Below are 115,343 nucleotides of genomic sequence, written 5' to 3'. Positions count from 1 at the left end.
AATGGTCCCATAAACAACTGGATGGCATGGAATTGGATAAAAGTTTATGTGACTTAAATTCTATTTTCAGCTCCATAAAACACGAGTTTGCCCGAATGGCCCAAGATAAGGATATTGACATTGAGCTACAGATTTTGCACCCAACACTTTTAATGGATGCAAACATGCTCAAAGTGGTTCTCCGCAATTTGGTTTCCAACGCCATAAAATTTAGCCAGAACGGCCAAAAGGTTATTTTATGGTCACAAAGCAATGCCACATGCGTTGAAATAGGTGTGCGAGATTTTGGTATGGGAATGCAAAGTGACTGGTTCGAGAGACTTGGGCATGACGACCGGCCGGAAATAAGAACAGGAACTCAGGGAGAAAAGGGCACCGGTTTTGGTTTGGTCATTGCAAAGGATTTTGTTGAAATGAACGGTGGTAAACTGATTTGTGAAAGCGAAATAGGCAAAGGTACTAACTTTATATTGCGCTTTGAGGATACAAACATTGACCATATCTCGGACAAAGAGACACCCGGCTCCAATGCTGGAAAAGGAAAATAATATTCTCCGATAACAGCAGCTTTTTTTCCTGAAAAGCTTTCTTCCTATGGAGTACTTTTTAAATCACCAAAAAATCTATTATCTCGAAACGATGTCGGTCACCACATCAAAGCTCAGTGGCTTTTGTAGATAATCTTTGATCAACCCGTAGGTTTTTGCTGTTTCCATATCGCTCGGATCCGTGGAAGAGGAAACTATATATACTGATATTGATTTGCTGTTGACCCAATCACTTTGCTCTATGGCATTCATAAACTCCCATCCGTTCATCTCCGGCATGTTAATATCCAGCAAAATGGTGTAATGGTCCTTTTCATTAAAATTATCCTGTAAAAAGTCCAAGGCTTCCCTACCATTGGAAAACTCTATTACCTTGAGGTCTGGAGAAACCTTTTTAATCAATTTTGATGATACCCAGTTAAAAGTTGGGTCATCATCTACCAGTATTATTGTTTTTTCCATGTTCGAAATTACTCAAATTCATCATTGTGTTGGTTTCAGCAACAATATTTTGGATAATTTTATCCAGTTCATCGCCAGACATTTTTATTTTCTCTAGCAGATCGGGAAAATCATGGGGTTCCACACAGTCTTGTTCCAGTACGTGTATTACCGATAATATACGTGCCAAAGGTGCCCTGACTACGTGCGATTGTGTCCATGCGATTTCTTTAAGCTTTTTGTTCTGGGTTTCAACAGTGCTCACATATTCCTGCTTTTCGGTGATGTCGCTTGCCAGTATCAATCGTACCGTTCTGCCCTCATATTCAATATTATTGCTATAGATCTCCACACAAATGGTCTCACCTGATTTTAAAGTATGGTAAAACACACCAGCATAGCTGTCCCTGTTTTCTCTTTTACGTTCCTCCAAACTTTTTTCCAAAAACTCCATGTGGTTTTTTGGCCTAATGTCCTTAATGGTCATGCTCTTGAACTCCTCCAATGTATAGCCATATTTATCAATGGCCGCTTTGTTGACGTTCAAAAAACGGAGGGTTGATGGATCAAAGATCCACATGGGCTGGGGACTAAAATCAAACAGGTCCTGATATATCTTTTTGTTTTTGTTCAATTTGGCGATGTAACTTTTTCGCTCAAGGGCATAGATAATGGACTTGTATATGATCTCCGGGCTGATCTCATCCTTGATCAAAAAATCCGACACCCCTTTGGACAATATCTTTCTGGCCAGTTCAATATCCGAGTAGCCTGTTAAAATAATGATAGGAATATTGCCACTGACCTCTTGTACCTTTTCTACCAATTGTTCCCCTTTCAGGTCGGGCAAAATAAGATCCAGCAAAATGATGTCGATGTTCTCAAAAGATTTGAGCTCCGATATGGCCGATTCAAAGGTCTCCTGATGGATAACCTTGATGGCACTGAATTTTTCGAGCAAATAATCGTCGATCAACATAAAATCACCGGGATTGTCCTCGATTACCAGTACGGAAAGTTGTTGGTCATCCTTCATCATTGGTCATTTCTATTTAATATTAATCGGCCAATTTGGAGAGTTGTAACCAAAATTCCTCAATTTTTAAAACAGCCTTCATAAAATCATCCATATCTATAGGTTTGGTTACATAACTGTTCGTGTGATTTTCGTATGCCATATTGATGTCCCTTTGGTTCGAAGAGGTGGTGAGCATAATCACGGGAATCTTCTTTAAGGAAGGGTCTTGCTTTATTCTCTTGAGCACATCATGCCCGTTGAAAATGGGCAGATTGATGTCCAAAAGGATAAGATCGGGGCGAAGGGCATCTACAAACTTGTTCCTTTTAAAAAGAAAGTCCAGGGCATCGTTACCATTTTTTACGATACTGATATTGGTTCTGATCTTGCTCTCCTCAAAGGCATCAAGGGTCAGTACAATATCCCCTTCATTATCCTCGACCAATAATATGTGTACGGTTTTCATGACTTCTTCTTGTTTATAGTGAAATAAAAGGCACTTCCTTTTCCTGTTCTGGACTCCAACCAGATCTTGCCGCCCCAAGATTCCACATTTTTCTTGGATATGGCCAACCCCATTCCCGTACCACCATAGGTATCCCTGTCATGAAGTCGTTGAAAGATAATAAAAACTTTGTCATAAAAGCTAGAATCAATACCAATACCGTTATCCTTGATCTTCACTTGCCAGTGATCTTTCTTGTTGGACACGGTGATTTTGATCTGCGGGGGCACCCCTTCCCTTGAATATTTGATGGCATTGTCCATCAAACAATGCAAGGTCTGGGTCAATGGTGCCTTATAACAGGTGACCTTGGGAAGTTTTCCCTTGACAATCTTTACCGACTTTTCTTTTATCAATCTGCTCCGCAGTACTTCGTACTCTTCAATCAGCTCATTAAGATCAATGGTCTCGGGGTTCTCCTCCAATCTTCCTGCACGGGAGTATTCGAGAAGATCCAGAATGATTTGTTTCATTCTCTTGGCCCCATCGGTAGCAAAGTGGATGTACTGGTCTGCCTTTTCATCCAATTGGCCACTATACTTTCGTTGCAACTGGTTCAAAAAACTGGTGATCATCCGCAGCGGCTCCTGGAGGTCGTGTGAGGCTATAAAGGCGAACTGCTCCAACTGGTCGTTGGTAATTTCCAGGTCCTTGATGTTTTTTTTGAGCGCTTCGTTCAGTTCTTCCAATTCCCTTTCATGTTCGATGCGCTCGCTGATGTCCGTGATGGCTCCCACCATACGGATGGCCTCCCCCGACTCATTTCTGATAATTGCTCCCTTATCGATCACGGTTTTAAGCTGCCCGTTTTCGTGGACAATCCTATATTCCTTCTTCCAAAATTCCTTGGAAGGGTCTTGCAGGCTCTCCTTGAGGCTGGACTTAATTTCAGGTAGGTCGTCCGCATAAAAGCTGTCTTCCCATACCTCGCTTTCGTCCAAGCTCCTTTTGACCTTGTGCCCAAACAGTTTTTCAAAACCATAGCTTCGGTAGAAGACCTTGTTTTCAATGTCCCAGTCCCAAATTGCATCGGTGGTCGCCTCTGCCACCTTTTCAAAACGTTCGTTGGCCCGTAAGATCTCGATATCGGTCTCCTTGCGCAAGGTAATGTCCTTAAAATATACCGAAAGCCCTTCATTACTTGGATAGGCAGATACTTCGAACCATATATTCAGCGCGGGATAGAATTCTTCAAAAGTGACCATTTTTCCAGTAGCCATGGCCTTGTGGTACTGTGCATAGAACTCAAGCTCAACGGCATCGGCATATTCATCCCAAAGCCTTTTGCCCACAATGTCCTTTCTTTTCCTCCCCAGCACATGTTCGGCCTGTTTGTTCCAATAGGTGACCGTCCAATCTTTATCAACAGCAAAAAAAGCATCCCCAATACTTTCCAAAATCTGATGCTTTTCATTATAGGAGCGTTCCAATTCTTGGTTGGTCATGGAGGCTTCTATTGCCGTGGAAAGGTTGGTTGCTATTGTTCTTAAAAAGGAAGTATCATCTTGACTCCAATTTCTTTCGTTTTTACAGTCATCAAAACCAATAAAGCCCCAAAACTTCTTATTGACCCATAACGGGAATACTAAAATGGATTTGATGTCCTGTTCAAGAAGAAGCCTTTTGGTCTCTGTGTCCGGCATCTCACTGACTATGGCCTTGAAAGCCTTGTCTTGGGACAGAGGTTGCATAAAATCCTGTACCATACTAAAGGAAAGATTCTGGAGCATGGGGTTATTTATTTGGGAAGGCGCCCCTTCATTACTCCATTCCAAGCGCTGGCTGGTTTCCAGTTCTCCAGTTTTTTCATTGAGGGAGTTTTGGAAATAGTATATCCGATCCGCTTTAATACACTTGCCTACTTTCCCGAACGCTTTTTCAACTACTTTGAACCAGTCGTCATAATTAAGAAGCTCCGTGTTCATCTCGGCAATGATGTCCAGTTGTTCTGTCTTGTGCAAAATTTTCTCGTTTGCCTTCTTTTTTTGCGTGATGTCCCTAAAAAACACACTAATGCCCTCTTCCGATGGATAGGCATTGACCTCCAGCCAAAGGCCGTAATAGTCCTCAAAGGAGATGGGTTCACGGGTCTTGAGCACCTTGTTGTAGTTGGTGTAGGAAGGCAGGTCCACCGCATCGGGAAACATCTCCCAAAGGTTTTTACCGATCAGGTCTTCCCTTTTCACCCCTAGTAAGCGTTCCGCAGTTTTGTTCCAATAGGTTACGGTAAAGTCCTCCTTCATGGCGAAAAAGGCATCCCCGATGCTCTCCAGGATCATATTTTTCTCCCGAAAGGCCGTCTCTAGTGCCTCTGCGGCCCTTTTCCTTTCATTTATATTTTTAAAATAGACAGAAACACCGCCATTGGATGGGTAGGTATTGATCTCGTACCAAGCCCCATTGCCAGGATAGCGGTATTCAAAGCTTTCTGCCCTGCCCTTCTTGGCGACCCTTCTGTACACGGTTTCCAGTTCGGTGCCCAAGGCAGGGGAAAAAAGTTCCCAAATGTTTTTGCCCAATACCTCATCGCTTTTCTTACCTAGTAAATTTTCAGCCTCCTTGTTAAAGTAGGTGAAGTTCCAGTCCTTGTCCACAGCATGAAACGCATCCGATATACTACCCAGTATTTCCTGAAGCTGCAATTGGGTGGTTTTCATTGTATGGATGTCCTGTATACTTCCATATATTTTGGTACACACCCCATTTAAACGTTCACTTTTTCCAATGATCCGCACCCATTTTTCTCTTCCCGAACTGGTTTTTAACAGTACCTCTTGGTCGTATTCCGTGCCCTTTTCGATAAGTTCTTCGATTCCTTTTTCCACTCTGACCCTGCTTTCGGGGGTATAGAATTCCAGACCACCGCTCAAGGAGGCATCATAGTCCTCGTCCACCTCTATTATTTTTCGGACCATGGGCGACCAGTACATGGTATCGCCTCCAGGCTCTGAAAGCAGGTCCATTTCCCAGCTTCCGATTTTAGAAAGTTCCGAGGTTTCTTCCAAAAGATGGGTCAACTTGACCTCATCAGTGATGTCGAAGACCATGGAATTGAAAAGAACGGTGCCATCTGCCAATTTGTAGGGCGTCCCGTAGCCTTCGTGCCAACGAGCCTCGCCATTGGGCATAATGTATCGCCACCGACTATGCCATTGTTGAAGTGTTTCAATAGAATTTTGTATCTCTTGTACCAATGTTTCATAATCCCCCCCCTTTTTGATCTGATCCCATATAAGTTGAGAGTGTTTCTCGCATTCATCAGGGGCTAGGTTCCATATTTCTTGGGATTTTTGGCTAACGGACTGCATTTTGTCGGTTCCATCCGGATATAGATAGTATTGAAAAGTTACACCGGGCAAATCGTTGGTGATGGCCAAAAGTCGATGTTCGGCTTCCTTTAATTGGGTAATGTCCTGAAAGCTTCCATAAAGCCGGACACATTTTCCATTAACGGTTTCGGCCTGTCCCATGGCCCTTACCCACTTCTCATGGCCCTTGGCGGATATCAATGCTGCCTCGAACTCTATGGGCGACCCGTTTTCCATTGCTGCGCTTATGGCATTTTTGACCCTTTCCCTGTGGTTTTCCCTATAAAAATTAATGGCTTCTTCCAGCTCTGGCTCATAGCTCAGTGGGTCGGTATCATAAATTTGGTGCACCCCTTCCGACCATGTCAACTTTTCATGGATCATATCAATTTCCCAACCACCTATTTTGGCCAATCGGAATGAATTGGAGACCAACTCCTGTAATTTTTTGGACTCCGTGATATCTTTGGCCGTGGCGTAGACCACCCCTTCGTCCAACACTACCTTGCAGTGCCAACTGAGCCAGACGGGTTTGCCCGCTTTGGTGATGTAGCGGTTCTCGATCTCGAAGATTTCCTGTCCGTCCGTTATCTTTTGGAGCAGTCCATCGGAAATTCCCCTATCCTCGACATGTATAAACCTGTAGGCGGCAGAACCAACAATCTCAGATTCGGAGTAGCCCAGTATGTCGCACCCGGCCTTGTTTATTTTAAGGAAATTCCCATTGAAATCAAATAGGCAAATAAGGTCCGGCAGCGTCTCGAACAAGTACGTCAGGTCCTCCTCCAATCGTTTGCGGTTGATCTCCGACCCTAAGTAATCCTCCAATTTGGAAAGTACGGGAAAATGCACCTTGAACTGCTTTTCATTTTCAGGGGTGCCAACGGCCAATACGCCAACGATGGTGCCCCGGTGTTTTAAAGGAATGCCCAATACCGACTTTATGCCCGATTGTTGTGCAGCCCTTTTTCTTATAAAGAGTCCGTTCTGGTCAATGTTGCCCCAGAGCACCGATTGCTCGGTTTCCCATACCGTTCCGGGAAGCCCCTCGCCAAATTCCATCTCGCTGGTGTCCTTCGAGTGTTTGTAAAATGTTTCCCCAGCTTCATCTTTCCCGTACATGGCCGCGAACCGAAGGCTATTTTTGTGTGTGCTGGGCAACCAGACTTCGCAAAAAGTGAACCCACCGTGAAAGGTGACCAGTTTGCATACCTGTTCAAGGGAACTGCCCAGATTTTCATTGTCCTTGAAAGTGGTGCTGATCTTGGCAAGAAAATCCCTTTCGAGCTGGGCATTTATTTTTGATGAAACATCCCTTTGGATGGCAATATAATGTGAGATCCTACCTTGGGCATCCTTAACAGGTGAAGCTGCAATATTGATCCAGAACGGCGACCCATTTTTTCGATAATTGGTAATAATGACTTCGCAGGGTTTCCCTTCGGTCAAGGTTTTGTAGAACCGTTCCAATTCATTTCTGTCGGTCTTTGAACCTCTTAACATATCAGGGGTTCTGCCAATGATTTCTTCGGGGGTGTAGCCTGTCATTTGGGTAAAAGCCCTGTTCACATAAATTATTTTTGGACCTTCTTCTTCCAAAGGTCCCGAATCGGTGATCATAACGGCATCGTTGGTGTGGGTCACTACACTTTCCAACAGTTTAAGCCGTTGTTCCTCCGCTATTTGCGTTGTAATATCCTGGGCGGTTCCTTCAAAAGAGAGTGGTTTGCCCTTACTGTCCTTAATTAACCTGCCCTTTTCGTGAACCCACTTAATTTTTCCATCGCTGCAGATTATCCTATGAACAAAATCGAGTTCTTGTAACCCCTCCAAAGCACTCCCCTGCTCTTGGTCAAAAAGCAATCTATCATCCGGATGAATACTGTTATAAAAAGAATCGAAATTGACATTGAATTTATCTTTTTCCTCACCCCAAATATGATAAACTTCGTCCGACCATATTAATGTTCCTGTATCTATATCAAGTTTCCAGTAACCTAATTTGGCAATCTGCGAAGCCCTCATTCGCAAGTAATCGGTAAGAGATTGCTCCGAATTCAATTCTTCCGCATATTCCACGTTTGTGACAGTTACCATTATGCAATCCCTGTCCTGAAAAAATACCTTTTGGAAGGAGAATTTACATTTTATGGGGTTTCCCATCTTCCCAAAAACAATTGTCCTTTGAGACGAAGCTGTTTTCTTAGTGTCCAAATCATTGAACAATGTCGACAAATCCGGGTCACCAACATCAGATAAAAGATCTTGAAATGAGAGCGATAGAAATTCTTTTTTGGAGTATCCATAGAGGTCTAAAGCCGCCTTGTTCACTTCCAAAATTTTCTTGCTATCAATTTCATAGACCCAAATGGGCTGCGGGTTGTCATGGAACAATGGACTATAGTCTTTCATTTAGTTTAGGTAGGTTAAGGTTTGTTATTACAAGGAAATATAAACAATAATTTTTTGTAAATGTTTATACCTTAAGGAAATCAAATCCATGAAAATATGGTAACATATTTATTTTTTTCGGACAATTTATTCTATATCATCACCTTACGATTGACCGCCATGCATAAAATACTCTACATAAATACCATGGAAATAGAGATGGTTCCAAACGTACCTTTACCGAAAAGGCTTGGTGCTCTCTGTACCGCGTTTCGAAAGAGTAAAACTATGTTCAGTATAATGTTATGTCCCTTTTCTTAAGCATAATTGCCCCCAACCAAAGGTTGTGGTACCGACTTCCATCATTTTCGATGGTATTCCTTCTTGCAGTTCGTTGGAATCTTGAAATACTGGATCAATATGAGGTTTTGTGTTTTGGTCTGTTTTACCGTATAATTAATGCCAAATTGGCGTTTATGGAAATATGGCGATAGTTTTAAATTCATCAAAAAATAAAAAAGCCCTCCAAAAAAATCGGAGGGCTTTTTTAAATTATATGGTTTGAAGTTTATTTTGCTTCCGCAATTACTTCAAATGGGAATTCCACAATAACTTCCCTGTGTAGTCTGATAATAGCCTCGTAAGGACCAACTCTTTTGATAGCTCCACCTTTAATATTGATGAATTTTCTATCAATTTGGTGTCCTTCTTTGTCCAAGGCAGCAGCTAGGTCGATGTTTGTTACAGATCCGAATAATTTATCTCCGGCCCCGGCTTTTGCAGCAATCTTAATTTCCAATTGCTTCAAAGCATCAGCAACCTTAGTAGCCTCGTCGATTACTTTTTTCTCCTTGTGAGCTCTTTGCTTAAGGTTCTCGGCCAAAACTTTTTTGGCGGATGGTGTAGCCAAATCGGCCAAACCTTGTGGGATCAGGAAATTTCTGCCGTAACCGTTCTTTACGGTAACGATATCATCCTTAAATCCCAAATCCTGTACATCTTCTTTTAGAATAAGTTCCATTCTCTGGTGTTTTTTATTTCAACATATCGCCAACGTACGGCATTAACGCTAGGTGACGGGCACGTTTTACGGCCTGCGCCACTTTTCTTTGGTATTTCAAGGAAGTACCGGTTAGTCTTCTTGGAAGCAATTTACCTTGCTCGTTCACTAACTTCATCAAAAAATCAGGATCTTTGTAATCGATATACTTGATACCTGACTTCTTGAACCTACAATACTTCTTTTGCTTGCTGGTCTCAATGTTAAGCGGGGTCAAATATCTGATTTCCCCGTCTTTTTTTGATTTTGCTTGTTGCTCAATAGATGCCATACCCTATGCCTTTGCTTTTAGTTTGTTTCTTCTTTTTTCCGCCCAAGCAATTGCGTGCTTGTCCAATTTAACGGTCAAAAAACGCATAATGCGCTCGTCTCTTCTAAACTCTAGCTCATATGGGCCAATGGCCTCTCCTGGAGCTTGGAATTCGAACAAGTGGTAAAATCCACTTTTCTTGTGCTGAATGGGATAGGCCAATTTTTTTAGTCCCCAATCTTCTTTGGAGACCATTTTGGCACCATTCTTAATCAAGAAATCCTCAAATTTCTTGACTGTTTCCTCTATCTGTGTTTCAGACAGAACGGGATTCAAAATGAAAACAGTTTCGTAATGGTTCATTATAATATATTTTTAAAGGAGCGCAAAATTAACAATATTTCTTTCCCCCTGCAAGAAAAGTAGAAAAACTTCGTTTAAGTACAAGAGTTATCAACATTAAAAAACCAATAAACCTAAATAACATATATGGCAATTTACACAACAAAATAGACCATGTTTACATCTTTTGTTGTAGGTGAGCAGCTTTTTTATGTAATTTGCCGATGATTTAAAACCCTACAAATCACCCCATTCTATGAAATTAAAAAGTATAATTGTAGACGATTCCTCGATGCAGCGCATGGCCGTTGCAAAGTTGGTCAACAATCATCCACACCTTGCTTTGGTTGCTGAGTACAGCAATGCCATTGAAGCCAAAAATGGCCTTAAAAACCACGAAATCGACCTTATCTTTTTAGATGTTGAAATGCCGATCATTAATGGTTTTGACCTTTTGGAGGCCCTAGAGAACCCACCACAGGTTATTCTGATTACGGGAAAACCTGATTATGCACTTAAAGCTTTTGACTACGACGTAACCGATTACCTTCACAAACCCATCACCCTGGCCCGTTTTGAAGCCTCCGTAAAAAGAGCTGTTGCCAAATACGAGCAAATGAACCGGGTTGATGAGGATGAAGAGCATATCTTTGTAAAGAGCAACCTTAAAAAGCGTAAGGTAATCCTAAATGACATTAAATGGATAGAAGCATTGGGCGATTACATTAAATTGGTGACAGATGAAGCCAATATCGTAATCCTTTCCACTATGAAATCTTTTGAAAAGCAATTGCCCGCCGAAAAATTTCTACGCATCCATAAATCTTATATTGTGAATTTGGAGAAGATTGAGAAATTCAACAGTAAAAATGTTGAAGTAGGGGGCAGACAGATTCCATTGAGCAGAAACAAGAAAACAGAACTAGCCGAAGCGCTGGCCAATGTATAATTATATGTGGTCCACGTTGTAGACCAACCGTACACTTTTATACTTGGAAATAGCATTAAAGGATTTTTCAATTCTTTTAATGCTATTTTTTGTTTGTGCCAAGGACTGTTTTCGCGGAATCTTTATCATGATGTTTTTTAGATAATCCCTTCGGATTCTTGCCACGGGGGGATATTCTGGTCCAAGAATTTGTGTACCGAGTACATTGCGCAACGAACCCGCCATCCAATCCGAAGCTTCATTCAATTTATTGAAATCCTTATCCTTAAGAGTTATTTTGATAAGCCGCACCAAAGGTGGATACTTAAATTGTTCCCTTTCGTAAAACTGCTCCTTGAACATTCCATCATAATTGTTCGTGGTTACCTGCTGTAAAATTTGATGGTATGGATTATAGGTCTGAATAAGTACCTTCCCTCTTTTTTGGGTACGTCCTGCCCTACCCGCTACCTGTGTCAGCATTTGAAAACTCCGTTCATGGGCACGGAAATCGGGAAAATTGAGCATGGAATCTGCATTCATAATGCCAACTAGGCTCACATTTCTAAAATCGAGCCCCTTGGTCACCATTTGGGTACCGACCAAAATATCCATCTCTTGGTTTTCAAAAGATGAAATAATTTTTTCATAAGCATATTTTCCGCGTGTGGTGTCCAAATCCATTCGACCTACGGAAACATCAGGGAACAGTTGTCCCAATTCTTGCTGAATCTGTTCCGTGCCAAAACCCTTATTATCCAAAGTTGGACTGCCGCAGGCCAAACATGCCTGTTGCAACGCCATGTGATAACCACAATAGTGGCATCGAAGCTGATTTCTGTGCTGATGGTATGTTAAACTCACATCACAATTGGGACATTGGGCCACATGACCACAGGTAGTACATTCCACCACAGGGGCAAACCCCCTTCTATTCTGGAAAAGAATGATTTGTCCCCCTTCCTCAAGTGCCTCCGTAATGGCCTTGATAAGAATTTCGGAAAAATGCCCTTTCATTCTACGCTTTCGGGTAGCTTCTTTTATGTCCACCAGATTAATATCGGGCATCAACACATCACCAAATCTGTGCAAAATGGAAGCATAGCCGTATTTTTTGGTTCTGGCGTTGTACATACTTTCAATACTTGGAGTGGCTGACCCCAGAACAATCTTTGCTTTGTGAAGTGCTGCCAAAACCACGGCCGCGTCGCGTGCATGGTAACGTGGATCAGGGTCAAACTGCTTAAAGGAGCTTTCGTGCTCCTCATCCACCACTACCAATCCTAAATTGGTAAAAGGCAGAAATAGCGACGACCGTGCACCAAGTACGATTTGAGCTTTTTCTGTATTTTTTAAAACGTTGTTCCAAACCTCTACCCTTTCGTGAATGCTATATTTAGAATGATAAACAGATACTTGATGTCCGAAATAATGCCGTAACCGATTAATCAATTGGGATGTCAAAGCAATTTCAGGTAATAGATAAAGTGCTTGTCTTCCTTCATCCAAACATTTTTGAATCAGTTTTACATAAACTTCGGTCTTTCCAGATGATGTAACTCCATGCAACAATACCGGTTTTCCTTCATCAAACCCCATATTGATATCCTCCAAAGCATGATGCTGATATTCGTTTAAATCTACATGTTTGGATGCCTCGGAACGCTCGTCAAACTCCACCCTATCTTTTCGGATGTGGTACTCCTCCAAGATATTTTTATCGATCAATGCTTTGATCACCGCTCGGGAAGCCCCGCTCTCCTTTTCCAGTTCGGCAATGGGGATGGGTTTGGTGCTTTTGGCTTTCAACTGAAACAAGGACAGCACTACTTGACTCTGTTTGGGTGCTCTTGTAAGCTCGTTCAAAAGTTCGGCCAGTTGCTGTTCCTCCTCGTACTGTTCCGAAAGTTTAACGTAGCGCACCAATTTGGGCTTGTATTGCTCGTACAATTCTTCTTTCTGAAGTATAACGCCTTTGTGAACCAAGGTGTTTATCAACTTCATCACATTTTTTTTGTCCACAATATCGCTGACCTCGGAAATTTTTAAAGCGGTTTGATGCTGAAGTGCTTCGAATACCAAAAATTCATCATCCGTTAATTCCCTTTCGTCTACATCAGATTTTTTGTTGGGCAAAATAAGTGTTTCACTTTCTAACATAAATGCACTGGGCAGCGCACTTCTAATGACTTCGCCCAGGGTGCACATGTAATATTTCGCAACCCATTCCCAATGCTTTAATTGTATTTGGGTGACTACGGGGTATTCGTCAAGAATTTGATAAATTTCCTTGGGCTCGTATGCTTCAGGCGCATTTTGGTGCACGCGATAGGCTAGGGCGGTATATATTTTTGATTTGCCAAAAGGAACGGCTACTCGCATTCCTTCCTGTATAAATTCCGCTTCAGCCTGCGAGATTTTATAGGTAAATAGTTTTTCCAGAGGAATGGGAAGAACAACATCCAAAAAATAATCCATACGTTAATTCTCTAGTACCCTGTGCCATGTTTGGGTCCTGTACAAAAATGCCAGATAGCCTCGTACTTTTAGTCGATTTTTGTTATCATCATCCAACCAGACCCTTCCTTTAAAGGTCATTGCCTGTTCGGGGTCAAACAGCTTATCTCCCTTATAAACACCTTTGTTGTTTTTCTCAAAATCTTCCATGATTTTCATTCCAAGGATAGGCTTGTTTTTTCGGTCTCCTTCGCATTTGGTACACAAAGCACCTTTTTTCCCTTCTTCCAAAATTTCAACAACCTTGGCATGCATTAACCCGTCTTCTTTATATATCTCAATAATGGCCTTGGTGATTCCATTGCGGTCATCAATGGTTTTCCATTTTCCAAAAACGGTTTGGGACCAAGTTATCTGACAAAACAGAAAACATATCAGATACATCCATTTATTGCTCGTTTTGCTGCTTTTCATGTCTCTTTTTTAAGGAATTAAGTGTGGCGTTCAATTCAAAACCTAATAATAATATATTGGAATTTAACCATATAAACACCATTAAAATCAATAATCCTCCCAGCGCTCCATAAAGTTCGTTGTAACGAGCGAACTTCTCAACATAAATTCCGAAAAGATATGAGGTCAATAAAAACAAAAGGGTCGTAAGCAATGCCCCCGCTGAAAAAAAACGGGCTTGCCTTCCTTCTGCGGTACCAAAATAGTAAAGTATTGCCGTTGCCAGATACGAGATGCACAAAAAGAACAGCAGTTTTGCTATTTGGATGCCCACTGCATCTCCTTTTTCAATATCGGTTCCCAATGTCCTACCAAAAAATTCACTTGCGTTCTCCACAATGTAAAACTCAAAGTACACAAAGGCCACTGCTCCCAATATCAATAAGATGGAGAGAATGACTCCCACCATGAGCGCATAGGCATATTGGCGAAAGAAATTACGGGTGAGCTCTACGTGGTACGAGTATTCAAACCCTCCAAAAATGGCATTTACGCCATTGGCGACCAAAAATATGGACAGCAAAAAGGCCGAAGAGAGCAATCCTCCTTGTTTTTGGTCTTTTATCTGCTGGTAAATCTCACTAAAATATTCACTGGTGGCAGAAGGCAAAAAGGATTCCAAAAAGTTTAAAAACTGGGTGTCAAAATTGGCATTGCCCACACTTACGTAGGGAATGATAAAGGGTATAAGGGTCACCAAAAAGATTAGCAGGGGAAACAGTGCCAAAAAAATACTGAAAGCAATGGAACTTGCCCTTGTGGAAAGTGCGCCTTTCACGATTCCCACCAAATACATTTCAATCAAATCATAAAGAGAGAGCCCTTCAAAAGCTTTTAGCTTTATTTTTTTCAATAAGCGCACCAGCCAATTGATCACGGGTATTTTCTCCAATTTCTCCTCTATGGCTTTGGACATTTAAACGGCTTTTAAACTTAAATCCATATTGTAAACAGAATGGGTAAGCGCTCCTGACGATATGTAATCCACACCACATTCGGCATATTTACGGATGGTGTCCTCGGTGATGCCGCCTGAAGATTCGGTGAGGCACTTCTCCCCTATTCGTTGCACAGCTTCTCTGGTTTGTTCGTAATCAAAATTATCCAAAAGGATACGGTACACACCATCGGATTTCAATATCTCGTCCACCTCATCCAAATTTCTGGCTTCAACAATAATCTTCAAATCCTTCCCTTTTTCTTTTAAATAATCCTGTGTTTTTTGGATGGCTTTGGTAATTCCGCCTGCAAAATCGATATGGTTGTCCTTGAGCATGATCATATCGTAGAGGGCAAACCTATGGTTTTCACCTCCACCTATCTTTACGGCCCATTTTTCCAATGCTCGAATGCCAGGGGTGGTTTTTCGAGTATCCAGTATTTTGGTGCCAGTCCCATCCAAAAGAGAAACAAAATCCGCTGTTTTGGTCGCAATCGCACTCATGCGCTGCATGGCATTAAGTACAAGCCGTTCTGCTTTTAAAATACTTTGGGAACTGCCTTCCACATAAAAAACAATGTCGCCGTATTTGACCAATGCACCATCTTTAACTAAAACCTCCACCTTAAGTTCGGGATCAACATAGTTGAAAACTTGCTTGGCAAATGCTACGCCAGCAATAATCCCTTCGTCTTTCACCAAAAGTTTTGCCTTGCCTTGGGTAGATGCGGGAATACATGCCAAGGAACTGTGGTCGCCATCACCTACATCTTCCCTAACGGCGTTGGCAATGATCAAATCCAGTTCGTTTTGAAATTGTTCTTCGGAAATCATCCAATTGTGGTTTTAACGAAAATAGTAAAAACATTGCTGTTGTTAAGTAATTTAATTACTGAGTTATTGAGGTATTTGAACATGACACTCGTGGTTAGAAGCTAACTGGCTCAAGCCCAAGTTCAAACTCAAACTTGCGTATAGGAATTTGGTGTAATTCGTGTCAATTAATATTGGTAATGAGAGAAAAGATTAGATAGTTTCAGCCATTCAATTACTTCGTCATTTGTTCTTGAACTTGATTTTTGTACTTGAGTTTTATCGACTTACTTCTGACTTCCCTTTTTCACTATAATAATCTATTTTTGGGCATGCAGATTACTTTGATCGCCATTGGCAAAACCGATAAGTCTGAACTTGAAGAACTTATATCCGTTTACGAAAAACGGTTGAAACATTATATCAAGTTTCAGTTGGAGATAATTCCAGATATAAAAAACAGAAAAAATCTTTCCAAAGCCCAACAAAAGGAAAAAGAGGGCGGACTGATTTTGGCTCAACTACAACCTACGGACACCTTGATTTTACTCGACGAAAAAGGAAAACAATACAGTTCGATGGATTTTGCCCAGTTTTTGCAAAAGAAGATGAACAGTGGGATCAAAAACCTAGTTTTGGCAATAGGTGGGCCTTATGGCTTTAGTGATGCTATTTACGCCAAAAGTTCAGGCAAGATAAGTTTGTCCAAAATGACATTTTCTCACCAAATGGTACGGTTATTTATTGTGGAGCAAATTTATAGGGGATTCACCATTCTTCGGAACGAACCTTATCATCATCAATGATTGCATATTTAAACCGCTTCACTCAAAGAGTCAAGAGATACGGATAAGCTATGGAACTGGTCAATACCATTAAAAAACAGATGACTAAATTGATAATTTTGTACCTTTGGTAAAAAGCTGAATGCAATGAATTTAGAAGCTCGAAAAATAGAATTTGTACAAGAATTTTTAACGCTTCAAAGTGAAGAAGCTGTTTCTCGTTTGGAACAACTATTGAAAAAGGAGAGAAATGCTACTGACGAGCGAATATTTGAGCCTATGACCCAAGAAGAACTAGACAAACGAATTGACCAATCGGAATCTGATTTCCAAAACAATCGATTTAAAAACAGTTCTGAACTTTTAGCCAAATACAAATAATGCCGTTGAAAATAATTTGGTCTGAATTTGCCGAAACTAAACTTGACGAAATTTATGAGTATTACGAAAGGAAAACCAGCCCCAGTATCGCTAAAAAACTTCTGAAAGGAATTATCAATGAACCAAATAAATTGATAAGTGCACCACAAATCGGACAAGAAGAAGAATTGTTAAAGCACAGAGAAACTGAATATCGATATTTGGTTTTCAAAAACTACAAACTGATTTATTCTTTGGATCATCAAAACGGATTTATAAAAATTGCTGACGTTTTTGACACTAGACAAAATCCAACAAAGCTAAAACAAACAAAATAAAGTCAGTTGCCAACACATGTATGTGCAATAACAGCTGAATCTCTATCAATAAAGCACCCTAAATTTAATGGTGTTCTCGATTTTCTTGAGAGCCTTGATCACATCCTTATCATACTCCTTGTCCAAATCGGTAATCACATACCCTACATCGCTGTCCGTGGATAGGTATTGACCAGAAATATTGAGACCGTATTGCGCCAATATTTCGTTAATTTTGGCCATAATACCTGGAACATTGCGGTGGATGTGTAAAAATCGGTGTGCCTTGTTTTGTTTGGGCAACCTAATATTCGGGAAATTAACAGCGTCCACTGTATTTCCTGAGTTGATGTAATCCATGATCTTGTTTGGTACAAAATCAGCAATATCTCTTTGTGCTTCCTCAGTGCTTCCCCCAATATGTGGGGTAAGAATAACGTTGGACAAGCCTTGCAAAGGTGTTTCAAACGCTCCATTGCTGCGTGGTTCGGATGGGTACACATCAATAGCTGCACCACCTAGTTTCCCACTCTTCAGGGCACTTGCCAGTGCATCAATATCCACTACAAAACCTCTGGAAAGATTGATGAGCTTGGCACCATCTTTCATTTGGTTGATTTCTCGTTCCCCGATAAAGTTTTTATTGGCCTTATTATCATCTACATGAAGTGTAACTACATCAGAAACGGACAACAAATCCTCCAAAGTGTCACATTTTACGGCGTTACCAAGCGCTAATTGGTCGTTGACATCATAATAATATACCTTCATGCCCATGGCCTCGGCCAAAACGGACATTTGTTTACCTATGTTACCATACCCTACAATACCTAGGTTCTTACCTCTCACTTCTTGTGATCCAATGGCTGTTTTGTTCCATTCCCCGTTGTGAATTTCAGTACTACGTGGAAAAATGCTGCGCATTAGCATAATGGTCTGCCCAATGGCAAGTTCCACTACAGAACGGGTATTACTGTAGGGAGCGTTGAATACTACTACGCCCTTCTTTTTACTGTAATCCAAGTCTATTTGTGTAGTTCCAATGCAGAATGCACCGACCACCAACAATTTATCGGCGGCATCCAGTACTTTTTGGGTTACTTGGGTCTTGGACCTGATTCCCAATACGTGCACACCTTTGATGCGTTCGATAAGGTCTTCCTCAGAAAGGCTGGTTTTGATCAGCTCTACCGAAAAACCTTCTTCGGAAAGGTTTTCAAAAGCTGCGGGGTGTACATTTTCCAGTAATAGGATCTTAATTCTGTTCTTGGGGTATGATAAGTTTCTTGGCAAATCGTTCACAAATAAAAATTCATCTAGGTTAGGTGCTACGTGATCAGCATTATTCGTTGCTTTTTCACGATGTACATTTTCGGTATAGGCGAAAAATTTATGGGCAATACCGGCCTCGCGCATTACATAATCGCTGTAGCCATCGCCAATAACCTGGACTTCGCCTTCCAAGTCCAAGTTTTTTAAACACTCTATTTTGCCGTTATGGGCGGCCAAAACATTGGTTTCATCAAAGCCGATGATATTCCCTTCATCATCAAATGTAAAGGTGTTGGCATACACCCGGTCGGATGGAATATTGTACTCTTCAACAATAGGATCAATAAATTCCTTAAAACCACAGGAAATTACATAGATGTGGTCGGAAAACTCGTGAAAGAATTCCTTGTTCGATGCAATTGATTTCGAAATTTTTTGACGCAGCTCCACCACCAAGTCATCCAAATCACTTTTGTTGGCATTCAACAAACGGATTCTTTGTTCCAAGGATTCTGTAAAGGAAATATCCCCATCGATCCCCAAATTGGTTATTCTCTGTATCTCCGCTACAATCTCATCCCTTTTGGGGTTGTTTTGCAACGTCATTTCCGCCAAAACATCCAAAGCCTCAACCCGTGTGAGCGTACTATCAAAATCGAACACATATTTACGTGCTGTTTCCACCATGAGTCCTTCCAAAAAAATTAAGCCACAAAATTAAACATAAATTTCATCCTTATAATCGGAACCCATCAAAAACCTTACAGATTTGCGGATAAATCAAAAATCCATTACGATTTGTTTCAAATAGCACCTATTTTTTTGCAATCACGTATGGATTGACTTTAAATTCAAGTATCAAACTCAAGTTCAAGTTCAAACATCAAGTTTAAGTTTCAATAGCCCAACAAGTAGTTGGCAGTTGCAGTGGGCAGTCGGCAGTCTGAAGTCAGTCGGCAGTTTGTAGTCAATGAACGTATGGATTGCCCAGTCTTTAGTCTTTTTTCTTTTTTCTTGTTTCTTGTCTCCTGTGTCTTGTCTCTTATATCTATCCCCAACCAAGCTACATCCCAACCATCAAAACCAACGCCTTGTCAACTTGCAGTAGATATTATATTCCTTTCCGAACATTTTAGCGAGAACTTCCTCTTCGGGTTTAATCTGAAACCGATTCATATAGGACACAAAACCCGCCGCAATAATTGTGTTGAAGGCATTGCCCAACTTTAGCCCAAAGGCCAACAAAAAGAGGAGCATTCCCAAATACATGGGATTACGGGTAAATTTATAGATGCCATTGGTTATCAATTTGGATGCTTTATTTGGGTTCAATGGGTCCGTCGTAGTCTTTTTTACCATAAATTGGATTACGGAAATCAAGATTACCAAGCTCCCAAGACCGAACAAGGACCATATTAACAGCTTTTTCCCGAAAAAATCGAACTCACCTACTGGCAAAAATCTATCCAGAACATACATTATTCCTCCAAAAACCAACATTACCAAAGCTGGCGGCACTTTTATTTTCATAAAAATCGCTTAAAACTCGAAATTACTACTTTTGAAACTCAAAATAGAATCCTTTTTGATTTGAAACTAGTTTTTGCCACCCATAACGACCATAAGCTGAAAGAAGTCCAGCAATTACTTCCTGAAAACATAGAGCTGTTATCCCTAAAGGATATTGAGTGCTTTGATGAAATTCCCGAAACAGGCGATACCTTGGAGGAAAACGCAAAAATAAAAGCAGACTTTGTGACCCAAACCCATGGTTTAAACTGTTTTTCGGACGATACCGGTTTGCTGGTCGATGCTTTGGACGGTGCACCAGGAGTTTATTCCGCCAGATATGCGGGGGAACAAAAAAGCGCCAAGGACAATATGGCAAAATTGTTATCTAAACTAAAAGGGGAAAACGACCGTGCGGCACATTTTAAAACCGTGATCCATTTGAATCTACAAGGTAATAGTTACTCGTTTGAAGGTATCGTTGAAGGCGTCATCACAGAAGCGGAATGTGGTTCCGGCGGATTTGGTTACGACCCTATTTTTAAACCCAATGGGTTCGACAAAACCTTTGGCGAACTGCCATCCGAGACCAAAAACGCTATAAGCCACAGAGGTAGGGCCATTCAAAAATTGGTTGATTTCTTAAAAAAAAGTGTCTATTAGCTTGCACGGAATAAAATTAATGTACCTTTGCCGCTTTATTAACGCCGCCGGTATGGGCAAGGTGTTGTGATGGGCTTAAATGGGTTATACAAAAATCGCTCTATACAACACAAACATATTTGCGATTTAAGGTATACACCGCTATGACAAAATTTGAAGCCTTGGGGTTGGACAAACCCCTATTGGATGCTATTTCCGACCTCGGATTTGAATCCCCCTCAGAAGTACAAGAAAAATCAATCCCAATTTTATTGGATCAAGAAACCGATTTGGTGGCCTTGGCACAAACCGGAACAGGTAAAACTGCTGCATTTGGATTTCCAATGATTCAAAAAATCCAATCGGAAAGCAGAACCACACAAGGATTGATTCTATCCCCTACGCGAGAGCTTTGCTTACAGATTACAAATGAATTAAAACTCTATTCCAAATACATAAAGGGACTTAATGTGGTTGCCATTTATGGTGGCGCCAGCATTACCGAACAAGCACGACAAATTAAAAGAGGGGCGCAGATTGTTGTTGCCACTCCAGGTAGAATGAAGGATATGATCGGGCGAAACATGGTCGATATTTCCAAAATTGATTATTGTGTATTGGACGAAGCCGATGAAATGTTGAACATGGGCTTTTACGAAGATATCAAGGACATATTGTCCAATACGCCCCAAGAAAAATTAACTTGGCTTTTTTCGGCCACCATGCCCAAAGAAGTGGCTACGATTGCCAAAAAGTTTATGCACAAGCCAGTAGAGATCACTGTTGGATCTAAAAATGCAGGTGCATCCACCGTACAGCACGAATATTATGTTGTTGGCGGGCGTGACCGTTATGCGGCGCTAAAACGTTTGGCAGATGCCAATCCTGGCATTTTTTCTGTGGTGTTCTGTAGAACCAAAAGAGATACCCAACGTGTGGCCGAAAAGCTTATCGAAGATGGGTACAATGCCGGAGCCTTACATGGCGATTTGAGCCAAAATCAGCGTGATTTGGTAATGAACTCGTTCCGAAAGAAGCAGGTACAAATGTTGGTGGCAACCGATGTTGCTGCCCGAGGTATTGATGTTGACGATGTTACACACGTAATCAACTACCAATTGCCCGATGAAATTGAAACCTACACCCACCGTAGTGGACGTACAGGACGTGCCGGTAAATCCGGTATTTCCATGGTTATCATCACCCGTTCCGAGCTACGCAAGATCAAAGCCATAGAGAAAAAGATTCAGCAGGAATTCATAGCCAAACAAATTCCGGATGGCATTGAAATCTGCGAAATACAATTGTATCATTTGGCCAACAAGATCAAGGAAACCAAAATCAATAAAGAGATTGATAGCTACCTACCTGCCATTAACGATGTTTTGGAAGGTATTGACCGTGACGAGCTGATCAAAAAGATTGTTTCCGTAGAATTTACTCAGTTTTATAACTACTACAGCAAATCCAAAGACCTTAACAGTCAAGATTCCGGTAAGGAAAGGGGGACTTCCAAAGGAGATATTCCATCAGAAGGCTCAGTGCGTTATTTTATTAACGTTGGGGAACGCGATGGTTACGATTGGATGTCTTTGAAAGATTTCCTTCGCGATACTTTGAACTTGGAAAAAGAAGATATTTACAATGTTGATACCAAGGACACCTTCTCGTTCTTTAATTCCGATGCACAACTGACCGAATTCATTCTTCAAACCTTTACCGAGTTTAAAGTAGATGGCCGTTTTATTAATGTGGAAGTATCCAAAAACCCCGGCGGCAGCGGTGGTGGCGGAAAAGGAGGCAAAAAACGTCGCGGAAAAAAAGGCGGAGGATACCGCGGAGGGAATAAATCCTACAAAGGCGGAAAAAAAGGAAGTTACGGGAAAAAGGGAGGCAAGAAAAAGCAGGGCTTTTATTAGTTAATTCTATATTAAATGGTAAGTCTCTCCTATTTATTTTTCTTTGTTTAGTACTTTTATAGCTACAAAGGTTGCATGAGAAGATTACTACTTATACTACTGTCCCTAATCCCACTGCTCGGTTTTTCCCAAGTTGAAGACGAACAAAACCAAGAGGTAAAGGAGTTTACCGCCACAGTGATCAATGCCCAAACGGAATTTCCTTTGGAAAGTGTGCACGTGGTGAACCTGAACCAAGTAAAAGGCACTATTACAAACCAGAATGGGAAATTTACCATTCCTGCGGCGGTCAACGATACGCTTTACTTTTCGTATTTAGGATTTAAAACCCAAAAGGTAAGGGTCACCAACGATATGTTCCGGTTTGGAAATACCGAAATTGCATTGACGGAATTGGCCTATGCACTCGAAGAAGTGGTTGTAAGGCCATATCAACTTACGGGCTATCTGGAAATTGATGTCAAGAACCTTCCTGTGAACAATAATGCATACCAGTACAGTATTTCCGGTCTCAATACCAGTTATGAGGCCGGGAGCAAAAGTCCGAGTGCGGTAACCAAGGTTTTGGGAGCCATTCTTAATCCAGCAGACCTCTTGCGAAATCTTTTTGGAAAAAAACCAAGGCAAATGCGCAAGTTGCGACAAATCAAAGAGGATGATAATATTAGAGACCTCTTGGCTTCAAAGTTTGATAGGGAAACCCTTACCGAACTGCTTCAATTGGAAAAAGTGGATATTGAGGACATCCTCAACAACTGTAACTATTCCAAATCATTCATCAAAACAGCGAACGACCTTCAAATTTTGGATGCAATTTCCAGCTGCTACGAAGAGTACAAAGTACTGAACAGGAACCAATAAGCATCAACTAAGCACAGCTCTTGGGATAGTCTTGCCCCGCTATAAATAAATTTCATATTTACGTGGGCATTTTATAGCTTTAAACAAAATCCCGATCCATGAAAAAACTACTTGTAGTATTGTCAGTTCTACCTTTGTTTTTTGGCTGCAAGCAAGTTGAAAAAAAGCAGAAAGAAACCCAACTGGTTGAAAAAGTGGCACCCAAAAAGGAGGTGCCTTTTGTTTGGGAAGGTGCCAACATTTACTTTCTGTTGACAGATCGTTTTAATAACGGAAACCCTGAAAACGATGTGAATTTTGACAGAACCGAGGAAACTGGGGTTTTAAGAGGTTTTGAAGGTGGCGACATTGAGGGAATCACACAAAAAATTGAAGATGGCTATTTTACCGAATTGGGGATCAATGCCATTTGGTTTACGCCCGTAGTGGAACAAGTACACGGGGCAACCGACGAAGGAACTGGTAAAACGTATGGCTATCACGGTTACTGGGCAAAGGATTGGACTTCCATTGACCCTAACTTTGGAACGCGGAAAGACTTGGAAAAACTGGTAAAAACAGCGCACAGCAAAGGAATTCGTGTTCTTTTGGATGTAGTTTTAAACCATACCGGACCTGTTACGGAACAAGACCCTGTTTGGCCCGATGATTGGGTAAGAACCGGACCAAAATGTGAGTTTACCACCTACGAAAATACTACTGCTTGCACCTTGGTAGAGAATCTACCCGACATTCTTACCGAATTGGATGAAGCAGTTGTATTGCCCGATGCACTTTTGGCCAAATGGAAAGATGAGGGACGTTTGAGCAAAGAGCTGGATGAACTCCAACTCTTTTTTGAACGCACAGGATACCCAAGAGCACCTCGTTACTACATCATCAAATGGCTTACGGATTATATTAATGATCTAGGGGTTGATGGTTTCCGTGTGGACACTGTGAAGCACGTGAATGAAAATGCTTGGGCAGACCTTTACAAGGAGGCGAACTACGCATTTGAAACATGGAAGAAAAAGCATCAGCATAAAATATTGGACGACAATCCATTTTATATGGTAGGCGAAGTGTACAACTACGGTATTTCGGGCGGTCGTGAATTTGACTTTGGAGATAAAAAAGTGGATTTCTTTGATTATGGATTTAAGAGCCTTATCAATTTTGAACTCAAAAACGATGCGGACAAGAGCTACGAGACCATCTTTAAAAAATATAGCAAACTGCTCCACACCAAGCTAAAGGACAAGAGCATTCTTAATTATTTAACCTCGCACGATGATGGCGCACCCTACGACAAGGAAAGAACAAAACCCTATCGTACTGCCAATGTGCTGTTGCTTACCCCAGGTGCATCGCAAGTATATTATGGAGACGAAACATCCAGAGATTTAACCATTGAAGGAACACAAGGCGATGCCACCTTGCGCTCGTTCATGAACTGGGAAGATTTGGACAGCCTGCCCGAAACACAAAAAATTCACAAACACTGGCAAAAATTGGGTCAGTTCCGAGCAAATCACCCAGCAATCGGTGCCGGAAAGCACAAACGCTTGTCCAAATCGCCCTATGTATTTTCAAGAACCTATGTCAATGGTGAATATCGAGACAAAGTAGTTGTGGGGTTGGATTTACCTAAAGGTAAAAAGTCGCTTTGGGTAAAAGGGTTCTTTGGAGATGGCACTAAATTATACGACACCTATTCCGAGACCGAGGTTATTGTAACCAACGGAAAAGTGCTGTTGGATAATGATTATGATATTGCCTTGCTGGAACTTGTGGAATAATTCCTATTGCCTAGAGTGCAGTGCGATTCGATTCCCTTCTGAATCCAAAAACACTGCCATATAACCTACATCTGGGCTTATTTGGGGCTTTGATTGAACAATTTTACCTCCGTTCGGTTCAATACGGTCGAGTTCGTTTTGAACATCTAGACTATTGAAGTAAATCAACGCCCCTTTGCTTTTACTAGGTTTGTACCAATCCTTGTTCTGAATCAATGAACCTGAAGCACCTGGTTTTCCATGGTCTGCAGGAAACCACCCCATTTTTGTGCCCCCAAAATCCTGTAACTTTATATCAACCTGAAAAACAGCTTCATAAAACGATTTTGCTCGTTCCATATCCTTAACGGGAATCTCGAACCAGCCTACCATATTAAAATCCATAGCTTATTTATTTTCCAATATTTCCTTTAAACTCGCCAGACCTTCTTCAAAATCTTTTCCCACTGCTTTGTCCATGTTCATGAACAGCATCATAATGCTCATGGGGAACTTGTTTCTTCCGGAGAAACCCCAAACTACCTTGGTTGTGTTCTCATCAATATCTTTTGTAGTAATGTAGGCATCGGATGTAGACTTAAAAGGTTTCAAAAACCGAAGTTCGGATTCAATTCGCTCGCCTTCCACAATTTTTGTGATTTCCTGCTCCCCTTCCCCTACTTCTTTGTTGCCTTTCCAATAGTTAATGGCTCCTACCTCACCATCCGTTCCCGTAAACTTTTTTTTCATATTGGGGTCACGTTTTCCCCACGGAGACCATTCATCCTGTCCTTTCAAGGATTTGAGATACTCAAAAACAACGCTTTTGGGTTTGGAAATTTCTATAGAGCGGGAGACATTGTAGTTTTTTGGGGCGATAGCTGCCAAAATAATGATCAACAACACTATACCTAAAACAATATATAGCACAATCATAGCTGTAATTTATTGGTTATCAACTAAAAATACGAAATTTATTTACTTGGAAAGGTATCTTTTTATGATGCCCTCGACATCTTTTATGGATTTTTTGGTCCAATCCAATCGTTTTTCAAACACCTCTATATCGGTTAATTGCCAATTTAGGTCGGAATCGCGCACTTTTTGTGCCAATTGTTGGATGATGATGGCCGCTGAAACGGAAACATTCAAACTTTCGGAAAAGCCCACCATGGGAATTTTAAGGAATTCGTCGGCCTGCTGCATTATCTCTACTGACAACCCTTCTTTTTCGGTTCCAAAGAAAATTGCCGATTTCATGGCTGGGAAAAAATCAGGCAGGATAGTTGAATCGTTGTGCGGTGTAGTCGCTATAATTTGGTAACCACCTTTCTTTAATTTGGAGATACAATCGGTCGTGGTTTGGTAGCGATGCACATCTACCCACTGTTCGGCTCCCATGGCTATATTTTTGTCCAAACGTTTGCCAAAACGATCCTCTATCACATGTACGTCCTGTACCCCAAAAACATCACAACTGCGAATTATGGCACTGGTATTGTGCAATTGATATACATCTTCAATGGCCACCGTAATATGTTTGGTACGCTGTTGGAGAACATCCAAAAAACGTTGTTTTCGTTCATCGGTGAGATAAGTCTCCAGATATGTCAACAAATCATGGTCAAACATAAAACCAAGATAGGAAAAAATGATATTTTGATTTCTTGGCAAAGGGATTTGCTATCTTAGAAGCAAATTGATTTTCCATACTTAAAATACCAACACACATAGATGAACACTAAAACCCTAACCCTGTTAATTTGCTCTTTATATGGAGTTCTGCTAATTGCCCAAAAACCAACAGAAAAACAGAACAATCCCATTTTTGAAGGATGGTATGCCGACCCCGAAGGCATTGTATTTGGAGATACATACTGGGTCTACCCTACCTTTTCAGATGATTATGACAAACAGCTTCATTTTGATGCATTTTCATCCAAGGATTTAATAAACTGGGAAAAGCACAAGCGCATTTTGGACACCACTAAAATTAAATGGCTCAAACAGGCATTGTGGGCACCGTCCATCATAGAAAAGGACAGTAAGTATTACCTGTTTTTTGGCGCCAATGACATTCAACGGCCAGGAAGAAGCTCCTATGACCCCAATAACGACATTAATCATTATGGAGGAATCGGTGTGGCCGTGGCCGATAGTCCCGAAGGCCCTTTCGAAGATTATTTGGGTGAACCTTTGATTTCAGACTTTTACAACGACGCCCAACCCATTGACCAATTTGTTTTTAAGGATGTGGACGGTACCCATTATTTTTTCTATGGAGGTTGGAGCCATTGCAACCTTGGCATACTCAATGAAGATTTTACGGGCTTTGAGCCTTGGGAAGATGGTAGTCTGTTCAAAGAAATTACACCCGAAGGTTATGTGGAAGGCCCGTTCATGTTTTTGCGAAACGGCATTTACTATTTTATGTGGTCCGAAGGCAATTGGACCGATGGCAGTTACAAAGTGGCCTACGCCATGGCAGACAAACCAACAGGCCCCTATAAGCGCATCGGAACCATTTTGGAATCCAAAGAAGGGGATATTGCCACCGGGGCTGGGCATCACTCCGTAATCAACAAACCGGGAACGGATGAATGGATCATTGTATACCACCGAAGACCTATTCCCAACAAAGACCGCGACCACAGGGTTACATGCATGGACAAGATGGAATTCAACCCCGATGGCACCATAAAACCAGTGATTATGACTTTTGAGGGTGTTGGCGGCAACTAAGTTTCTTAAACCTGTTTAAGTTTTATCAGAATTATGCTGGATACATTTGTCTTGATTAATAATTTTAATTGATTATCAAAATGTTATGAGAAATTTACTTCCCATTTTACTAAGCGTTATACTTTTTAACTGTAACACAAATACTCCTAAAAGTTCTGATAAAAATGAAGATAACGGGCTTCAAACAGGAATTTCACATTCTGATACATTGACAAAACATTTAAAACCGTTCAAAGAAAATCTGCCAACAATTGGACTTTTAATGTACAATGGTGTCCTTCAAAGTGAGGTTGTAGCAACTTCTGACGTATTCGCAAAACCATCAGCTGATGGAAAACAACTCTTCAATGTCATCACCATAGCCGAAACGGACAATCCGATAACCACCGAAGAAGGAATGCACTTTGTTCCCGATTATACTTTTGATAACTGTCCAAAATTAACTGCATTGTTCGTGCCAAGTGCCTACGATATGTATGCGCAGGTACACAATGAAAAAATCGTGGAATTCATCAGAAGAAAGAATGAAGAAACCAAATACACCGTCAGTAATTGTGCTGGAGCACAGTTAATTGGTGCATCTGGAATTGCAGATGGAAAGAAAATTGTAACTTGGATTGGTGGCGGCACACAATTACAAAAAGATTATCCTAACTTAAAAGTTCAAAACGACAGTTTGGTGACTTTTGTCCGAGACGGAAAATTTTTATCTTCAAACGGAAATCTGGCAAGTTACATATCGGCATTGAACCTTTTGGAAACCATGACAAACGAGGAACACCGAAAATTTGTGGAGAGCTACCTTTATTTGGACCGTCTTCAAAATTGGAAAAAATGATTGCTTGCCTAAAATAAAACCAAAAAAATGCCCAAGCCTAAAATTGTAGTACTGACCGGGGCTGGTATGAGCGCTGAAAGTGGACTAAAAACCTTTCGGGACGAAAATGGTCTTTGGGAAGGCCATGATGTGATGGAAGTGGCATCACCACAAGGATTTGCTCGTAATCCTGAGTTGGTGCTCGAATTCTACAACCAGCGAAGACGGCAATTGTTGGAGGTTGTTCCCAATGCAGGCCATAAGGCTCTGGCAGAATTAGAACGGGATTTTGATGTGAGCATTGTAACCCAAAACGTGGACAATCTGCACGAAAAAGCCGGGAGTTCCCATGTAGTGCATTTACACGGTGAGCTGTTTAAAGTACGAAGTACAGTAAACGAAAACCATGTGTTGGATTGGGAAAAAGACTTGGTTTTAGGCGATACGGACGACAAAGGTCACCAGCTACGCCCCCATATTGTTTGGTTTGGCGAAATGGTTCCTATGTTGGAAACGGCCGCACAAATTACACAACAGGCCGAAATACTGATTATTGTGGGAACCTCCATGCAAGTGTACCCAGCGGCAAGTTTAATCCATTACGCGCCAAATAAAATCCCAATTTACTTTATAGACCCAAAGCCCAATATCCGTTCATCGGATTTTGAAAACCTTACCATAATCTCCAAAACAGCAGCAGAGGGAATTCCAGAATTGGTGGAACAGTTTTTTAATAGTTGGCTCTAGTTTCTTTTGCCCAGGCTACCAATACATTTATTTGCTCCTCGGACAATTTCGCATCGGCATGGGTCCATGTGTATTCCTTTAAGGGCATTTTTCCCTCTTCCACCTCTTCGATGAGCTCTTCCAGTTTGTGGTCCTTTTTTTCAGCATCGTAGTTGGCCCAATCGGAAAAATTCAGATGCTCCTTGCCCTCTTCTATATGATCTGCCAACCAATAGGAAACTGGAGCTAGATTATTGTACCACGGATACACTGTGTTCGCACTATGGCAATCGTAACAGGCTGTTTTTAGAATCTTCTTGACTTCGGCAGGAGGTTGGGTCTCCGTTTCAAAAGCAGTGACATAGTCACCTTCGGAAATATTCTTTTCAGGACGGTAAAATTGCATTCCCACCAATACAACCAAAAGAACGATTGCTATTTTTTTTACTATTTTCATCACCTACAGGATTTTAGTAAATATATTGATTTTTTGTGACCGAAGAGGAACTCCATATCAGACTTAGTTCAGGTAGAATATCAAAACATGAAATAGATGTTTTGGTTCAGCAATTGAGGAAAGAACCCCGACTGGCCAAGGCACTTTTTAAACAGGTATTGTTGGAAGACAAAGCAGGAAGTTTCAATGCGAGTTGGACCTTTGATCATTTAATGCGAAAAGACCCCTCCTTGATCCTTCCTTTTTTTGAAGATTTTGTGAACGGTTTGTCAAAATTAAAAACCGAATCTTGTATTAGACCCATTGCACACGTTTGTGAAATGGTCTGTGAAGCCTATTTTAAGAAAAAAGACCCCATTTTTGTGCAAAATATTACTGATGATCAATTGGAAAAAATAATGGCATCCTGTTTTGACTGGCTCATTGGCCCCATGAACATGGCGCCCAAAGTTTTCTCAATGACGAGTCTTTATTACTTAGGTTTAAAATTTGATTGGGTACACCCCGAACTCAAACTGGTTCTGGAGGACAGTTACGCCAAAGGAACCACGGGCTACAAAAACCGAGCAAAAAAAACTCTGGATAAGTTGACCGAATTGGGTGTCTAAACCACAGCGTTTAAGTATCTTTGATGCTTTCAAAATTTTCTGGACCATGTCGCTGACACAACTAAATGCCATTTCGCCGATTGACGGTAGATATAGAAACAAGACCGAGGCCCTTAAAGACTATTTTTCGGAAGAGGCCCTGATCAAATACCGTGTTCAAGTTGAGATTGAATACTTTATAGCCCTTTGCGAGGTTCCATTGCCACAATTGGCCGATTTCAATAAAACGCTACTCCCCGAATTACAAAAAATTTATCAAGAGTTTTCTGCGGAAGATGCACAGGCAATAAAAGATATTGAAAAGATCACAAACCACGATGTTAAAGCGGTTGAGTACTTCATCAAGGAAAAGTTTGATGCATTAAACCTTCAAAAATACAAAGAGTTTATCCACTTTGGATTGACTTCACAAGATATCAACAATACAGCGATACCTCTATCTATCAAAGAAGCCATGAACAATGTGTACGTACCTTCTTATTTAGAGGTTTTGGAAAAATTGAAGGAGCTTGCCAAAGCATGGGAAAACATCCCCATGTTGGCAAGAACACACGGGCAACCAGCCTCCCCTACCCGTTTGGGCAAGGAAATCGACGTGTTTGTGGAGCGTTTTAAGGAGCAGTTCAATTTATTGAACGATATCCCCAGCGCCGCTAAATTTGGTGGAGCTACCGGGAACTACAATGCCCACAAAGTAGCCTACCCCAATAACGATTGGAGAGCTTTTGGTAAACAATTTGTACAGGAGAAACTAGGATTGCACCACTCCTTCCCCACCACTCAAATTGAGCATTACGACCACATGGCCGCTTTGTTCGATTGCCTTAAACGCATCAACACTATTTTGACTGATTTGGACCGAGATATGTGGACCTATATTTCCATGGATTATTTCAAACAAAAAATCAAAAAAGGGGAAGTGGGTTCATCGGCCATGCCGCACAAGGTAAACCCTATCGACTTTGAGAATTCCGAAGGTAATTTGGGGCTTGCCAACGCCCTTTTTGAGCATTTATCCGCCAAACTGCCCATTTCCCGATTGCAACGAGACCTTACGGACAGCACCGTATTACGAAATGTAGGTGTTCCTTTTGCGCACACCCTGATTGGGTTCCAATCCACTTTAAAGGGATTGAATAAATTGGTATTGAACCAAGCCAAATTCGAAAAAGATCTGGAAGACAACTGGGCCGTTGTAGCAGAGGCCATTCAGACCATTTTACGAAGAGAAGGCTATCCAAATCCATACGAAGCCTTAAAAGGTTTGACCCGAACCAATGAAAAAATCAATCAAAAATCCATTGCCGATTTTATTGAAACGTTGAATGTCTCCGATACCATAAAAGCCGAGTTAAAGCAAATAACCCCGGCGAATTATACAGGAGTTTAAGTACTTGTCATTTCTGCGTCCCGTTCTTCAACGAGATAAGCAGGAATCTCATCCACTGGAAGCATTTCGAAAATGAGATGTAAAGCATCGATTGAGAAATCTAAAACAGCAAAATTTAGATTTCTCACACTCCACCCAACCTCAATTGGGTTCTGGTTCGAAATGACCGTACTAGTGTCATTCTGAAGGAGAGGAGCGACTGAAGAATCTCTTTTCGCAAGTACAAATGCAATTCACAAGTTCAAGAGCAAAGAAAAGAGAGCCAAGAACCAAGACAAAAGAGACAAGACTTCGTGCATCAGAAATGTAATTTCGAACCGACCAACAGGAGTATGAGAAATCTGGTTACCCTGAACTGGATTCAGGGTCTCACTCTTATGGGATTCCGAAACACCTTACCTGTCGACAGGCAGGAGTTAGGAACGAGGACCTGACGCGAATTTGCAAGAACTGCTCAAATAAAACACCAAGTTCGGAGTTTCGAAATTATTGGGTTACTACCAACTTCGTGCTTCGGACTTCTGACAAGTTCAAACCCAAGCATCAAGTTCAAGAGCAAAAAACATCTGTTCCCATTCGTGAAATCCGTGTCAAATCCTTGAGTCCTATATGATTAACCTGAAAACCCAAGAATCCAGCTATACATTTATCCCTCTTTATGGATTTCCACTTGGTGTGGATATGGAATTTCAATACCAGCTTCATCCAAGGCTAACTTGCAATTCTCGTGAGTCGCAAAATACACATCCCAATAATCATCTGGCTCACAAAAAGGCCTTACCGCAAAATTCACGGAGCTGTCCGCCAACTCCAACACATTTACAGAGGGCGCTGGGTCTTTTAGTACCTTTGGATTGGATTTCAACACCTCCAACAACACTTCTTTGGTTTTTTTGATGTCCTCGCCATAGCCCACTCCTATTACCGTATCGACACGCATTTTACCCTCTGCGGTATAGTTGATGATGTTACCATTGGCCATGGCACCATTTGGGACAATGGCAAGCCTGTTTTGTGGGGTCACCAGTTTTGTGGTAAAGATTTCGATTCCCTTTACTTTTCCCAAAACACCTTGTGCCTCGATCAAATCGCCAATTTTGTATGGTTTAAAAATCATGATGAGCACACCTCCTGCAAAGTTGGAAAGCGACCCCTGCAAAGCCAACCCAACAGCAAGACCAGCGGCAGCAATTACAGCAGCAAAGGTGGTAACATCAACTCCTAAGCGAGAGATTACGATAATAATCAAGAATACTTTTAGTGCCCATGAAAATAAGTTCAACAAGAATTTTTGGAGCGATTCATCGTACTTGCTCTTGGACATTACTTTTCGGGTTCCACTAATGATTTTATTGACCACCCACATACCGATAATGTAGATAACAAGTGCCGTAATCAGTTTTGGGCCGAATTCTTTGGCCAGTTCAATACCGTAATCAAACCATTCTTGTGCTTTTTCCATGAGGTTATAGTTTTGTTAGTGTTTTTACAAAGAGACACTAAGATACTAAACTAGGTCACGTTTTTGATTTTCCTAAAAAGAAAAAGGGTGACAAACGCCACCCCCCCTTAGAAATTTATGATGATTGGTCTTAGCCTTTTAGAAAATCTCCAATTTCACCAAGCCCTTCTCCTTTGTAATCGGATTTTTGTATGGCTTGCATTAATTGCATTATATGGGCCGGGTTCATATTTTTACCAAGTACCCTTACTAAGGCAAAGCCCTTATCTTCACTATCCCCATAAATAATTACTTCATCAATGGCGTCCTCATCTCCTAAATACTTGATGACTCCTTTACCATATTTTGAATTGATCTTCATAAGCTCCACAAACTGGTCGCCCTTTAAGATTTCGCGTACTTTTTTCTTTTCAATCTCATACTCCGCTTCATTATCGGCATTCTTTTTAAAGGCCAACAAATTGAATTTACGAAGTGATTCAATAGCTTCTTTTTGAGTTGGGTTCAAATCTTCCTCGTTCAGCTTTAAGATGCTTGCGGGAACATCTATGGACAAAAAGTTTGGGTTCTCCGAATTGTCCACATAATACTCTTGCAGGCTTTGCTGCGAAGCGCACGAAGCCAGAAGCAATGCCCCGGCCACCAACATGGTTTTAACAATATGTTTCATCTGTTCTTTTTTTGATTGATTTTATAAACTGATAATCAGTTGACAATAATTAGTTGGAGCTTGTTGCGTTTTGTTACAGTATCCAACCGATTATTGCCAACCGATGTCTTAATTAATTCTTTTTACTTGCCTCGTTGAGTTCTTCCGGTAAGTTCATTTTTTTGGTCAATGAACCAATTTTGTTCAAATCAATATCCCCGGTAAGTGATAAAATTACAGTCTCAAACTTTCTGCCATCGGCCTCAACGTTATTCATACCTGTCACGAACATGAGCAGTTCGCTCACATGATCCGCATCCTTGCCCTCTTTGATGTAGAACTTGACATTGGCATCTTTGTCCTTTACCCGCATCAACTCTTCCATTTTGGAAGATTTTAGGTAGCTGTCCACGGACGACTTCATGTCCTCTCCGATTTTCTTATCCTCGGTAGTGAAGACCTTTAAGCTTTGTAAGCTACTGGCAATATCCATAAAGTCCTGAGCTTCGGGGTCATCTACCTCTACATCAATCTTTGCCAATAGGTTGAACATGCTTTTGTTCACCACTACGGATGTTACATCGTCCAAATCTTCAAATTTGTCAAAAAGGGATTGTGAAAATCCGGCCAAAGGCAATACTGCCATTACTGTTATTAAAATATACTTTCTCATCTTTTCGTTTTTTAATTGTTGTTGTAAATCTTCTCTTTTGCTTCTTCGAACTCTTTTAGATAGGCCACCTTTTCTGTTCCTCGGCCAAAATTTTCTGCTAAGAGCTCAAAAGCTTTTTTGGTTTCCTCGTAGGCGAACTCCGCCTTTTCTTGTTCCAAGCGCTTAGTTTCTTGGTACTGATTACCAAAATAAATGCCAAAGGCAAGAACTACTGCCGCTGCAACGGATAGCCACTTGTAATAGTTTACTCTAGGTTTTAATGGTACCTGCTTGGTGTACTTTTCTTCCTTGGCCTTGGAAAAGTAGTTGAACATGGGTTTGTACTGTTCCAAATGAGGTGCTACCTCTTCTTGTGAAAAATACTCCCTAAGTGTTCTTTCTTCGTCCACTGTGGCAGTGGCCTCGAAATACTTCTCCAATATTTTTTCTATGTTACCCAATTCCATAGTTATGTTTTTTTATTAATTCTTCCCTTACTGTTTTTCTCGCCCTCGACAGTGCTACGCGCACTGCTGTGGGTTTCATGTCCAAGAGTTCGCATATCTCGTCGAACTCGTATTGCTCCACATCCCGTAGCTGCAATATCATTTTTTGTTGTTCTGGCAGGTCTTCCATAATCCGTTCCATCCAACTCACACTGTCTTCGGCCTCCATTTGTTTTTGTAAGGAAGTGTTTTCGTCACTGTAGTTGCTATGAACCAATTTTAAGTTTCCTGCTTGCTTGGACTTTAACCGGTCCAAACAAAAGTTTTTGGTCATGGTCATGGCAAAGGCCTCTACATTTTTGTACTTTGACATGGACTCGTTCTTTGACCATAGCTTCAACAAAATTTCTTGAGTGGCGTCTTCCGCTTCCTCTCTGGAGACCAACAGGCGCTTTGCGAGCCTGTACAGTTTATCCTGAAAAGGTAAAACCACATTTAAGAATTCTGTTTGTTTCATTTGGTTGTCTTAGTTGTTTTTGTGTCTTTCTTATCGACCTACACTATCACGACGATACATATCGAAAATTGTTACAAAAAATTTGCAATGTCCTTATATAAAGGTATTTTGCAAGGCAAATTTGCATGATTGTTCATGTAATTTTACTCAATTCAACCTACACCCTTGATAAATTTGGAATAAAGTTTGAGTAAATTCATTAAAAAATAAGTTATGAAAAAGTATTTCTTCCTGTTTTTGGGATTGTCCGTTTTGTTTATGTCGTGTAGTGATGATGATGGAATCAAAAACGGACCTTCTCCCGATCCAGACCCAACTGCAGATGTGGCTGCCCAAGACTTTATGTGGAAGGCCATGAACCTTTGGTATTTTTGGCAAGCTGATGTTCCTGACCTTGCTGATGATAGGTTCTCCACCAACGCCGAATACACTGCTTTTTTGGAGAATAATTCTAATCCTGAAAATTTTTATTATAGCATTTGTAACAGACACGAAGAAATTTACGGTGAAGAAACTGCCATAGACCGATTTAGTTTTGCCAACGAAGACTATACTGAGTTGGTAAACAGTCTTTCCGGTATATCCCAAAGCAACGGATTGGAGTTTAGGTTATCTTATATTGGAAATACCAATGATGTTTTTGGCTACGTTTTATATGTTTGGCCCGATTCCGATGCTTCGACGAAGGATATTCAACGAGGTGATTTTTTTACCAGAGTTGATGGTATCCAACTGACAGACAGCAACTACATCAACCTTCTTTTTGGTGATAATAGTACTTACACGCTCGGAATGGCTACGGTAGAAAACAATACCATTTCCGATAGTGCCAAAGAAGTTTCGCTTTCCAAAATAGAGAATCAGGTTGAAGACCCTATTTTGATTGCCGAGACTTTGGACGTTAACGGTACAAAAGTGGCCTACTTGATGTACAATCGCTTTTTGAGCAGTTTTAATGAAGATTTAAATAATGTTTTTGCAAAATTTAAGGCCGATGGAGCTACTGAACTGGTTTTGGACATGCGTTACAATCCAGGTGGCAATGTAAACACCTCTCGCCTTTTAGCCAGCATGGTCTATGGTACCAACACGGAAGAAGTTTACATAAGACAACGTTGGAACTCAAAAGTCCAATCGGCTTTTAGCGACGCTTCCCTCACTGACTATTTTGAAAGCAAAACCCCGGCCAATAGCCCCATAAACTCATTGAACTTAAACAGGGTATTTGTGATTGCCACAGGTGATTCTGCTTCGGCAAGTGAATTGGTGATGAACGGACTGGACCCTTATATTGATGTTATCCATATTGGAACGACCACTCGCGGTAAAAATGAATTTTCTATCACATTGGTCGATGATCCAGACCATGAATTACCCTTTCTTTATTCTTCCAGTAGGGAAAGTAATATAAATCCTGACAACAGTTGGGGGCTACAACCTTTAGTCGGTAGAAATGAGAATGCGGATGGTTTTTATGATTACACCAGCGGCTTAAGCCCCGACATTGAACTCAGTGAAGATTTAACCAACCTTGGAGTTTTGGGAGACGTAAGCGAGCCTCTTTTGGCCCGCGCCCTGCAAGAAATCACAGGAGAGTCTGCAAAAATCGATTTTACAGTGGAAATGCCCGCAGAATCTTTCACCTCATCAAGGTTACATACTCCATTAAAGGATAATATGTTTTTGGACAAACCACTTCCCACTAATTTGGAGTTGGAATAAAAAAACCTGTTTAAAAAAACATCTAAACCGTTATTGAGCTTAACACGGAAACCCATAGCCCTTACCCTGAAATAAGTTCAGGGCAAGCATTTTTGGCATTACAAATAATTGATTGTAAACTGTTTGTCGTCGATTACATATTAACCTATGGAATCCACTTATCCTTGCCAAAATCGGGCTTGCGCTTTTCCAAAAACGCATTGCGGCCCTCCTTGGCCTCATCGGTCATGTAAGCCAAACGAGTGGCCTCTCCTGCAAACACTTGCTGTCCCACCATACCGTCGTCGGTGAGGTTCATGGCAAATTTTAGCATTTTTATGGAGGTCGGTGACTTGGCCAAGACTTCCTGTGCCCATTGGTAGGCAGTGTCCTCCAATTCCTTATGCGGAATTACAGCATTCACCATACCCATTTCGTAGGCTTCTTGAGCAGAATAGTTTCGTCCCAAAAAGAAAATTTCCCGCGCTTTTTTTTGCCCCACCATTTTAGCAAGATAGGCCGAACCATAGCCTCCATCAAAACTGGTAACATCAGCATCGGTTTGTTTAAAAATGGCATGCTCTTTACTGGCCAGTGTCATATCGCACACCACATGCAGGCTATGCCCCCCTCCAACGGCCCATCCAGGCACTACGGCAATTACCACTTTGGGCATAAAACGAATCAAACGTTGTACCTCTAGAATATTTAAACGGTGATATCCATCGTCGCCAACGTAGCCTTTATGACCGCGTGCTTTTTGGTCCCCGCCACTGCAGAATGCCCATTTACCATCCTTGGATGAAGGTCCTTCACCAGAAAGTAGCACGACCCCGATAGATGTATCTTCCTGGGCATCGTAAAATGCCTTGTAAAGTTCGCTTGTGGTTTTTGGGCGGAACGCATTGCGTATATCCGGGCGGTTAAAGGCGATACGTGCCACGCCATTACATTTTTTATAGGTGATATCCTCGAATTCCATGGCGGTCTGCCAGTTGGGTGATTCCATAATAAACTTTTTATACCACAAATAACGGAAATTCTACGTTATTGTCATTGAGAAGTGCCTCCAGAGCTTGTTATAGATCAAAACCTGACATAATCTAAAAATTGTTGCTTTCTGCACATCCTCTTTACTTAGGGGCAAACCACAACATAACAGTAATTTTACTTATGTAACTTTGCCTTTCCAAAGGCGTTGTTCATGAAAAAAATACCCTACAATTCATTTTTTGACCACCTTAACCAATATATACCCGTTTCGGAAAAAGCGTTTGGCAAGATTTTGTCGTATTTTGATGAACGTTGTTTGGACAAAAAGGAAATACTGATGCATGCCGGGGGGCCGTGTACCCATATCCACCTTGTACTCAACGGCTGTATGCACATGTACTTTATCAATGAAAAAGGTGTGGAACGTACCGTTCAGTTTGCTCTGGAAAATTGGTGGCTCTCAGACTTCTTGGCTTTTCAGAACAGATCCAACACCGATTTTAACATACAAGCGGTAGAAAATTCTCGGATTTTGTCCATCAGCCATGAGAAACAAGAACAATTGCTCCATGAATTTCCCATACTTGAACGTTATTTTAGGATTATTTACCAAATTGGGTATGGAGCTTCCTTGATCAAGGTCAAATATCTCTACGATTTATCAAAGGAGAACATCTACCTCCACTTTACAGAGCATTTCCCAGAATTTGCACAACGCGTGCCCCAATATTTAATTGCTTCTTTTTTGGGGTTGACTCCAGAATATGTAAGTGAAATACGGGCAAAAAAGCGTTCTTAAACCCGTTTAAGTTTTCTGTTTGTTTCTCTGAATACCTTAGCATCAACATTATAAAAAAACAATCATGGAAACAAGAATTCAAATTGACGAGACGGAACCATTGGCCTTTAAAGCTATGCTCGGGCTTGAAAATTACATGCAACAAAGCCAGTTGGACAAAATTCACTACGAGTTGATAAAAATTAGGGCCTCACAGCTTAACGGCTGTGCTTTCTGTATAAATATGCACACCAAAGACGCCCTGGCACTGGGAGAAAACCCAAAAAGACTACTTTTATTGGATGCTTGGTGGGACACAGACCTTTTCTCCGAGGAAGAAAGGGTAATCTTAAAAACTACGGAAGAAGTTACCATGGTACATAAAAATGGGCTAAGCCGAGAAACTTACAAAAAAGCCGTAAAGCTATTCGATGAACATTATTTTTCGCAGATTATTATGGCCATTGTTACCATAAACGCTTGGAACCGTATTGCAATAAGCACCCACAAACCTTTACAGGATTAAAAAAGTCATCAAACTACCTTCGCTAAAGGCAACTAAAGAGTCCTCCCCCAACCCCTTCAACGGAGGAGAGAACAATTCCTCCCCTTTGGGGAGGTTAGGTGGGGACAAAACGTGAAATAAAAACTACCTTCGGGCAAGCCCGCGAGGCGTTCAAACGAACAAACCTTAGCACATTTGGATACAGAGCATCGGAAAATTAGCCTCATTTAATGGGATTAAATCCTATATTAGTGTTCCACAATACATCAAAACTTTGATATGAGGACCAGGCATACTTTTTTATTTGTTTTGCTGATACTTTCATGCTCATCATGTAAAAACTTTAATGCAGAAAAAAATGATTCCGGACCCAAATCCCAAGATTTTAATACCGTTGCCATCAATAATGAATATCAAATAAACATTCCGCGTTTCATGAAGGGCACTACTGGATTGAATGAAGAAGCATCCCTTCAGTATCAAAGCCTACTCCAAGAGGCATATCTTTTGGTAATTGATGAGCCAAAATCAAGATTTGAAGAAGTATATAGGGATTTGGGGCAGTACGATGAGCAACTTTCCACAATACAGAATTATAGGGATGCCCGATTAAAAATACTATCTCGAACCACTGAAATCAATAGTAAATCCAAACCCCGATCTTTCAAAATAAACGGTTTGAGTGCGGAATTTATAGAAATTGATGCCAATATTAATGGTGTCTCCGATGAAATCTCTTATTTTTTGACCTTTGTTGAAGGGAATGACAGGGTTTATATGATTATGGCCTGGACCCTGAAAGACAAAAAAGTGGAACATAAAAAAACCTTTAAAACGATTGCCGAATCTTTTGAATTGATTGATTAGGAAACCGCCTTAAAGGTTTATTGAATATTGGCTCTATTTTTACTTGCTCAAATACATTTTTCGTCTGGAGTACAAGTTATAGAACTCATCATCCTTTAAGCTATCAATAAATAAAATGCTCTCCCCGGTACTCTTCATTTCAGGTCCCAAGTTTTTGTTCACATTGGGGAATTTATTGAAAGAGAATACGGGTTGTTTTATAGCGTACCCATCCAAATGTGGCCTAAAGTCGAAATCCTTTATTTTCTTATCGCCCAACATTACTTTGGTAGCATAGTTTACATAAGGTTCGCCATAAGCCTTGGCAATAAAGGGAACCGTACGCGATGCCCGTGGATTTGCCTCAATAATGTAAACAATGTCATCTTTTATGGCAAATTGGATATTGATCAACCCTACCGTATTCAGTGCCAATGCAATCTTTTTTGTATGGTCCTTGATCTGTTGCATTACAAATTCACCAAGGTTGAACGGTGGCAATGTGGCATTGGAGTCTCCTGAGTGAATTCCGCAGGGCTCTATATGCTCCATAATACCAATAATGTACACATCTTCACCATCGCAAATCGCATCTGCTTCAGCTTCAATGGCGCCATCCAAATAATGATCCAGCAACAATTTGTTGTTTGGTATCTTTCTTAACAAATCAACCACGTGGGCTTCCAATTCCTCTTTGTTGATAACGATTTTCATTCCTTGTCCACCTAACACGTAGGATGGTCTTACCAACAAGGGGAACTTAAGTTCCTCGGCCAAATCCAAGGCTTCATCTGCGGTTTCTGCCACACCGAATCTTGGGTAAGGAATGTTGTTATCCTTCAATAATGTGGAGAAACTTCCCCTATCCTCGGCCAAATCCAAGGACTGGAAGCTGGTCCCGATGATGTTGATTCCGTATTTGTCCAGCTTTTCGGCAAGCTTCAAAGCGGTTTGTCCTCCCAACTGTACAATTACGCCTTCTGGTTTTTCGTGAAGGATGATATCGTAGATATGTTCCCAGAAAACAGGCTCAAAGTAAAGCTTGTCCGCGGTATCAAAATCCGTGGAAACTGTTTCCGGGTTACAGTTGATCATGATGGTTTCGTAACCACATTCGGCGGCAGCCAAAACACCGTGCACACAACAGTAATCGAACTCGATTCCTTGACCAATTCGGTTTGGACCGGAGCCGAGAACCACTACCTTTTTCTTATCGGTAACCACACTATCGTTGGCCACGTAGCGTTCACCATCGGGTGTCTCTATTTCTTCTTCAAAAGTAGAATAGTAGTAAGGCGTTACCGCTTTAAACTCAGCGGCGCAAGTATCTACCAATTTGTACACTCGATTGATGTTCAAATCCATACGCTTACTGTGCACTTCACTCTCCCAACAATCCAACATGTGGGCAATTTGTCTATCCGCAAAACCTTTTTGCTTTGCTTCCAACAACAATGCTTTTGGCAAGCTCTCTATGGTGTATTTTGATATTTCCATCTCCAAGAAGTGCAATTCCTCGTATTGTTTTAGGAACCACATATCTATCTTGGTGATTTCGTGGATGCGTTTTAATGGGATACCGAGTTGAATGGCATCGTAGATTACGAAAACCCTGTCCCAACTTGGCACTCTTAATTTTTCAATAATGGTTTCGTAATCCTTGTACCCTTTTCCATCTGCACCCAATCCGTTTCGTTTGATCTCCAAGGACTGTGTAGCTTTGTGCAAGGCTTCTTGGAACGATCGTCCAATACCCATTACTTCTCCTACGGACTTCATTTGAAGGCCAAGGGTTCTGTCGGAACCTTCGAACTTGTCAAAGTTCCAACGTGGTATTTTTACGATGACATAGTCCAAAGTTGGCTCGAACAAGGCTGATGTTGATTTGGTAATTTGATTGTCCAGCTCGTCCAAAGTATAGCCAATGGCCAATTTAGCAGCGATTTTCGCAATCGGATACCCTGTAGCCTTGGATGCCAAAGCTGAAGATCGGGAAACCCTTGGGTTGATCTCGATTGCAATAATATCTTCTTTCTCATCTGGACTCACGGCAAACTGAACGTTACATCCACCTGCGAAGTCCCCTATACTGCGCATCATGTGGATGGCCATATCCCGCATGCGCTGGAAAGTTCTGTCGGACAAGGTCATCGCAGGAGCCACGGTAATGGAGTCCCCTGTATGGATGCCCATGGGGTCCATATTCTCAATGGTACAGATGATGACTACATTGTCGTTCTTGTCGCGTAGCAACTCCAATTCATATTCTTTCCAGCCCATCAAAGCTTTATCGATCATTACTTCGTGAATGGGAGAAACTTCCAGACCATAGCTCAACATATCGTCGAACTCTGCTGGATCGTGTACGATAGCCGCTCCTGCCCCACCAAGCGTAAAAGAAGCTCGAATCACCAACGGAAACCCGAATTCCTGGGCAATTTCCTTTCCCTTTAGGAAGGATGTTGCAGAGGCCTGTGGAGGCATTCCTATACCAATTTTGAGCATCAACTCCCTAAACTTTTCACGGTCTTCGGTAATGTTGATGGCGTCGATGTCCACCCCTATGATTTTCACTCCAAAATCTTCCCAAATACCTTTGTCATCGGCCTCGATACAAAGGTTCAATGCGGTTTGTCCGCCCATAGTTGGCAATACCGCATCAATATTTGGATGTTTTTTGAGTATTTCAATGATCGACTTCGTTGTCAATGGTTTAAGATAAACGTGGTCCGCCATGGTAGGGTCCGTCATAATGGTGGCAGGATTACTGTTTATCAAAATAGTTTCGATACCATCTTCCCTAAGCGATCGAAGTGCTTGGGAACCTGAATAATCGAACTCACATGCCTGACCGATGATAATCGGACCAGAACCAATAATCAAAATGGAATTTAAATCTTTTCTTTTGGGCATTTTCTTTAGGGGTTTCTCGTTATTTGTTTATATGTCAAAAAAAAGGTGTTACCTAGAAAAGTAACACCTTTAATTTAAATAATAAATGCTATCATTATTTTTTATGTCTTGGCTCAGAGGAAACAGTTAATCTCTTTCTTCCCTTGGCTCTTCTTCTCGCAAGAACTTTTCTACCATTGGCAGTCGCCATGCGCTCCCTAAAACCATGCTTGTTTCTTCTTTTTCTTTTGGATGGTTGATACGTTCTTTTCATTTCCGAACTGTTTTATGGATTTTGATGCTGGGAAATTTGTTTTCCCTAAAAAATTCTGGGCGCAAATATACGAAGACTTTTTACTTTGGCAAGTCCAAACTTAAAATATTTAATTAAGTTTTTAGTACTTTTGCGAGCGCTTAACAACAGGTAAAAACCACAAGACAATATGTTCAACAAAAATATCAAGCTCGTTATTGCCGTTCTTATCATTGCTTATGCCGTTTACCAATTTATAGAAGGTAATATTGGCAATGGAATTGCATTGATCTTGCTATCCCTTGTATTCATTTTTCTTTACTTTAGAAATGAGTTTATCCTATTGGCCTTTCTTAAAATGAGAAAACAGGATTTGGACGGTGTGCAACGATGGCTTAATAAGATAAAGAACCCCGAGTCTGCTTTGATCAAAAAACAAGTGGGTTATTATAACTACCTGCACGGTATTATCTACTCTCAAAAAAACCTGACGCAGGCCGAAAAGTACTTTAAAAAGGCCTTGAAATTTGGTCTTACCATGGATTACGATGTGGCCATGGCCAAATTGAGCCTGGCGGGCATTGCCATGCAAAAGCGCAGAAAGCGCGAAGCTACCCAATTGCTTAAAGAGGCCAAAAAGTTGGACAAGAACAATATGCTTACCGACCAAATTAAAATGATGCAGCAGCAGATGAAGAAGATTTAGGGTTCTTCCCAAGCTTCCTCATGATCTCTTTTCTTAATTTGGGTTGAAAATTTGTCAAACCAGATTTTGCCCCCGTCAATTTTATCAGCTTTTAATGACTTAAATACTTGTGCTGAATTACCGTCAACTATTACGGTGTTTCTTTTATTAATCAATAAATTCATTAAAAAAGGACTGAATTTCGATTTTAAAGATTTCGAAGATGCGCTACAATATTTTAGTGCTGTGGATTCTGATTGCGATATTATTATTACTAGGAACGGTAAAGACTTTAAAAAGTCTTTGTTGCCAGTTATGACTGCGAATGAATATTTGCAGAGCATAAAATCAACATAACATCACCTATTCGAAATAGCAATTGTGCCGCTAAAAACAACCAAAGATCTATACCAACAAATCCGTAAACTATAAGCGTTAGTTCCAAACCCTACTTCCCCGTACTACCCACACGATAATACCCTTTGTTCGGAATTTCGATGGTGTACTTTTTACGGGAAGCATTGTTCAAGTGCGGTTCGCGCAACCATGGATTATGTCGCTTCAATACTTTATAATTGATTTCGTAAAGTTCTGCAAAATCGGCCCAGTTGCTTACAGCTGTGTCTACTTCAACCGTAAAAGTTGGGGCCTTTTCGTACATATCCTCTTCATCCAACTGAAAACCATACTTGTCGCGATTTGATAATATTTCCTTTATGGCCAAAATACGGAACACATAGCGTCCTGTCTCCTGCCCCAACAGCAAATCGTAATAATCGTCCACTTGCTGAATGTCCATATATTTTTGAATACCGGCAGGGCCAGCGTTGTATGCAGCAGCGGTCAAGGTCCAGGTTCCAAAACGGTCTTTCCACTTGTTAAGGTAATCACATGCCACTTGCGTCGCTTTTTCCACATGGTAACGTTCATCTACATTATCGTTCACCTCAAGACCATATTCCCTTCCGGTTCCCCTCATGATCTGCCAAAAACCAGTTGCTCCGGCAGGCGACACCACATTTTGCAAACCACTCTCGGCTACGGCCAAATATTTAAAGTCATCCGGAATACCATTCTTTTTAAGAATGGGCTCAATAATCGGAAAGTATTTATTGGCTCGCTTCATCAACAAAAGAGCGTTGGACTGCCAATAAGTGTTCACCAAAAATTCACGATCCACACGCTCCATAATTTCCGGGTCTTCCTGTGGAACCGGTTCGCCCGAAAAATTAAGGTCTTCGGGAATTTCTATGGCACTGATCTGGTAGGTGTCCGCCACATTCTTGTCCGTAGTTTCAGCCTCGGATTCCTTAATCAAAGGTTTTTCTTCCATTTCGGTCGACTGCACAGCAAAAATCAATGTGCTTCCAACAGCGATCAGTCCTATAATAGCGAGTATGTTTTTGATGTATTTCATAGCAATTAATTTTAAGAGTACTGTAAAGATACTATTATATAGATAAAATTATTTCAAAATAATTGTGGGAAGATGCTCATTGAACCACTTGGCACGGTGAATGATCATGGTATGGGTGCCATTTTTAACCGTAATGCAATCCTTGATATTGGTTATTGGAAAAACAGCGTCACGTTCTCCTTGAATATGCACAACATTGTCTGCGGGAACTTCTTGATCCCAATTTACGATTTGATCTATGGACCAATCAATATAATATTTATCCCGGATGGATAAATACTTTTCATACAGGTGCAAACGCTTGGTTACCGTTTCACCAAAAGCGTATTTCGCCAATAGTTCCACATTGTTTACCAAGCCTGTGGGCAGCAATTTGTGCACTTTGGTATACTTGGCAAAAATCATTCTCTTGGGAAGTTCGTGCTTGCTTTTTACAGAAGATACCACAATTACTTTTCGAACAGGGATAATTTTGGCCATCTCCTGCACCAACATACCACCAAAGGAAACTCCCAACAAAACAGGGTCGGGTTCCTCAATCTTTTCGCACATCTTTTTGGCATAATCCATAAGACCGATTCCCTTTTCAGGTATAAACCACTCCAAAGTATGAACTGTAAATTGATCTTCCGGAAGTTGTATTCCTTCAAAAATGGATGCATTGGCAGCCATTCCTGGCATTAGGTAAACAGGGGTTTTATTATCGGACATATTATACCAAATATCGGCAAGGACTAGGAAATTAGCAATATTTTGACTAATTTTGTATCCCTTTTGCAGCTAACCCCGCTTATGAATACAATTTTTCAATCAGGGGAACATTAAAATACCTTTTTTAGGGTATTACGAGTCGTTAAAAAACAAGTACTATATGACAACATTGGAAATCACTGACAATAGTTTCTTGCGTCAATTTGAAACTACCGTCAATGGGCATTTAGCCAAAATTGAGTACTCTTCACAAGAGCGCAAAGTATTTTTGACCAAACTGGTTATTCCAGAAGAAATTACAGAAGAGGGATTTAAAGAGGATTTCATCAAAGCCGTTTTAAACGAAATTCAGGAAAACAACCTCAGAGTTGTACCTACTAGCCCTCAAATTGCAGGTTTTTTAAGAAAAAACAGGCAATACAAGGAAATGTTACCAGTTGGTATCCGTATCTGATCTAACCAATCATCAGTAAAAGTATTTAAGCCTCCTCGACCGGGAGGTTTTTTTATGCCATGATTTCGTTGGACACAAATTCGAATCGCACCATACCGTCATTATCAATATCGGTGAGCTTTATTTGGTGCAAGGTATTCACCAAAGTAGGATTCCATGGTGCTTTTACCTTTACATAATTTTCGGTAAACCCATGAATATAGCCTTTTTTGTTTTCGCCTTCGAACAAAACAGTACGTACAGTCCCTAATTGCCTCTCATAAAAAGCCCTACGCTTTTTGGCAGATAATCCTCGGAGCATCTTGCTTCGTTTGCTACGTACTTTTTTTGGAACCACTTCGTCCATTTCAGCGGCCACGGTATTGTCCCTTTCTGAATAGGTAAATACGTGCAGATAAGAAACATCCAGTTCATTCAAAAAATGATAGGTCTCCAAGAAATGCTCGTCGGTCTCTCCTGGAAAACCTACGATTACATCCACCCCAATGCAGGCATGGGGCATGGTTTCTTTGATACGTTTTACCCTATCCACATACAAATTGGATAGATAACGGCGGCGCATCTTCTTTAAAATAGCATCACTACCGCTTTGCAATGGCACGTGAAAATGGGGCACAAAGGAATTGCTCTGGGCCACAAAATCTATGGTTTCGTTCTTGAGCAAATTAGGCTCAATAGAAGAGATACGAAGACGGTGGATGCCTTCGATGGTGTCCAAAGCCTTTACTAAATCCAAAAAGGTATGCTCGTGCTTTTTATTCCCAAACTCGCCTTTTCCGTAATCACCTATGTTCACTCCCGTTAAAACAATCTCTTTGATGTCTTGCGAGGCAATTTCCTTGGCATTGTTCAACACATTGTCCAAGGTATCGCTACGCGAAATTCCACGTGCCAAGGGAATAGTACAATAGGTACATTTATAGTCGCAACCATCTTGAACCTTTAAAAAAGCACGGGTACGGTCACCAATGGCATAACTGCCCACATAAAAATCGGCATCTTCTATCTCACAGGAATGCACCTCTCCCCTATCGTTTTTGGTCAAATCGTTCAGGTAATCGGTTATCTTGAACTTTTCCGTAGCACCAAGTACCAAATCCACACCATCCACTTCCGCCAGTTCTTCGGGTTTTAGCTGCGCATAACAACCTACGGCCGCTACAAAAGCATCAGGATTGGCTTTTTGCGCCTGCTTTACAATGGTTTTAAAACGTTTATCGGCATTCTCGGTTACCGAACAGGTGTTTATTACATACACGTCCGCCTCCTCCGAAAAGTCCACACGCTCAAACTCCTCCTTTTCAAAACCTCTAGCAATTGTAGAAGTTTCGGAGAAATTGAGCTTGCAGCCCAGGGTGTAAAATGCAACTTTTTTGTTCATATACCTGCCATGCGTTTTAGGGGCGCAAAGATAGTGATTTGTTGGGAGTTATCGCAAATGGTCGGATGGTGCAGAGTTTATGGTTTAGGGTTAATCGCTTACTGCCTACTAAAAACAATCAATCACATTTTCCCATCAAATTTCCCACATCTTTTAATTAACTTGTTTGCCTATACCAACCATAAAGTGCAACAAAATGAAAAAAATCATTATCCTATCCTTAATTATACTTGTCTATACCAACCCATCCCTTGCACAGGAATATCAACCTACTGCTGAAAACCTGGAAAACAGGAAATGGTTTCAAGATGCGAAATTCGGGATGTTTATACATTGGGGCGTGTATTCTGTATTGGGCGTTCACGAATGGGTCATGGAAACACAGTCCATTGATAAAAAGACCTACGAAAAAATACCTGCGTTTTTCAACCCTACCGAGTTTAATGCGGAAGAATGGGTGCTCTTGGCCAAATCATCAGGCATGAAATACATCACCATAACCACCAAACACCACGATGGCTTTGGCATGTTCAACAGCAAGCTTACGGACTGGGACATTATGGATAGGACAGTCTACAAAAAGGATATTATAAAACAAATGGCCGAGGCCTGCAAAAAGCATGGTTTAAAACTGTTCCTCTATTATTCGCAACTGGATTGGCATCATAACGATTATTACCCAAGGGGCGATACTGGAAAAAAAACTGGTAGACCTGATAGCGGTAACTGGGAGAATTACCTTGACTATATGAACGGACAGCTCTCCGAATTGCTGACTAATTATGGTGACATCGGCGGGATTTGGTTTGATGGCTGGTGGGACAAAAAAGATGCCGATTGGCAACTTCAGAAAACTTACAATTTAATCCATAAACTGCAGCCACAGGCCATGATCGGAAGCAACCACCACCAAGCTCCCAACAATGGTGAAGATTTCCAGATGTTTGAAAAAGACCTCCCCGGAGAAAACAAAGGTGGGTTCAGCGGAGATTCCAAAGTGGGCAACTTACCTCTCGAAACTGCGGAGACCATGGCACAGCGATGGGGGTTTTCGTTACAGGACAAAGCCTATAAATCTTCCAAGGAATTGATTCAATATTTGGTGAGAGCTGCTGGCTACAACTCCAACTTTCTGTTAAACGTTGGCCCAATGCCCAACGGTAAAATTCAATCCGAATTTATTAAAACCCTAAAAACAATTGGCGATTGGACCGAAAAGTACGGCTCCTCCATTTACGGAACCCGGGGAGGGCCCATACCACCGCAAAGTTGGGGCGTATCAACCCAAAAAGATGATAAAATCTATATTCATATTATGGACTGGAAAACCGACAATTTCTTTTTCCCAACCATTACTGGCGATATTAAAAGCATTATTGATTTCCAGTCGAAGAAAAAATTAGACTATAAAACCACTACATACGGCACGCTGGTTCAGCTTCCAAAAGATCGTGATTTTGACCAAGCTGATTTTATAGTTGAAGTAAACATAAAGTAAACCCGTGTTTGCCTTACCGAACCAGACAACATAACAGACAAAACCATAAAAATTCGCTACCTTGAAACTTTAACTTAAACCAACCCTATGAAACTACGCTTATTTGTCGTTGCCCTTGTACTACTGGCCGGCTATTCCTGTAAAACAGAGCCCACATCATCCTTGGCCGACTACCAAGGTGAGGAGAACTACTCCGTAATTATCAGCGAGACCAAAGTGGGCCACCTCAAAACCAACACCTCTGGTGACACCATTACTATTGACTACGATTACAAAAATAACGGTCGTGGCCCAACCATGAAGGAAACTATTGTGCTCAACGCCGAAGGCTATCCCGTAAACTGGCAAATAACCGGAAACACCACCTTTGGCAATGCCGTGGACGAACAGTTCTCCCTCGAAGGCGGGGAAGCCTCTTGGACCGATGCCACAGGCTCTGGGAACACCGCTGTGGAATCGCCACAACTCTACGTAAACCAATTTGGAAGTCCGTACAGTGCTGTTTTGGCAGCCCGTTTGCTCATGGACGCGCCCGACAACACCTTGCCCGTGCTCCCCGCAGGTAATTTGACCCTGACCAAGATGGAGGATTTGACCGTACCCAACGCTTCAGGAGAGGGCGAATTGGCCTTGACCACCTATGCGCTGTCCGGTGCCGAGATGAATCCTTCCTATTTTATTATGGATGATTCGGAGCGTTTCTTTGCCTATATCTCGCCTCGCTATATTGTGGTTCGGGATGGTTACGAAGCCGAAGAAAAGGATTTGCGCCAATTGGCCGAAAACTATTCCGCAGAGCGCTACGAAAAACTTCAAAAAGAATACGCCCACAACTACGATAAAAAAGTACGTATTTCCAACGTAAAGGTTTTTGATCCAAAGACACTATCCTTGACCGACCCGGTTTCCGTGGTCGTAGAAGGTGAAAAAATCACAGCTATTGAGGCTCCCGATGCCTCTGGTGAGAATGAAGTGGTCATCGAAGGCAACGGGGGAACTTTAGTGCCCGGACTGTACGAAATGCACGCTCACACAGGCGACAACGGTGCCCTTTTGAACATTTTGACAGGGGTCACCTCCTTCCGAGATATGGGGAACAATACCGAGGTGCTGAGCAACTTGATTGAAAAAATCAACTCCGGTGTACTCGCCGGCCCCCGCATCACCCGCCTTGGGTTTATTGAAGGAAAAAGCCCGTACAGCAGTAACAATGGTATTTTGGTGGAAAGCCAGGAAGAGGCTTTGGCCGCTGTGGACACCTACGACAGCCTCGGTTTTTACGGTGTAAAACTCTACAATAGCATGAACGGTGATTGGGCGCCTGCCATCGTAAAAAAAGCGCACGACCAGGGCCTATTCGTAACCGGACATGTACCTGCCTTTTCCAATGCCAATGCCATGCTCAATGCTGGTTATGATGAGATGACGCATATAAACCAGACCATGTTGGGCTGGGTGTTGGAACCAGAAGAGGATACCCGTACATTATTGCGCCTCACCGCCATGAAACGGTTCCCCGAACTGGATTTGAACAGTGACAAGGTACAAGAGACCTTGGATTTGTTCGTGGCCAACAAAACAGCGATGGATCCTACCTTGGCCATCCACGAACGTTTGATGCTCTCCCGCAACGGAGAAGTAACCCCCGGTGCCTTGGATTATGTAGACCACATGCCACCCAACGAACAACGTAGCCTAAAAGTAGCCTTGGCGCAGGTTGCGGACGATGAAGAGGACAAAGCCTACCGAGAAGCCTACGGTAAAATCGTGGAAACCCTTAAAATGATGAAGGACAAAGGTATTTTAATTGTGGCCGGAACCGATTTGGGCGGTGCCTTTAACCTGCACCGCGAACTGGAACTCTACACCGAACAATTGGGCTACACCCCGGCCGAAGTATTAAAATTGGCTAGTTACGATATGGCGCAATACTTGGGGCACGAAATTTTGGGAAGTATTGAGCCCGGTAAACTGGCAGATTTCTTCTTGGTGCCCGGCAACCCAGTGGAAGACATTAAAGCCATTAAAACCATTGCCATGGTATCGCGCGGGGGCACTTTTTACTACCCCTCTGATGTGTACCCTGCCTTTGGAATAACGCCGTTTACCGAAAAGCCTGAAGTAAAGGAGTAAACCCTTTTAAAAGTATAATTTTTAAAAGCCAGTGGCGTAGTGCTGCTGGTTTTTTTGTTATACCTACACAAAAATAGGGGGTTATATTGATAAAAGTGTTAATTATCCAACCTAAACTAGCAAGGTTTTGCAGGTGATTTTCTGTTAACTTCGTTGACTGTCACTAATGGTCATTAAAACAGATTTATGTCTTTATCGTTAGCCATAATGTAGAAAACCTATCCTAAAGATCGGGATACTTACAAAGTTAAGTCCAAACTTAGGGTAAGTCCATGGTAAACCAACCATCTACGTTTAAACCCCATTATCCGCATTCATGTACTTTTCCTATGCCGGTATGGATGATTTTCATTGCTTTGTCCAATGTTGTTCATCATGGATATGACCACAACAGGAAATTGATTATCAATCATAAATTTACAGAAATGATAAAACAAGTAACATGCTACATGGTACTGCTCTTGACCTTTGCCAATTGTACATCTACCAAAACCAATCAGCCTCTTTTAAATGATTATCAAATCGGGGAAAAATGGATCTGGAAATGGGAACGACAAGTAGATAGCGAAGTTCGAGCAGCAGGGAAGGATATCCAGGAAGTAGTACCTTATAATGGCGCTTTAGGGCTTTGGAACGGTATTGACACCGTTGCGATTCCCAAGGTTTTGGACCAATTGGGGCCTAAACCGTTTCGTAGCTGGCCCTTACAGGTTGGAAAAAAATGGAAATACGAATCGGAATGGGAAAATAATGAAGGTACCACAGGGAAGACAAGCCAAGATGTGGAGGTCGTTGCCTTTGAAGAGTTAACAGTGGAAGCCGGAAAATTCATGGCCTATAAAATGGAATATAAGGGAATTGTGACCAATTCGAGAGGTTTTAGGGGAGAGATGACCGATATTTGGTGGTATGCCCCGAAATTGAAAACCTACATCAAGCATATCAATGATGATGGATATGGCATCTATACAAATGAATTGACCAGTTATTCTAAAGCCGAGTAATACTGACTTTGCCTAAATCAATACACTTTAATCTGAAAGATTGGTAACAAAAAACACACATATAGGACTGTCCCTTTATTGGAAATGCCAGATTATTGGCTGGGGCCTCGTCTCGCTGTTATGGCTGTACATCGCTTTGGTTCGCGATCAATTTACGATTTTGCAGGCCCTGGTCAATTATGTCCTTGACATCACCATTTGTGTTGGACTGACCCATGGATATAGATCCATTGCATTAAAATCGGGATGGAACCTATTGGGCATCAAAAAATTATTGCAAAGAATACTACCCGCCATTGTAATGCTCTCCGTCCTCTTCATGCTTATCATGAATTTAAAAATGTCATTCTTTATTTATTGGAGGCAAGGTGTAAATACCGTCCTTGAAGATCTATCCGTTTGGAACCCGGTTTTAATCACTGGATTGAGGCACATGGCCATTTGGGTTCTGGCCTATCATGCCTACCATTTTTATATCAGGGAAGTGAATACCACCAAGGCAAATGCCCAGCTCTCGCTGATAGCAAAACAAAGCCAATTGGACAATTTGTCCGCACAGCTGAATCCTCATTTTTTGTTCAATTCCCTAAATTCCATAAAGGCGTTGGTCATTGAGAATCCCAAAAGTGCCCGAAGGGCCATTGATCTGTTGTCCGACTTGTTGCGTTCCTCCCTCTATGAAAAGGAACATCTTACCATAACCATTGCAGAGGAATTGGCCTTGGTGAAAGATTATATTGAGCTAGAAAAACTTCGATTTGAAGAACGTTTGCATACGGATTTAAAAATTGATCCTAGCCTCGAGAATATAAAGATACCCCCCTTGAGCATCCAGCTTTTGGTGGAGAACGCCATCAAACATGGAGTGGATAAACAGTTGGAAGGAGGTACTGTTCAAATTTCGATACAAAAAAAGAACAACCACGTGGTCATCACCGTAAAGAACCCTGGAGTTTTCCAGGAGGAAAATCACAAAGGCGTAGGACTCAAAAACCTAAAGGAACGCCTTTTTCTACAATATGAAGGAAGGGCCATATTTAAGGTGGTGTCTCCAGCAGAAAATATGGTCGCCGCCAGATTATTAATCCCAATCGAGAACGCATGAGCACCTACACCACATTGATCATTGATGATGAACGCTTGGCCCGCGAAGAAGTCCGACGAGCACTGGAAAACTATCCGGAATTTAACATAGTTGGAGAAGCGAACAATGTGGAAGTTGCCAAAGCCTTGATAGAAAAAGAACAACCTGACATCATTTTTTTGGATATCCACATGCCCGGAAAATCAGGTTTTGATTTGTTGGAAGAGTTAGGGACCGTTCCCGAAGTAGTGTTCACAACTGCCTATGACCAATATGCCGTTCAGGCCTTTGAGGTAAATGCCTTGGATTATTTGGTAAAACCGTTACGCGAAGAGCGTTTTGCCAAAACCATTGAAAAAGTAAAGTCGGAGTTTAAAAAGCAAGAAGAGCGGAAGGAGCCCTTGGCCAGCCATCAAAAAATATTTATCAAGGACGGTGAGAAGGTCTATTTTGTTGCTTTGGACAAAATAAGTTTGATCGAGTCCATGGACAATTATGCCCGTCTCTATTTTGGAAATAACAAAGCCATGATCAAACGTTCCCTGAACCAATTGGAGGAAAGATTGGACCCAAAAATATTTTTTAGAGCGAATAGAAGTCAGATCATCAACACGGAATGCATCAAGGAAATACACCCCTATTTTAATAACAGACTACGAATCGTATTGACCACTGGGGAAATTGTTGATCTATCAAGCAGGCAATCCGTGAATTTCAAAAAACGAAATAGTTTGTAGCCAAAATTACATTCAATCACATCAAAAGCAAATAGTAAAAGCATAGTGCTAATGGACGGATATGTCCTAAACCTAAAATCAATCAAAATGAACAAGTCATTCCTTATACTAATTTTTGGCATCGCTGCTGTTCTTATATTTTTTGCTTCGTGTACCGGGCAAAATAAAGTTCAGGTGCCTAGAACCATTTCGGAAAATAACACAATATATCTAGTTCAGGATAGTGTTTTGATTCCCACAGCAGATGGGGCTAAAATCCATGCCATTGTAGTCCGAAACGCCGAGTTGGAAGAACCGGGCCCCGCCGTTTTATTTCATACCATCTATGCACGTAAAACTGACTTGGACCGAGCAAAAATGGCAGCGGACCACGGGTATGTGGGCATTGTTTCGTACACTCGTGGAAAAGGACTGAGCCCCGATCCCATTGTACCCTATAAACATGAGGCGACCGACACCTACCAAGTTATCGATTGGATCAGTAAACAGGACTGGAGCAACCAAAAAGTAGGGATGTACGGGGGGAGTTATGTCGGTTTCACCCAATGGGCCGCAGTAAAATACAAGGTACATCCCGCCTTAAAAACCATAGTCCCCTCGGTTGCTGCAGCACCGGGAATCGCTGAGCCCATGGAAAACGGGATTCATTGGAACTTTCACTATCCTTGGCACCATTATGTGGCCAATAACAAATATTTGGACACCGTTTTGTACTATAACGGACAACGTTGGCACGACCTGAACATGAAATGGTACAAAACGGGAGTGGCCTACACTTCCATGGATAGTTTGGACGGATTGCCCAACCCGCAGTTCAAAGAACGTTTGTTGCATCCCGCCTATGATTCCTATTGGCAAGGGATGATGCCTTACAGGAAGGAGTTCACCCACATCGAGATCCCCGTACTTGCCACTACTGGGTACTATGATGGCGGACAGGTCGGAACCCAGTATTATTTGAAAGAGCATACCAAATACAATAAAAAGGCAGAGCACTACCTGGTCATTGGTCCCTATACCCATTTTGGGGCACAGGAAAAACCGGACGACCATATTTTTGGATACGATATAGATCCAGTGGCCCAAATCGATATCACTGAGTTGATTTTTGACTGGTTTGACCATATTCTTAAGGGAAAGCCCAAACCTGAGCTATTGCGGGACAAAATCAACTATCAGGTGATGGGGGCGAATATATGGGGCCACGCTCCATCACTGAGTGAGATGGCCAATGATACCCTCAAATATTATTTGGGAAATGTGCGTTCGGGTTTAGCTTTTGCATCTATGTTTGGAACTGGAAACAACGGAAAAGATGAACATTACACCTTCTCCGAACAACCCCTAGACCCCGATACCTATTTGGAACAGGTGATTGATTTTTCCGACCGAAGCAATCTCACATGGAATTCCAGTGGATGGAGAACCATTGTGGGGGACAGCCTCATGGTGGGACATGGTTTTTCCTTTGCCAGCGAGCCTTTTGAAACCGATTTTGAACTGAACGGTTCATTTGGAGGGGAAATATCGGTGTCCATCAACAAGAGGGATTTTGATTATACCATAGTCTTATATGAACAGACTCCCGATGGTCAATTTTTTGCATTGACCTTGCCGTACAAAGCTCGGGCCAGTTTTGCCCAAGACCTTGAAAACCGTGAGTTGTTGACACCACATAAAAAAACCAAACTTCCTTTCGGTATTGTCCGAATGACCTCCAAAAAGATACGAAAAGGCAGTCGGTTGATCGTGGTAATCAACGGAAACAAAGAGCCATTTACGGAAATCAACTATGGAACGGGCAAAAATGTCAGTGAAGAGACCATTGCTGATGCCAACGAACCTTTGGTCATCAAGTGGTACGGGGATAGTTATTTGGATATTCCGGTGAGGATAAAGTAAACACAGGAATAAGAAACAAAAGGAATTTACTTTTTCGGGTATATCCCTCCTTTAAAAAAGAATAAAGTTTCAATTTGTTAAAAATAAAGGTGATACCAGAATAATTGTAATGTGTTTTTTCATTCTAGCTGGGTCAAGTTTGCCTTTGGTTGGATAAAAATGTACAGTGTGGGGTTCTTGACTTGTTCATCCACCCCTTTCCAGACTTGAAATTTTCATTTTAGCGTGTTCATTGGCTGGATTCAGCTCAAGGGATTTTGCGTAGTTGCTAATGGCCTTTTTCTTATCTCCAAGCATTTCATAAGCCTCACCCAAACTATCAAAGGCATTATATGAACCGGGGAAATTTTGCGTATTCAAGATAAAAAAATCCAATGCTTTTTTCTTTTCATTTCTGCTTCGGAGCATGGCATAGCCAATTTGATTGACTAGTTGCTCCGGTGGCCTAAAGTCCCACGAAAGTCGGTTGGAAAGTAACTGGAAGTGTTGGGTCAATTGATCCTTGCTTTCCACATCGCGATAAGAAATACCATAGCCCTCAAAAATGGTCGTAATTCCATTGTAGAAAGCTATTGGTGGCACTGAAGCATGGTTTTCATTTTCAAAATACTGCATTTTGGCAGGGAAGGCACCTTCACACTTGCTGTTCAGCCCTTCATATAATCTCACATGACGATCACGGTTTCTGATATTTCGCTTTCCCCAATTCGCCGTGGCCAAATAAAAATACCGTTCAAAAGTTTGATCGGTGACGGCTTCCAACTTTTTATCCATGGTTTCCACATCCCAAGTGCCTAAACTGGGGTCCACGGCAATGAAAGCACTAAAAAGTGATTCTTTCTTCATGTATGCATGAGTCGCCAGTAGAGCACTTAAAGAATGTCCAAAAAGAATCCGATATGGTTCGGTTCGGTACTGATTTTCCAGTTCAGGGATCAGTTCATCTTCCAAAAAACCCAGAAACTTTTCTCCTCCTCCTGAATTGTTCTCTCTTACTGTAATGATTTTATCGGGGGTATAGTCCCTTCTGCGATCTACATTTTGAACGCCCACCACGATCATCTCAGGAATTTTCCAACTTCGGTATGCATCGGAACTCATATAATTTACAACCCCTGCTATACTTTTAAAATGTATGTTCCCATCAAGAACCATGAGCACTGGGTAGCGTTTGTGGGATGATTGTTTGTCGTTGTATGAGTCCGGCAGACTGATCCAATACCCTCTGTTCTCATTCAAAATATTGGAGTGTAGCGTATGCTTTGTACCTAATACGATGGGTTCGGTATCCTGGGACTTGACCTGACCAATGCCCATACAGATAAAAAGTAATACTATAATGTACTTGTTCATTTTGTTGTTTTTAAATATTATGAAACCATCTTGGACGAAACAGGTTTCATTGCTTGCAAAATTAATCCCGTGATAAAAGGCATATTAATAATTCCTTTTCAATATTACAATACAAGAAACATAAACGACAACTTTATATATGTTTTCGCCAATGTTATGGAAGTAAGAAATACTATACAAAAACTAAAAAATGATTGCCATCCGTGTTTTTTATTCAAATCAAAACAGTCAAGAAATAAAAAATTATCTTAAGTACCATCTTTGTTTTACCGATTGTGTTTTTTCCCAAGCCATTGTTGTGAGGAAAAAGTTTTGATTACAGTCAGTATCTACAAAAAATACCCGCCCCGTTACATGAGCAAGTGACAACATCATACTGATTTCTTAACCTATGTTAAGTTATCCAAAACTGTTCCACTGTTTTTTTGTTGATGTAAAAGAACAATCAAATCATACACTTTTCAGTCATCTGGCCTTGGTGTAAACTACAACCAATAGTATGAAACGTATTTCTATACATTGACAAGTTACGGGAATTTAATCAAGGAACGTTTGTCGGTCAAATCAGATGCAGCTTGGCAAAGCTGGTCCGAAAAACAAACCTATCTGGCGCTTTCCAACCTTTTAACAGCATGTGCAGCCCTTAAAATTGATTCCTGTCCCATGGAAGGGTTTGAGCAAGATAAATTCAACGCTATTTTAGGCCTAGACCAAAAAGGGTTGAATGCCGCAGTAATAGCACCGGTCGGATATCGGTCAGCGAAAGACCACGCCTAATTCAGAATAAAGGTTCGCAAACCCAAGGAAATCCTATTCGAAGAGATTTGAAAACCAAGCAATCATCCTTGGGTTCCCAGATTAACAGAAAAATGTAACCTGTCAGGGAGTTTATTCGTCAAAACCTTTACATCAAAAAACAATCAACTTATGAGACTGTTATTCTTATTAATACTATTGCTTATAACCTATGCCTGTGGGACAAGCAAAGACGTATCCCCAGAAAACGCAAGCAAATTCAAGGAAAAACACCCGAGTTTTTCAACCCAATTTGCAAACAAGGTAGAGGACATTTATTTGGAAAAGGGGATGTACGGTGATTTCATCTTCGCCGTGGTCGACGAAAACGGCTTGGCATATTCATTTACATTGAATCGGGAAATTTTAAAAGGTGAGGAATCCTCTTTGGACAACGATACTCCTATTTATATTGCATCCAGCACAAAATCCTTTACTGGAACTTTACTCAAAATACTGGAGCAGGAGAATGTATTGGATTTGAATAATTCCCTTCAAGAATATCTTCCCAAACTGAATTATAGTGACAGTATTGAGACACAGAACATCGCTATAAAAAATCTTTTGAACCACACTCATGGTACATTCAGCACCAGTATGACCTGGAAAACTGCTTTTTTAGGATTTAGCGGCGGTAATGATGAATTAATTGAAGACCTAAATAATGATTTTCTTTATGACCCCTCTGGTAATTATAGGTATTCGAACGTTGGGCCGATTATCTCTGGAATGGTTGCGGAAGAAATGACAGGAAAGACCTGGAAAGCACTGATGAATGAACATATTTTCACACCCTTACAAATGGAAAATACCAGTACCAATGTCAGTGATTTTATTTTTAAGGACATCCGTCCATCATTGACCGTTACAAAAGAAAGGGGCATTATCGAGAAAGGTTTCTACAAATCGGACATTACCATGCACGCCTCTGGAGGGATTATTTCAACAATCAATGATCTATCAAAATGGTTGGCAGCAAACATCGATCAAGATAATGTGCTGTTAAACGATACTTCGTGGGGGAAGCTTCATACCTCAACTACAAATCAGGACAAAAACTATTTCACCTATCACAGGTCTGGCTATAGTTTGGGCTGGGATATTGCGGAATATCAAAACAACAAGATGTTGACGCGTTTTGGAGGATTGGCAGGCATAAGTTTTCATATCTCTTTTATGCCCGATAAGAAAGTAGGAATCATTGCTTTTTCGAATGATAACAGAGCATACCTGTTACCACATTTGATGGCAAATTATGCCTACAACCTCATCAATGAGCTGCCGGCGGACAATATTTTCAAGAGTGAAAAAACTTTGTTCAATAAAAGCTTTGAAAGAGAAGATGACATCCCATATCCTGATGATTCCCAAATCCTAGCTGTGAATACCCTCAATGATGCAATCATGGGCACCTATCACAATGCAGAAAACTGGCCCACCATTGAAATTCACAAAGAAGGTGACCACTACGTTTTTAATTGGGGGATATTAAAGGGTAAAATATTCCGAAATGATCAGGGTGGCTACACGAGCAACCTCGGGGTCCTATCCAGAAATTTTCATATTAAAGGAAATTCCCTATCGACCGGTTCGTTGATATACAAAAAGTGAAATAGGTCTACGAAAGCAACTCTTCAACATCATCATTGAGAAACAAAATTTAATAAAAAAATCTTATATGCCTCTTTTCCAGAATCCTCCCCTTGTAAAATGCTTTTGATACTTTCATGCACGTGCTTGGGTTGTCAACCAATATCCACGGGCCGCCATGGCATCGCATTGCCTTTTGTCTGCCTCATTTTCTTTGGGATTATTCGCAACTCCTTACCCGTTCAATGAGTTCCACGGTAACCCTATAGCGTTCTATGGATAAGGAATGATAAACATCGGTTACGTACATATCCCCAACTTGCTTCACATATTTGTCTTGATTTTGTGGAATACCAAGGGCTTCCGGAAAATGTGAAATTACCATATTGCATATTTTGACGAATCCTGTTCACATACCGAGATTTATCCCTTCAAAGTAAAGGTGTATCTAGATTGGTAATTGCATGTGGTCTTGCACTTTTATATACAGAAAGCAAACTTTTTCATACACTACATTCCAGGATAGAAACCCACAGGCTCCACTGAAACACTCCCAAAACAATAGATTAAACCTATAAATTACTGATTTCCATTTTTTTGTTTGATTTTATCTCTAAACCCAACTGCACGCTCAAGAAATCCCCGTACAAGAAATGATTGCTTTAGTTCAAACTTGATGTACCATTTAGTAACTTTGTTTCAACTGTGAAATAAATATTATAAACTAATTTAAAACAAACATGGGAAAAGGATTTTTTCAAGTTCCGACCGCCGTTAACGAGCCGGTCAAAACCTACGTTCCGGGCTCTCCCGAACGAGAAGAAGTACTAAAACAATACAAAGCGTTTTACAATGACAATGTGGACATTCCTCTTTACATTGGAAGCGAAGAGATAAAAACGGGCAACACCAAGCCATTATCCCCTCCACACGACCACAAGCATGTGATAGGGCAATATCACCTTGCTGAAAAAAAGCATGTGGAAAAGGCCATCGCCAACAGCTTGGAGGCAAGGGAGGCTTGGTCCAATTTGACTTGGGAACAGCGTGCCGCCGTATTCCTCAAGGCTGCGGACCTGATCGCGGGGCCCTACCGCCAAAAGATGAACGCTGCCACCATGCTCGCCCAGTCCAAGAACATCTATCAGGCCGAGATTGATTCCGCCTGTGAGATTGTTGACTTTTTACGCTTTAATGTGGAGTACATGTCCCAGATCTATGGCGAACAGCCCGAATCCTCCGAAGGGGTCTGGAACCGCGTGGAATACCGCCCACTGGAAGGCTTCGTATACGCTATAACACCCTTCAACTTTACCGCCATTGCGGGGAACCTCCCTACCAGTGCAGCCATGATGGGCAATGTTGCCATATGGAAGCCGAGCGATAGCCAGGTGTATTCTGCCAAGGTAATCGTGGATGTGCTCAAGGAGGCCGGTCTGCCCGATGGCGTGATCAACGTGGTCTATGGCGACCCCGTCATGATTTCCGACACCGTGCTGGACAGCCCCTATTTCTCGGGAATCCACTTTACAGGCTCCACCACGGTGTTCAAGAACCTTTGGAAACAGATCGGGAACAACATCCATAAGTACAAGACATATCCTCGGATTGTTGGTGAAACGGGAGGCAAAGATTTTATCTTAGCACATCCTACCGCAAAACCCCAACAGGTAGCGACCGCGATCAGCCGTGGTGCCTTTGAGTTCCAGGGGCAGAAATGCAGTGCGGCATCACGGGTGTATCTGCCCAAGTCCACTGCCGATGAGATTCTGGAATTGGTAAAAAAGGACATTGCCTCTTTCAACAAGCCCGGTTCCCCGGAGGACATGGGCAACTTTATCACCGCTGTGATACACGAGGGCTCCTTCGACAAACTGGCCAAGTACATCGATCAAGCCAAGGCCGATGATAATGCCGAGATTATTGCAGGGGGCAATTACGACAAGTCCATAGGGTATTTTGTGGAGCCTACGGTTATATTGACCACCGACCCACAGTACGAGACCATGTATACTGAGCTCTTCGGCCCAGTGGTCACTGTTTATGTCTACCAGGACGAGGATTGGGACGAGACTTTGAAACTGGTGGACGGCACATCGGAATACGGGCTTACCGGAGCCGTACTTTCCGGGGACCGGTACTCCATCGACCAGGCCACAAAGGCACTCCAGAACGCCGCTGGGAACTTCTACATCAACGACAAACCGACGGGCGCCGTTGTGGGACAGCAGCCTTTTGGTGGTGCAAGGGCTTCAGGAACCAATGACAAGGCAGGTTCCATGCAGAACCTTCTCAGATGGGTATCCCCCAGATTGATCAAGGAGACTTTTGTGACCCCAGAGGATTATAGATACCCCTTTTTGGGATAAGACCAAAAACAACGAGATTAAAGGCCATCATCCAAAAATGATGGCTTTTTTTATCCATATCATTACAAATAGGAAGGTCGTAAGAACATTCTCTGGATGCTCCTACGACCTTAAAATTTTAGCTTACGGATCGCTATTTCATTTTTGACATTTCTTTACGGCGCTGCAGCTCTTTTTTAAGCAATTCCATTTCACGTGAAGATTGTGATCCTACTGATGAATTTTCTTCAGCTCTTCGTATTAAGTATGGCATCACGTCTTTAATAGGACCAAAAGGAACGTACTTTACCACATTATATCCGGCTTGTGCCAAATTAAAACTAATATTATCGCTCATTCCATACAATTGGCCAAACCAAATTCGGTTATCGGATTTGTCAATCTTATGATCGGTCAATCTTTCTACAAGCTCCTTGCAACTAAGCTCGTTGTGTGTTCCCAGAAATAGATCAAAGACATCAAGGTTATCCAAAACATAGTTTACCCCATTATCAAAATTTTGGTCCGTAATGGACTTATCTTCGCATACAGGGCTTTTATAACCTTTGGCCAAAGCCCTGTCTCGCTCTTTTTCCATATATGCTCCCCTAACCAATTTAACCCCAACTTTAATTTGATGGGTTCTCCCCAAATCTTTGAGCCTTTCGAGATAGTTATACTTATTGCTTAGGTACAGTTGAACAGTTGCAAAAACAACCGCTCTCTTTTTATTGTGTTTGACCATCATTTCCTCGGTAAGACTATCTACTGCAGCATGGCTCCATGACTCCTCTGCATCAATCATTATTTTGAGGGTCCTCGTATCGGCTACTGCCTTACAAATGGTCTTAAATCTTTTTTTTATTCTGGCCCATTCCTCCATTTCGGAAAAACTTAACGATTCGTTTTCCGAGACTTTTCTAAAAATCTCAAGCCTACCAATTCCAGTTGGCTTGAACACCAAAAAAGGAATTTGCCTTTGAAACTCAGAGAACTGGCAAATCTCAAGAAGGGTTTCCAAGGTCCCATCAAAACTGGCTTCATTTTCTGCACCTTCCACCGAATAGTCCAAGATGGACATTACTGTGCCATTTTGATACAGTTGGTCAATTTGCGCTTTACACTCCAAAAGATTTTCTCCTCCACAAAACTGTGAAAAAATGGTATTCTTTAAAATTCCCTCGATCGGTAATCCACTTTTGAATGCAAAATTAAGCAAGGGCTTTGCCATCTTGGTAAGCTGGCCAAACCCTAACACTCCAAATAGAAACTTGGCCTTTTTAAGTTCCATATTGGATTTTGATGCAAAGGCTGTTTCGGTATTATTAAAATTCAATGTGTCCGACATAATGTAAATTATTTGTAGTTGTGCCGGTCTGCAACGCTTGAACCCCACAAATTTTGAAGTATTGGGACCATGCAATAATCCAGTACATTTGCTATGCAGAATTGTAATTTGAAAAAGAATCGTGGTGATTATGCCGTCACCACGATTCTACTGTAAGGGCACACTAAACTATTAACTATTTAAACAACTTTTGGTATTTAACTACCTATTTTTAGCCCTTGATCCCTGGCTGCAAAATTTTATAGTTTTTAGCAGCTTTATCTTTCTCTACAATATCCTTGACATCTTCCAGCAATTGTTTAGCATCATAAATGATTCCGTCTTTAATCGTATACTTTACCCCTCCTACACGCTCTATGGTATTATCTTCCATAAGTTTGATGGCCCCTGTTCCATAAAGGGACTTGAGGTTGACCAAAGGATTTTCCTCCAAGATTACAAAGTCTGCCAATTTTCCAACGGCAATGGTTCCTATTTCATCATCCATGCCCAAGGATTCAGCGCCATTCAATGTTGCAGACTTTATGACCTCCAATGGATGAAATCCAGCTTCGCGCAACAACTCCAGTTCCCTTGGATAGGAAAACCCATATAATTCGTAAATAAAACCTGCATCTGTACCAACGGTAACCCTACCACCACGATTTTTATATTCGTTTATAAAGGTCATCCAAAGTTTATAATTGGCCTTCCAATCAATTTCTCGCTCAGTGCCCCAATAATGCCAATAAGATCCATGGGATTGACGGCTTGGTGAATAAAACTCCCAAAGAGAGGGCAGTGTATACTCTTCATGCCATTCGGCACGTCGTGCTCTTGCCAGATCTCTGTTGGCCTCATAGATCACCATAGTTGGCGAAAGTGTAAAGTCCAGTTCCAATAGTTCGTTCATGACCTCATTCCATTTATCGGAATAAGGTTCTGCCGCCTGTGTCCATAATTGTCCAGCTTCCCCAAAACGATCTTGCTCATTTTGATAATTATAGTCCAGGGAGTAATCCTGTACGGTCCTATCATCGAACAAAGCCTCTGGTAATCCATACCAATGCTCCATTGCGGTAAGCCCTGCCCTTGCACTATGAAGAACGTTCCAACGTCCTACATATACTTGGGCGTGGTGCATTTTTGAACGTAACCCCAATTTTTTGTTTTCCTCAAGGGCAGCTTTCATGATTTCGGGCGGCGCACCGAAGAACTTGATCCCGTCCGCACCCTTTTTTGCGTTTGCCCTGACCCATTCTATTGCTTCCTCTGGAGTGGATAGGTCTTCTCTGCCCATTTCCCCATTTAGCTTACTGCCAAAGGCTGTATAAGCCTTGATTCTTGGAGCCGTTATTTTATTCTTTTTACTTTTTTCTTTGTGTTCCAGGGTCCACTCTATTCCATTCCCAGAGGCTGGGTCGGCAATTGTTGTAATACCATGCCCCATCCACAACTTAAATACATATTCCGCCGATGTGCCCTGTGCCATTCCGCCTATATGGGCATGTGTATCCACAAAACCTGGCAAAATGTACATGCCTTCTGCATCGAGTTCTTTACCTCCGGGCTTTAGGGCAGGTCTTCTTTTCGGGTCAATCGGTACACCTGGATACCCTACGACCTTGACCTCTACAATCTTGTTGTTTTCGACCACAATATCCACTGGCCCTTGAGGCGGTGCCAATGTACCGTTTATCATTGTGGCCCCTCTAATGATCAATTGGCCATAAGGTCCTTCTCCTTCGGTACGGGCCGGGGCCTTTTCAATTTGTGCGTACATTGCTCCTTGCAGTAATAAAGCGGCAAGAATCAATAGCTGAAATTTAACTTTCTTCATTATAAAATTAATTGTGTTCTGTAAAGGAATTTACAAGGTTCCTTTAGGTTGTTTTTATTTATTTTCTAGTATACTTTGCCGGCATTCCTTTTGCTGGCAACGATTTTTTTATGAATTCCCTCAGGTCATCATTCGCCGTTTTAAGATCTTCGTTCCTAAGGTACATCATGTGACCGCTCCTGTATCCTTTCCACTCCATACGGTCTTTAAGCTTTCCGCTGGGATCCATTTGCCACAAATTGTATTTTGCGTTGAAATAATCCGTTCCTCCATCATAGTAACCTGACTGCACCAATACATTCAGATATGGGTTTTGTGCCATGGCCTGTCTAAGATCATAACCTGTGGTATTGTTGCTTCTATCCCATGGACGAACAGGTCCGAACATATTGTACTTTACATCTGTGTGATAATTTAAATGGTTTTTGAAATAATAATTGATCGCAGGTGTAAAAGAGTGCAACCAACTAGTCAGTTCGGCGGCATAATCCGGTCTTGTTCCTGCTGTTTCCATGTCGATTCCCAAATATCTGGAATCAAGTCTACCGATATTATACCCTTCGTCCCTTAACAATTCCTTCCAAAAAAAACGTTTGGGAATGCGTAGGTTATGTTCTAAAACCACCTTTTCCGAAAGGCCTGAATATCTTGCTATTTTTGAAGCAACCTGCTTTTTTTCTGCTTCCGGCAAATAACCTCCTTTTGATAGTGCCGGTGTGAGTTCGTTTATGGTATACTCTTCAACTTCTGGAAGCACCTCTACCAGGTCTTTGGATTGAAGGTCGGCAGGCAATTTCTTATGGAACCAAGCAGCAGCAGTATAATATGGCAAAAAGTTGGCGGCACCGGGCACTGTTCCCCTTTCTATACCCAAAGTGGTAGGCGACACCAAAATAACACCATTGAGATACATCCAATGTGAGTTTTGAAGCTCCAACGAAAGTCCCGACACCCTTGGGGTCCCATAACTTTCACCTATCAAGAATTTTGGCGATGTCCAACGATTGTTTCGAGTTACAAAACTATTGATCCAACTGGCCAAGTATTCAATATCCTGATTTACCCCAAAAAAATTCTTTGCCTTGGTTTTATCATCCATTTCTTCAATGGCTCTGGAATATCCTGTGTTCACCGGATTGACATAGACAATATCGGCAACATCCAAAATCGAGTTCGGATTATCCTTGATACCATAAGGCTGTACAGGATAACCTTCCTCATCAATGTTCAAAATCTTTGGTCCTGTATAGGCAATGTGCATCCACACCGAAGCCGAACCAGGGCCTCCATTGAACGAAATTACCAAAGGGCGTTTGGACACATCCTTTACATCCGTTCGTTGATAATAGGTAAACAACAGTCCTGCTATTATTTTCCCATTTTCATCCCATACCGGATGCTTGCCCGTGGTAGCTTTATATTTTATTTCCTGCCCTTTAATATTTACCTCCCCTTGAACTGTAACAGTAGAGTCCATAGCAGTATTTAGCTGTTGTGCAGTAGCTGTTACTCCTATAATGAAGAGTACAAAAAAGATTTTTTTAAACTTTATGCTCATAATATGTCTGTTTTAAATGAAGTTATCGTTTCAATGAAACTGGTCTTGAGATTGGGATTTTAAAGTTCCTCCATTAATAAAAAAGGGCAGGACCATGATGAAAAATATCATCACAATTATATGGAGCTTGTCCTGCCCATCCTTTGAGCTAATCAAACGGATTGAGAAATTTGGATGATTGTCGGGGAAACCCGTCCCCGACAATCTATTTATTAAAGCTTATGATTCCTTTATCAGTTTACATCCCAAAACAAACTTGTTGTAAACAAGTCCCCCCCTATCGCTGCATCCGCACTTTCATAATTGGCCCTGTTCAACGTTTGTTCCGAAATTGGATAAGTCAATCTTATCGGTACTGTGGGAACGAAGGACTGGGGTGGTGCTTCTAAAATTGGATAGTCCAGCCTTCTGTACTCGGTCCATGCTTCCAATCCTTGGTTAAAGAGTGCCACCCATTTTTGCATACCTATTTTTTGTTTCCAAGTTCCAGGTGCGGTAGCATAGGCCACATCCGGATTTGTCAAATAGGCATCTACACTATCTCCTAGCCCATAATATTCAAAAGAAGCTCGAATGGCTTGGTTATAATGGCCTTCTGCATCCGTTACACCGGCAACCCCGCGTTCTGCTGCTTCTGCCAACAAAAATTCCACAGTGGCATAATCCAACAAAATTACGGGAGTTGTTGGTTGATAGAACAAGGTCCCGAATCTGGAATAATCAAAATAGGCTACAGTAAGTCCGGAAGGAGCACCAAGGTAAACCTCATCGGTTCCATCCACTTCTTGGAAAAAAACGGTTCTCCTTGGATCATCAAGATCGTTCATGTAGTCTACAAAAACATCACATCCCACAAAATCCCTTCGATTTCCAACAGCCAAATCCGTCCATAGTTCTGCCGTGTTGGGCTGTGATTCCAAATGTTCTACTTGTGCTATATCTGCATTTGAGGTGAAAATATTGGGCGACGCCGCTGTAATTGCTTCGTTTCCAAGTGTTGGGTCTGCATCAATGACCCTCATCCCCATTTGAAATAACAGAGAGCTGCCGAACCTTTTCCATCCCACAATGTCTCCATTATATAGGATATCCTGATTCCATGAAGCTTGGGATTCATCCAAGGCACCGATGGCCGCGGTCAGTCTAGAAATCAAATCTGCATAAATAACCTCTTCGTCATCGTAAGCCGGTGATATATTATTGACATCCAAGGCTTCCGTATATGGGATATTCCCAAATGCCTCGACAAGTTTACCAAAGGTGTATACCTCCACAATCTCTATAATGGCCAATTGATTTGTATTCACAGGACTTATGTTCCCAGATTCTTCAACAACTTCCCGGCTTTTACCAAGGTTGTTCAAGATATCCATATATACTTCGTTCCAAGTAAAGTTGGAATAGTATGTGGTTCCTTCATTATAAGTTACCGACGATATCTGCTGTACCAACAATCTTGTTGTATTGAACGGATTTCCGTTGGCCCCATAGGTAATCCCGCTCATCGTATCGGAAAGGTTTTTCAATGCATTATTGAAAAAGGTTTCTGCCGGAGCCTCCGTTGCGTTCTTCACATCGACGTTCATGTCTTCCAAATCAGCGGAACATGAGAAAAACAGTGCTATTAAAAATATGATATAATAGTTTTTCATTTTCTGATTTTTTTTGGTTTAGAATTGAACTTGAAGGTTTACACCAATGTTTTTCACCGTTGGCAGCACCCCATTCTGGGAACCTTGCAAGTTACCTGAACTTAACCCTGCCTCTGGATCTGCATAGGGCAGGTTTTTATGTATGATCCATAAATTGGAAGCAACCAGTCCCAATCTTATGGATTGGACATTTATTTTATCCATAAACGGCATTTTGGGAAAATTATAGTTGAGCGCAACTTCTCTTAATTTAACAAATGATGCATCGTATATAAAATAAGCCCTTGGTGCCATTACACTACCCGTTGCATTCCTATAATTATCCATCGCTGTTCTCACGGTATTGGGAGAACCGTCCGGAGCAACACCGTCCAGAACAATACCTCCTCCGTTGGCAAGCGAGTTTCTAATTGGGTTTCCCAAATCGTTGAGGCCCACTGACCATTGATACAGTCCCGATCTATTACCTGTTGCGATATCGTTGGAATACACATCACCCCCACTTTGAATATCGATCAAAAAGTTCAAGTCAAAGTTTTTGTACTTGAACGAGTTGGTAATACCCGCTGTCCAGTCCGGGGTAATGTTACCGATAACATTGTTGGAAGTTGTGGTCCTTTCGTAAACGCCTGTTTCTTGGTTTACCAGAGGCTTTCCATCTACATAGATGAAATCTGTTCCCTGAATCGTCCCATAAGGTTCTCCCACAGTTGCATTGATCGACACCCCATTAACAGTTCCCAGTTGTAAGTTGCTCCCTCCTTCAAAAAGAGACAACACCTTACTTCTGTTCTGTGCCCAGTTTACATTCGCACGCCATTGAAAATCCCCTGTTGGAACAATATCACCGTTAATGGCTACTTCAATACCCTTGTTTTCAATCTCTCCGGCATTTACGAACTTTGAAGAATACCCTGTTGTAGTGGAAATGGCCACAGGAATGATTTGATCTTTTGAGTTTGTTTTGTACAGGGACAGGTCCAAGCCCAATCTACTGTTCAAAAACCTCATTTCGAGCCCCGCTTCATAACTTATTGTTGTTTCGGGGAGCAGGTCTTGGTTGTTCTTTGTGCTGTTGGTTCCATATAAAGGTACCGATCCAAACGGGGTAGGCTTGTCCAATACATCCACCAAACTGTTGGCAGGTGCCGAGCTACCCACTTCCGCATAGTTTAAACGAAGCTTTCCAAAACTCAACCAGCTCTTGTCCAAAAGATTGGAAAACACAAAGCTCGAAGAAACAGATGGATAAAAATAAGTGCTGTTTTCTTCGGGCAATGTCGAAGAATGATCAAACCTGCCCGTTAGGTCCAAATAGATAAGATTATCGTATCCAAATGAAGCCAATCCATAAAAACCATCGACACCCACTTTCTCCACACTTTCAACAGGTGCAGGGGGTAAATTCAGGGAGTTGGACAGGGAGAACAGGTCCGGTAATACCAATCCTCCATTGGTTTCGGCATAAATAGAACTTAGGTCTGTTCTTCTAATATTTGTTCCCAATACACCACTGATATTCAGTTTATCCGTAACATATTTATTAAAGTTCAACATCAAATCGTAGTTTTCCTCACTAAAGTTGATGTTTCTTCTGGAATATCTGCCTACGGCACCTGCCGTTCCCTTGTTGTTCCTCTCTTCTTGGATAAAGGAATATGTGTCCAAAGATACCCTGCCTTCAATATTGAGCCAATCGGTAAATTTATATTTCATGGAAACGTTCCCAAATATTCTACTTCTGGAATCATTTTGATAGTTCTCATAGACTACCCAATATGGGTTATCTATGGTTCCCCCCATAAATGGGTCCACATTGTTTCCCGTGCTGAAATAGGCGTTTTTAAGTTCATCGACCCCTACGTTCATGGCCCAGTACCTTCTCATGGACGAAATTACGTTTTGGGCATTGCCACCGGTCTCAAGTCCAGTTCTGTTTCTTCCAAGGGCATCAGTTAGAATATAATTGGCACTGCCGGAAACCGATAGTTTCTCCGTGATATCAAAAGAGGTATTAATGGAGATGTTGTCCCGCGTCAAATTACTGTTGGGCATCAACCCTTCCTGATTGAACCTTGTATATGCGATCCTATACGTAGCCTTATCAGTCGCTCCCGCAACCGCGACACTATTGGTGGTGGTTATGGGAGTTTCAAAGAAATCTATAAGCTTACTTTTAGGTGCTTCCCACGGGGTAGGCTGTAGATAGTACGGCGACCCTTCATAGAATGAGTCCCATTGGTACACCATTAAACTTGAATCGAAAGGCGCGCCGTACGAACCATATGCTGTTGCCGGGGTCACCAAATCCACTTCACCATCTCCATTTGCATCGGAATCCACAAAAAAGCTGTCCCCATTGCTTCCATATACAGCTCCATAACCAGTACCATATTCATACTGAAAATCGGGCCAAGTGGATTTATCTATCCACCCTACTGTAACGTTTGAGTTTATGGTTACAGTAGGTTTTTGTTTGGACCCAGCCCCAGACTTGGTTGTAATAATAACTGCCCCGTTGGTGGCCCTTGAACCATAAAGTGCCGTGGCAGCGGCCCCCTTAAGAACATTGATGGATTTGATATCGTTGGGATTAATATCCGAGGCCATGTTACCATAATCAAATCCCCCTGCACCGGTTTGCTGATCAGAAGTATTAAAGTTGGAATTGCTTACAGGAACTCCATCCACCACAAAAAGGGCTTGGTTGTTTCCCGTTAAGGACGTACTACCCCGGATGACTACATTACTGGACCCGCCCATATTGGTATTGTTCTTGATCTGCACCCCGGCAATCTTACCAGAGAGCGCATTGACCACATTATCGGTTGGAGTCCTGTTCACATCTTCTCCATCTACTTCCTGTGTAGCGTAACCCAATGACTTTTTCTCTCGTGAAATTCCCAGGGCGGTTACGACAACCTCGTCCAATTGTGCAGAATCTTCTTGCAGTTCAATGGTTATGGGCCCGCTACCGGTAACTTCTACTTCTTTGGTCTTAAAACCGATGTAGGACACTACCAGAATAGCACCCACTTCGGCTTGTATGGAGAAGTTTCCATCAAAATCGGTCTGGGCCCCTGTTGATGTGCCTTGCACCATAATATTAGCTCCCAATAAAGGAAGTCCATCAAAATCCACAACAGTTCCGGTAACAGTCTGCTGCAACATGGGTTTATCGGGTGCAACCGAAGCCGACCCGTCCGAAGGTTTGTAGTTTGGTGATTTTAAAAGTATAATTTGACGCCCTCTTAATTGATAAACAATTGATGTACCCCTAAAGAGCATGGTGAGAACATCTTCTAACTTTTGGTTATTTATTTTTAAGCTTACTTTCTTTTTTAGGGGAATTTGGCTGTACTCGTACATAAAACGATATTCCGAAACGGATTCTATCTCCCCTAATGCTTTTTCAAGGGTAACTTCCTCCAAATCAAGTGATAATTTTTCTCCTTGGGAAGGGGTATTATTTGCTTGAATTTGGATAATTGAAGCTATGATTAAGAAAATGGTCAGTTTGGTTGATAAACCATTCCCTAAGAATCTCTTTAGGAAAAGAAATCTAGATGGTTTTTTTTTCATAATTTTGAAATTGATTTAATTAGTTTGAATCGATATTTATTACACAGTTCAAGAGAGGGAATGGGCCAACATTCCCTTTTCTTTTTGTGTACTTTTTTTTGAGTACTACTTCATTGGCTTTTTTTTGTTTTAGGAGTTAGTATTAGTTTGTTACTGGTTTTATTTGATTATTATTTTTCGGTTATCATCGCCTCTTTCCTCTTCATAGGTAAAAGGGACTATTATTTTGAGGGCCTCCAGAACATCCTCAATACGTTCAACATTCCTATTGAACCTCGCATTGAAGGTCTGTTTCTCTATTTCACTGTTTGTATTTTCAATTTTGACGTTGTACACCCTTTCCAAGTTTGCCAATAATTCAGGAAACGATGCATTCCTAAAAACAACTTCACCTTTCATCCAACCAGTGTACAGGCTCGTTTCAACCTCTTTTACCTCCATGCGCCCCTTAAACCTATCCCAAGTACCTTTTTCCCCTGGCTTCAATAATACTTCTTCCTTATTTTGGGCAACATGGTTAAGGCTGACCGAACCTTCTATCAAAACAGTGGTCACCTCATTTTGTTCTTTATAGGACGAAAAATTGAACTCTGTCCCCAATACTTTCACCGATACTTCTTCCGAATTCACTATAAAGGGATGTTCGCTATCTTTGGTTACATCAAAATACGCTTCGCCGTACACGTACACCTCTCGATTGCCGGTTTTGGGAAATCTTGCAGGAAATTTGATTTTGGTTCCCGAATTAAGCTGAATCTTGGTTCCGTCCGACAATACCAACGTGAACATTTTTCCATTAGGAATTTGAAGTTCATTGAAAATGGAATCGCTAATTCCCTCATTGGCCTCGTAAATAAGGGTATCCCCATAATGGACCGCGACAGTTTCACCTGTAGACAACTTTATGGAGTGGCTCTCATGATTATCTATGAATTTTGTACCATCACCTGTATTCAGGATAACAAAATTCCCTTTTTGATGCGGAATTGTTTTAGGGACACCACTATCATAAATCCACACAAAACCTAGCCCTAAAGAAATCAATCCTAGAAAAATTGCCGCATATTTAAATATTTTTCTCCTTGCTCCCAGTTTCATGGTTTTTGGTTCTGCCAAACGTTCCTTCACCTTTCCCCAATCGCCCTCTACATCCAAGTCATCAAGAAAAGACAAGGACTCATCAACCAAATCTTCCTCTACAAGCGAATTGTACAATTCCCCTATCCATTCCTCCTGATCCTTTTCAGGTTTGCCCTTCCATTGGGTGGATGCGCTCAACTTTTTTAGAAGTAATTTTAATGTTTCTTTTTTGTGCATTAAATATTGTTCTTACCTAGTAGATAATAATTTTTTAAAACAGGGTGACAAACACAAAATATTTTTTTGGAAACCCATAATTTTTATTATGAATTTGGCATAACCCAAAGATTAATTTTATATTTCCTCAGTTTTAAATTTCTTTGTAACCCCGAAACCTCTTTAAATATGACATTTAAGGTTGAAGAGCTGTTTAAAAAAAATTACGCCCTTTTGTGTCTAGTTTCGTTTTCTATTGTAAAGGACAAAGATGTTGCGAAAGATATTGTCCAAGACTTCTTTGTTTCTTTTTGGAACAAACGAGAGTCCATATCCATATCAACGTCTTTTGAGGCATATGCAAGGAAATCGGTCAAAAACCTGAGCCTCCAATATTTGAACAAAAAAAACAAGGAGCAAAGAATGTTTGAGGACATTCGAGCAGAAGACAGCAGCTCAAATATTCCAAATGACAAACAAAACAACAAACTAAACGAACTGGTAAATCTACTGCCAGAAAAAAGAAAGGAAATTTTTTTATCGGTAGTGGTCCATGGAAAAAGTTATGCAGAAATTGCCGAAACCAACGGAATTTCCGTAAATACGGTCAAAACCCAAATGAAAAGAGCCTATGCCTTTTTGAGGTCTTACCGAAAAGAGGATTATATTGCCGTATTCCTCCTACTTCACCTCTTTTCCTATTTATTCCAGTAATCAACCCTCTTGTGGTTTCTTTGGCACTCATTTCCACCCAACTCAAAAAACACTTTGTATAGCCTTCCATTTTTTAAAAAAAAGCATTGTGTCACCCTATACCCCTATTTTTTTAACATAGTAGTAGAACTGTTCATAAAAAAGGTGGTTACAACCTTTAACTTTTGATGTTGAACCAACAACCATTCATTTAAACTTTAAATCATGAAAAGATTATTATTTACAGCACTTCTTTTGCTCCCCATGCTGATGTGCGCCCAAACCATTGGTGCACCGGACAGAAAACCGGGCGAAGGAGAAGGCCCTTTTGACAGACTTATTATTAGAGGCGCTATTTTGATCGATGGCACCGGCGGGCCAGCTTCCGGGCCCGTGGACATTATTGTGGAGGATAACAAAATTGTGGACATCGCAAGGGTCGGTGTTCCCAAAGTTGCCATTGACCAAACCAAACGGCCCAAACTTGGCGACGGCAAAACCAAAGAAATCGATGCCACTGGGAAATATGTTATGCCCGGATTGATCGATCTTCATGTGCATACCGGAGGAAAACCTAAAGCACCAGAAGCAGAATACGTTTATAAATTATGGATGGCCCACGGTATTACCACGGTAAGGGGCGTCCCCTTTGCAGACCTTGAATGGTCTTTAAAAGAAAAAGAGAGAAGTGCCAAAAATGAAATTGTGGCGCCCAGAATGATCTCTTTTCATAGAATTGGAACTGGAAAAGAATGGGAAAACCGAAAAATCCTGACGCCAGAAGATGCCAGAGAATGGGTACGCTACGCCAATAAAAAAGGTGTGGACGGGCTAAAATTAGGGGCTCACCGCCCAGCCATCATGGAGGCCGTATTGGACGAAGCTAATTCTCTGGGCATGGGAAGCACCGCTCACCTTGCACAAAGTGGTGTGGCCCAAATGAATGCCATTGATGCCGCCAGATTGGGCCTTACCAGTATGACGCACTTTTACGGATTGTTTGAGTCCATGTACGAAAACAACGATGTGCAACCTTGGCCCGTTGATATTAATTATGGAGACGAACAACATCGCTTTGGTCAAGTTGCCCGTCAATGGAACTTGGTAAAACCTGGTGGTGAAAAATGGAATGCCCTTCTCGATGAATTCTTGGAATTGGATTTTTACATCAACCCAACCATGACGATATATTCTGCCGGGAGAGATGTAATGAGGGCTCGTAACGCAGATTGGCATAAAAAATATACCTTGCCCTCTTTAATGGATTTCTTTTCCCCAAGCCGCACAAGCCATGGCGCTTATTGGTTTGATTGGACTACCGAAGATGAAGTTGCTTGGAAAAAATACTATCAGGTCTGGATGCAATTTTTAAACGAGTACAAGAATATGGGCGGAAAGGTAACCTTGGGTTCCGACTCCGGGTTTATTTACCAGACTTATGGCTTCGGAACAATCCTGGAGCTTGAAATGCTCCAAGAAGCTGGGTTTCATCCGTTGGAAGTAATTCGTTCCGCTACCATGCACAGTGCCGAAGAAATTTTTAAGCCCCTTAAGAAACCTATCGAGTATGGTGTAATACGTCCTGGACTATTGGCAGATATGATTATTGTTGATGAAAATCCATTACAGAACTTAAAAGTACTTTATGGTACGGGTGCCGTACGACTTAATGATGAAACTGCTAAGGTAGAACGTGTTGGGGGAATTGAATACACCATTAAGGACGGAATTATTTATGATGCCAAAAAATTATTGAGCGATGTTGAGACCATGGTAAACAAACAAAAACAAGAAAGAGGCAAATAATCCACAAAATGGTTTTGCCCAAAACATACTATTTCTAAGCTGATTGAGAAAGCACATTCTTTCTTAAATCCAACAAGAGCCCTGGATGGAATCCAGGGCTTTTTCTATTATCATCGCTAAAGGAACCGTATCGAACGGCTCTAATACAGGCTCATGGGACTCAGGGCTGTCCTTCCGAGAAAACATACCTCCCGAAGGTGAACTTACTAGATTTGACTGGAGACTGAGAAAAGAGCATGTTGACTGTTTGAATTAACTTTGAAATCCTGTTCTAAAAATCGGGGTATCTACACAATATGGGAAACACTTAGGCAAATGGGAACGACCAAATTTCGAGGACTATCTCAATAAGATTAGTACGGTAGTATTTTCATAAATGTCTTTTGATAGGCCTTGGCGTATTGATTCATGCCCAAATCGTTGGGGTGGGTTCCGTCCACATAGGAATCATTGGTCATACATAAATCTGATTTTGTTATCAGGTATACATTTTTGGCACCGTCCTTTATTAGTTGTTTATAGGATTTGGTCAACCATTTGTTCAATGTTTTGTATCTGTGCTGTCGTTCCCAATTTACCAATCCATCCGAATAACCAGAGTGCTGGACCAACACTATGGGAACGGTATTGTTATTTACTCGCAATTGGTCCACACTTCTAAAAATTCTTTTCATTACTTCTTCCTTGGTATCCGACGGTTTAAGATTGGGCATGCAGTCCAGGACATAGACAGCCGCATCAATTTCCATAAGCAGGTCAATTACTTCTTCTTCCAATCTTCCATTGCCCGAAAAACCAAGATTGACAATCGGCGAATTTATATTTCTTGATACGATGTTTGTCCAGGCCATCCCTGGTCTGGATGCACAAGCACCCTGGACAATGGAAGTTCCATATACCACAATGGGCTTTTTTGTGGAACAAGGTATAAATTTGAATCCTTTGGTTTTAGGGACACCTATCTCCAAATGTTTAACAGTATTGTACAGGGGTAAAAACAATTGGTATTCCCGAACCGTATCAGGTTGCCTTTTAATTTTAAAGTGGTACTCAATAGTATCCTTAAACTGATAGGCCCCCTTGCACCATAGCCACTTATCCCCATCCTTTGTATAGAGATCAAGACCACTGACCCCGGTTGTTGGCATATGGGGCATGCCCAACCTCTCAGAGACTATATATTTTACAACAATCTGTTGTGAATCTGTTTGAAATTTAATGTTCAGCCCCGCAGCATTTTGGGAGAGCTGCCAAACAGCATCCCTGACCAGGTTCTTGGCTTTATCGGGAAACCTATGATACCCCATATTGTCCCACCCCTGTCCTTCAAACCGTTCCATATGGTCCATGGGGTCATACCATACAAAAGCTTCGGATACCTGTGCAGATATGGTATTGTGTATTACCAATAGGAAAATAAATATTCGGGCCATCTTATGTGAAATTAAAATATCTTCCCTGAATCAAATCCAGGCCATCAAAACCTAAAAAATATAGGGTTGGCCCTAATTTGAATTGGATTTTTTTGGATTATACCTCCAAATCTGGTCGTGGGTAGTGTACAAGATGTGTTCTTTCCCGTTAAAAACCATAATATTACTGGAATGGTCCCCAGCTACAATGGGATTTCCCGGATACTTGGTCCAATGGACAAGGTCCTTGGAAACCGCAACGTTGGATGACCAAAGAGCCGTTACATCCGTTTTATGCCAATCTGGATTATCCGAGCCATGATAGAACATATAGTAGTTTCCTTGATACTTTACAATTTGATTGGCCGCTACCGCCGCCTCATCATATTTTTCCGGGCCCATTTTAAGTACAGGTTCATCTTGGACGTTTGTCCATGTCTTAAAATCGTCGGACTTGGCCAACCAAATGCCTAAATCATTACGTTCATAAAACAAATACTTTTCCCCATCTTCCACCCAAACCGTTGGGGTACCATAGGGTCCTGGGTCTAATGGTGTACCGTTAGCTTTTAACAGGTTAAGTTTTCCTTTGGGTTCCCAATCCACACCATTTTTTGATATTAATAAATGGGCAACATCATTTTCTCCTTCAGCAAACATGTAGTACATCCCATCATGTTTAAGTACAAACATATCTTCCACCCACACATCTTCAAGAATGGGACTGTCCGAGAAACGTTCCCACTGAATTCCATCATCGGAAAGAGCCAACCCAACAAATCTTTTTTTGGTAATACTGTCATTGTACCCTGTATACCATAGCTTATACTTTCCTTCGTCATGGAGAATAAAACCGCGTTCCCTTATATTCCTATCCCAAGAATCGGCATCGGTTCCGGCAAACAATGGATTTTGGGAAATCGGCTCAAATTCAACCATTTCAGCCGAAAAACTTACCGAAGTATCGTCCTTTTCTTCAGTTGGTTTCTTTTTCTGTTTTTGCTCGCAGGATATCACAAAAAAAGCAATGGCCATAATAGCGAGGCTACTTATTTTTCTCATTTTTTAAAATTTTCTGTGGTATTAAACCAATCTTTAAGTTCTTCTGTATGCTCTAAACCACTGGAATTATCCAAATCGCTATATAAATCCTCAGCCCAATCATAGGTAGTGGGAACATCACCAATCAAGACTACTTTTTTAGGGCAGTGCAAGCCAACTACTTGGGGAATATCTGTAATTTTTAGGCAATTCAACAGTTCTATTGCATTTTCTTTACCTGCAGGATCGCTGGCCATATTTTGAGTAGCGGGAAGGTCTTTTAGAAAAAGTGTCTCCACGTTTCCATCCATAAGTGCCGAATATGCTGCCACCACTGTCATTTCACCCTGTGCTGCCAAATGGATATCAACATCAGGTCCATATTCAGGGAGTTGTCTTATGGCCTGTAAGCTACGGAGTACATCATACACCCTCATGGATGCCACGGTTCTTCCTGTCCATGCCGCAGATCTCCTAATATGCCATTGGCGTGATGGAGACCAAGCTGTTCTTCCTGTTCCCCTAGTTTCCAAAAAGATCACATCCATTTGTTTATAGGCCCCTGAGATAAAACTTTCAGACGCATATCGCTCTTCTTCAGGATTACGGAGCACCAGTAAAACAGGTTTTTTCTTGGTTTTAGGACTTTTCTTGTTCTTTCGTACTGAAAAAGGTAATCGCCAACCTTCCTCGGACACAAAACTATAATCATTCCTTTTCATTGTATTTCCTGGGGCTCCCTTAAATTCTTCCCGAATCGCCAAGGGCACTTCGATTTCTGGAAAACCGTTGAATGTTTTTTGCCTTAATAAGGAAACTACCTTTTCCTTGTATTTCTTTAAACTCAATTCATTGGGAATTTTTGGGGGAACTGCCATGGGTACAAAGGATTCTTGTATGACCTTCGTCAAATCCCCTTTTGGTATTTCTCGACCATATACTTTTAGGGACTCGTTGGACAAGACTTTTTCAACAGAAATAGTACCAACATCATTTAATGAAACGTTTTCTCCTTTTAGTTCTTTCAGAAAAAAAGCGAGTATTTCTGCCCTGAGCGATTCATCGCTTCCATAGCTGTGTTTGCCTTCTGCCTCTTTCATTTGGAGATTATCCGGTTGATCGTACAATTGATAGACTGATTTTATCTTATGGTACAATGTGCGAACCGATTCAATGGAATAATAGATGTCTTGTCTGGTCTGAGCTATCATAAAGGGTCTTGGGGCGATGAGTGCCCCTATATCCGTGAAATCTATTTTATAAGTATTTATTGGCATCATACAATCGCAGTGGTCATCAATGGTTCGTTGCCGAATCTGTCCTTCTAGGGAACCTGCACCGGCTACGGCTGCAGCGGCCTTTATCCGATTATCCACCGCTGGAAGATACCAACTTTGGGAACCTCCCCCCGATATACCCGTAACTCCAAGCTTTCTTTTATCCACCTCTGGTAGTTCACTGAGCAGGTCCAATCCTCGGATACCGTTCCAAACCTCTACCCCTCCAGGATTATACCCTCTGCTGTACCAGTGAAAAAAACCTTTTTCGTAGGCTCCCAGATGCTCTCCCTTTACCTCTCCCCTTTGAATGGTTTCAATAATCAATACAACAAAACCATTTAGGGCAAAATTACGGGCATGGGCTTGATAGTGATGTTTTTGCGTATGGGCATGCCCACATACATAAAGAATTCCCGGCATCTTATTTCCTTTGTTTTCAGGAATATATAAATTAGCGGCGACAAACAATCCGGGCATGGATTCGTAGTAAAGCTTTTCTATTTTAAATCCTTCTTGATCAATAACACCTGTTTTCTTAATATTTAAAGGAGGTCGGGGTGCATTAAATTTGTCCTCTAGCCCAAGCATCTCCAACAGCATTTCCTTTCTATTTTCCCGAACATTGGTCCAGTCATCCAAACTATTGATCTTAGATAAGGAGTTCCATGTAATCTGGGATGCAACATTGCCTAAATAACAGTGAATGTCATTTCTTTGGTCTTGTTGCTGCAATACTCTAAATCCTTCAACCTGGGCAAAAAGATTCTCTGGTAAAGACAAGATCAGCAGCAATGCAGGAAACCAAAACCATCTTTTACTTTTTTTCTGATATGCAAATAGGTAACGTCTCATTCTTTCTTACTGTTTTTTAAAGGGCCTATATATTCTTTTGAAATTACTACGTCGTCAAATAAGATTTGATCAATTTCTCCCGGAGCGCCTTTTGTCATATAATAGTTCAACCAAAAAAAACTAAGTTTTAACCTGTCATCCGAACGCCATTGAAATCCTTCAAACGGAATTCCATCAGCATTCTCCAAATTCCATCCCCCGTTTCTATCCATATTTGGAAATCCCTCGCCCAAGTGGAGAATTTTTTTACCATTTATCCAAAAGGCTTGCTCTCCATTGTAACTATTTACTGGATTATTGACTTTGATCATAAACTCAACACATATCCATTCCCCAACGGGAACTTTCTTTGCTTTTTTAGGGAAGAACACATTCCCCCAATACTTATTTGGACTACCAGCCATATGCATCCAATAGGTATAAAACCCCCAATTCCATTTATTATAATCCGGGGTTTCAATACCTGAAATGAAAAAATCGGCCCCGCTTGGCTTAAGTCCTGCTTTACCCTGCGGATAGGGAACCCGTGGGTAATATCCTCCCAATTTCACCAAATGATGCACCTTTGCCTTCCGTGTTAGGAACTTTACATAAAATCTAGCATAGAGTTGGTCATAACCCTCAGGAAAATTTTTGAACAAATGCCCTCCTTCATCCTTCCCAGCTATATAGGTGATTTTTAACGATTGTTTACCTCTGCTTCCTTGAGGTACATCGTTAGAAAATGACATTCCCTTAAGATTTTTTCTCTCATTCCACTGCTGTGCGACATCTTCAATGGTCTTAGCTTCAAAATCTTCATAAAATACAAGCTTCTGCTCCTTTACTGTTTTTTTTTCAGAATCTTGTGTACATCCAAGCCATGGACCAAGAAAAATCAATATATATATGAAAGTTCTCATTTATATCTGTGATTGATTGGTGTCACCTTAAGCAGCAAATGTCCCTTAAAGCCCAAATGAAGAATAGGTTCGTCTCCGTTCAGCGTACCCAAGTCCCTTTGATTCCCATAATCATATACCGCATAGTCAATGCCTGGTTTCAGCCCTCGCAACCGAAGTGAATCTTCCTTGGACCATAATTCAGCAAAAAAACCATAATAAAGTGTCCCTTGCTTTTCCACAACATGTGCCTCGGGCTTATCGTGGACAATGTCATAGAGGTTCATGTATTCTGCACTGCTCAGTTCCATCTCATTGTACAGCTTAAACCAGCGTTTCCATATCTTTTTTTGCTTCGGATCCAAATCTGTATAAAAAGTGGTGGCCTGAGCTCCTATCCCAACAGCACTTTCAAATGATTGCGCCACAGAGAACCCACTCCATTCGTCATCTGGAACCTGGTAACAGTCACCAACGGCATAAGAGGGACCATGCAACGCCTTTTCTACCTTGATCCTCCTTCTGGTCTGTTCTAAATTTACTGGATCTGAGGCATTGGCTATATCGTAATAAGGCATATTATAGGGAGAATGAGGAGCAGCGCAGATGCATACTTCATGCAATGCGTTTTTGTTCAAATCTTTGAGTGTTGTATTGATGACTTCAAATACCCTTGGAAGTTGTTCAAACGATTCCAATGGTCTTTGATGGCCATGAACCGGATTAAAACAGGGAGGAACGGCGGACAGTCCCCTGGTATCGGAATAAAGACCGTCATACTTCCATTTACCGACAAAACGTTCTACCAATTTTTGGACATGCTGTAAAGCGGGTTGGTAGGCCGGGCATAATTGATACAGTCCCCGTTTGTCCTCAACATATTGGCCATTTGCATCCATAACCAAGTATTCTGGTGTATTTTGGGTCAGTTTGCTTTCAGGGCTTACTCCGAGGGGGTGCCACCATAAGTTGGTCTTAAATCCTTCGGTATGGAGCCTATCCACAAAGGCAAGCATATCCGACTCCCCTCTTGGAAATTTTCCTTTTGACCGGTTTACGTCCCAATCCCCATAATAATCAAACCAACCATCATCCAAATTGGCCACGCGCACTCCTATTTCTCGAAGCTCCGGTAAAATGGCGTAAATTTCTTCCAATGTGAAGTCTAAGGCGAAGCCCCAACTTTTCCAGTACGGATCATGGGCACCAGCGGGGGATTCTTTGGGTATTGCAATTCCTCTAGCCCTTAACAGATTGCTATATGTTTTCAACGCATTATAATAATCGAGTTCATGAAAAACAACAGCGTTCATCACAGAGGTGAATTGCTCACCCGGTTTCAAACGGGCCTTCATTCCCAACTGCTCTTCAGGGATTTCTACAATGCCCATTTCCATTGCTCCGCCCTGCCCTACGGCCACGGGAAGAGAAACCCAACGAGGTTTCTGGTCTAAATGACAAAGGGCAATGCCCATATTACTTCCCCAAACATCAATGAGCGGTATCCCTCCTCCTATGAATTCATCTTCCTCCGTTTTATGGATTCCCTGAAAATTTTGCCGCGTAAAACCCTCTTCCAGTGGAATTACGGCATAATCGTTTCCCCAAGCGGTTACTCCACCTTGAAATGAAGTCAGTGGTACTGTGTCAGATTTACCGTCACCCAATCCATCTGCATTAAAATCAAGGCGTTGGATATGGATACTATCTATTTTTACCGTGCGATTTCCTCGATTGGTGTAGGTGGTCTGAAAAGCAGCAGTGTTAGGAAAGTCCATGGGCAAAAGAATAGTGGTTTGCCTTAAAATGGTAATATCGTTTTTTTGAAAGACACCTTCAACCACAAGCTTTTGGCTTTTCCCAAATTCAGGATGTATGATTGTGCTGGTTTTTGGTTTTGGTTCGGCCATTAAAAACCCATCGGCCCATACGCCATCAATAGATACTCCCTCATTCAACCCTATTTTGGCACTTTGCAAGCCATCTTTATATTGCGAGGTCCATTGAATGGTCCCTTTCATCCTTTTATTATAATCAACTTCCAAAAAATCACTTGAGATGCTGCTTTCTTGGCCCCATAGGCTTATTGCGGCACACCACATGCCAATAAACAACATCCTACCTCTGCTTGTTAAATTCTGCATCGCTTATGTTCAAAAATTATTGCACATTAAAACCTTGGTGCCATCTGCTCCACTTGGACCAAATTCCCCTGGTATTTTTCTGTCTGACACGACCAAAATAGGATTGTCCGGGTCTTAATTGTTTTCCCTTCTTTAAATCCCCAAAAAAAGTGCCGTTAAAACCATTTATTTCTATACACCTATCTGTGGTAAGTTTATGGGATTTGTATACCACCTCATTGCCTTGGTAGTCAGTAGCCAACTGTAGCTCCCATTCGGCCAATTTTCCTTTTCCACTAAACTCAGTTTTACAAATTGTTGGGTTTATTGGACTTTGAATCGGCCCGATGCGTTCGGTAGCTATAACAAAGTTGTCGTACCAGCGTCCCTGATCCTTTATCGCTCCGCTGTTCCAATAGGATTCTAAAAAAACCGCATTGATACCATGTTCGGTATAGCTTCCCCGAAAGTTGAGCCCGTGACGGTCAATTTCCAGTCTACCGTCAATCCAAAGCTGGTTTATCCCATCACTTTTTCCAGGGGTATTCAGTTTTGCTCTTGCTTCGACCAGTACCCAATAACCCGATTCTTCATTTGAGGTCAGGTGAAATGTACCTTTTGGATCATGGCCCAACCAAAAAAGGTGATCAAAGTCATTATACTTGGTAGTCACTATGGAATCTGTTTGACCTTTAACTCCTCTTGCCGGATCTAGAGTCAAAACGGTGGCCCCACCATTCCACACATGGGCAATCATAGCTTGGTTCCATTTTTTTGATACTATACTAGTTGCTCTGGACATTTTAGCGGGTGCTCCCTCCCATCCCTTTTCATGTTTTACATATATTCTCCAATAAACTTCATCGAAACTGCGGTTGGGGTGCTGAACAGGACCATTGCCGGGAAAATCTCCAAAAGCCACCTTTCTATCACCTTTGCCAAAGACATCACCTTTATTAAAACCAACGTTCACGGATCCACCATAATCCCCATAATTTTCACTGGTATCTATCTTGCCCCTTTGGTCTAGATAGACTTTTGATGTAGAAAAATCATCATACCAAATAGTCGTTTCCTTGTTTTCATGGATTTGGTTTTCTGCCATTTCCACAAAATCAATCCGAGGAATTTCGACCATGTCTGCATCCATGGATCCTTTGTTTTCTGATATTCCTTTGACCTGTACTGCTGTAAAAAGGATTACACCACAAAATAAGACCAAAGCTCTAAATATCATAGTATTGTTCATTTTAGTCCACGATTTTTTTAATCTTTATCAGCGAACATGTTCAACCATTTTTGCGCATTCCCGTAATAAATTTTATCCACAACTTCACGTGGTAACTTAAGACCTTGGAAAGGTTGGGAAACCCTATAATTCGTTAAAATCTTGTCGGTGACCAAAAACTCCCAGTCCAACTTCCAAGTTTCCTGCATCAGTTTTATTTGTTCATCAACTGGTTTCTTTCCGCCATAACCCAAATCGGTGGCATAAAGGATTCTATCTTGATATTTGATAAAAAAATCCCTTACTTTTTCCCTATCTTCAATGGTTTGATAAAAGATTTGCCCAATTCTGGCAGCCATATCCACTGACATATTGGGAAACCTGTCCAAGCGATTGGCAAGCTCATCCACACTCCATTCCAAACTCCCCAAATGCGCACCAATAAAAGTGAGGTCGGGATGTTTTTCGAGCATACGGTCCCTTGCATCGATTTGGTCTTGGTAGGATGGAAATTCAGGTTGTTTATACATATGGTATTGGGGATGTTCGCTGTAATAAATACTGTCATTGGCCACCGTCATTTCATCAAGTGGAAGCCAACAGTTCTTTGGCTCACCCAAATGTCCAATTACCGGGATATCCTTCTGGGCCAGATAATTGAAAATAGTGTCCAACTTGGGATGATCTACCATCACTAACTGCCCTGTGGAATCCTTAAGCACCATACCAATGTTTTTCCACACTTTGACCGCTATGGCCCCCTTTTTAACATCTTCTTCCAATCTGGATATTGTTTTTGTTGCCCAGTGGGGTTGATCCCATTCTTTTACTGAAAAGGATGTGGCCACTTCGTATAAATCTGGGAATTCCTTTTTTTTTGAAATCCTAAAATCGAATCGTTTTCTTAATGTATCCGGTTCACTAGAACCGCCCACCACTATGTTCAGTAATTGGAATCCATTCTGTTTTGCCTGCTCTTCAAAGAGATTTTCTTTTGCAGAAACATGAATATGGGCATCAATTTTAGGCACCACCCTATAGTCAGATTCACTATAAAAGTTGGGCGTTTTATTTCTACATCCCACAATTGTCACCAAGAGCAATCCAACACCAAGAAATCGCTTTAAACATAATATGTGTATTGAGTTTGGCATAGCTTAAAATTTTAATTGAAAATTCTCTCTATAATCCCGTAACTTCTCCAAGTAACCTTCCAAGTCCAAGAGTTGTTCATCATAGATTAAATAGCTCATATCCGGCCTTCGATTGGCAAAATGTCTTGAGCGGTCCATTTTAAAGAAATATTTCTTGTCTGATGTAGACATTCCCTTGGGCAACCTTGTCTTTTCCCAAGTTTCTACCAAACTGTCATATGTTTGCTCCCGTCGCTCCAAAATGTTTTCAATCAGTAATTCTGCATCCTTCAACCTTTGGAGACTGGCCTTCCTATCAGAAAAGGCATTTTTATGTGCGCTGGTAATCGTTTTTTCCAGGTTCGACAAATCTATATAAAGTAGAGAGGTATGCTCAATGAGCTTGGCTATACTTCTATATACTTCAAAATCATAATTGTTTTTATTGGCTAATTTTTTGTTGTAGTCAATGATTTGAAGTGCTCTTCGTATATTTTTTAATTGGTCTTTGGATTTAGCGATCTGCTTTGCATACTCAAAGTTCCAATACGGGTCATATTCAATGTACTGACCCCGAGGAATATCTGGCAAGTGGGTTTTTCCTATATCTCCATGATGCCATAGATTTCGCTCTAGTGAATGGGCATAAAAATAAGCCCCTTCGTTGAGCAATTCATACAGCTCCTTCATGTCCTTTACTTCCTGTCCATAATAATTAATGAAGAACGAATCCTCAAACTCATCCAAAGTCGGTGCATTTGCATTCCATGAATATTGTGCGGAAGCGGCAAACCCCAACATCCACATTTGGTTGTGCAAACCTGAATCATCCCATGATGTGTTGATCATTCCATGGAACAGTCCTGTATTGGCGGAGGCTGTCAATAAATCATATGAAGATTTCAAACTACCTTGAACTTTTCTTGGTGTGGATGAAATACGATTGGAGGTCATTTTAAAATGATATGGTAGGAACAAAGGCTCCAAACCTGGGTTTGGGTCGTACATGAACAGTTCAAAACCCATATCGTATGCCTGTTTGGCATAAGTGAATTCGGCGGTTTCATAATGGTATTCTTCTGTCAGTACCAAATCAGTATCCACTTTCATGTTTTTCAATGGAGAACCGCTTTTCATCCAACCCATGGGCCGTTCCCAAACCATTACCTTTCGCTTCTTTTTAAGATGTTTTGCGGCTCTTTGCGCAAAAAGATGGTACAGTCCACTGTTACCAATGGTCTTGGCCTTTGCCTTACACTTATCACAAACTCCGAGTTCAAAGGTCTCATCCGACCCGATGTGGATATATTCCGATCCAGGAGTGGCTTCAATGGCTTCGTCCCATAATTGGAACAAGAGGTCATATGTGCCTTCTTCTAGGGGACAAAACTCCCAATCAGAATCCTCAACTTCCCTGAGGTTTCTAAATTGAGGCCATTTTAATATGAAGCTGACATGCCCCAGACCTTGAACCAATGGAGTCAATTCAATGTGATAATCTCTGGCATACTCGGTAAACTCTTGCATCTCTGTCTTGGTAAAAGCCCCTGGAGCACCAAGCTGTGGATAGCTTTCGTATTCCAATTTATCTTCCCATTCCCATACCAGCATGTTAATCTTGTATCTTGCTAAGTCACGAATCAATTTTTTAACATAACTTCCCTTGTCTTGATGATGTTTGGTATCATAATGTATTGCCCTAATTGCAACATCAGGCCAATCAACAATACGCATTCCCGGGACCATAAATCCCGTTTTCGATTTTTTCACAAGTTGTAACAAAGTTTGTACACCATAGAATAGGCCATCCTCATCCTTGGCCGTTATGGTAATTTGATTTTCCCCTGATTCGAGCACATATCCTTGAGGCTTAATTTCTTTGTTCTCGGGAGATACCGAAAGAACGATCTTGCCTTTATTCTTTCCAGTGAGCGTGGCGGTCTGAATACCCCATTGCTCAAGTTCCTTGGCCAGATGCTGGGCAGTTCGTTGATCTACTTCACTGATTTTCCCTTCTAGGTCAATATCTAGCGTTTGAGTGAAATAAAAATCCTTTCCATCCAATATAACCTGCTGTGGATAAGGGACAACATGCAAACCAATGGAAGCGAGTTCCGAGTTTGGACGTTGGGCACTTATGGTCAATGTAAACAAGGCCAATGCCAATACAAGTTTAAATTTCATCCTATAAAACTTCTCTTTCATGATAGACTTACTTTCTAATTTAATGAATAGGGTTGTGGATCGATATGACATACTTGTCCATCAATTAATTCAGATATCATTTTCCCTGTAGCAGGAGCCATGCTCAGTCCCAGCATGTTATGCCCACAAGCTAAAAATAGGTTTGAATGCCTCGGTGATCGGTCAATTATAGGCAACCCATCAGGGGTCATGGGCCTCCAACCAAACCAATTTGAAACATGTTCTTGCGAATAGGGCTCCTTTAAATACTTTGAGGCCACTGTCTTTAAATTTTCAATTCGATGTGGATTGAAGCTGGAATCATGACCGGAAAACTCCATTGTTCCTCCTAAACGATAGCTATCCTTCCATGGTGTAGCAACTACCTTATGCTCATCAAATATGATAGGGCACTTTGGCTGTACATTTGGAGACTTCATGGTTATACTATACCCCTTGCCAGGTATTACGGGCAGCGTTAATTTAAGGTTCTCCACCATCTTAGGTGATACGCTTCCAGTAGCCAGAACCACATTGTCCGCTAAATATTCGCTGTCTGCCAATTGCACCCCAAATAGGCCGCCATTGGATTCCAACCAACCCTCCACAGGAGAGTTTTCAATAATCTGAACCCCGCGTTCTCTTAACTTCGTACTCAATTCCATCAAAAGCTCACCTGGGTTTAATGAGGCATCCATGGGGTAATACCATGACCCATAGGCATATTCCGTTAGAGAAGGTTCCATATCATGAAGTTCACTGGAAATTAATGGCTGCGCTGCCACCCCTAGTATTTTCAATATATCATCCTTCTTTGCATACTCTTCAAAACACTTTCTTTTATGAAAAACAAAATGAATTCCACTTGGGGACCAATTGCAGTTCCAATTACTATCTGCCAATAGTTCACCATAGAGATCCCTGCTGGAGGTCAATAGCCCATGCCTGCCGTGCATACTTTTGACCCGTTGGTTTTTGGTTAACGAAATTTTGGCAAAATCAAACATCCAGCTTAGAAATTCCTTATCCCATTGGGGTCGAACATAAAAGGGTGAATCCTTTTGGAAAACCCACTTCGCTGCCTTTAAAAGCAGTTGTGGACTATTCAATGGAAAGGCATGGCTTGGACTTATTAAACCACAATTACCATATGAGCAGGATTTCATGATCTCTCCTTTCTCCAAGACCAATACAGACTTTCCTTGCAAGTTTAAATAATAGGCACAGAACAATCCGATGACCCCACCTCCCACTATGACCACATCAAATTTGTTTCTGTCCATAATTCTATAAAAAAATTCAATGCTTTTGACCTTAATTACCCCCGTGTATATAGTAATGAGGTCCAAGTTACCCAATACTTTAATTTTTCCTTCTATTATAACATTGCTCTTTCACTATTTGAAAAAGCGTTTCATCGCACAAATTACAGCAATCCCAATCCTTTCTTGTCCCAGTAAGTAAATAGATCGGTTTTTATTTGTGTCTAAATTTAAAACAGGAGACCTCCGCCAAATTCTCAATATATCCAAAAAGAATTACCGAAACTGCCAATGACCTTACCTGGTTTTGACAATCCCGGTAATGAACTAAACTAACTAACTCAAATTGGATATGACCATCTATTAATCTCCTAGTCCATACTACTCTTCATATGGAGGATATATTCCTTGGAGGGGATGTTGAAATGGCAAACCTTCCTTGGCATCCCACCAAATTCGTGATGTCATGTCATCACCGTCTGATAATCTATCAGCAGCCCCGCTCACCCCTGTAGGGTTCAGATTATATTCAACCAATGGATAAGGTAATCTTCGAGGCAGGGCACCATCGGTGTCCAAAGAAGGTTCACTTCCTATCCATACCCTTGGATATCCCGTTCTTCTATGTTCTGCAAATGCCTCATAGTTATCCCCAATTAGTGCAAGGTATTTTTGGGTAATTATCATCTCCAACTTTTCTTCTTCAGAACCCGCCAACGTACCCGCAGAAGAATCTAAAAATGTTTCAATATCAACTTCATCCACACCATATTGTTCCATAGAAAGCCTAATTCCTTGCTGATAATACATGTTTGCATCCCCTGAAATTAGCCCCATCAATGCAGCTTCTGCCAGTAGCAAATTTACTTCCGAGGATTGAATGATATTGAAATCATATTCCGCATTCCTGAAATACGTTCCCCATTTCGAAACGTCGGCATAGGAAGCTTTTTCTTCGGCCGTAAGGTTTATTGCGCCTCCAATATAATCACCCTCACTGTTTGGAAGCAGATATATTGGCAGTCTAGGGTCGTTGGTCCTAGTCAGGTTCTCAACCAATGTTAGCCCTGCCGTAACCGAAGATCCTGCGCCGGCCGAACCATTTACTACTTGCTGATACAAAGGGTTGGTATTGGACAAGTCCTCGGCATCCTCCCCTTCGGTTGTAAGTACTGCGTTCCATTCATTTGAATTGATCAAAGGAGCCGCAGCCACTGCAGTGATATTTTCTTGGGCCAATGCTTGGTCTGCATACCTAACCCTTAGTGCAAGCCGTAAACGAAGTGAATTGGCAAAACGAACCCAGGAATCCACATCACCCCCATACAATATATCTGCAGTACCAAATCCATCTTGGTTCGACCCACTTGACAATGCCGTCACGGCCTCCTCCAATTCATTGAACAGGTCTCTATATATCTCTTCCTGCAAATCATATTTGGGATATAGGGTGATATCGTCGAAAGAGGTGGCCACTTCAAAATAGGGTACATCACCAAGTGCATCCGTTATCCTATGATAGACCCAAACTCTCCAAATGCGCGCCATGGCATTCCTGTGCTTAAAACTGCTATCCTCCGAGGTCAATCGGATTATAGCCTCTAAATTGGATATATATTGTGTATAATCATCAAACGGTTCACTAAAGCTCACCAATGTGAGAACATTGTTTGAATCCTCTCTTTTAATATAATTTGAAAACTCTCCCATTCTTCCTGTATTGAGAATCTCAAAAATGGATTCCTTCAATACTTTCGTAAAGATCAATTCGGTTTTGATATCATCATCGGTGATGAGTTTGGGGTCTGTGTTCAACTCATCAAAATTCTTTGTACAGGAATAGGGTACAAGCCCAAAAATTGAAATTACCAGTACAACCAAAATTTTATTAATTACGCTTTTCATAATATTTTTTTTGTGTTAAAATGTAACGGCCAAATTCACTCCCAAACTTCTAGTGGTAGGCATGGAAAAGGACTCATAACCTTGAGCAGCCGCATTAGGCGCAAAAGCCGTATCTGGAGCAACACCCATTTCTTCAAATTTTGCATCCCTATAGAGGTATGCCACATTTCTACCCACAAGGGAAATTCTTGCGGTTTCAAAAGGAGTTCTCTCCAGTAGTTTTGAGTTGAAGGTGTAGCCTAAATTAATCTCTCTCAAAGAGACATATGTGGCATCCATGATAAATTCTTCTGTAATGTTTCCCCATGACCGGGCGGCCCAATAATCCTGTCCCTTGACATTGTTCTGCACAGAGGGGGTATACGTGCCATCACCATTGTCAATGACTCCTTCAACAGTTAAGTTTTCCCTATTGTTGGTCCAGACTCCAGTTCCCTTTGCATTTTGGTCAAATCGACTCCATGAAAAAACCTCACCTCCCATTCTTACATCCAGTAAAGCACTCAACGAAAGTCCTTTATAAGAAAATGTATTGGTTATACCTGCCAACCAATCCGGCTGTACATTCCCTAATATGGACTGTTCTTCGGCACGCACGTACCGTGTACCATCAGCGTTCACAACCAATTGTCCATCAGGGCTTCTCTTGTACTCATAACCCAGTATGCTTCCATAAGGCAGTCCAGGTTCTGCTATAATACTGGCTATATCAATACTAATAAAATTATACCTATCGATTCCCTCAACAAGGCTTTCAATATTGGATTTATTCTTGGAGAAATTAATATCGGTCACCCATTGAAATGAATTTTTCAATTTTATAGGAGTTGCCGAAAGAAAAACCTCAATTCCTTTATTGGAAACTTCACCTGCATTTAAATACATTCCTCCAAAGCCGGTTGACTGGGAAAGTCCAATCTGCATGATCTGGTTTTTGGTCCTGGAATCATAATAGGTAAAGTCCAACGACAACCTATTGTTGAAAAACCTCAAATCTGTTCCAATTTCAAACGATGTGGTAAGTTCGTTCTTTAGATTTGTGGCAGGAACACCACTATTTATACTAGCAAAACGTTGGCCCTTGAAATTGTTGTTTTGCACAGTGTATCCTCCCTTAGTCTGATAAGGGTTTGCATCACTACCGGCCTGCGCATATGAAGCCCGGACCTTAGCGAAAGTAAGTGTGTTTGAATTGATATGTAGTGCATCGGAGAGTACATGACTCAAACTGACCGAAGGATACATAAAAGAATAGTTCCCCTTGGCCAGTGTACTTGACCAGTCATTACGTGTTGTCAAATCCAAGAATGTATGATCCTTGTATCCCAGTTGGGCCATAGCAAAGACAGATTGTATTTCCTTTCTTGTAATGCTTTGTCTTGGGAACACCAAATCTGCATTCTCAATAACGTATAGATCAGGTATGTTCATATTGCGACCTGTAGCCCCAAAACGCTCATACTTTCTTGTAAACTGATTGGCTCCAAGGGATAGACTACCTGAAAAATTTTCCGAAAGATCACCTTTGGCGGTTATCAGGACATCGGCATTTACTTCATTCACTTTAAAATTATCCAGGTCCAACCTCCCATTTACATAAGAACCCCCTGGGGTACCAATACCGTATTGCTGTCGTTGATTTTCAGAATAGGTATCCGTACCAACACGTGCCATTATATCCAACCAGTCCGTAAACTTGTAATTAGCGGAAATAAAGCCAATGAAACGATCCCTTTCATCCTCACTGACAACCTCATTGATCAACCAATATGGGTTTGTTGGGGAACCACCTCTCCAGTTACGGTAGCTGCCATCTGCATTCCTACCGCCGTTCATTGCCAACCATTCTAAATCAATGTTTCGAGGAACAAGGTTCAATGAACCAGCAACATTTCTTCCACTGGAAACACCAACAATAGGGCGGTTGTTTGCGCCACTCTTAATATAGTTGGCCTTAGCGTCGACCCTTAAGCGGTCAGTTACATTTGCCCCCAATACCGCAACAAAGGTTTGCCTGTCAAAAGACATGTTCGGCACAATGCCTTCACTCTTGAGTACGGATGCCGACACACGGTAATTGATGTCTTCAGTTCCCCCATTCACGGCTAAGGTGTTGGTTAAAGTGCTTCCTGTTCGGTAAAAGCTCCTAAGATTGTTCTTGGGCTGTGCTTTATATGGAACAGGTCCCAAATCCATCATACTGCCAATCAATATTTGCCTTCCATCGAACTTTCCTCCCCAGCTATCCACTCCACCACCTTGCACCGGATATTCGACACCTTCATAAACTGCGGTGCCGAATCCTATGGTATCATCATAACCTATTCCATAATTATTCTGGAAAGTGGGCATAATGTTCACCATGTCTATTGTAGTATTGGAATTAAAGGAGACACCCAATCTCTTTTTTCCGGCTGATTTTTTTGTGGTTATCAAAATAACCCCATTGGCCCCACGCGAGCCATAAAGAGCAGCCGCATTGGGTCCCTTAAGAACCGATATCGATTCAATATCATCCGGGTTGATATCCTTGACACCATCACCGAAATCACGCCCTGCAAAAATATTTGTCTGATTAAGGTTATCATTACTTATGGGAATCCCATCAACAACGTAGAGGGGCTGGTTGTTCCCACTTAACGAACTGCTCCCCCTTATCTGAACAAATGTGGAACCACCTGGTCCACCAGAACCCGAGGAAACAAAAACACCCGCAACCTTTCCCTTCAACGAATTGGCCACACTCACCTCCCTTGCTTCGGTTAAAGACTCACCCGCAATTTCTTGCGCTGCATACCCGAGAGCTTTCTTTTCACGTTCAATACCTAAGGCCGTGACCACAACCTCTGAAAGTTGCGTACTTGACTCGATCATGGCGACATCGACCTGATTGCGGTTTCCAACTTCGACCACCTGGGTTTCAAACCCCAGATAAGAAAATTCAAGCAATGCACCATCTCCAGGAACATCTATTCGATAATTTCCATCAAAATCGGTCATTGTTCCGGTTTTGCCACCCTGCAGGATAACATTCACCCCTGACAATGGCACCCCATCCCCTGTGACCGTACCCGAAATGGTCCTTTGCTGAGCGCTTAAGCACATCGTGCTCAAACTAAAAAAAAGAATACAAAAATAGTTTTTCATCAGTGTTTGGTTTTAGTCATACTTAACCTTCCGTCACCTTTAAAAAAATCAAGGTTTTGAAAGTATATTTTTCAATACATTGTGCAATATAGACATCGTTAGTGCAAAAAACAAGTTTTTATAATATTTTTTAATGAATTAAAACTTTTAATAAGTTTAATTTTATTCAAAAACAATTATATGAAGGTTATTATTTGTTTTTTATTGTTATTTTAAAATGTTTGACTTCTTTAACAGGATATTATCTTTAGTAAAAGAAGATTTCTGTTTCTACACAAAATAAGAGGTGCCCCCCCCCTGATCAATTGGCAAGCACCTCTTATTTAAATTATTCAAAAGAAAGTCCATCATCTATCCGATGGTGGACACCAATATCAATCATGTTCCCAAAATCCAATACCCTTTCTCTCCGCAATCAATCTTCAGTTGACCGCGCTAAAAGGAATGCGGCCACCAAAGCCAAGGATATTCCTATAATTTTGTACAATCCGGGAATGATTCCCAAAAACAAGAGTGAAATTATAGAAGTCATTAGCGGCGCACCTGCGTTGGTCAAGGGCGACACCACCATGGCCTTTCCAAATCTAAATGCGTATACCAAGCAAAGGGCACCTATTGCGTTCAATATTTGTATTATGGCAGCCAAATAAGGCCCATTCACACCCCAGTTAATCTCTTTCGAAAAGTCCGTCATCAAAATGGCCACGGGAATCAACAACAACCCAGTTAGAGTCATATAGAAAAAAATGCTCTCGGCCTTCATAACATTATTGGCAAGCTTCATAAAATAAGCTTGCACCCCCCAAGCAAACAGCACAATAATAGCAAGAATGAACCACAGGGATTCCCCTCCTTCGCCAACCACAGATGCATCCTCCGCCCCACCATATTCGAATAGAGGAAGTGAAATTAAGGCAAGGACAATACCAATACCACCCAAAAGGCCCGTTCGTTCTTTTAGAAAAGCCATCGAAAGTACAATGGTAACAATAGGGGAAAGGGAAATGATTGGAAAAATCAAATACGTTGGACCTATTGTCACTGCATAGAATAATATCATTTGCCCACCGGCCCCCAAAAATCCAATAATCAATCCATACATTATAGATTTTATATCCATGTCCACCTTCCAGCCAGATTTACCCAATACAAATAGTGAAGGCAAAATCATCGTTATGGCCCAAACGCAATAAATCAAGGTATCCGGAAAGTCATTTTCGGCAGGAAGTCCAGTAAAAGCGCCCCAGACTCCCCAAAATATCATGGCTACAATTGCATAGACCAACCAAAGTTTCTTTTTGTTATTTTTCATATTTCGTTTTATGTTAACCAACGTTCTAAATTCTCTGACACAAATACATCATCGTTCAACTCCGGATAAAGCCTATATATGCGATCTATCTCCTCTTTCTGGCCAGGGCTTAACTTTTCATTTGAGTTAAGGGTATAGTTTCCTTCAAGGAACCCTTGTCTTATAAGCACTTCATGGATTCCCGCTATGGAACCCTTAAATCGGTTCCTGGCATCAAAAAAGGCTGCATTCGCATCGGTCACCTTGGCTCCCAATGTCAAAAGTTCCAAGCTATCCAACGTTTCGGTATTCTTTATTTTTTGGTATAGTTCCACTGCTTTCCGGGTCCATACCGCCCAATGCCCTAGTAAACCTCCCACAATTTGTTTCCTTACCATCTTGCCTTCAAATGGAATTTCATAGGTCGTAAGCAAATCTGGCACAATGTTATCATCATTACCCGTGTACAACGCAATATCGCCACCTCGGCCGGATTCCACAACACCCCGGACCACATCCAAGGTTTGATATCTGTCAAAAGGTGCCATTTTGATTGCCACTACATTCTCTATACTTGAAAACTCCCTCCAAAATTCTACTCCCAAGGACATGCCCCCAACGGAAGGTTGAAGATAAAACCCGATTACTGGTATAACTTCGGCCACTTTGCGGCAATGGATAATCAGTTCCGGGACACTAAATCCGTTCAGACCTGCCAAACATAACAGCACAGCATCATATCCCTGGTCTCCGGCCATTCTTGCTTCGCGAATAGCCTGTTCCGTCTCTCCCATAACCCCGGCTATCATCACCACTTCGGTATTTGTTTTTTTTGCAAAGGCCATTTGCTCTTCCTTACCTAATTCTAAAATAGGTTTTAAAAGTCCGGCATCGCGAATCTCAAACTGACTTGTATGGACCCCAATGGCCACACCCCCTACTCCCGATTCTAGATAATATCTGGACAGTGCCCGTTGTCTTCTCTCATCCAATTCCATTTTTTTGGTCAAAGCTGTTGGGTGTGCAGGAATGACCGTTCCGTTTTGCAGGCTTTGTTTTTTGTTGTCTTTTAACTGTACACTCATTAGTTTTCCTTTCTATTAATATTTTCCATCTCTTACCTGAAAATGCGTTGCCTTACCGAGTAAAGGTTTTCCGCTTGCCATCCATTTTGATGTCCATTCAACAATTTTTTCAATGGAGGTTTCTGGTGAACCCCAAAGCATTTTACTTTTGGATATATTGGAAAGAAGGGCAGATTCCGCCTCCTTTCCAACGAATTCTACCGGCTTCCCCAACAAATCACCAAATTTTCTGGCCAAGGAGCCAACAGAAAGCAACTCTTCTCCGCTTATGTTTAAATGGTTGATTGGTGAAGTACAATGTGCCAGAGACCTTAATATGCGATTATTGGCATCTCCCTGCCAAATAACATTTACATAGCCCATCGAAAGATCAATAGCTTGACCATTGTTAACTTTTGTTGCAATATCCACCAAAACTCCATAGCGCATCTCAACGGCATAATTAAGACGAATCAAAACCCCTTGCGTACCATGTTTTAAACTTCCAAACTCAAACAAACGCTCCCTTCCCAAACAAGATTGGGCATATTCTCCCACTGGCAGGGGGAGGTCCGTTTCCGATGAGCCTCCAGATGCTATAGGGACCAATGGATATACGCAGCCGGTGGACAAGGCAACAATTCTTGAATTTTTGAATCGATTTGCAACAAGACCGGGCAGGTATGAGTTCATGGCCCAAGTAACTGATTCGTTCCCTTCTGTTCCAAATTTCATACCCGCCAGATAAATGATATTCCTTGCCTCTGGCAATCCATTCAAGAAACTTTGGTCCAACAAATCCCCTTTGATCGTCTCCAGGCCGTAATCTTCCAGATAAGTTCTTGCCTTTTCATTGCTAAAACGCGAGACACCTATGACACGTCTTCGCCTTCCAGAGGCATCAACCGCCCTTTTGGCCATCCGGGCCATAGACACCCCCATCTTTCCAGCAACACCCAAAAACATAATATCACCATCAAGGCGTTTAAAATGTTCGATCAATGCTTCACTTGGAAGGGACAAGGCTTCTTCAAGTTGTTCTTCGTTCTCAAATTGAGTAATAGTATCAACCATAATATGTTTAATTGTTTTCCTTTATTATATCCATGTAAAGCTGATATGCATTCCTTATGCTGTCGATATAACAAAACTCATCCACCTGATGGGCCATTTCAGCTTCACCGGGACCCAAAATAATAGTGGGAACCCCTCCCAGCCAAGGTGTCAACACCGAAGCATCGGTTAGGTATGCTGCTGACTTTTTATCGCAAGAGTGTGAGTTACATAACGATAAGACCATCTGGACAAATGGATTTTTGGGGTCACTTTCGACAGGTTTTAGATCTACCAGTTTTTCAAGAACAATTTCTTCTCCCAGAATAGAGGTCAATCTATCATAGATTATGTCGTTCTCCAATTCAGGTGTGGTGCGTACGTCAATAGTAAACTCAGCATAATCGGGCACCGAGTTTAAGTTCTGTCCCCCACTAAACTTCCCCACATTTATAGTGGGCAGTCCGAGTAATTCATGTGGACGAGCTCCAAAATCCAAGTTTGCTATTTCAACAATCGCTCTTGCCGCCTTATATATGGCATTATCGCCTAAATGCGGAGCAGATGAATGCGCAGTTTTACCAAAAGATCGAGCCTGTAGATATAATGCCCCTTTGTGCCCCAGCAAAGGTTGATTAGAAGTGGGCTCTCCGACAATAAGGGCACTGGCCGATCCTATCGGATAATCTGAATTTTTCAACTTTTTTGCACCTAAGCATCCAGGTTCTTCGTTTGCGGTGATAATTAACTTTACCCCTCCTTTAGGAACAGTATCCTTAAAGCTATCGATGGCGGCCAAGGTCATTGCAGCTACTGCCGACTTCATATCCGTTGCCCCTCTTCCATAGAGCTTTCCCGACTTGATCACACCTTCAAAAGGATCAACAGACCATTCTGCATCGCCCAATGGAACAACATCCAAGTGCCCTGTAAATACAATGGGGGCTACGGTGTTTTTCAACCCTTTGGAAGCAATGAGGTTCAACCTGCCTTTGGAAAATTCAGGATAGTCCACTGCAAAGCCTTCTGCCTCCAACATACGACCAAGAAACCGGGCCGCTCCTTCCTCGTTGCCACAGGGTATCCTTGTATCATAACGAATCAGTTCCTTACTCAGTCCCACAACATCCATATATCTCTTATTAACGCTTTCATGTTCGTTTGCAAAGCATACTGCAAACAGCATTTCCATCATTCAGTGCCACTCCTTTAATCTAACTTGAAATTACACCGAAAAAGGACATACTTTCCAACAAACACTTCTTTTGAAATTTCTCATAATCGAAAACAAATATAAGTTAAAATAATAAATACGAAACATAATAATAATTTTTAAAAAGTTTATTTCTTTCTTATTCTTATATTTTTATATTTGTACCTATATGAAGTTCAAAAAAGAAAATGTACGTGTGGCAGAAAAAACCTCAAGCAGGTCTTTTAGGTCACTAATACGCAGTTTGGGTCCAGGGATAATAACGGCCGCTTTGGTTTTTGGCCCAGGCAGTCTGACCATAAACACCAAATTGGGTGCATCATTTGGTTTTTCACTCCTTTGGGTTTTGGTGTTATCGACAATATTTATGCTGGCTTTTACATCAATGTCAACCCGAATAGGGTTGAACTCACCAGCCTCTTTCATTTCACGGATAAAAACCGAAATAAGTCCGGTATTGGGTATCATCTGCGGTGTTAGCATATTTCTGATTACCGCTTCCTTTCAAGCAGGTAACACTATTGGCGCGAGCATTTCTTTTTCAGAGTTATCGGGGTCTCCTCTTTGGATGTGGGTCGCTTTTTTCTCCTTAGCAACCATCTTACTGCTCTTTTTAAAATCTTTTTATAAGGTTTTGGAACGTCTTATGATTGGACTGGTTTCTATAATGCTGCTTTGTTTTTTGCTCACACTGATCATGGCAGGACCAAATTTGGTTGCAATGGCGCAAGGTCTGATCCCTTCTATACCTAAAGGGTCCGATTATCTGATCATCACCTTGACCGCCTCAAGTTTTTCTATTGTAGGTGCATTTTACCAGTCTTACTTGGTAAGGGAAAAGGAATGGAAAAAGGGTGCCAAGGAAATTACTTTGGCAGAGAATCGAACAGGAATCATCACACTTGGCCTACTTTCTTCATTGGTAATGTCCTGTGCCTCTGCCGTACTGTACCACAACAACATATCCGTTGATAATGCTTCGGACCTTGGAAAAGCCCTGGAGCCCCTATTCGGTCAATTTACCTCTACTTTATTTATGATCGGCCTATTTGCCGCCTCATTTTCCTCGATGATCGGCAATGCCACTATTGGAGGGGTCATTTTATCAGACACTATCTTTGGCCATAGCAAACTTAGCTACTGGAGTGTACGGTCCATGATAATCTTGGTTATAATCATAGGGGCAACGGTAGCTCTCATATTTGGAAGTCTACCCCTACAACTCATTATATTTGCCCAAGGCATCACAATCCTTATTGTCCCCCTTGTAGCTATCGTGCTAGTAATTTTTTCTAGCACCCAACTCATCACTGAAGAACTCAGAAATTCAGTCTATATGAAAGTTATGGGAGTACTCGGCATTCTTGTGCTTTCGGGCATGTCCATTTATAGTATCAAATATCTATTCTTTTAACGAATCGCAATGAAACTAAGGCATATGAAGGGAACAACATCATCAGGACAAAAACATTTTCGGAAATATTGCCCGGTATCCTTTTTGATTTTACTCTTGTGGGGATGTAGTCCCACACCATTATTACAATTTAAGATAACGGAACCCGTAGGGATTGATCGCGATTTGGAGTACATTGAAGTGGTATGGGAAATGAATCAGCTTCCAAAGGAAAAAAGCTTTTCAATAAGTTCAAAGGACTACTCGGTACAAGGACAGGTTTTGAGCATAGATTCATCCATGGGCAACATCTATAAGATAAAGGCACTGTTTCCCATACGTATTGCGGCACACAAAACTGTTTCTTATAAATTGTATCATCAGCCTGCCGCTATGTTAGATAGTTTAAAGATCATAGATGATCAACATGGGCCTATAATCCACAATTCCTATTTTTCAGCAGACTTGACTGCGAATGAATCGAACGATAATGAATTGCTATATGCCGGTCAATTAAAGACGATTAGCTTATCAAATCCGAATGTACCACTATTCAAAAGAAAAAACATTAATATACACTGGGCACCCAACGTGCAAGCCATAGGACGCCCTTACCGAACATTGGGCCACCTTGATAACAAGCATTCTAAAAAACACATAGGCCCTTACCAAATCAAAATTGAAAAAGAAGGCCATATTGATGAATATCCCGAAATAAAATTCAAATCCCAATATACTTTCCTTGCAGGTCTACCATACTTGATTTTTAGTTCAGAAATATTGGTGCAAAAAGATATTGAGCTTACCTTATTACGAAATGATGAAATGACTCTGGACAGCCTTTTCACCCATGTGTATTATAAAGAAGGTGAGCTTACCAAGAAACTGGACCTCTATGACACATCTACCTTTGACTTACTGGATAAGAACCCAATACCGGACAATGCCCCCTGGGTAGCCTTCGTGAATGTTAAAAAAAAATATCACTATGGAAGTATACGATTGTCCTACAATAACAAAAATCTACAGGGTGGGACGTCTCCTCTATTCGAGCCCCACACAAAAATCACAGCAGTTTGGGACGGAGGGCGTTATTGGAACCGACGATTAATACATGACCACAATACCATGATCCCATCTGGAAGCAGATATCTTGAACGGAACGTCTATTTTGTTGGAAGCACTACGGATTCTCTGCAAATAGAGGTCGACCGTTTACAAAAAAAATTGGAGAACCCCGTTCAGATAACCATTAAATAAAAATGAAATATTTTGTCAATTACCTCCAAAACTTTAAACTCGTTTCGATAGAGCGGGCCACATTGTTACTATCTTCCCTATTCCAAAAAACCTTACAGCTAAAGCTCGGCCATACGATTCAAGTTCTTTGCTTCGCCCTACTCATAGGGTGCAAAACAGAGCCCGAAACCAAAAACCAACCATACAGCACGGAACCTGTTATAATAGCTCAGGGGGAGAAAATTTTCAATCAGCAGTGCAGTGCCTGCCACGGTTTTTTGCAAGACGGTATTGGCCCAAGTCTGGGAGGTATAACCCATGAGGTTGAAAGCAATTGGATTATAGAATTCATCAAATCACCCAAAACAGTTTTAGACAGCGATGATGATAGAGCAAAATCCCTAAATGAAAAATATGTAACACTCATGCCCGATTTTGGGCATTTGAAAGAAGAGGAAATAAATGCGCTATTATCCTTTCTACACACTAAAGAAAAGGCACCACAAACCATAGATTCGCTCGACCAAACGCCTCTTAAAAATCCTATTAAAACCACAATCCCCCTGTCTAAATCGGCCATCAACCTGAAAATGGTTGCCCAAATACCAGCTTCACACGATACACTCCCCAAGACCCGAATAAATAAATTGAGTGTTATTCCGGATAGCGATAGACTAATGGTAAACGATTTGAGGGGTGAGCTTTGGGAAGTAACCCCAGACGGTCCGGTCAAGTATTTGGACATTAGGGAATTCTTCTCCGATTTCACTTGCAAGGTTGGCCTAGGCACCGGATTTGGAAGTTTTACATTCCATCCTTCCTTCAAAAAAAACGGCCTGTTCTATACCACGCACACAGAAAAATCATACTCCAAACCTGCCGATTTCCTATTGCCCGATAGCGTAAAGGTAAGACATCAATGGGTTTTGACAGAGTGGAAGGCCGATATGCCAAAGGACCATGTTTTCAATGGTAAAAAAAGGGAGGTTATGCGTTTTGATTTTATTGCCAGCGCACATGCAGTGCAAGAAATTGCATTTAATCCCTATTCAACTCCAGCGGACGCAGATTATGGTAAACTTTATATCGCAGTGGGAGATGGGGCCTCCGTACAAGTGGGACACCCCTATATTGCCATACATCACGGCACTGCACCATGGGGCAGTATCCTTAGAATAGACCCCTTGGGAACGAATGCCGAAAATGGAAAATATGGCATTCCCGAAGACAATCCCTTTGTTTCCAATAAAGGGATCATGGGTGAAATTTGGGCTTATGGATTTAGGAATCCGAATAGAATCAGTTGGTACGACAAAACTCGAATTCTTGCCACAGATATAGGACAGGCCAATATTGAGGAACTCAATTTGGTTATACCTGGAGGGTTTTATGGTTGGCCGCTCAGGGAGGGAACATTCCTCTTTAACCCAAAAGGAAATTTCAATAATGTTTACCCTGTACCCGAAGATCAAAAAACCGATACTATCATAGATCCGATTCTTCAATACGATCATGACGAAGGTGCGGCTATAAGTGGCGGATTTATGCTAACAAACTTGGGGAAAGAGAAAAAGTATCTTTTTGGGGACATCCCTACTGGACGAATTTTTCTAGGCGACCTAAACAATGGAAAAATAAAAGAGCTTAACCTAAAAATAGAAAATGAGCCCATTACCTTAACCGAAGCCACCAAAAGCAACAGAGTGGACTTAAAATATGGTATGGGCCATAATGGGCAGATTTATATTTTCACAAAAGCTGATGGAAAAATCTATCAGGTTCTGGATATAAAATAGAAGTAACATTCCAAAGGAATTGACTCCTAGTAATTTTTAATCATATGGCAATGTTATTTATAGGTTCCTTAAAATCAAAAAATAGTGTCAAAATGTAATAACTAAGTGGTTAGTTTGACCAGCACCATGGTTACGACAGCTAAAGATGCCCGCAATTCTAGTCTTTTAAACCTTTTTGGGTAAAAGCCACAATCGTTTTGTTAGTTGGTTACATGTCAAAAAAAAGACAAGATGTTTTCAGACTATTCCATAAGAAGGGAATAAAAAATGAACTCTTGCATCAGCAAATGGACACTTGCAGTTCGTTGCTTTTGTTCCGTATAGATAAAATTCAAAAAAAACAGGTTTAATATATATAACATGAAAAATAGTTACTACAACTCAAAAAAAAGCTCCCTACGGCTTGCCAACCATTCCCACTACATGAGACACACACACAATCTTCTATATTTTTTATTGGCCTTTGGTCTGACACTCAGTTGCAAACCAAGCAATGCCGTTATCGAAAAAACGCAAATGGTTTCATCGGACATTACCAAAACATCCCTTAAGGAAAAAACCATCATGGCTGTTTTTGCACATCCAGATGATGAACTTTACATAGCTCCCCTAATGTCCAAGTATGCACGGGAAGGAGCTATTGTACAATTGGTCACCGTTACGGACGGTCGTTATGGTACAGGACAAACCAACTTATCCCCTGGAGATGAATTAACGGCACTTAGAAACATTGAACTTAATTGTGCTGCAGAAAAGATCGGTATTGCACCTCCAATTTGGATGGGGTACCACGACCAATTAAAACTGAAGGAAGGATTCTTCGGGCATGTTCCATACATTCAGGAAATCATGAAAAAAATGGACAGCTTGGTTTCCGAAATCAATCCAGATGTAATTATTACCTGGGGCCCGGACGGGGGCTCCAACCACATGGATCATAGAATAGTGGGAGCATCCATCACTCAAGTGTTTTTAAGCAAAAACAGGGACAAGCCCACTTCCCTTTTCTACGTGGGCACCCCTACGTCCCATATTGACAATCAGGAAACCAAACTTTTGAGGGGAGTTGACGATACTTACCTTACCACAATAGTATCCTACTCAGAAGAAGATTTGGAAAATTCCATAAATGCCATGTATTGTTATAAGACTCAATTTTCAATAGAAAATATGAAAAAGAGGGAGGAACACTGGCGAGAAGGTGACAGAAAGGTCTTCTTAAGACCCTTGCTTAAAGCCCCAAGTGTATCACAGGATTTATTTTTAGAGCGTTGAAACCACTATTCCAATTATACTGAAAAAGCTTTATAGAGCATCCATACTTTAGTTAAACATTCAACCTCTAAAAAACATGACACAAACATTTCAAAAGAATTTTAAAACAGATTCTATTTTCTTCAAAGCATGGGTTCTTTTGTTTTTGATTGGAATTTGCCCCAATATTGGCACAGCTCAGCAAGACATACTATTGAAAGATTACAGACCAATATCGCTACACAACACCCCAAAGCATAAAGTGCAAAAAGCAAAATATCCTGTCATAGATATGCATTCACACGCTTATACCACCTCTGAAAGTGAAATACAGGATTGGGTCAGGACCATGGATGCCCATGGTATTGAAAAAACAGTGATCCTTAGTTACCAAACCGGAAAAGCGTTTGACAGCATTTATAAGCTCTATTCGAAATATGGAGACCGATTTGACATATGGTGCGGTTTTGACTATTCGGGTTACAATGACAAAGGATGGTCCAAAAAAGCCATTAAAGAATTGGAACGTTGTTTTAATGTGGGTGCTAAAGGTGTTGGTGAATTGGGGGATAAAGGCTTGGGGCTCTTCTATTCCAAGCCACAAAAGGCATTGGGGATGCACCTTAACGACCCCAGGATGCAACCGCTTTTGAAGCGCTGCGGTGAATTGGGCATGCCAATAAATATTCATGTTGCAGAACCCATTTGGATGTACAAACCCATCGATGTCCATAATGATGGTTTAATGAATGCCAAATACTGGAAAATTGACCAATCCAATTCGGATGTATTGGCACATTCGGAACTGATTCAGACATTGGAGGAAGCGGTTGCCGAAAACCCAGGGACAATTTTCATAGCCTGTCACTATGCCAATTGCAGCTATGATCTGAACATCCTTGGAACTTTGTTCGATAAATATCCGAACCTATATGCCGACATCTCTGCAAGATATGCCGAGATCGGTCCAATACCCAGGACTGTGGCCTCCTTTTTCGAGAAATATCAAGAAAGATTGTTATACGGTACAGACCTAGGAACACAAGGGTCTATGTACGAAACTACTTTCCGGATTCTAGAGACCGCAGACGAACATTTTTACGAGCATGATCTGTTTGGATACCACTGGGCCTTGAACGGTTTGGAACTAAATGATACCATCTTAAGAAAAGTCTACTATGAGAACGCAAGAAAATTATTGAGGCAATGAAAAAAGCCCTGTTATTCATCACCTTAAGCCTATTGGGATGTCATAAAAATCCAAATAAGTCGCTTCTAAAAATAACATCTGGATCCCTCGTCTATGAAGTAAATCATAAAATGAAAACCAAGGTTTCCAGTGGATTCTCCAATTCCAAGGTACTGATGACCACTTTTCAAGCCTCTGAGACCCTGGAAATAGAAGAAGGTACCATTGTTGATTTTACGCTTCAAAAAGTATATAAATCCTACGGAAGCAATCAAAAATTTAAGGGAGACCAATGGATTTTGGAAGGTGTTCATCAATCGGAAGGGTTGAACATAAAAAAGATACTGTCATTACAAACCTTTGAAGACTTCCCTGACCTTATTTCCACACAGGTGACCTATGTCAATAATTCCTCAAAAGTCCTCGTACTTGAGAATTGGTCCAACAATGCTTACACCATCCCTTCCCAAAACGATTCACCGCCTTTTTGGGTCTTTCAGGGTAGTTCTTCCTCACGCAGAGATGATTGGATCAAACCATTGGACACCATATACTATCAAAAAAATTATATGGGAATGAATGACACTGATTATGGTGGTGGTATACCCATCACTTCTATTTGGAGACGGGACATAAATATTTCGGTGGGGCATTTGGAAAAAACGCCAAAACGAATAAACCTCCCAACTTCATTCGAGCCTAATACCCTTCTTGGCAAAGTTGCTGTTGAAAAAGAGTATTCCGAAAGAAAATTAATTGGTATTGGGGACAGTTTAAATACCTTGGAGACATTTATTTCCTTGGGAAATGGGGATTATTATGGTTCCCTTGCCAAATATTCCAAACTCATGCAGTCCAAAGGGATACAAATGGAAGCTCGGGAAGAAACAGCCTTTGATCCCATTTGGTGTTCATGGGGGTACGGCAAAAACTTCACTTCGGAAGATATAATGGCCACCCTGCCAAAGGTCAAGGAACTCGGAATAAAATGGGTTGTTTTGGACGATGGCTACCAAATTGCCGAAGGAGATTGGCGGCCAAAACCCGAAAAGTTCGCCAATGGAGATGGTGATTTAAAAAGGTTAGTGGAAAAAATTCATAGTTATGGTCTTAAAGCCAAAATTTGGTGGACACCATTGGCTGCCGATCCAAACAGTGAAATACTCAAGCGATTCCCTGACAGCAAGGTACTGCGTAAAGATGGTTCGCCCCAGTACATAAACTGGTGGGATTCCTACTACCTATCACCCACCAAAAAGGTTACTATTGACCACACTAAGGCGACTCTAAAACTTTTTTTGGACGAATGGGGCTTTGATGGTCTTAAAATGGACGGTCAACATTTAAACTCCGTTGCTCCAGATCACTCTCTTGACAACCCAGAAGAATCATTTGAATCGCTTCCTGATTACTTCCAAATGATCTATGATGAAGCCCAATATCTTAAACCTGGTGCGGTTGTGGAAAACTGTCCCTGCGGGACTTGTATGTCTTATTTTAACATGGCATCAATAAACCAAACAGTCTCCTCCGACCCCCTAACCAGTTGGCAGATAAGACACAAAGGGAAAGCCTATAAGGCCTTGGCCCCTAAAACCGCTTACTATGGTGATCATGTGGAATTAAGCGACAATGGCAATGATTTTGCCAGTTCTTTTGGCATAGGTGCAGTTTTGGGAACAAAGTTTACCATCCCTCGGGATGATCATTCTTCGCTTAAAGATAACTTGCTAACCCCCGAAAAGGAAAAAATCTGGAAAAAATGGTTTGGATTATATAATAAATTGATGCTTTCCAAAGGAGAATATTTGGGAGGACTATATGATCTGGGTTATGACAAACCCGAAACCCATGTAATCCAAAAAGATGGGAGGATTTATTATGCCTTTTATGCTGATGATTGGAGTGGAGAAATTAAACTCAAAGGTCTTAGGCCCAATAAAAACTATACGCTTTACAGCTACCTCAATGATATGGTGCTGGGAAAGGTGAAAGGAAAAAATGCTAGCTACCAAGTTTCTTTCAAAAATTTTCTGCTGTTGGTGGCCACCCCCGAATAATCGGAAGAACAGTAAGGGGCTACAAGAAACACATAGCAGTTTGAGCCCCTTTTACTTCTTATTAATGGTATAGGAATTTGTTATACAACAACTAATATATCTTGACTCCTTGCACAATTCTGGATATCGCTCCCGTCGTTGATGGGGAATCAGGTTGTAGGCCTAAGTCCAACGATTTATAAAAACCAATCAGCTGGCCCAGTAGAATAGTTACCACAGACAAGTATTCTTCTTTTACCTTGTACAATTGCCCTGGTTGGCCCAAAACTATAAGTTCATCAATGGAAGATGCGTCAAGCTTTTGGGTGGCCACCCCTATCTGCTTCAATGGTTTTTTTCCATTGGCCATATCATTTACTAAATCAAGCTCGTAACGAAGCACATTTTCATTATTGGAGAAAAAGTATACTAATAGCGTCTCTTCATTGACCACTGCTTTAGGCCCATGTCTAAATCCGAGATAGGAATCATTTTTACATATTATGGTTCCATCCGTCAACTCTTGTAGCTTAAGATGCGACTCCATAGCCGTACCATATTGCGGTCCTGAACCCAAAAAAACAGCTCGCTTGAATTTACCTGAAGCAACATTACGTATCACATCAAGTTTTTTACTAAGTAAGACTTCTGCATAATTGGTAAGGGTTTCCACAGTTTTTTCCATCTCTGTGATGTGGTCAATTTCACTCAAGAGCAAAGCCACCAACAACATTCCAGTGTAACTTCCCGTCATTGCGAGTCCTTTATCATTCGCATCTGGGGGCAACAAACAAACCAAGCTTTCACTTTTGTAATCAAAACTCGCCAAATTGCCAGCCTCATTACATGTAACTATTAAATGGTAACAGTTATCACAAAACTTATCGGCCAATTGAACCGCCGCTACACTTTCAGGGCTATCCCCAGATCTTGCAAATGAAATCAAAAGGGTGGGTATCTCAGGTTGGAAATAGTCCTGGGGATGAGATACCAAATGAGTAGTTGCAACGGATACCGTCGTTAATCCGGTATTGCGCTGCATGGCCCCTTCCACGGAATGGCCGATATATGCACTGGTGCCGGCCCCTGTCAAAATAATTTTTGTCACTGAATCAAGTGCCTGGTTCATGAAAGACGATATCCTTTCTCGTTCTATTACTAACTTTTTGAAAATGTCAATCCATAGCTCAGGCTGGCCAGATATTTCTTTTGCCGTCTCTAAGGCTCCTAGTGTTTTCAACTCTGATTCTTCTAAATCAAGATAATTCATTTTATATAATATATGTATAAACTTTCATAACATTGTTTTACAAATATATAAAACCTTTTTATAGTTTCGTATTATATTATAAGTAATTTAATCGGAAAAAAATGTGCCTATTAGCAATATATGTTCTTATCTTGCCCCTTGATTACTTAAAAGTCGTAAGGGAATGAAAAGTAAAAGAAACAAACGCTCAACTGTGGAGCGCAGAAAAAAAATATTGAACATGTTGGAGCAAAATGGTCAAGTCTTTGTCCATGAGCTTAGTGAAGAATTTGGGGTAAGCGAAGTAACAATCAGAAATGATTTGGAGTTGTTCGAATCAAAAAAACTGCTTATTCGCTCTAGAGGTGGCGCAATGTTGTTCGAGAATGCCGTGGGAACAGATTTTCAACTTTCCGACAAGGATAAGATGAACTATACTGAAAAAATGCGTATTGGAAAAAAGGCCGCTGCCTTGGTGAATGACGGTGAGACCATTGTTCTGGATTCGGGAACCACAACTATGGAAATTGCCAAGAACCTCAACCCCAACTCTTCTATCAATGTGATTACCAACGCCTTCAATATTGCCGATCAATTAATAAAGAGCCCCAATATAAATATAATTGTCCCAGGAGGAACCTTACGCAAGAACTCCCATTCTTTGGTGGGGCCACTTGCCGAAAAGAGCATTCGAAACTTTTACGTGGACAAGTTGTTTCTTGGTGTCGATGGATTTGATACCAGTGAAGGTGCTTTTACTCCAAACATTGAAGAGGCTCATTTAAACCAAATCATGATTGAAATTGCAAAAGAGGTAATACTCGTGGCCGACTCAAGTAAATTCAAACGCAGAAGCTTGGCATTTATCTGCCCCCCCAACAAAATCAATGTTGTTATCACTGATGAAAACATTAGTATGGAAGATAAAGAAAAATTAGCTGATCAAAATATCCAAGTAATTATTGCCTAATACAATATCTATTTAATTGGGCATGGACAAGTATGGTATATTTTAATCTCAAATACACCAAATAATCCAATAAACCAGCCCCATTTATCATAAAACACTACTCCTCAGCTGTTCTCTCTTATTCATTAAACCGCTGAAAGCAATACCGTTACACTCCTTCTTGTTTCAAATCATCCTTTCTTATAGCACACATAGGTAAAAGTTGTAAATCAGTCAATGGCTATTACTTCAGAGAGCTTCGGACCACCATTTCTCTATCAGGAGTAAAAACTTTTGCCTCCTGTCTTCCGCTTACAGGTAAAGATATAATTCCAACATATACAATAACAGTAACAATAAAAAGGTTAATTCAATTTTATTGAAAGTTTATGAAAGTATTTTTATTTGTTTTATCTTTGTATTTGATAACGCACTATGATTCTCATGCATATTTTACATCAATATTGATTTATTTTTTTATTCTATGAATCCAGTAGTAAGACAAAATGCAAAAGCCAAGGATATTTCCCTAATGGAATATATTTTGAAAAAAAATAAGGCGCTTGCCCGACAAAGCGGTCTTAGAAGAACCATTTTGGCCGCATGTCCTAATTCAATATCAGTAATGAAAGCGGCATTAAGGTCTGCAAAACGCGCCAATGCCCCCATAAAATTTGCAACGACCCTTAACCAAGTGGATAGAGACGGTGGTTATACAGGTTTGACACCCAAACAATTTGTCCAGACCATTAGGCAAGAAGCAAGGTCGATAAATTTAAAATCCCCGGTGATTATTGCCATAGACCATGGTGGTCCATGGCTAAAGGATAGGCATAGATTGGAAAAACTCTCCTTGGAAGAGGCCATGAGGGAGGTCAAACTATCCTTCGAAGCTGCAATAGATGCCGGTTATGATTTGATTCATGTAGACCCAACCATAGATATCACATTAAATCCCAATGAAATCATAGACATAAAGGTGGTGGTTGATCGAACTGTCGAACTCATCAAACACTGCGAAAATTATCGAAAAGGTAAAGGCCTGCCGAGAATTGCGTACGAGGTTGGTACCGAAGAGGTCCATGGAGGTCTTGTTGACCTTATGGTTTTCAAAAGCTTCTTTGAACTTCTCAAAACTGGATTGGAGAAGGAAGGACTTGTAGACACATGGCCTTGCTTTGTTGTAGGGAAAGTAGGCACCGATCTCCATACTACTGAATTTGACCCAGAAGTGGCAGCCACCATTGTAAAAATTGCTGACGATTATGGCAGTGTAATTAAGGGACACTATTCAGACAACGTGACAAATCCAGAAGCTTATCCTACTTCAGGAATGGGCGGTGCCAATGTAGGACCTGAATACACAGAAAGAGAATATGAAAGTCTTATGGAATTAGCCGAAATTGAACACCAACTATACGATGATGGAAAAATCGCAAAGCTTTCAAACCTTAAAGAGGTATTGTGGCAAGCTGTAATCTCCTCTAACCGATGGAAAAAATGGCTCTCAAAAGAAGAGGATCCCAGTAATTTTCACGCTAATTCCCCTCAACGTCAGGAATGGCTTATCAAAACAGGTTGTAGATATATCTGGCAACAACCCGAAGTAGAGATGGCGCGACGCCTAATGTATTGTAATTTGGAGCAGAACAATATCAAAGCCGAAGAAATTGTCCTATCCAAAATAGAGAAAGCGATGGATAAATACTACTTTATGTTCAATTTGATCGATTTGAACGAACATCTTCTTGAAGAAGAACCAATAATTTAAAAATTTGAATATGGCAAAGTCTTTCGATGTTTTGGTTGTAGGTGAACTTAACGTGGATATGATCCTGGATAATATTGATGGATTCCCTAAGGTTGGCACAGAAATTCTTGCACAAGAACTTACCGTAACCCTTGGGAGTAGTTCAGCAATTTTTGCCAGTAATCTGAGTTCGATGGGAAAATCCGTTGCATTTGTGGGCCTTACCGGAAATGATGACTTTGCCAATTTAGTTAAAAAATCCCTTCAAGAGAAAAATGTAAATACGGATTGTATCATTGCTTCGGAAAAACACAATACCGGCCTGACCATGGTTATGAACTATGGTATGGATCGTGCCAATGTTACTTTCCCCGGGGCCATGGAGCACCTTGAAGAAGCAGACATTACCGATGAAATGCTCTTATCTGCAAAGCATTTGCACCTAAGCTCCATTTTCCTTCAGAAAAAGCTGAAAGATCAAGCCCACAATTTGTTCAAACGGGCAAAAAAATTAGGATTGTCCACCTCCATGGACCCCCAATGGGATCCTTCTGAAGAATGGGTTCTAAACCTTGAAGAACTTCTCCCCAATATCGATTTTTTGTTACCCAACCAAGTAGAGTTCAACAATATCACTAACAGTACATCCCTAACAAGTGGCATTGAAAAAATCAAGCCGTACTCAAATAGTATCGTGATAAAGGATGGTATTAATGGTGCGCATCTTTGGCACAATGGCGACCTATTGACCAAGCCAGCTTTTGTAAATGAAGACGTTGTAGATTGCATTGGCGCTGGTGACAGCTTTGATGCGGGCTTTGTCTGTGGGTTCATAGATGGATTGGATTTGGAACGTTGTGTTGAATTGGGAAATGCCATGGGAGCAATTAATACAATGGAAGCCGGTGGAACCAAATCATTCAAGAATTTGGAACACATAAAAAAAGTAGTAATGGACAAATTTAACTTTACATTTTAGCATGGGTTTAAAGGAAGAATTGATTATCAACAAGAGATTTGGAAAAGCGTTTCTCGCCACTAATTTTTACAATTTTGAAACATTATCGGCGGTTCTTACCGCTGCAAAACAAACTGATTCTCCCATAATCCTCCAGTTATCTGAAAGTTCCATTAACTATTTGGGACTTGAAGTAGCTATTTCGCTAGCTAGGGGCTCTATTTCAGAATATGGCGTCCAAGCATGGCTGCATTTGGACCATGGACAAAATGTTGACTTGGTCAAGCGTTGTATCGATGCAGGTTTTGACTCAGTAATGATAGATGCGAGTGAGAAGAGCATTTCCGAAAACATAAAAATTACAAGGGAAATTGTGGCTTATGCAGAAAGCTATGGAATCAATGTGGAAGCAGAGTTGGGTTATATTTCAAAACTGGGGCAAAGCCAAGACATGATTTACACACGCCCAGAAGAAGCCAAGCTCTTTGTTGAATCCACTGGAGTAAATGCATTGGCCATTGCTGTGGGCTCCGCTCATGGGTTTTATAAAAAGACACCAGACTTACAACTTGACCTCATCGAGGAGATTAATTCAAGCGTTGAAGCAGCTCTCGTCCTTCACGGGAGTTCGGGAATTCCCGATGATCAGCTTCAAATGGCAATTAAAAAGGGCATCACCAAGATTAATTTGGCCACTGAGATAAAGAACATTTTCATGAAATCACTGCAGGGGGAGCTCAAAGATACCAACAACATAGACCTTCGGGAGGTATTCCCAAAAGCAACCGCAGAAGCAACTTCTTTGGTTGTTCAGAAACTGAACACCATTAATTTTATATAGAAGAACTAAAATATCGGTTATAACTCCCGTTTTCTATTTTTCAAATCTCTGTAAGATGGAACTATCCTAATAATAAACTCCTGTTCAAAAGTAATAACAATAGGCGGAATTCTTGCCGCTTCATATTTCTACACCAAAAATTGAGAACACAGAATAAAAACTGCCCACAGCAACTTATATAAGCAATAGCGGTTCGAGTTTGCACTCAAACCGTTTTTACGTAAATTAAAATATATTGTAAACTAAAAATCAGTTGCTTAAATCCGATACTGCTTATACTCAAAACCGTCCAAGATAAATCCAAAACCTATTTCAACTTTTATTTTCAAGCTGCATGTTGAGACAGGACCATATAGGGCGTTCCTCCTTTCACAACAGAAAAAGCCCTGCCAAAATCTTGTTCCGAACATTGTTCAATGCCAGCATCTTTGGTTTGTAGAAAAACTGCTCTAAAGATCGGGGTATTTACATATCTTTTTACAGAAAAAGAACCTTTACGGGATAAGAGATTGCCGTTATGAATCAAAAGCCTAACTTAAGAGATAGAACCACCTCATCTGACCGGATATTGGGCAAGGTAAAAGACTTTGTTGAAACTTTTATTGATGGGATGGGTAGACAGTTCAGAGTAAGAAAGTCTTTTTATTATCGACCAAAGTAAAAATCTATGCAACCCTTTGTCGTAAATTTACCATATAGTTGCCACACCGCGGTCAAGGATGGGCCAGCACCTATCTTTTAGATGCCTTCCTCCAAAGACCTCCCCATAAAAGGAACATCCGGGAGTGGTCCAATTGGGCATCGCGGGAACAGGCGTCTGATTTGCAATATTCCAGGAATGACAAGGTACTTACAGACTTCGTTGAATGGTTGGAAGCATATTTGGACAGTGAAGTGTTCCATAATGTGGCCAAGGAATTCCTAACCTCCAGGGAAACCTGAACGGGGACAGCTTTGAACTGAGCATATCTGTTCTGCCCATTTCATTGCCCATTTCCTTTACCTCAATGTGTGAGGGATTGCAGTGAAAAACCCTCCCTTTTGAGAGGCCGCCCCCAAAAAGGGGACTGTCTCCTTGACCAACTCAAAAAAAGGTATTGTCCTACCATTGAAAAAATGTGTCCCTCCCCAGGTCCATAGGCTTCTTGTGCAGGTATTCAAATTCGTTGTTTTTGGGATTGTATTGATAATCTTTTTCCCATTCGTCCTTGTTCCGCACAATTTCCCGGAGGGCCCCGGTAATATATCTTACATCATCAGCGTCCATAATGGGATGTAGGGAGACACGGACCCATCCTGGTTTGTTTCGAAGGTCTTTCCCATCAATGTCCTCCATGATCTGTGAAGACCTTGCCCGGTCCAGCCCGAAAAGATAATGGGCAAAGGTGCTTGCGCACG

Annotated in this window: 94 protein-coding genes and 2 pseudogenes (1 of these 96 running past the window's edge); 43 read left to right on the top strand and 53 right to left on the bottom strand. The window is 41.3% G+C overall.

Annotated elements, in window-relative coordinates:
• Positions 1–548, top strand: the end of a protein-coding gene (locus GO009_RS13360) for a sensor histidine kinase (RefSeq protein WP_163626741.1). Its footprint begins 985 nt before the window's first position; only the last 548 of its 1,533 coding nucleotides appear in the window; its start codon lies off the left edge, out of view; the stop codon is at positions 546–548.
• Positions 549–626: 78 nt separating this feature from the next.
• Here GO009_RS13360 and GO009_RS13355 read toward each other — a convergent pair whose 3' ends face one another.
• The 7 genes from GO009_RS13355 to rpsF form a co-directional block, all read right to left on the bottom strand.
• Positions 627–1,010 carry a response regulator gene (locus tag GO009_RS13355; RefSeq protein ID WP_163626740.1) on the bottom strand — a complete coding sequence of 128 codons (384 nt, stop codon included), beginning with the start codon at positions 1,008–1,010 and terminating at the stop codon, positions 627–629.
• Positions 982–2,028 carry a response regulator gene (locus GO009_RS13350; RefSeq protein ID WP_163626739.1) on the bottom strand — a complete coding sequence of 349 codons (1,047 nt, stop codon included), beginning with the start codon at positions 2,026–2,028 and terminating at the stop codon, positions 982–984. The genes GO009_RS13355 and GO009_RS13350 overlap by 29 nt, the downstream gene beginning before the upstream one ends.
• A 19-nt stretch (positions 2,029–2,047) precedes the next feature.
• Positions 2,048–2,473 carry a response regulator gene (locus GO009_RS13345; RefSeq protein WP_163626738.1) on the bottom strand — a complete coding sequence of 142 codons (426 nt, stop codon included), beginning with the start codon at positions 2,471–2,473 and terminating at the stop codon, positions 2,048–2,050.
• Positions 2,470–8,232, bottom strand: a complete 5,763-nt coding sequence (locus GO009_RS13340) for a PAS domain S-box protein (protein WP_163626737.1) — start codon at positions 8,230–8,232, stop codon at positions 2,470–2,472. Before GO009_RS13340 ends, GO009_RS13345 begins: the two co-directional genes overlap by 4 nt.
• Positions 8,233–8,779: 547 nt before the next feature.
• Entirely contained in the window at positions 8,780–9,232 is a 453-nt protein-coding gene (gene rplI, locus GO009_RS13335; RefSeq protein ID WP_163626736.1) for a 50S ribosomal protein L9, read from the bottom strand.
• A 13-nt stretch (positions 9,233–9,245) separates the two neighbouring features.
• Complete coding sequence (gene rpsR / locus GO009_RS13330; protein ID WP_014031368.1) at positions 9,246–9,542, bottom strand: 30S ribosomal protein S18; 297 nt, start codon at positions 9,540–9,542, stop codon at positions 9,246–9,248.
• Between the two features lie 3 nt (positions 9,543–9,545).
• Complete coding sequence (gene rpsF / locus GO009_RS13325) at positions 9,546–9,884, bottom strand: 30S ribosomal protein S6 (RefSeq protein ID WP_014031369.1); 339 nt, start codon at positions 9,882–9,884, stop codon at positions 9,546–9,548.
• 235 nt (positions 9,885–10,119) lie between these two features.
• Here rpsF and GO009_RS13320 point away from each other — a divergent pair, with 235 nt between their 5' ends.
• Positions 10,120–10,812, top strand: coding sequence for a LytTR family DNA-binding domain-containing protein (locus GO009_RS13320; protein ID WP_014031370.1), 693 nt, complete (start codon positions 10,120–10,122; stop codon positions 10,810–10,812).
• Here the strand turns inward: GO009_RS13320 and priA are convergent, their stop codons facing one another.
• Genes priA through nadC form a run of 4 tightly spaced genes read right to left on the bottom strand, consistent with a single transcriptional unit; the run spans position 10,813 to position 15,535 of the window.
• Complete coding sequence (gene priA, locus GO009_RS13315; RefSeq protein WP_163626735.1) at positions 10,813–13,269, bottom strand: primosomal protein N'; 2,457 nt, start codon at positions 13,267–13,269, stop codon at positions 10,813–10,815.
• Positions 13,270–13,272: 3 nt separating this feature from the next.
• The gene (locus GO009_RS13310; RefSeq protein ID WP_163626734.1) at positions 13,273–13,722 is read right to left on the bottom strand and encodes a DUF2147 domain-containing protein; all 450 of its coding nucleotides are present in this window, start codon (positions 13,720–13,722) and stop codon (positions 13,273–13,275) included.
• Positions 13,697–14,677, bottom strand: coding sequence for a YihY/virulence factor BrkB family protein (locus tag GO009_RS13305; protein ID WP_163626733.1), 981 nt, complete (start codon positions 14,675–14,677; stop codon positions 13,697–13,699). Before GO009_RS13305 ends, GO009_RS13310 begins: the two co-directional genes overlap by 26 nt.
• On the bottom strand, positions 14,678–15,535 hold the full coding sequence (gene nadC, locus GO009_RS13300) for a carboxylating nicotinate-nucleotide diphosphorylase (RefSeq protein ID WP_163626732.1): 858 nt from the start codon (positions 15,533–15,535) through the stop codon (positions 14,678–14,680).
• A 311-nt stretch (positions 15,536–15,846) separates the two neighbouring features.
• Between nadC and rlmH the strand changes: the two genes are divergently transcribed.
• The 3 genes from rlmH to GO009_RS13285 all read left to right on the top strand — a co-directional run bounded on the left by rlmH (position 15,847) and on the right by GO009_RS13285 (position 16,997).
• Complete coding sequence (gene rlmH, locus GO009_RS13295; RefSeq protein ID WP_163626731.1) at positions 15,847–16,320, top strand: 23S rRNA (pseudouridine(1915)-N(3))-methyltransferase RlmH; 474 nt, start codon at positions 15,847–15,849, stop codon at positions 16,318–16,320.
• A gap of 126 nt (positions 16,321–16,446) precedes the next feature.
• Positions 16,447–16,680: a hypothetical protein gene (locus GO009_RS13290; protein WP_163626730.1), complete on the top strand. Its 234-nt coding sequence runs from the start codon at positions 16,447–16,449 to the stop codon at positions 16,678–16,680.
• Positions 16,680–16,997 carry a type II toxin-antitoxin system RelE/ParE family toxin gene (locus GO009_RS13285; RefSeq protein WP_163626729.1) on the top strand — a complete coding sequence of 106 codons (318 nt, stop codon included), beginning with the start codon at positions 16,680–16,682 and terminating at the stop codon, positions 16,995–16,997. The genes GO009_RS13290 and GO009_RS13285 overlap by 1 nt, the downstream gene beginning before the upstream one ends.
• Positions 16,998–17,042: 45 nt before the next feature.
• Here the strand turns inward: GO009_RS13285 and serA are convergent, their stop codons facing one another.
• Positions 17,043–18,935, bottom strand: coding sequence for a phosphoglycerate dehydrogenase (gene serA / locus GO009_RS13280; protein WP_163626751.1), 1,893 nt, complete (start codon positions 18,933–18,935; stop codon positions 17,043–17,045).
• A 390-nt stretch (positions 18,936–19,325) separates the two neighbouring features.
• On the bottom strand, positions 19,326–19,778 hold the full coding sequence (locus tag GO009_RS13275) for an isoprenylcysteine carboxylmethyltransferase family protein (protein ID WP_163626728.1): 453 nt from the start codon (positions 19,776–19,778) through the stop codon (positions 19,326–19,328).
• Positions 19,779–19,838: 60 nt separating this feature from the next.
• On the opposite strand from GO009_RS13275, the gene GO009_RS13270 reads away from it, so the two are divergent.
• The 4 genes from GO009_RS13270 (at position 19,839) to GO009_RS13255 (ending at position 24,960) form a co-directional block, all read left to right on the top strand.
• Positions 19,839–20,420: a non-canonical purine NTP diphosphatase gene (locus GO009_RS13270; RefSeq protein WP_163626727.1), complete on the top strand. Its 582-nt coding sequence runs from the start codon at positions 19,839–19,841 to the stop codon at positions 20,418–20,420.
• A gap of 143 nt (positions 20,421–20,563) precedes the next feature.
• The gene (locus GO009_RS13265; protein WP_163626726.1) at positions 20,564–22,318 is read left to right on the top strand and encodes a DEAD/DEAH box helicase; all 1,755 of its coding nucleotides are present in this window, start codon (positions 20,564–20,566) and stop codon (positions 22,316–22,318) included.
• A 75-nt stretch (positions 22,319–22,393) separates the two neighbouring features.
• On the top strand, positions 22,394–23,179 hold the full coding sequence (locus GO009_RS13260; RefSeq protein WP_163626725.1) for a carboxypeptidase-like regulatory domain-containing protein: 786 nt from the start codon (positions 22,394–22,396) through the stop codon (positions 23,177–23,179).
• Between the two features lie 98 nt (positions 23,180–23,277).
• Positions 23,278–24,960: an alpha-amylase family glycosyl hydrolase gene (locus GO009_RS13255; RefSeq protein WP_163626724.1), complete on the top strand. Its 1,683-nt coding sequence runs from the start codon at positions 23,278–23,280 to the stop codon at positions 24,958–24,960.
• A gap of 3 nt (positions 24,961–24,963) precedes the next feature.
• On the opposite strand, the gene GO009_RS13250 is transcribed toward GO009_RS13255, so the two are convergent.
• From GO009_RS13250 to GO009_RS13240, 3 genes are read right to left on the bottom strand one after another with little or no spacing between them, the layout of a single operon-like run.
• Positions 24,964–25,344, bottom strand: a complete 381-nt coding sequence (locus GO009_RS13250) for a VOC family protein (RefSeq protein ID WP_239057467.1) — start codon at positions 25,342–25,344, stop codon at positions 24,964–24,966.
• A 3-nt stretch (positions 25,345–25,347) separates the two neighbouring features.
• Positions 25,348–25,875, bottom strand: a complete 528-nt coding sequence (locus tag GO009_RS13245; protein WP_163626723.1) for an SRPBCC family protein — start codon at positions 25,873–25,875, stop codon at positions 25,348–25,350.
• A 42-nt stretch (positions 25,876–25,917) separates the two neighbouring features.
• Complete coding sequence (locus GO009_RS13240; protein WP_163626722.1) at positions 25,918–26,571, bottom strand: RNA methyltransferase; 654 nt, start codon at positions 26,569–26,571, stop codon at positions 25,918–25,920.
• 102 nt (positions 26,572–26,673) lie between these two features.
• Between GO009_RS13240 and GO009_RS13235 the strand changes: the two genes are divergently transcribed.
• The 3 genes from GO009_RS13235 (at position 26,674) to GO009_RS13225 (ending at position 29,245) form a co-directional block, all read left to right on the top strand.
• Positions 26,674–27,681 (top strand): glycoside hydrolase family 43 protein, encoded by a 1,008-nt coding sequence (locus GO009_RS13235; RefSeq protein ID WP_163626721.1) that lies wholly within the window; start codon positions 26,674–26,676, stop codon positions 27,679–27,681.
• An 85-nt stretch (positions 27,682–27,766) separates the two neighbouring features.
• Positions 27,767–28,519, top strand: a complete 753-nt coding sequence (locus tag GO009_RS13230; protein ID WP_163626720.1) for a DJ-1/PfpI family protein — start codon at positions 27,767–27,769, stop codon at positions 28,517–28,519.
• A gap of 27 nt (positions 28,520–28,546) precedes the next feature.
• Positions 28,547–29,245 (top strand): NAD-dependent deacylase, encoded by a 699-nt coding sequence (locus GO009_RS13225; protein WP_163626719.1) that lies wholly within the window; start codon positions 28,547–28,549, stop codon positions 29,243–29,245.
• On the opposite strand, the gene GO009_RS13220 is transcribed toward GO009_RS13225, so the two are convergent.
• Positions 29,229–29,681: a heme-binding domain-containing protein gene (locus GO009_RS13220; RefSeq protein ID WP_163626718.1), complete on the bottom strand. Its 453-nt coding sequence runs from the start codon at positions 29,679–29,681 to the stop codon at positions 29,229–29,231. The genes GO009_RS13225 and GO009_RS13220 overlap by 17 nt on opposite strands.
• A gap of 35 nt (positions 29,682–29,716) precedes the next feature.
• Between GO009_RS13220 and GO009_RS13215 the strand changes: the two genes are divergently transcribed.
• Together GO009_RS13215 and purB are read left to right on the top strand one after the other, a co-directional pair.
• Positions 29,717–30,289 (top strand): adenylosuccinate lyase, encoded by a 573-nt coding sequence (locus tag GO009_RS13215; protein ID WP_163626717.1) that lies wholly within the window; start codon positions 29,717–29,719, stop codon positions 30,287–30,289.
• Between the two features lie 46 nt (positions 30,290–30,335).
• Positions 30,336–31,679 (top strand): adenylosuccinate lyase, encoded by a 1,344-nt coding sequence (gene purB, locus GO009_RS13210; protein WP_163626716.1) that lies wholly within the window; start codon positions 30,336–30,338, stop codon positions 31,677–31,679.
• Between the two features lie 646 nt (positions 31,680–32,325).
• On the opposite strand, the gene GO009_RS13205 is transcribed toward purB, so the two are convergent.
• The 5 genes from GO009_RS13205 to GO009_RS13185 form a co-directional block, all read right to left on the bottom strand.
• Positions 32,326–33,141: a mechanosensitive ion channel family protein gene (locus GO009_RS13205; protein WP_163626715.1), complete on the bottom strand. Its 816-nt coding sequence runs from the start codon at positions 33,139–33,141 to the stop codon at positions 32,326–32,328.
• Between the two features lie 130 nt (positions 33,142–33,271).
• On the bottom strand, positions 33,272–33,811 hold the full coding sequence (locus GO009_RS13200; protein ID WP_163626714.1) for a DUF4252 domain-containing protein: 540 nt from the start codon (positions 33,809–33,811) through the stop codon (positions 33,272–33,274).
• A gap of 112 nt (positions 33,812–33,923) precedes the next feature.
• Positions 33,924–34,463, bottom strand: coding sequence for a DUF4252 domain-containing protein (locus GO009_RS13195; RefSeq protein ID WP_163626713.1), 540 nt, complete (start codon positions 34,461–34,463; stop codon positions 33,924–33,926).
• A gap of 11 nt (positions 34,464–34,474) precedes the next feature.
• The gene (locus GO009_RS13190; protein WP_163626712.1) at positions 34,475–34,909 is read right to left on the bottom strand and encodes a hypothetical protein; all 435 of its coding nucleotides are present in this window, start codon (positions 34,907–34,909) and stop codon (positions 34,475–34,477) included.
• Positions 34,896–35,405, bottom strand: coding sequence for an RNA polymerase sigma factor (locus tag GO009_RS13185; RefSeq protein ID WP_163626711.1), 510 nt, complete (start codon positions 35,403–35,405; stop codon positions 34,896–34,898). The genes GO009_RS13190 and GO009_RS13185 overlap by 14 nt, the downstream gene beginning before the upstream one ends.
• 213 nt (positions 35,406–35,618) lie before the next feature.
• On the opposite strand from GO009_RS13185, the gene GO009_RS13180 reads away from it, so the two are divergent.
• Entirely contained in the window at positions 35,619–37,127 is a 1,509-nt protein-coding gene (locus tag GO009_RS13180) for a S41 family peptidase (RefSeq protein ID WP_163626710.1), read from the top strand.
• 145 nt (positions 37,128–37,272) lie between these two features.
• Here GO009_RS13180 and GO009_RS13175 read toward each other — a convergent pair whose 3' ends face one another.
• A complete protein-coding gene (locus tag GO009_RS13175) occupies positions 37,273–38,115 on the bottom strand; it encodes a 1,4-dihydroxy-2-naphthoyl-CoA synthase (RefSeq protein ID WP_014031397.1) in 843 nt (280 codons plus the stop codon).
• A gap of 195 nt (positions 38,116–38,310) precedes the next feature.
• On the opposite strand from GO009_RS13175, the gene GO009_RS13170 reads away from it, so the two are divergent.
• The 3 genes from GO009_RS13170 (at position 38,311) to GO009_RS13160 (ending at position 40,249) form a co-directional block, all read left to right on the top strand.
• The gene (locus GO009_RS13170; protein ID WP_163626709.1) at positions 38,311–38,898 is read left to right on the top strand and encodes a Crp/Fnr family transcriptional regulator; all 588 of its coding nucleotides are present in this window, start codon (positions 38,311–38,313) and stop codon (positions 38,896–38,898) included.
• Between the two features lie 64 nt (positions 38,899–38,962).
• Positions 38,963–39,403 (top strand): carboxymuconolactone decarboxylase family protein, encoded by a 441-nt coding sequence (locus GO009_RS13165; protein ID WP_163626708.1) that lies wholly within the window; start codon positions 38,963–38,965, stop codon positions 39,401–39,403.
• A gap of 258 nt (positions 39,404–39,661) precedes the next feature.
• Entirely contained in the window at positions 39,662–40,249 is a 588-nt protein-coding gene (locus tag GO009_RS13160) for a hypothetical protein (RefSeq protein ID WP_163626707.1), read from the top strand.
• 39 nt (positions 40,250–40,288) lie between these two features.
• Here the strand turns inward: GO009_RS13160 and carB are convergent, their stop codons facing one another.
• Positions 40,289–43,141: a carbamoyl-phosphate synthase large subunit gene (carB, locus tag GO009_RS13155; RefSeq protein WP_163626706.1), complete on the bottom strand. Its 2,853-nt coding sequence runs from the start codon at positions 43,139–43,141 to the stop codon at positions 40,289–40,291.
• Positions 43,142–43,235: 94 nt separating this feature from the next.
• Positions 43,236–43,394, bottom strand: coding sequence for a 50S ribosomal protein L34 (gene rpmH, locus GO009_RS13150; RefSeq protein ID WP_072882462.1), 159 nt, complete (start codon positions 43,392–43,394; stop codon positions 43,236–43,238).
• A gap of 169 nt (positions 43,395–43,563) precedes the next feature.
• On the opposite strand from rpmH, the gene GO009_RS13145 reads away from it, so the two are divergent.
• Positions 43,564–44,079: a DUF2892 domain-containing protein gene (locus GO009_RS13145; RefSeq protein ID WP_163626705.1), complete on the top strand. Its 516-nt coding sequence runs from the start codon at positions 43,564–43,566 to the stop codon at positions 44,077–44,079.
• 162 nt (positions 44,080–44,241) lie between these two features.
• Positions 44,242–44,415 (top strand): annotated as a pseudogene (locus tag GO009_RS17660) (PIN domain nuclease); the annotation flags it as partial.
• A 91-nt stretch (positions 44,416–44,506) separates the two neighbouring features.
• Here GO009_RS17660 and GO009_RS13135 read toward each other — a convergent pair.
• Both GO009_RS13135 and GO009_RS13130 read right to left on the bottom strand, forming a co-directional pair.
• Positions 44,507–45,475 carry a lytic transglycosylase domain-containing protein gene (locus tag GO009_RS13135; RefSeq protein ID WP_163626703.1) on the bottom strand — a complete coding sequence of 323 codons (969 nt, stop codon included), beginning with the start codon at positions 45,473–45,475 and terminating at the stop codon, positions 44,507–44,509.
• A gap of 48 nt (positions 45,476–45,523) precedes the next feature.
• Complete coding sequence (locus GO009_RS13130) at positions 45,524–46,186, bottom strand: alpha/beta fold hydrolase (protein WP_163626702.1); 663 nt, start codon at positions 46,184–46,186, stop codon at positions 45,524–45,526.
• Positions 46,187–46,346: 160 nt separating this feature from the next.
• On the opposite strand from GO009_RS13130, the gene GO009_RS13125 reads away from it, so the two are divergent.
• Positions 46,347–46,640: a GNAT family N-acetyltransferase gene (locus GO009_RS13125; RefSeq protein WP_163626701.1), complete on the top strand. Its 294-nt coding sequence runs from the start codon at positions 46,347–46,349 to the stop codon at positions 46,638–46,640.
• A gap of 52 nt (positions 46,641–46,692) precedes the next feature.
• On the opposite strand, the gene mtaB is transcribed toward GO009_RS13125, so the two are convergent.
• Positions 46,693–48,021 (bottom strand): tRNA (N(6)-L-threonylcarbamoyladenosine(37)-C(2))-methylthiotransferase MtaB, encoded by a 1,329-nt coding sequence (mtaB, locus tag GO009_RS13120; RefSeq protein ID WP_163626700.1) that lies wholly within the window; start codon positions 48,019–48,021, stop codon positions 46,693–46,695.
• A gap of 196 nt (positions 48,022–48,217) precedes the next feature.
• Here mtaB and GO009_RS13115 point away from each other — a divergent pair, with 196 nt between their 5' ends.
• The 6 genes from GO009_RS13115 to GO009_RS13090 all read left to right on the top strand — a co-directional run bounded on the left by GO009_RS13115 (position 48,218) and on the right by GO009_RS13090 (position 56,379).
• On the top strand, positions 48,218–49,519 hold the full coding sequence (locus tag GO009_RS13115) for an alpha-L-fucosidase (protein ID WP_163626699.1): 1,302 nt from the start codon (positions 48,218–48,220) through the stop codon (positions 49,517–49,519).
• Between the two features lie 87 nt (positions 49,520–49,606).
• On the top strand, positions 49,607–51,652 hold the full coding sequence (locus GO009_RS13110; RefSeq protein WP_163626698.1) for an amidohydrolase family protein: 2,046 nt from the start codon (positions 49,607–49,609) through the stop codon (positions 51,650–51,652).
• Positions 51,653–52,077: 425 nt separating this feature from the next.
• Positions 52,078–52,656 carry a hypothetical protein gene (locus GO009_RS13105; protein ID WP_163626697.1) on the top strand — a complete coding sequence of 193 codons (579 nt, stop codon included), beginning with the start codon at positions 52,078–52,080 and terminating at the stop codon, positions 52,654–52,656.
• Between the two features lie 40 nt (positions 52,657–52,696).
• Positions 52,697–53,761: a sensor histidine kinase gene (locus tag GO009_RS13100; RefSeq protein ID WP_163626696.1), complete on the top strand. Its 1,065-nt coding sequence runs from the start codon at positions 52,697–52,699 to the stop codon at positions 53,759–53,761.
• Positions 53,758–54,477: a LytTR family DNA-binding domain-containing protein gene (locus GO009_RS13095; RefSeq protein ID WP_163626695.1), complete on the top strand. Its 720-nt coding sequence runs from the start codon at positions 53,758–53,760 to the stop codon at positions 54,475–54,477. Before GO009_RS13100 ends, GO009_RS13095 begins: the two co-directional genes overlap by 4 nt.
• 87 nt (positions 54,478–54,564) lie before the next feature.
• Positions 54,565–56,379 carry a CocE/NonD family hydrolase gene (locus GO009_RS13090; RefSeq protein ID WP_163626694.1) on the top strand — a complete coding sequence of 605 codons (1,815 nt, stop codon included), beginning with the start codon at positions 54,565–54,567 and terminating at the stop codon, positions 56,377–56,379.
• 186 nt (positions 56,380–56,565) lie between these two features.
• On the opposite strand, the gene GO009_RS13085 is transcribed toward GO009_RS13090, so the two are convergent.
• Complete coding sequence (locus tag GO009_RS13085; protein WP_163626693.1) at positions 56,566–57,732, bottom strand: alpha/beta hydrolase-fold protein; 1,167 nt, start codon at positions 57,730–57,732, stop codon at positions 56,566–56,568.
• 552 nt (positions 57,733–58,284) lie between these two features.
• Between GO009_RS13085 and GO009_RS13080 the strand changes: the two genes are divergently transcribed.
• Both GO009_RS13080 and GO009_RS13075 read left to right on the top strand, forming a co-directional pair.
• Positions 58,285–58,509 (top strand): nitroreductase family protein, encoded by a 225-nt coding sequence (locus GO009_RS13080; RefSeq protein ID WP_306770405.1) that lies wholly within the window; start codon positions 58,285–58,287, stop codon positions 58,507–58,509.
• Between the two features lie 150 nt (positions 58,510–58,659).
• On the top strand, positions 58,660–60,138 hold the full coding sequence (locus GO009_RS13075; RefSeq protein ID WP_163626692.1) for a serine hydrolase: 1,479 nt from the start codon (positions 58,660–58,662) through the stop codon (positions 60,136–60,138).
• Positions 60,139–60,337: 199 nt separating this feature from the next.
• Here the strand turns inward: GO009_RS13075 and GO009_RS13070 are convergent, their stop codons facing one another.
• A complete protein-coding gene (locus tag GO009_RS13070; protein WP_163626691.1) occupies positions 60,338–60,502 on the bottom strand; it encodes a hypothetical protein in 165 nt (54 codons plus the stop codon).
• Between the two features lie 355 nt (positions 60,503–60,857).
• On the opposite strand from GO009_RS13070, the gene pruA reads away from it, so the two are divergent.
• On the top strand, positions 60,858–62,486 hold the full coding sequence (gene pruA / locus GO009_RS13065) for an L-glutamate gamma-semialdehyde dehydrogenase (protein WP_163626690.1): 1,629 nt from the start codon (positions 60,858–60,860) through the stop codon (positions 62,484–62,486).
• A 133-nt stretch (positions 62,487–62,619) separates the two neighbouring features.
• On the opposite strand, the gene GO009_RS13060 is transcribed toward pruA, so the two are convergent.
• From GO009_RS13060 to GO009_RS13035, 6 genes are all read right to left on the bottom strand, one after another.
• Positions 62,620–63,813 carry a proline dehydrogenase family protein gene (locus GO009_RS13060; RefSeq protein ID WP_163626689.1) on the bottom strand — a complete coding sequence of 398 codons (1,194 nt, stop codon included), beginning with the start codon at positions 63,811–63,813 and terminating at the stop codon, positions 62,620–62,622.
• 211 nt (positions 63,814–64,024) lie between these two features.
• Positions 64,025–65,632: an amidohydrolase family protein gene (locus GO009_RS13055; protein WP_163626688.1), complete on the bottom strand. Its 1,608-nt coding sequence runs from the start codon at positions 65,630–65,632 to the stop codon at positions 64,025–64,027.
• A gap of 58 nt (positions 65,633–65,690) precedes the next feature.
• Positions 65,691–67,190 carry a S10 family peptidase gene (locus GO009_RS13050; protein WP_163626687.1) on the bottom strand — a complete coding sequence of 500 codons (1,500 nt, stop codon included), beginning with the start codon at positions 67,188–67,190 and terminating at the stop codon, positions 65,691–65,693.
• Between the two features lie 233 nt (positions 67,191–67,423).
• Positions 67,424–68,842 carry a SusD/RagB family nutrient-binding outer membrane lipoprotein gene (locus tag GO009_RS13045; RefSeq protein WP_163626686.1) on the bottom strand — a complete coding sequence of 473 codons (1,419 nt, stop codon included), beginning with the start codon at positions 68,840–68,842 and terminating at the stop codon, positions 67,424–67,426.
• Positions 68,843–68,860: 18 nt separating this feature from the next.
• The gene (locus GO009_RS13040; RefSeq protein WP_163626685.1) at positions 68,861–72,424 is read right to left on the bottom strand and encodes a SusC/RagA family TonB-linked outer membrane protein; all 3,564 of its coding nucleotides are present in this window, start codon (positions 72,422–72,424) and stop codon (positions 68,861–68,863) included.
• A 159-nt stretch (positions 72,425–72,583) separates the two neighbouring features.
• Entirely contained in the window at positions 72,584–73,741 is a 1,158-nt protein-coding gene (locus GO009_RS13035; protein ID WP_163626684.1) for a FecR family protein, read from the bottom strand.
• Between the two features lie 168 nt (positions 73,742–73,909).
• Between GO009_RS13035 and GO009_RS13030 the strand changes: the two genes are divergently transcribed.
• Both GO009_RS13030 and GO009_RS13025 read left to right on the top strand, forming a co-directional pair.
• On the top strand, positions 73,910–74,434 hold the full coding sequence (locus GO009_RS13030) for an RNA polymerase sigma-70 factor (protein WP_163626683.1): 525 nt from the start codon (positions 73,910–73,912) through the stop codon (positions 74,432–74,434).
• A 204-nt stretch (positions 74,435–74,638) separates the two neighbouring features.
• Positions 74,639–76,219, top strand: coding sequence for an amidohydrolase family protein (locus tag GO009_RS13025; RefSeq protein ID WP_163626682.1), 1,581 nt, complete (start codon positions 74,639–74,641; stop codon positions 76,217–76,219).
• 353 nt (positions 76,220–76,572) lie between these two features.
• Here GO009_RS13025 and GO009_RS13020 read toward each other — a convergent pair whose 3' ends face one another.
• The 15 genes from GO009_RS13020 to GO009_RS12950 form a co-directional block, all read right to left on the bottom strand.
• Complete coding sequence (locus GO009_RS13020) at positions 76,573–77,652, bottom strand: SGNH/GDSL hydrolase family protein (protein WP_163626681.1); 1,080 nt, start codon at positions 77,650–77,652, stop codon at positions 76,573–76,575.
• A gap of 72 nt (positions 77,653–77,724) precedes the next feature.
• The gene (locus tag GO009_RS13015; RefSeq protein ID WP_163626680.1) at positions 77,725–78,693 is read right to left on the bottom strand and encodes a glycosylase; all 969 of its coding nucleotides are present in this window, start codon (positions 78,691–78,693) and stop codon (positions 77,725–77,727) included.
• Positions 78,690–80,804: a S9 family peptidase gene (locus GO009_RS13010; RefSeq protein ID WP_163626679.1), complete on the bottom strand. Its 2,115-nt coding sequence runs from the start codon at positions 80,802–80,804 to the stop codon at positions 78,690–78,692. The genes GO009_RS13015 and GO009_RS13010 overlap by 4 nt, the downstream gene beginning before the upstream one ends.
• Positions 80,801–81,706 (bottom strand): hypothetical protein, encoded by a 906-nt coding sequence (locus GO009_RS13005; protein WP_163626678.1) that lies wholly within the window; start codon positions 81,704–81,706, stop codon positions 80,801–80,803. The genes GO009_RS13010 and GO009_RS13005 overlap by 4 nt, the downstream gene beginning before the upstream one ends.
• Positions 81,703–83,829, bottom strand: a complete 2,127-nt coding sequence (locus GO009_RS13000; protein WP_163626677.1) for an alpha-galactosidase — start codon at positions 83,827–83,829, stop codon at positions 81,703–81,705. Before GO009_RS13000 ends, GO009_RS13005 begins: the two co-directional genes overlap by 4 nt.
• A gap of 16 nt (positions 83,830–83,845) precedes the next feature.
• On the bottom strand, positions 83,846–85,057 hold the full coding sequence (locus GO009_RS12995; RefSeq protein ID WP_163626676.1) for a hypothetical protein: 1,212 nt from the start codon (positions 85,055–85,057) through the stop codon (positions 83,846–83,848).
• 17 nt (positions 85,058–85,074) lie between these two features.
• Positions 85,075–86,190, bottom strand: coding sequence for an amidohydrolase family protein (locus GO009_RS12990; RefSeq protein ID WP_163626675.1), 1,116 nt, complete (start codon positions 86,188–86,190; stop codon positions 85,075–85,077).
• A gap of 3 nt (positions 86,191–86,193) precedes the next feature.
• A complete protein-coding gene (locus GO009_RS12985; RefSeq protein ID WP_163626674.1) occupies positions 86,194–88,353 on the bottom strand; it encodes a glycoside hydrolase family 20 zincin-like fold domain-containing protein in 2,160 nt (719 codons plus the stop codon).
• A 35-nt stretch (positions 88,354–88,388) separates the two neighbouring features.
• Entirely contained in the window at positions 88,389–89,636 is a 1,248-nt protein-coding gene (locus GO009_RS12980; protein WP_163626673.1) for an FAD-binding oxidoreductase, read from the bottom strand.
• Between the two features lie 360 nt (positions 89,637–89,996).
• A complete protein-coding gene (locus GO009_RS12975; protein ID WP_163626672.1) occupies positions 89,997–91,520 on the bottom strand; it encodes a SusD/RagB family nutrient-binding outer membrane lipoprotein in 1,524 nt (507 codons plus the stop codon).
• 15 nt (positions 91,521–91,535) lie between these two features.
• Positions 91,536–94,667, bottom strand: a complete 3,132-nt coding sequence (locus tag GO009_RS12970; protein ID WP_163626671.1) for a SusC/RagA family TonB-linked outer membrane protein — start codon at positions 94,665–94,667, stop codon at positions 91,536–91,538.
• Positions 94,668–95,082: 415 nt separating this feature from the next.
• Complete coding sequence (locus GO009_RS12965; protein WP_163626670.1) at positions 95,083–95,979, bottom strand: EamA family transporter; 897 nt, start codon at positions 95,977–95,979, stop codon at positions 95,083–95,085.
• Positions 95,980–95,987: 8 nt separating this feature from the next.
• Positions 95,988–97,043, bottom strand: coding sequence for a dihydrodipicolinate synthase family protein (locus tag GO009_RS12960; protein WP_163626669.1), 1,056 nt, complete (start codon positions 97,041–97,043; stop codon positions 95,988–95,990).
• 15 nt (positions 97,044–97,058) lie between these two features.
• On the bottom strand, positions 97,059–98,096 hold the full coding sequence (locus tag GO009_RS12955) for an NAD(P)-dependent oxidoreductase (protein ID WP_163626668.1): 1,038 nt from the start codon (positions 98,094–98,096) through the stop codon (positions 97,059–97,061).
• A 7-nt stretch (positions 98,097–98,103) separates the two neighbouring features.
• A complete protein-coding gene (locus GO009_RS12950; RefSeq protein WP_163626667.1) occupies positions 98,104–99,207 on the bottom strand; it encodes a M20 family metallopeptidase in 1,104 nt (367 codons plus the stop codon).
• A 250-nt stretch (positions 99,208–99,457) separates the two neighbouring features.
• Here GO009_RS12950 and GO009_RS12945 point away from each other — a divergent pair, with 250 nt between their 5' ends.
• The 6 genes from GO009_RS12945 to GO009_RS12920 all read left to right on the top strand — a co-directional run bounded on the left by GO009_RS12945 (position 99,458) and on the right by GO009_RS12920 (position 108,219).
• The gene (locus tag GO009_RS12945) at positions 99,458–100,702 is read left to right on the top strand and encodes an Nramp family divalent metal transporter (RefSeq protein WP_163626666.1); all 1,245 of its coding nucleotides are present in this window, start codon (positions 99,458–99,460) and stop codon (positions 100,700–100,702) included.
• A 9-nt stretch (positions 100,703–100,711) separates the two neighbouring features.
• On the top strand, positions 100,712–101,941 hold the full coding sequence (locus tag GO009_RS12940; protein WP_163626665.1) for a hypothetical protein: 1,230 nt from the start codon (positions 100,712–100,714) through the stop codon (positions 101,939–101,941).
• A gap of 2 nt (positions 101,942–101,943) precedes the next feature.
• Entirely contained in the window at positions 101,944–103,716 is a 1,773-nt protein-coding gene (locus tag GO009_RS12935) for a PQQ-dependent sugar dehydrogenase (RefSeq protein ID WP_163626664.1), read from the top strand.
• Between the two features lie 423 nt (positions 103,717–104,139).
• Positions 104,140–104,991 (top strand): PIG-L deacetylase family protein, encoded by an 852-nt coding sequence (locus tag GO009_RS12930; protein ID WP_163626663.1) that lies wholly within the window; start codon positions 104,140–104,142, stop codon positions 104,989–104,991.
• A 76-nt stretch (positions 104,992–105,067) separates the two neighbouring features.
• Positions 105,068–106,180 carry an amidohydrolase family protein gene (locus GO009_RS12925; RefSeq protein WP_163626662.1) on the top strand — a complete coding sequence of 371 codons (1,113 nt, stop codon included), beginning with the start codon at positions 105,068–105,070 and terminating at the stop codon, positions 106,178–106,180.
• Positions 106,181–106,290: 110 nt separating this feature from the next.
• On the top strand, positions 106,291–108,219 hold the full coding sequence (locus tag GO009_RS12920; protein WP_163626661.1) for a glycoside hydrolase family 36 protein: 1,929 nt from the start codon (positions 106,291–106,293) through the stop codon (positions 108,217–108,219).
• Between the two features lie 91 nt (positions 108,220–108,310).
• Here the strand turns inward: GO009_RS12920 and GO009_RS12915 are convergent, their stop codons facing one another.
• Entirely contained in the window at positions 108,311–109,468 is a 1,158-nt protein-coding gene (locus tag GO009_RS12915; RefSeq protein ID WP_163626660.1) for an SIS domain-containing protein, read from the bottom strand.
• A gap of 163 nt (positions 109,469–109,631) precedes the next feature.
• Here GO009_RS12915 and agaR point away from each other — a divergent pair, with 163 nt between their 5' ends.
• The 5 genes from agaR (at position 109,632) to GO009_RS12890 (ending at position 114,887) form a co-directional block, all read left to right on the top strand.
• Positions 109,632–110,417: a transcriptional repressor AgaR gene (gene agaR, locus GO009_RS12910; RefSeq protein ID WP_163626659.1), complete on the top strand. Its 786-nt coding sequence runs from the start codon at positions 109,632–109,634 to the stop codon at positions 110,415–110,417.
• 463 nt (positions 110,418–110,880) lie between these two features.
• The gene (locus tag GO009_RS12905) at positions 110,881–112,167 is read left to right on the top strand and encodes a class II D-tagatose-bisphosphate aldolase, non-catalytic subunit (protein WP_203532458.1); all 1,287 of its coding nucleotides are present in this window, start codon (positions 110,881–110,883) and stop codon (positions 112,165–112,167) included.
• Between the two features lie 10 nt (positions 112,168–112,177).
• Positions 112,178–113,125 (top strand): carbohydrate kinase family protein, encoded by a 948-nt coding sequence (locus tag GO009_RS12900; protein ID WP_163626658.1) that lies wholly within the window; start codon positions 112,178–112,180, stop codon positions 113,123–113,125.
• A gap of 1 nt (position 113,126) precedes the next feature.
• Complete coding sequence (locus GO009_RS12895) at positions 113,127–113,945, top strand: class II fructose-bisphosphate aldolase (protein ID WP_163626657.1); 819 nt, start codon at positions 113,127–113,129, stop codon at positions 113,943–113,945.
• A gap of 699 nt (positions 113,946–114,644) precedes the next feature.
• The gene (locus GO009_RS12890; protein WP_163626656.1) at positions 114,645–114,887 is read left to right on the top strand and encodes a hypothetical protein; all 243 of its coding nucleotides are present in this window, start codon (positions 114,645–114,647) and stop codon (positions 114,885–114,887) included.
• Between the two features lie 160 nt (positions 114,888–115,047).
• Here the strand turns inward: GO009_RS12890 and GO009_RS12885 are convergent.
• Positions 115,048–115,343: pseudogene (locus GO009_RS12885) on the bottom strand (selenocysteine lyase); the annotation flags it as partial.

The sequence above is a fragment of the Allomuricauda sp. TY007 genome (assembly GCF_010468565.1).
Classification (GTDB): Bacteria; Bacteroidota; Bacteroidia; order Flavobacteriales; family Flavobacteriaceae; genus Flagellimonas.
Note: the sequence above shows the minus strand (reverse complement) of the source record. Positions and strands in the feature narration are given on the sequence as shown.

Excerpts from the sequence above, each read along its gene's own strand:
- GO009_RS13040 (WP_163626685.1), bottom strand. The coding sequence starts at position 72,424 with ATGAAAAAAAAACCATCTAGATTTCTTTTCCTAAAGAGATTCTTAGGG.
- GO009_RS13165 (WP_163626708.1), top strand. The coding sequence starts at position 38,963 with ATGGAAACAAGAATTCAAATTGACGAGACGGAACCATTGGCCTTTAAA.
- GO009_RS12935 (WP_163626664.1), top strand. The coding sequence starts at position 101,944 with ATGAAATATTTTGTCAATTACCTCCAAAACTTTAAACTCGTTTCGATA.
- GO009_RS12990 (WP_163626675.1), bottom strand. The coding sequence starts at position 86,190 with ATGCCAAACTCAATACACATATTATGTTTAAAGCGATTTCTTGGTGTT.
- GO009_RS12970 (WP_163626671.1), bottom strand. The coding sequence starts at position 94,667 with ATGAAAAACTATTTTTGTATTCTTTTTTTTAGTTTGAGCACGATGTGC.
- GO009_RS13225 (WP_163626719.1), top strand. The coding sequence starts at position 28,547 with ATGCCCAAGCCTAAAATTGTAGTACTGACCGGGGCTGGTATGAGCGCT.
- GO009_RS13005 (WP_163626678.1), bottom strand. The coding sequence starts at position 81,706 with ATGAGAACTTTCATATATATATTGATTTTTCTTGGTCCATGGCTTGGA.
- GO009_RS13020 (WP_163626681.1), bottom strand. The coding sequence starts at position 77,652 with ATGGCCCGAATATTTATTTTCCTATTGGTAATACACAATACCATATCT.
- GO009_RS13285 (WP_163626729.1), top strand. The coding sequence starts at position 16,680 with ATGCCGTTGAAAATAATTTGGTCTGAATTTGCCGAAACTAAACTTGAC.
- purB (WP_163626716.1), top strand. The coding sequence starts at position 30,336 with ATGTCGCTGACACAACTAAATGCCATTTCGCCGATTGACGGTAGATAT.
- rpsF (WP_014031369.1), bottom strand. The coding sequence starts at position 9,884 with ATGAACCATTACGAAACTGTTTTCATTTTGAATCCCGTTCTGTCTGAA.
- GO009_RS12965 (WP_163626670.1), bottom strand. The coding sequence starts at position 95,979 with ATGAAAAATAACAAAAAGAAACTTTGGTTGGTCTATGCAATTGTAGCC.
- priA (WP_163626735.1), bottom strand. The coding sequence starts at position 13,269 with ATGGATTATTTTTTGGATGTTGTTCTTCCCATTCCTCTGGAAAAACTA.
- GO009_RS13290 (WP_163626730.1), top strand. The coding sequence starts at position 16,447 with ATGAATTTAGAAGCTCGAAAAATAGAATTTGTACAAGAATTTTTAACG.
- GO009_RS13025 (WP_163626682.1), top strand. The coding sequence starts at position 74,639 with ATGAAAAGATTATTATTTACAGCACTTCTTTTGCTCCCCATGCTGATG.
- GO009_RS13320 (WP_014031370.1), top strand. The coding sequence starts at position 10,120 with ATGAAATTAAAAAGTATAATTGTAGACGATTCCTCGATGCAGCGCATG.
- GO009_RS13170 (WP_163626709.1), top strand. The coding sequence starts at position 38,311 with ATGAAAAAAATACCCTACAATTCATTTTTTGACCACCTTAACCAATAT.
- GO009_RS13220 (WP_163626718.1), bottom strand. The coding sequence starts at position 29,681 with ATGAAAATAGTAAAAAAAATAGCAATCGTTCTTTTGGTTGTATTGGTG.
- mtaB (WP_163626700.1), bottom strand. The coding sequence starts at position 48,021 with ATGAACAAAAAAGTTGCATTTTACACCCTGGGCTGCAAGCTCAATTTC.
- GO009_RS12980 (WP_163626673.1), bottom strand. The coding sequence starts at position 89,636 with ATGGACAGAAACAAATTTGATGTGGTCATAGTGGGAGGTGGGGTCATC.
- GO009_RS13250 (WP_239057467.1), bottom strand. The coding sequence starts at position 25,344 with ATGGATTTTAATATGGTAGGCTGGTTCGAGATTCCCGTTAAGGATATG.
- GO009_RS13160 (WP_163626707.1), top strand. The coding sequence starts at position 39,662 with ATGAGGACCAGGCATACTTTTTTATTTGTTTTGCTGATACTTTCATGC.
- GO009_RS12900 (WP_163626658.1), top strand. The coding sequence starts at position 112,178 with ATGGCAAAGTCTTTCGATGTTTTGGTTGTAGGTGAACTTAACGTGGAT.
- GO009_RS13030 (WP_163626683.1), top strand. The coding sequence starts at position 73,910 with ATGACATTTAAGGTTGAAGAGCTGTTTAAAAAAAATTACGCCCTTTTG.
- GO009_RS12985 (WP_163626674.1), bottom strand. The coding sequence starts at position 88,353 with ATGAAATTTAAACTTGTATTGGCATTGGCCTTGTTTACATTGACCATA.
- GO009_RS13260 (WP_163626725.1), top strand. The coding sequence starts at position 22,394 with ATGAGAAGATTACTACTTATACTACTGTCCCTAATCCCACTGCTCGGT.
- GO009_RS13105 (WP_163626697.1), top strand. The coding sequence starts at position 52,078 with ATGATAAAACAAGTAACATGCTACATGGTACTGCTCTTGACCTTTGCC.
- GO009_RS13275 (WP_163626728.1), bottom strand. The coding sequence starts at position 19,778 with ATGAAAATAAAAGTGCCGCCAGCTTTGGTAATGTTGGTTTTTGGAGGA.
- GO009_RS13075 (WP_163626692.1), top strand. The coding sequence starts at position 58,660 with ATGAGACTGTTATTCTTATTAATACTATTGCTTATAACCTATGCCTGT.
- GO009_RS12915 (WP_163626660.1), bottom strand. The coding sequence starts at position 109,468 with ATGAATTATCTTGATTTAGAAGAATCAGAGTTGAAAACACTAGGAGCC.
- GO009_RS13110 (WP_163626698.1), top strand. The coding sequence starts at position 49,607 with ATGAAACTACGCTTATTTGTCGTTGCCCTTGTACTACTGGCCGGCTAT.
- GO009_RS13255 (WP_163626724.1), top strand. The coding sequence starts at position 23,278 with ATGAAAAAACTACTTGTAGTATTGTCAGTTCTACCTTTGTTTTTTGGC.
- GO009_RS12925 (WP_163626662.1), top strand. The coding sequence starts at position 105,068 with ATGACACAAACATTTCAAAAGAATTTTAAAACAGATTCTATTTTCTTC.
- serA (WP_163626751.1), bottom strand. The coding sequence starts at position 18,935 with ATGGTGGAAACAGCACGTAAATATGTGTTCGATTTTGATAGTACGCTC.
- GO009_RS13205 (WP_163626715.1), bottom strand. The coding sequence starts at position 33,141 with ATGGAAAAAGCACAAGAATGGTTTGATTACGGTATTGAACTGGCCAAA.
- GO009_RS12995 (WP_163626676.1), bottom strand. The coding sequence starts at position 85,057 with ATGAACAATACTATGATATTTAGAGCTTTGGTCTTATTTTGTGGTGTA.
- rlmH (WP_163626731.1), top strand. The coding sequence starts at position 15,847 with ATGCAGATTACTTTGATCGCCATTGGCAAAACCGATAAGTCTGAACTT.
- GO009_RS13345 (WP_163626738.1), bottom strand. The coding sequence starts at position 2,473 with ATGAAAACCGTACACATATTATTGGTCGAGGATAATGAAGGGGATATT.
- GO009_RS13070 (WP_163626691.1), bottom strand. The coding sequence starts at position 60,502 with ATGGTAATTTCACATTTTCCGGAAGCCCTTGGTATTCCACAAAATCAA.
- rplI (WP_163626736.1), bottom strand. The coding sequence starts at position 9,232 with ATGGAACTTATTCTAAAAGAAGATGTACAGGATTTGGGATTTAAGGAT.
- GO009_RS13175 (WP_014031397.1), bottom strand. The coding sequence starts at position 38,115 with ATGGAATCACCCAACTGGCAGACCGCCATGGAATTCGAGGATATCACC.
- GO009_RS13180 (WP_163626710.1), top strand. The coding sequence starts at position 35,619 with ATGAAAAAGTATTTCTTCCTGTTTTTGGGATTGTCCGTTTTGTTTATG.
- GO009_RS13015 (WP_163626680.1), bottom strand. The coding sequence starts at position 78,693 with ATGAGAAAAATAAGTAGCCTCGCTATTATGGCCATTGCTTTTTTTGTG.
- GO009_RS13000 (WP_163626677.1), bottom strand. The coding sequence starts at position 83,829 with ATGCAGAATTTAACAAGCAGAGGTAGGATGTTGTTTATTGGCATGTGG.
- GO009_RS13010 (WP_163626679.1), bottom strand. The coding sequence starts at position 80,804 with ATGAGACGTTACCTATTTGCATATCAGAAAAAAAGTAAAAGATGGTTT.
- GO009_RS13195 (WP_163626713.1), bottom strand. The coding sequence starts at position 34,463 with ATGAGAAAGTATATTTTAATAACAGTAATGGCAGTATTGCCTTTGGCC.
- carB (WP_163626706.1), bottom strand. The coding sequence starts at position 43,141 with ATGCCCAAAAGAAAAGATTTAAATTCCATTTTGATTATTGGTTCTGGT.
- nadC (WP_163626732.1), bottom strand. The coding sequence starts at position 15,535 with ATGATTTCCGAAGAACAATTTCAAAACGAACTGGATTTGATCATTGCC.
- GO009_RS12930 (WP_163626663.1), top strand. The coding sequence starts at position 104,140 with ATGAGACACACACACAATCTTCTATATTTTTTATTGGCCTTTGGTCTG.
- pruA (WP_163626690.1), top strand. The coding sequence starts at position 60,858 with ATGGGAAAAGGATTTTTTCAAGTTCCGACCGCCGTTAACGAGCCGGTC.
- GO009_RS13035 (WP_163626684.1), bottom strand. The coding sequence starts at position 73,741 with ATGCACAAAAAAGAAACATTAAAATTACTTCTAAAAAAGTTGAGCGCA.
- GO009_RS13090 (WP_163626694.1), top strand. The coding sequence starts at position 54,565 with ATGAACAAGTCATTCCTTATACTAATTTTTGGCATCGCTGCTGTTCTT.
- GO009_RS12940 (WP_163626665.1), top strand. The coding sequence starts at position 100,712 with ATGAAACTAAGGCATATGAAGGGAACAACATCATCAGGACAAAAACAT.
- GO009_RS12905 (WP_203532458.1), top strand. The coding sequence starts at position 110,881 with ATGAATCCAGTAGTAAGACAAAATGCAAAAGCCAAGGATATTTCCCTA.
- GO009_RS13245 (WP_163626723.1), bottom strand. The coding sequence starts at position 25,875 with ATGATTGTGCTATATATTGTTTTAGGTATAGTGTTGTTGATCATTATT.
- GO009_RS13305 (WP_163626733.1), bottom strand. The coding sequence starts at position 14,677 with ATGTCCAAAGCCATAGAGGAGAAATTGGAGAAAATACCCGTGATCAAT.
- GO009_RS13200 (WP_163626714.1), bottom strand. The coding sequence starts at position 33,811 with ATGAAACATATTGTTAAAACCATGTTGGTGGCCGGGGCATTGCTTCTG.
- GO009_RS13115 (WP_163626699.1), top strand. The coding sequence starts at position 48,218 with ATGAAAAAAATCATTATCCTATCCTTAATTATACTTGTCTATACCAAC.
- GO009_RS13235 (WP_163626721.1), top strand. The coding sequence starts at position 26,674 with ATGAACACTAAAACCCTAACCCTGTTAATTTGCTCTTTATATGGAGTT.
- GO009_RS13060 (WP_163626689.1), bottom strand. The coding sequence starts at position 63,813 with ATGTCGGACACATTGAATTTTAATAATACCGAAACAGCCTTTGCATCA.
- GO009_RS13145 (WP_163626705.1), top strand. The coding sequence starts at position 43,564 with ATGTTCAACAAAAATATCAAGCTCGTTATTGCCGTTCTTATCATTGCT.
- GO009_RS12975 (WP_163626672.1), bottom strand. The coding sequence starts at position 91,520 with ATGAAAAGCGTAATTAATAAAATTTTGGTTGTACTGGTAATTTCAATT.
- GO009_RS13190 (WP_163626712.1), bottom strand. The coding sequence starts at position 34,909 with ATGGAATTGGGTAACATAGAAAAAATATTGGAGAAGTATTTCGAGGCC.
- GO009_RS13185 (WP_163626711.1), bottom strand. The coding sequence starts at position 35,405 with ATGAAACAAACAGAATTCTTAAATGTGGTTTTACCTTTTCAGGATAAA.
- GO009_RS13355 (WP_163626740.1), bottom strand. The coding sequence starts at position 1,010 with ATGGAAAAAACAATAATACTGGTAGATGATGACCCAACTTTTAACTGG.
- agaR (WP_163626659.1), top strand. The coding sequence starts at position 109,632 with ATGAAAAGTAAAAGAAACAAACGCTCAACTGTGGAGCGCAGAAAAAAA.
- GO009_RS13310 (WP_163626734.1), bottom strand. The coding sequence starts at position 13,722 with ATGAAAAGCAGCAAAACGAGCAATAAATGGATGTATCTGATATGTTTT.
- GO009_RS12945 (WP_163626666.1), top strand. The coding sequence starts at position 99,458 with ATGAAGTTCAAAAAAGAAAATGTACGTGTGGCAGAAAAAACCTCAAGC.
- GO009_RS12950 (WP_163626667.1), bottom strand. The coding sequence starts at position 99,207 with ATGGATGTTGTGGGACTGAGTAAGGAACTGATTCGTTATGATACAAGG.
- GO009_RS13095 (WP_163626695.1), top strand. The coding sequence starts at position 53,758 with ATGAGCACCTACACCACATTGATCATTGATGATGAACGCTTGGCCCGC.
- GO009_RS13340 (WP_163626737.1), bottom strand. The coding sequence starts at position 8,232 with ATGAAAGACTATAGTCCATTGTTCCATGACAACCCGCAGCCCATTTGG.
- GO009_RS13350 (WP_163626739.1), bottom strand. The coding sequence starts at position 2,028 with ATGATGAAGGATGACCAACAACTTTCCGTACTGGTAATCGAGGACAAT.
- GO009_RS12920 (WP_163626661.1), top strand. The coding sequence starts at position 106,291 with ATGAAAACCAAGGTTTCCAGTGGATTCTCCAATTCCAAGGTACTGATG.
- GO009_RS13045 (WP_163626686.1), bottom strand. The coding sequence starts at position 68,842 with ATGAAAAACTATTATATCATATTTTTAATAGCACTGTTTTTCTCATGT.
- GO009_RS13135 (WP_163626703.1), bottom strand. The coding sequence starts at position 45,475 with ATGAAATACATCAAAAACATACTCGCTATTATAGGACTGATCGCTGTT.
- rpsR (WP_014031368.1), bottom strand. The coding sequence starts at position 9,542 with ATGGCATCTATTGAGCAACAAGCAAAATCAAAAAAAGACGGGGAAATC.
- GO009_RS13125 (WP_163626701.1), top strand. The coding sequence starts at position 46,347 with ATGACAACATTGGAAATCACTGACAATAGTTTCTTGCGTCAATTTGAA.
- rpmH (WP_072882462.1), bottom strand. The coding sequence starts at position 43,394 with ATGAAAAGAACGTATCAACCATCCAAAAGAAAAAGAAGAAACAAGCAT.
- GO009_RS12895 (WP_163626657.1), top strand. The coding sequence starts at position 113,127 with ATGGGTTTAAAGGAAGAATTGATTATCAACAAGAGATTTGGAAAAGCG.
- GO009_RS13050 (WP_163626687.1), bottom strand. The coding sequence starts at position 67,190 with ATGAGCATAAAGTTTAAAAAAATCTTTTTTGTACTCTTCATTATAGGA.
- GO009_RS12955 (WP_163626668.1), bottom strand. The coding sequence starts at position 98,096 with ATGGTTGATACTATTACTCAATTTGAGAACGAAGAACAACTTGAAGAA.
- GO009_RS13265 (WP_163626726.1), top strand. The coding sequence starts at position 20,564 with ATGACAAAATTTGAAGCCTTGGGGTTGGACAAACCCCTATTGGATGCT.
- GO009_RS13085 (WP_163626693.1), bottom strand. The coding sequence starts at position 57,732 with ATGAACAAGTACATTATAGTATTACTTTTTATCTGTATGGGCATTGGT.
- GO009_RS13230 (WP_163626720.1), top strand. The coding sequence starts at position 27,767 with ATGAGAAATTTACTTCCCATTTTACTAAGCGTTATACTTTTTAACTGT.
- GO009_RS13240 (WP_163626722.1), bottom strand. The coding sequence starts at position 26,571 with ATGTTTGACCATGATTTGTTGACATATCTGGAGACTTATCTCACCGAT.
- GO009_RS12960 (WP_163626669.1), bottom strand. The coding sequence starts at position 97,043 with ATGAGTGTACAGTTAAAAGACAACAAAAAACAAAGCCTGCAAAACGGA.
- GO009_RS13055 (WP_163626688.1), bottom strand. The coding sequence starts at position 65,632 with ATGAAGAAAGTTAAATTTCAGCTATTGATTCTTGCCGCTTTATTACTG.
- GO009_RS13130 (WP_163626702.1), bottom strand. The coding sequence starts at position 46,186 with ATGTCCGATAATAAAACCCCTGTTTACCTAATGCCAGGAATGGCTGCC.